Below are 115,343 nucleotides of genomic sequence, written 5' to 3' on the forward strand. Positions count from 1 at the left end.
AGTCCTGCAAATTAACTGACGTATTTTCTAAAATTGTTTGCCATTGGCTAAGATTTTTAGGTGGATTTGCTTGAATTTGTTGCCAATTTTCTGGGGTTAAGAAAGGACTGAGGGGATGGTGTAATAAACGACGGGTGAGTTCGTAGGGAAAGCCTTGATCGATGACTTGACTTAAATGGGCAAACCAGGCTCCTAATCGAGTTTCACTGAGGGGAATATTATAGGGAAGACGGAGGGCAATTCCTAATTCCCAAGCCATATCTAATAGTAAGTTTCCCCAAAGGGTGTCCTGAGCGGTAACAATGACAATTTCTTGGGCAGAGATACCCTGAGATAAAAGTTGTTTAATTTGAGTTAAAATGCTTCTTGCTTCTATATTTTGATCAGAATAAATTTGATAACTCGTTTGAATTTCTTGAACGGTGTTTTGGGGATTTATGCTTAAAAATTGGCTTTGTAAAGTAGTGGGTTTGGTCTGACTGTTAACGGTTTGCCAGCCTTCTTGTTTTAAGCTTGCAATGGTATAGCGTTGGGAGCTAAATAAATCTTCTTCTCCTGTTGGTAAATAAATGAGGCTATTATCTCCTGCGATCGCGTTAATAAAGGCAATTTCATCAGGGCTAGGAGTGAAGTATCCATAAATGAGTAAGGGACGTTTTTGGGTCGTATTTTCTAGGGCATTAATGGCTTGCCAATAGAGTTCGGCAAAGTCAAATTGGTAGTTTTGATGTAGGGCAGTTTGATAGGCGATCGCGGTTTGAATGAGTTGTTTTGAACGGTCTGAGAGGGTTTCGGTGAGGGTGAGTTGGGGAGTCGCACTGAGTAAACTTTGGATGGTGGGCATCCAGGTGCGGGTTGTGCCTTCTAAGTCCTGGGGATTAACAATATCTCGAATAACGGTTCGTAGTTGGTAGTAGGCTCGGACGGGGGAAGCCAGACTCAAGGGTTTTTCTTGTTGGGCGATGGTTTCTTGGGCGAGTTCTTTTAGGGAATAAAAAGGCACTCCTAAAGCTCTGGCGGCGTGGCGGTTGGGGGTGATATTCAGGCGATCGCTTGGTTGACCAGGTTTGGGTTGGCTGAGGTCGCTATGGCAAAGGATACGGCGCATAAATTTAGGTGGGGGCGGTTTTCTTTAGACTAGGTGATGATGATGGGTTTTGGGGTTATAATGAAATCAAATTTTTTGAATTGGCGTTATCTATGAATCATATTAATCTCAAAGAGCCGAATCCTACCCTTGCCGATCTTATTGATAGGGTTAATCAGGGTCAGGAAGTAACACTCATCACTATTGATGAGCAAAAACAGGCGGTATTGGTTTCTTTAGAGGAATGGAATGGTTTGCAGGAAACTCTCTATTTATCGTCTATTCCAGGGGTTAAGGAGGATTTAATTATAGGAAAAAATACAAGTTGGGAAGATTGTGTTCCACTTTAAATTTTTAATGATGTGGTCTCATTAGAAATAAAATGCTAAAATCATTACTTAATTTCTACAATTAATTGTAATATTTTAGAAATGTAAAAAACGCTTACAAATCTAGTAATTCTCCTTTGGTCAAATTTATCAATCAAATTAAAGGTAATAATGAAAAACTTATTCGCAAGAGGCTCCGAATGGAGAAAATGGGATTTACATATTCATACTCCCGCTTCATTTCATTGGGAAGGTGGAAAACGTTTCTATGATATGACGCAAGAAGAAAAACATCATGAGTTAACAAACCTAATACAAAATATCAATAGTTCTGACATTGATGTTTTTGGTCTTATGGATTACTGGACGTTCGATGGCTATTGCGAACTAGTCAGATTTCTTGAAGAAAATCCGAGTATAACTTGCCACAAAACTATATTGCCAGGAATGGAATTAAGAATTGAGGCTCCAGTTTCATTTAAGCTTAATATACATATTTTATTGTCTAACACATTATCTAATCAGCAACTAAATGATTTCAAGTCTAAGATTAAATTACGCATCGGTACCAAAGAGCGTTCTTTATCAGATGAAGCTCTAATTGAATTCGCCCAAAGTCTAGATATAAGTAAAGCAAGAGTTCATGGTTTTAATGAAACAGATCTTACAAATAGAGATAAGCTTCTTGAACTAGGAAGCAAGACGGCAAAGGTCGTTCAAGATTGTTTACTAAAAGCTAAAGAAGAAATTTCAGAAGGTTTATGTCTGATTATTCTTCCTTGGGATACCTCAGATGGCTTTGCAAAACTAGACTGGAAAAAACATTCAAGTGATGCTAATTTTTTTATGCAGTCTTCTGATGCGTTTGAAGTTAGGGGAGATGACAATATAAATCTTTTTTTAAATATAAAAACAGACAACAATCAATCATTTATTGATGATTTTATAAAATCATTAGGTGGAAAACCAAAGCCTGTTGTTTCTGGAAGTGATGCTCATAAATTTTCTAACTATGGTATTTATCCTAGCGACAAAATTACATGGATTAAAGGTGATCCAACTTTTGATGGGTTGAAATACACAATGTATGATCCATCTGAAAGAGTCCGTATTTCATCAAACGATCCAAATTTAGAATTTCCTAAGCCATATTTCAAAAAAATTGAAATACAAGAATCGTTTATTTTTCCAGATAAACCTAATAAACGAATTAAGTTTTCTTCTACAGAAATTGAATTAAATAGTGGTTTAGTTGCTATTGTTGGAGGTAGAGGCACAGGAAAAAGTATTCTTTTAGATGCCATTGCTAAGACTTTCAATAAACCAAAAAGTCCAGAAAGAAAAGACGAAATTTCACTTCAAGATGGTTTTTCGATTTTATATTCTAAAAATACAGGTGAAACAGAGTTATATGAAATTGGGGAAAAAGCTGAAGTCATATACTTACATATTCATCAAAGAGAAGTTAATGGTATTGTCAAAGATCCTGAATTATTGAGTAAGACAATACTTGATATGCTTGGGATTTCTGGATTTAAAAATCAATCTTTAAATGAAATTGATGATATCTTATCTAACATGAAAGATTGTCAAGATTGGCTAGATCAACATGACAAAAACCAGAGCAATTTAACTGTTGAGAAGCGTACTCAATTAATTGAAACAATTACAACAGAAAAAAATAGGGAAATACTAGAGAAGTATTCAAACAACATTTCTCTAGTAAATAAACACGAAAAACACATTTCAAAATTAATATCGCTTGCAAACAACTTAAATCGGATTTCCGAGGAAATTAATAATGAAATTCGAGAAATTAATAATGAGTTATCGGAGTATTCTATACCATCTCTAGATTTTAACCCTCAAATAGATTCGACTAATCAAGTAAAACTTTTTCTTGATTCAGCGATAAATCAGTTAAAAAACCAAAATATATGTATTCAAGAAGAGTTAAAAAACGAAAAGATTGAAGGAGATCCAATTACTTTATTAGATAAAGTGAAGGAGTATCGTGCTGAAATTGAAGAACAGCAAGAAATTATTCGGCAAATTGACGAATATCAGGATGAATTACAATCCCTTCAAAAGAAGAGAAATGATTTTGTAGAACTATTAAATAATGAGCTTCATGAGTTAGTGAATCAAATCAACAATAAGTGGAAAGAAAAAATAGATGGAAGAATAGACTGGAATGAGCAACAAAAAAACTTAATTAAAGACCTGCTTAAGCCTATCGATATTTTTGGGGAAATATACTTTAACGTTGAAGAATTTTACAAACAAGTGGCAGACACTTTCTTGAATCTCATAAAATTTCCAAAAACAAAGAATAGTACATCCTTAGCAAAGGTTAAAAGTACAATTCCAATTAATTCCTATGATGATTACAAGTGTCTCATAAAAAATGAGCCTATTATTAAAATAGATCAGGAAGTATTAACATTACAAGCTTTTTTAGAAAAACATGATTATTTTAAACAAGATGGTTCAAATAAATTTCAAAAATTTCTCTTTTCTGAGACAGAAAGAAAAAAATATCTCAATGTTATTGCTAGAATTCAGTATGATGGAAAAAGTCCAGAAGAATTATCGGTAGGCCAAAGAGGGACTCTTTACTTATGTCTAAAACTTGCAACAGAATCTTTTTTTGATCCGATTATCATAGATCAACCAGAAGACGATCTTGATAATGATTTTATTATGAAGCGTCTTGTACCTATCTTTTTAACTATAAAAAAATATCGTCAAGTTATCATTGTTACCCATAACGCAAACCTAGTTATAAATGCTGATGCAGAGCAGGTGGTTATTGCAGAAAATAATTCTGAAAGTTTATCCTATTCTAGTGGTCTGTCAAGCTAAAGATTGTGAATTTGAGGGAAAATGGAGAGGCTATTCATTACCTCAACAGATATCGTAATAAGTAACCATGCTCAAGACCTATATTGTCCGATTAAGTCAAGAAGAACGTCAGACCCTAAAAGATTTGGTATCCATCGGCAAAGGAGCGGCTTACAAAATTAAGCACGCCAATATTCTGTTAAACATTGATGTGAATGGACAAGGATGGACGGATGAGGAAGCTGCCGCCGCCTTTAGTTGTCACCGTAACACAGTCGCCAATCTCAGGGAGCGATTGGTCAATGAAGGTGTGGAGTCAGCATTAAGCCGCAAGCCCCGCAAAACGCCGCCTCGTCAACCGATTATTGATGGAGAGGTAGAAGCAAAACTAATCGCCTTACGTTGTGGAGAACCGCCTGCTGGTCAAGCCCGTTGGACATTGAGGTTACTAGCCGACAAGGCGGTCGAGTTAGAAATTGTGCCAGCAATTAGTCACGAAACCGTGCGTCAAGTGTTAAAAAAAACGAACTAAAACCTCATCTGCGACAGATGTACGTGATTCCACCAGAAAAGAGTGCCGAATTTGTGTCTAACATGGAAGATGTTCTAGAAATTTATCACCGACCCTATGACCCCAATTGTCCAGTGATTTGCATGGATGAGCAACCTATACAATTGGTCAAAGAAACCCGCCTTCCTCTACCAGCCAAACCTGGACAGCCAGAGGCGCATGATTACGAATATGAACGCAATGGAACAGCCAATATCTTTATGTTTACAGAACCCTTGTCTGGGTGGCGAAAGACAGTTGTCAGTGAACGTAGAACATCGGTTGACTGGGCAACAGAAATTAAGAATTTACTCGATAACGACTATGCTGATAACGACAAAGTCATTTTAGTATGTGATCAGCTAAATACTCACAAACTTGCCTCACTATATGAAGCATTTGAGCCTTCCACGGCTCGTCGTCTAGTCGAACGGTTGGAAATTCACCATACCCCAAAACATGGCAGTTGGCTTAATATTGCTGAAAACGAGCTGTCCGCAATGACTCGGCAATGCCTAGCTCGTCGAATTCCAGATCGGGAAACTTTAGAGCAAGAAACAACGGCTTGGTACACTCAGCGCAATCATTCCCAAAAGTCGGTAGATTGGCAATTCACGACGGCTGAGGCTCGTATCCGTCTCAAGCGTCTTTATCCACAAATAGAAAATTGACAGACCACTAGTGGTTCGCTCGAAAATCCTGAAATAAGGAAGAAGCTATGTGATGTTCTCGAAGGAGGAAAAGAAGCGTTTATTAAACGAGAACAAAAGTATGGTTTTAAGTAAAACGAAAAAACTAACCTTTAACCCTAATTTTAAACCAAGAGGATCAAGATTGTGAACTCCATCACCATCAATCCCCTAGAACAAAGCACACAAAAAATTGTTGACTTATTAACCCAATTAACCCAAGATTATCAACAGATATTACAACAAGACAAAAAAACACTATTAGAAAATTTTCCTCCTAATAATCACAAATTTTCTATTCTCGAAGAAATTGATTTATTAACCGCAGACCTTCGTGGTTATGCCAGTCAAATAAAAATTAACCAACAAATTAAAAATCCTGATCAAACCTTAACAAAATTACGAGATTTTCGTATTCTCGCAAATCCATCTTTAGCTGAACTTTATTTTACAAAAAACAAGCAATTTCCCTTAATTTATCAATACTTGCAAAAATTAGATTATCTAAAATTACTATTAATTGATTGATTGGCTAATGCTTCACGAACAACTCTGAAATTAGGCGATCGCATTTCCTCAAGTTCCTCTAAAATACCCGAAAAACATCATGGTTAACACTTTAATAATCCCTGAAACCCTATCCCTAGAAACCTTTTTAGCCTTACCAGAAACCAAACCCGCTCAGGAATATTTTAATGGCCATATCTATCAAAAACCTATGCCGCAGGGAAAACACAGCAAACTACAAATAACCTTAGCCAGCCAAATTAATCAACAAGCAGAATCAAAACGCATTGCCTATGCCTTTACTGAACTGCGTTGTACCTTTGCTGGGCGATCGCTCGTCCCTGACATTACCGTATTTGAATGGAATCATATTCCCCTAGATGAAAATAGCGAAATTCTTAACAAAATTACTATCGCTCCTGACTGGATCATTGAAATATTATCCCCTGAACAATCCTCCCTTCAACTTGTTGAAAAAATTAGCTTTGCCCTCAAGAATGGGACAAAATTAGGTTGGCTTATTTCTCCTGGCGATCGCCTAGTTATGGTTTTTCAAGGAGACAGATTACCCGAAACACAAACTGAAAATCAAATATTACCCGTCTTAGTAGAACTGGAAAATTGGACGATCACCCCTCAAATAATTTTTAATTGGCTCAATTTTAGTCAGCACTGAAACTTTTTATTTATAATGACTTAAACTGTGATCGCTCTGAGCAAAACTCAATGAAATTTATCCATACCTCTGACTGGCACTTAGGCCGCCAATTCCATCATCGATCTCTCCTCGGAGATCAGGAAAAAGTACTCGAACAACTCCTACAATACATCGAACAAGAAGCCGTTGATGCCGTCATTATTGCAGGGGATATTTATGATCGCGCTGTCCCCCCTGCCGCCGCCGTTAAACTGCTGGATGAGACCCTCGCTAAAATTTGCCTTGACCTCAAAGTGCCTGTCATTTTCATTCCTGGCAATCACGATAGTGCCGATCGCCTAAGTTTTGGGTCTCGTCATCTGCGGACAGCCAACCTGCATATTATTAGTGAACTCAGCCAGATTACCGACGCGATCGCCATAAAAAGCCAAGACTGTACCGTGCATATTTTTGGCATTCCTTACAATGATCCTGAAAATGTTCGTAATCACTTTAATATAGAGGTCAAAACCCACGACCAAGCCCACCGTCATCTCGTTGCACAAATCCTAGCAGTTAAACCCGATGCTCCGACCGTATTGGTGAGTCACTGCTTTATGGAAGGAGCCAAAAGCTCGGAATCAGAACGCCCTCTGTCCATTGGTGGAGCCGAATGTATTAGTACAGAACCCTTTGCCCCCTTTGATTATGTCGCCCTCGGCCATTTACACCGTCCTCAACACAAGGAACAGCAACAAATTCGCTATAGTGGTTCTTTAATGAAGTATAGTTTTTCGGAATATAATCATCAAAAAGGGGTAACATTAGTAGAAATTAATGCCAACGGATTGCAATCTATTCAACAATTACCTTTACAATCACCCCATGATTTACGCATTATTGAAGGAGAATTTCAAACCATTTTAGAACGAGGAAAAACTGACCCAAAAGCCGATGACTATTTACTGATTCGTCTCACCGATAAACACGCTATTTTAGAACCGATGGAACGCCTACGCACGGTTTATCAAAATGTTCTCCACGTCGAAAAAATTGGTATATTTAATACGGCTCAAACCCGTTTACAACCGGATAAATTTGCTAAACATAGTGAATTTGAAATGTTTCAAGACTTTTTTCGACAAGTACAGGGAGAAGAACTTAATCCCGCTCAAGCTGAAGCCGTTCAACAGGCGATCGCTGCCATTCACCGCAAAGATAATTAAATTTATTGTTCAGTTCTTGACTTTTATCGAAACAAAATGAAACCCTTAAGCCTAACTCTCCAAGCCTTTGGCCCCTTTGCTGGCACAGAAATTATTAACTTTCAAGCACTAGGAGAGAATCCCCTCTTTTTGATTAATGGCCCCACAGGTGCGGGTAAAAGTTCAATTTTAGATGGCATTTGTTTTGCACTCTATGGAGAATCAACGGGCAAAGAACGAGAAGCCGTTAATATGCGTTGCGATTATGCTAAACCTGATTTATTAACGGAAATTATTCTTGATTTTCGCTTAGGAGAAAAAGACTATCGTATCCGTCGTTTACCCACTCAGGAGAAGCCAAAAAATCGTGGTGAAGGCACAACAACTCAGCAGAGTGAAGCCTATCTATGGCGTTTAGAAAATTCAAAAGAAGGGGAATTACTAGCCGTTAAAAAAGTCAAAGAAGTGGATACTAAAATTCAAGAACTACTGGGTTTAGAAGCAGATCAATTTCGGCAGGTCATGGTGTTACCCCAAGGAAAATTTCGAGAATTATTAATGGCGAACTCAAAAGACCGAGAAACCATTTTTTCGCAACTTTTTCAAACTCAAATCTATGAGCAAATTCAAGATCATTTAAAAGAACGAGCCAAAGGAATCATTGCAGATAAACAAAAACAAGATACCAGCATTAAAATATTTTTAGAAAGTGCTAATCTGACTGAAGAAACCCAAGTTAGTCTTGAACTCAATGATTTAACTCCAAAATTAGCCATTGCCCAAGCAGAAAAAGAGGCGACTGAAATCGCTAAAATGGAGGCAGTCAAACATCAAGAATCAGGACTAAATTTACAAAAACAATTTGATAATTATCAACAAAAAGAAGTTGAATTGACCGAGAAACAATCCCAAGCTTCTATAATTGAACAAAACCAACAACAGTTAGAGCAAGCTAAACAGGCGGATAAATTATTACCTTTATATCAACGTTACCAAGAAGAAGTTAATATTCTGGCTACATTAACCCAAAAATCAGCAGAAAATCAGCAACAATTAACTAAAATTACAGAAGCAGTTACCGAGGCAAAAAGTCTTTATGAAAAAGCTCAGATAGATTTTAGTAAACTTGATCAACTTAAAAAAGAGCAGATTGAGTTACAACAGTATGAAAAGCACCAACAAGAATTAATTGAAAAACGCAAAGCTTTAAAAGTTGCTGAAAAAATTGCAAAAGAAAGTTCTCAAGTTCTACAAAAAGCACAAACAGAGTTAACCCAAAATCAATTAGAAAAACAAAAATTAGAAACCGCGATCGCTGATTTAAATCAGGCCTTAATCACCATTGAGAGTCAAAAAGCCACATTAAAAGAGCATCAACGACAATTACAGGATCGGCAACAGTTAGAAGACTTACGACAAGAATTAGATGAATTTACTCGTCAACAAAATAAACACCAAAAAGAGGAGGAAAAACAGCGCGAAAAATTACAACTGACCCAAACTGAATTGACAACAATGGAAATGTACTGGCATTTAGGGCAAGCCGCTAGTTTAGCGCAAACCTTAACCCAAGATCAGCCCTGTCCTGTTTGTGGTAGCTGTGAACATCCCCAACCCGCCCAAGGTTCTCCTGATACTCCTATGATTACCAAAGAGAACTTGGAAAAAGCTAAACAGGAGTTAGAAAAAATTCGTCAAAAATACCAAAAAATTGAGCAGGAATTGGTAAAAGTTAACCAAAAAATTGAACACCATCAACAGGCAATTATTCCCCTAGAAAACTCTCTTGATGACTTAGCTAATCAAGCGATCGCCTATTTACAAACTTTAGTAGATGATCTAACTCAAGAAATTAATTCCCTACAAAGCCAACAAGCAGAACGGGAAGTCACAGAAACAAAACTCGCTACTTTGCAAATAGAAATTACAACCTTAGAAACCGCGATCGCTCTTTTAAATGAGCAAGTCCAAACAGATCAAGTCCAAACTATTCAGGCTCGTTCCATCGTTGAACAAATCGAAAAACAAATTCCTGAAGAATTTCATCAAGCAAAAGCTTTAGATAAAGCTCTGACTAATTTAGAAAAAACGATTCAATCTCTCACCGAAACTCATCAAAAAGCAGAAAAAGACTATCAAAAACAGCAACAGGATTGTCTGCAATGTCAAACCAAACAACTGGAAATTGACAGTCAATGCCAATCCCAACAGGGCAAAACTCAAACAACGGAAACGACTTGGCAAAATGCTCTTCAAAGCAGTCTCTTTTCTGACTTCACTATTTTTCAAGCTGCCCAACTTTCTGAAGCTCAACAAACCGCGATCGCTGCGGAAATTGAATCCTATCATGCTGAATTAAATGCCCTTCAGGGAGTCATTAATCAACTTAAAATAGAATTGACAGGGCAAACAACCCCTGATTTAAAGCAACTCGAAATAGACTTACAGGAACAATCCCAATTATTTACTGAAAAATCCCAGAGCTATCAGCAATTAGCCAATCGTCATCAACAACTTCAAGAACTGCAAACTAAACTTAATCAAGCGCATCAACATCAGGCCAAACTAGATGAAGACTATAAAATTTATGGCACTTTAAGCGAGGTTGCCGATGGGAAAACAGGCAATAAAATTAGTCTCCAACGCTTTGTTTTAGGAGTCTTATTAGAAGATGTACTTTCCCAAGCTTCTGCTCGACTCTATCGCATGACTCAAGGTCGTTATCGCCTCGAACGTCCCGAAAATCAACGAGCTAAAAATAATCGAGCATCGGGTTTAGAAATGGAGGTTTTAGATGAATATACAGGAAAATTACGTCCTGTTTCTACCCTATCGGGCGGTGAATCTTTTTTAGCGGCTCTATCCCTAGCTTTGGGTTTATCTGATACCATTCAATCCTACGCAGGCGGTATTAAACTAGATACTCTATTTATTGATGAAGGTTTTGGTAGTCTCGATTCTGAGTCCTTAGAATTAGCGATTCGTACCCTGATGGATTTACAAAGTCATGGTCGCACGATTGGCATTATTTCCCATATTACGGAATTGCGTGATCACATGAATCTACGCTTAGATGTGATTAGTTCTCGTCTGGGTAGTCGTGTTAAAATTGTTGGTGTTTAAAGCTAACAGAAACAGATTAATTTTAGCGAATCCTAATTCATTTTTAGCCAGTTAAAAATTTGTTCAACCGTTAACTGTAAAGGAATATTTTCTAACATCGGTAAAGAGGTAATTCCTTCGCATAAAATAGGCTGTATTTGCGGACGAACCACTAAAATACTGAAATCATCGGGATCAATAAACCAACCTAATTTTGTGCCATGATCCAAACAATAAAGCAAGTTACCTAATACTTTGTTAGGGCGTTGATCGGGAGATAAAATTTCAATGACCCAATTGGGCGCGATATTAAAGTTATCAGGAATTTCTCCTCTGTCTGTAAAAGGAATGTTTTTCCAGCTAAAAATGGCCACATCAGGAACAATAGAGCGATCGCCAAAACTACAGCGTAATTCTGGAAAAGCATAGGCAATTTTAGCGGGTTCAGTGACTTGATTAATCGTGGCACATAATTGAGCTTGTAATCGGCTATGTCTTCCTTTCTGCATTGGTTTTTGGATAATATTGCCATTAATAAATTCACTGGCAGGTTTAGTTTCTGGTATTTGTAAAAATTCCGACAGTGTTAGCGGTTTAGGTTTTGTTTGTACCATTCATTTTCTCACAGGGATAAGGATTAAACGGGACTTTTAAATTATAAAGAATTTTTGAGTAAATAGTAGCTAAAATAAATTGATAAACGCCCAAACAATTCTTTTTCGGAAATCTTTACCATGAGCCTAACACCCGACCAACAACGTGCTGCCCATGCTCCCCATAGTGTTTGTGTCACGGCGGGAGCAGGAACGGGTAAAACTTTTATGTTAGCGGCTCGGTATTTGTACCACCTACAACAGGGCTACTCACCCCTACAAATTGTCGCTGTCACCTTCACCAATAAGGCGGCTACGGAACTGCGATCGCGCATTCGCCAAACCGTTTTAAGCCAAGCGAGTGATCGTAGCGATTGGTTAGCCGAATTAGAGGCTGCTCCGATTAGTACATTTCACTCCTTAGCGGGTCGTATTTGTCGAGAACAGGCACAAATTGTCGGTATTCCCCCTGATTTTACGGCTTTGGAGGAATGGGAAGGGCAACTCTGGCAAACAGAACATCTCGCGGCTGCTCTGGATCATTTACCCTCAGAATTGTACGCCAATATTCCCTATTCCCTAATGCGAGAGGCCATGTTGGCCTTTTTAGGCGATCGCCTTAGTGCAGAAAGAGCCTTAAATTGTGATTCAACTCAATGGGAAAATGCCTTAAAAACCTTTCGAGAAAAAGAGTTAGAAAAATTAATTCAAGAGACAATTTGGCAAAATGCTTGGCAATGTTTTCATCAAATAATAGGTAAAAGTGGGGACAAAATTGAAGAAGCTCGTCAAATTGTTTTAGAGGCAATGGTAGCTATTCAAGCAGGAGAAAATATTGCAGTAAAATTAAACCAGATCGCTAAAGTCGATCTACGGGGAGGCAGTGCAAAAAGTTGGGCAAGTAAGGAGGATTTAGCCGAAGTAAAAGAGCATCTTAAGGCGATGAAAGAATGGGTTAAGTCGATAGAAAAAGCGGGACTTTTAACCTTAACGATGGGGGAATTAGATCAGCAAATTGTTGCGACTCTTCCCGATTTAAAAAGAGCCTTTGAATTTGTGCAAAATTATCTGAGTCAAATTAAACAACAGCAACGTATTTTAGACTTTAATGACCTCGAAGTTTATGCCTTAAAAGCCTTAAATAATCCAAACGTTAAGGAATATTATTCCCAGCGTTGGCAAGTTTTTTTGATTGATGAATTTCAAGATACTAATCCTATTCAAAGTGAGATTTTAAGCTGTTTAACTTCTCTCAAAAATTCCCCCATACTGAAAGACTCTAAACCTCTAGACGCTCTGAATTCTCCCCAAAATAGTGGGGCTGATGGGGCAAAAATCTTAACCTTGGTGGGGGATGAAAAGCAATCTATCTACGGATTTCGACGGGCAGATATTACCATTTTTCAAAGTTGGCGATCGCAAATTAATTATGATGTCGCCCTAAATACCAGTTTTCGCAGCCATGAAAATTTAATTAATCACATTAACCAACTATTTCAACCCGTTTTAAATGATCTTCATCAAAACTTAGAAGCTGATCGAAACATTGCGCCCCATCCTGCGCCCCATTTAGAAATTTTTGCGGTTACTCCTGATCCCGATCTTAAACCCAAACCCCCTGTTGAAAATTGTCGTCAAGTGGAAGCCGAACGTATTGCCGATATTATTGAAAATTTATTACAGAAAAAAGTCCCAATTTGGGATAAAAAATTAGAAGAACATCGAGCGATCGCTCCTCAAGATATTGCCATTTTATCCCGTAGTTGGTCGCCTTTAGAAATTTATGGACAGGCATTAACAAATCGTCAAATTAACGGTAAACCAATTCCTGTTGTTCAAACGAAAGGCGGTAATTTATTAGAGAGTCGAGAAGTAAAAGATGGCATTACGCTATTACGTTTTCTTGCTGATCCTAAAGATAATTTGGCCCTCATTGCTGTCCTGCGTAGTCCCTTTTTTACCATCAGCGATCGCCTATTAGCGGAACTGGCTACAGAACGCTCTGAAAAAAGTTGGTGGCAAATTATTCAAGAGAGTAATTTATCTGAGCTAATTCCCGTCGTTACAACTTTGAAAACCCTCCTCAAACGTCGTCGCAGTGATTCCCCCAGTCGTTTACTACAATGGAGCGATCGCCTAACAGGATATACCGCAGTGATCGCTAATTTGCCCGATGCTCAACGCCGTTTAGCCGACTGGCAAGGGTTTATTCATCTGGTGCGACAACTGGAAATGGGACTTGCCGATGTATTTACCGTAGTACGCCGTCTTCAACGTATTCAAGCTCATCAATTAGCCTTGCCCCGTCCTCCGCTCGAAGCTCGTAATGCCGTTGCCCTGATGACGATTCATGGGGCCAAAGGTCTGGAATGGTCGGTGATCATTGTTCCCGATTTAACCCGTGCGTCCCCCAATGATACGAGTATTATTCGCTTTGATCCGCAAGTGGGGGTGAGTTGGTCGCTGGCCGATGACGAGGGAGAAAAACAAAAACCCGCCCTCTTTACCCTACTAGAACAGCAACAAAAACAACGGGAGGCCGAGGAAGCTAAACGATTACTCTATGTAGCTCTGACCCGCGCCCGCGATCGCCTGATCCTAACTGCTCCCCAAACAAAAGGACTGGGTTTAGACCTTTTGCAACCAGGTATCATCGGCAATTTTGAAGTTCAAAGGATTCCCTACGAACCCCAACGAATTACCGCGTTTGTTGCCCCTTTACCTCCCGTTTCGGAAACCATCGCCCCTTTACTGCTCCATCCCGTCCATGCTCAGGGTTTACGCCTACCTGTCACGGCTTTAACCGATTACGCCCGTTGTCCTAAACGGTTTGATTACGCCCATATGGAAGGTCATCCTGGGCTTACGACTGGTACAACCAATTTTGCCCGCGAATTAGGAACTTTAACCCATACTGCTTTAGAAAAGAAGATTACTCAGTTAGACCGTCTCCAAAGCTACCAACCCGAATTACCTACCGATAAAATTGCCGAAGCCCTAACCCTCGCTGACCGTTTTCGGACATCATCCACTTATGCCACCGTCCAAACAGGAAACTGGGAAAAACCGCTACAATTCCAGCGATCGGGCATCACCTTTACAGGTAAAGCAGATTTAGTCGGAGCAGATTTTGTTTTGGATATTAAAACCGATCAGGAATTTGACCCGCAGGAACACCGTTTTCAACTTTGGGCCTATGCTTACTCTTTCGATAAATCTCAAGCCCATATCGCCTACCTCCGTCACGATCGCCTGCATACTTTCACATCTCAGGATTTAGCTAAGATTGCCATCGAGGCCGAAGACCTCATTACCCAACTCGGCGATCGCCGCATTGATCCAACTCCCTCAGTAGCTAATTGTAGTATTTGTCCCTATTCAGTTATTTGTGAAAGTAGTGTCAGCTAAGGATAGGGTCATTTTAATCATTAGTTGGACTTACTTTTCTCAAGCCAAACTACGAAGCGGCGATCACGTTTGAAACAGAGACAGATTGATCGGCGATCGCCACTTTGGTAGTGTTCTAAATCTGTAGATAAGTCATTCCCTGATAGCTTAATTCACTACAATTCAAAAAATCAATCCACAGGTTTGCAACATTACCAGAATTTGAAGTAAGCCGAGAACAATGACATGAAGATTAACAAAACGCTCAAAGGCTTCTACTTTGTTTAAAATCTGAGTCTGAACAGTTTGGGGATAGTCAGGGAGGATAAGATTGCTAGGCCAGGTCGGTAAAGTAGGAAGAGCCTTAAGCCAAAAACGATAGGCAAAGCCGCCCAAAAGATGGATTAATTGACGAAAAGTGACTTCAATCTTAAATCGGAGACCGTAAGCGGCAATAATCTCAGGTCCAGTCAAACAGAGGTCAGTAGAAAGCAGAATCAGTCTTTGTCCGTTGGGCAATTGGGTGAGGACAAACTTAACGAGCTGATGGGGACTATCCCAGTGGAACTCAAAGCACTGATAAGAAACGGAGACTTGTTGACCATAGAGCCAGACTTTAGCGGTGGGAAAATCCTCCACAAGAGCAAACAGGCTTTCTAGTTTTATTGAACTCCCCCAAAGCCGTGGTCGTCCTTTCCCCCCCAAGGTCGGAACGGAAGAAAAGGGAGCATATGCCACTGTAGAGCAACGCACTCGGGTGATGAGATGCAAGGCATTTTGGCGAAAACTTTTGAGCACTGCTCCACAAGCGAAGTAAGCATCCAAAATCACATAGCTTCCCGCCTCTGCGTAGGTAGGGCTTGCTGAAAAAAGCTGAAACCTTTACGGAGAAAAATAGTAGGCGAATTAAGAACCGCTAGAATGCACGAAAATAGGGTAGAATGCCTCAAAACCATTGCATTAAGAAGAGAGAAAGCAGATGTACCGAAAGCAACAGTACTCAATTGAAACACCAGAAAACTTGAAAAATCTGTTCGGCGGGCAGTTAGACGAAGAAAATCGTTGGATAGAAATGTCAAAAATGATTCTTTGGGAAGAATATGAGGAAGAATATGCAAAAAACTTCACAGAAAAAAAAGGAGCCCCAGCCAAATCATTTAGAATGGCATTAGGAGCATTAATTATCAAAGAAATTTCAGGAAAAAGTGACAGAGAAACAGTAGAACAAATAAAAGAGAACCCTTATTTACAGTACTTTATAGGAATGGAAAGCTATAGTAGCAAAGAAGCATTTAATGCGTCAATGATGGTTCATTTTCGTAAAAAAATAGGAATGGAATTAATAAATAAAATTAATAAAGAAATAGAAAAAAAAGCGACGGGTGTAGCGTCAGAAAAAAAAGAAAATGAAGGAAAGTTATTGTTAGATGCGACTTGTACACCAGCAGATATAAAATATCCAACGGATATAGGAATATTGAATGATGCCAGAGAAAAAACAGAAAAAATAATAGATAAGCTGTATGAAGAAATAAAAGAGAAAAGGAAAGAAAAGCCGAGGACTTATAGGGAAGTGGCAAGAAAAGAGTACTTAGCCATAGCAAAAAAACGTCGTGTGTCAAAAAAAGAAAGAAGAAAAGGAACAAAAAAACAACTAGGATATATAAAAAGAAACTTGTCTGATATAGAAAAAATGATAGAAGAGGGAGCAAAGTTAGAAAAACTAACGAAAAAAGAGCAAGAAGAGCTTGTAACGATAGGAAAAGTGTATGAGCAACAGTTAGAAATGTATGAAAAAAAGACAAATAAAGTAGAAAACAGAATCGTGAGTGTAAGCCAACCTCACGTGCGTCCAATAGTGCGTGGAAAAGCGGGAAAAGCAGTAGAGTTTGGAGCTAAAATATCGGCAAGTAATGTGAATGGCTTTGTCTTCTTAGACAAATTAAGTTGGGATAATTACAACGAATCGGGAGATTTACAAGCGCGAATAGAAGAATATAAAAGGGAAACAGGATGTTATCCGGAATCGGTTCATGTGGATAAAATCTATCGAACAAAAGCGAATCGAGCTTATTGTAAAGAAAGGGATATAAGAATGAGTGGTCCCCGATTGGGAAGACCGCCGAAAGAGGTGAGCAAAGAAAAAAAGAAAGAGGCACGCTCAGATGAAAGAGTGCGTAATGCCATTGAGGGTAAATTCGGACAGGGAAAGAGGAAATTTAGTCTTGGTCGAGTGATGGCCAAACTACCTGAGACCTCGGAAACGGTAATTGCGATGAACTTTTTGGTAATGCATCTTTCTACTCTACTTCAGAAGACAAAAAGTAAAAAGTTGTAGAGTCGTTTTTCTTGTGAAAAATGGTGTTAATTTTCCTCTCTTTTGTGAGGAGTGATTTGTGTTGACCTTTTTAGACAGAAAGGAACAATAGATTAAACAAAATCTGTATTTTGATTTGTTTCCATAAGGATAAGTTATCTATGCTTTTTCAGTCCATACTTCCCTAACCCACATTTCTTTCGTTTTTTGACTTTTTCAGCAAGCCCTAGGTAGTGCAAAGCTCCCCCATTTTCGTGACTAGAGTAGTCTTCTCTTTTTTGCTGCCTTTTTTCCCTTCCTTTGCCGTTGCTTTGGACTTGATGCCATCGTCTAGCCGCAACACTAAGGGCAAGGCAAAGCAGGCTTTTCCTGCTCCCACCAAAACACTCAAGGCATTGAAGTAATGCCCCCTTATCCATTCTGGCTTCGCCACATTTCCGGATTCTTGGTGTATACTTCAAACGTTCATAATCTGAGATTTATCAAAGCGTTGAAATCGTAAGGTGAGCAAAGAATCAAGCTCCTCCTTATATTTTACGTTAGCATCTTCAAGACATCCTGAAATTGCTGCAGAAAACTGCGTAAAATCTTCATAATATTTTGCGTATAAACACTTCTTTTTCACAAACTTCCACAGTCTTTCAATTAGGGCTTGCTGAAAAAGTCAAAAAACGAAAGAAATGTGGGTTAGGGAAGTATGGACTGAAAAAGCATAGATAACTTATCCTTATGGAAACAAATCAAAATACAGATTTTGTTTAATCTATTGTTCCTTTCTGTCTAAAAAGGTCAACACAAATCACTCCTCACAAAAGAGAGGAAAATTAACACCATTTTTCACAAGAAAAACGACTCTACAACTTTTTACTTTTTGTCTTCTGAAGTAGAGTAGAAAGATTCATTACCAAAAAGTTCATCGCAATTACCGTTTCCGAGGTCTCAGGTAGTTTGGCCATCACTCGACCAAGACTAAATTTCCTCTTTCCCTGTCCGAATTTACCCTCAATGGCATTACGCACTCTTTCATCTGAGCGTGCCTCTTTCTTTTTTTCTTTGCTCACCTCTTTCGGCGGTCTTCCCAATCGGGGACCACTCATTCTTATATCCCTTTCTTTACAATAAGCTCGATTCGCTTTTGTTCGATAGATTTTATCCACATGAACCGATTCCGGATAACATCCTGTTTCCCTTTTATATTCTTCTATTCGCGCTTGTAAATCTCCCGATTCGTTGTAATTATCCCAACTTAATTTGTCTAAGAAGACAAAGCCATTCACATTACTTGCCGATATTTTAGCTCCAAACTCTACTGCTTTTCCCGCTTTTCCACGCACTATTGGACGCACGTGAGGTTGGCTTACACTCACGATTCTGTTTTCTACTTTATTTGTCTTTTTTTCATACATTTCTAACTGTTGCTCATACACTTTTCCTATCGTTACAAGCTCTTCTTGCTCTTTTTTCGTTAGTTTTTCTAACTTTGCTCCCTCTTCTATCATTTTTTCTATATCAGACAAGTTTCTTTTTATATATCCTAGTTGTTTTTTTGTTCCTTTTCTTCTTTCTTTTTTTGACACACGACGTTTTTTTGCTATGGCTAAGTACTCTTTTCTTGCCACTTCCCTATAAGTCCTCGGCTTTTCTTTCCTTTTCTCTTTTATTTCTTCATACAGCTTATCTATTATTTTTTCTGTTTTTTCTCTGGCATCATTCAATATTCCTATATCCGTTGGATATTTTATATCTGCTGGTGTACAAGTCGCATCTAACAATAACTTTCCTTCATTTTCTTTTTTTTCTGACGCTACACCCGTCGCTTTTTTTTCTATTTCTTTATTAATTTTATTTATTAATTCCATTCCTATTTTTTTACGAAAATGAACCATCATTGACGCATTAAATGCTTCTTTGCTACTATAGCTTTCCATTCCTATAAAGTACTGTAAATAAGGGTTCTCTTTTATTTGTTCTACTGTTTCTCTGTCACTTTTTCCTGAAATTTCTTTGATAATTAATGCTCCTAATGCCATTCTAAATGATTTGGCTGGGGCTCCTTTTTTTTCTGTGAAGTTTTTTGCATATTCTTCCTCATATTCTTCCCAAAGAATCATTTTTGACATTTCTATCCAACGATTTTCTTCGTCTAACTGCCCGCCGAACAGATTTTTCAAGTTTTCTGGTGTTTCAATTGAGTACTGTTGCTTTCGGTACATCTGCTTTCTCTCTTCTTAATGCAATGGTTTTGAGGCATTCTACCCTATTTTCGTGCATTCTAGCGGTTCTTAATTCGCCTACTATTTTTCTCCGTAAAGGTTTCAGCTTTTTTCAGCAAGCCCCAATTAAATTCAAGTTAGGAGAATAAGTAGGTAAGTACAGTAACTCTATTCCTAATGATTCTGCCAACTCCTGCACAATTCGGCATTTTTGATAACGAGCATTGTCTAATACCAACGTAATCGGTATTAATAGTCCTAATTCTGCTATCTTTTCTAGGAGTTCACAAACCTGAGTTCCCGTAATATAAGAACTGTTCGTTACCATAATTACTTCATGGGTAATTGCATTTAATGCTCCTAACACATTAAAACGTTTTCTCCCTGATGGTGACTTAATAAAAATCCTTTTGAAGCACCATATAAAATTTACAAATGCTCCCATTACAAAATGAGAGGCATCTACAAAGAAAACTGCCCTTTTTCCTGCTTTTGCCTCTTCTAGCCTTGGTTCTAGCTCTTTTTCTCTATAGCTATCCTGAGCTTCTACATCTGCTTTTGATGGAATTGTTCCCACCTTTAGACACCTCATTCCTATTGACTTTAAAAATTTTCTGACTTGCGTTGGACTTCTTTTTATTCCCGTTAATTCTTCTATTCTTTTTACTGCTTCATTTATTCTTGCTGGTGGATTTGACTCAAAATATGCCTCAATTGTCCCTTGATGCTCTGTTAACTCGCTTTTCGGGCGATTAAATTTTATTTCTTTTAGTTTTTCTATCCCGCCCTCTTGATAATCACGGATATAGCTTGTCACCGTATTTACTGAAACTCCTGCGAATTGAGCAATTTTTTGATGAGATAATCCCTGACTTTTTAACCATAAAACTTCCATCTTTAGCTGTACTCTAGGATGCGGGTGATTAAACCGACCGTAAGACAACAGTCTTTTGTCTTCTTCCGTAAATTCTAACTTAATCATTTCTCAGCCTCTTGACTACTTTTTCTATTTTTACTATATTATCTCTTATTTTTAAAATTCGCAACTTGTGACCGTGTTCAGTATAGTCGTTTTACCCCTGGCATCTTGCGCCCTTCTTTCCCCACTTTGATTCCATCCCCCACATACACTCGTTTTTCCTTGATTCGATATAGATTTTCATGCTGACTTACCCACTTCGACCATCCCAAGGTCAGTCCTTTGACGTTAAATGCCTTGGATTCAAACCAATGTAGTGCCTGATGGTAGTAGCTCTCTGTTAACCCTAAGGCATTGACATAGCTTGTTATTGCGCTCGGTTGGCTGTTGAGCACTACTCCCCAGGCTAATAGGATAAACCATTGGTACGTTGCTTCTCGGCTAAAGGCGGGACGGAGATTCTCTAGGATTTGCTCTAGTCGCTGACATAGTTGCATAATTGATAGATAGCACTGGCTATCGATTTTCTATATCAGCCAGTTTCGGACATAACGGCACTCTTGGGTATCGCATGTCCGATTTTCTTTTCTCACTTACCCTGCTCGAGAACTTCCCACTGTCCAGTGATTAATAGTTTGCACTAAATAGCTTTGAATACGGCTGTGTTTTCCTTTAGGCATTGGTTTTTGAGTGATAGTTCCCTTGCTATATTCTGAAGCAGGCTGAGTTTCAGTTAGGGTTAAAAAAGTTTCTAAAGTAATAATTCTAGATGCAAGTGTTACCATTGGAAGTCACCATTAAATTTCACAAAAATCTCTTTAATATATTCAGTCTAAATTGAAACCTCTTGTTTTTAAGTGACCTAAGTTGATCCTCCTCAATCCCGATTAAAAAGAGAGATTTTTTCCAGTTTTCAAAATAGAGGTGGTTTATAATTGGCTAAGTTGACCATTCGGTAATAACTGAAAAGTCTTTCCTCGCCAGGTCACGCGATCGCCGATGAAACTATAACACCAAATACCAAAAGTCAGAAAATCCCGTAGCGGTGTCCATAACCAAAATTGTTTCGCAGTGGGATCTTGAAACAGGGCGATCGCGATCCAATAAGCTGTTAGATAACGGGCCAACCAAAGGATTCCAAAAACAATCCAGCCCCAACGTGACGCGTGGGTTAAAGCCAGAAAAAGACTACTCAAAACCGTTCCCTGGGTAAAAATCAGACCAACATAACCCCAAAAACGTTCAATGCGGATACACTTTTGCCAACGAGTCTGACGACTGATCATATTTCCTAGAGTCACATTCCCTAGGTGGTGCTCCACAATATAACGAGATAAAATCACCTGATAGCCCTGGACGGTAGAAAGATAACCTAATTGATAATCATCGGCTAAGTGGTTAACAATCTCGACCAATCCGCCAATTTTATCTAGGGTTTCCCGACGAATGGCAATGGTAGAACCTAGAGCAAAGTTCATCCCTTCTAATCGACGTGCCGTCATCACCTTGGGTAAAAATTGAGTGGCAATATCCAATGCCTCGAAACCCGCTAACCAGCCCTCGGTCACGGAATTATATAAACAGGTGACAACACCAACTTCCGCCTCTTTGAACGGTTGTATAATTGCCTCAAGATAATCGTTTTTAACCTGAATATCACTGTCCGAAATCACGAAAAGATCGTAGCGAGCTAGATTGAAACCGTTGGCCAAGTTATTGATCTTAGGATTAATCCCTAAATGGCGATCGCTGATCACAAATTCAATGTTTAGTGCAGGAAAATCCCGTTGTAACTTTTCCACAATGGCCAAACTGGGATCTTGGGAATCTTGGAGGGTAAAAACCAGTTGATATTCTGGATAATCTTGTTGACAAAAGGATGCTAAACAATCGTAACTCTCCCAATCCAAGCCACACAAAGGTTTAAGGATAGTGACTGGCGGGGTAAAAGTCTCTGTTGGCTCGTTAGGTTGAGATCTGAAAAAAGCGATCGTCGCGTACAGCGAAAAACCATAATACCCCAGGGCAGCAAGACAGAGCAGAAAAACAAGAACTTGTAAATACGGCACCAATGATGATCAGGCAAAAGTATTAATTTCCCCAGTATAACAAGCTCTTACCATAGCAAGGAAACCCTGGAAACCACATTCCGCCAGTTGTCGAAGAAGCAGGATAGTTTATGCGAGCTAGTGTGAATCGTCAACGTCAACAGGGCGAACGTATCTTATTTTTGAAAGGTAGGCTGGATAAGGGTTTCCGAGATCATGATTGATTTTTTATGAAACGCTGAAAGTCTTATCAGATAAGGAGTCTAGAATTTAGAGGCGTTTGCCCTGCGTCAATACCAAAGCTCGTAGACTCAAAATAGTTCTACCTGTAAATAATTCGTTGATAGATTATCCTGTGAAACGGTACGATAGGGCTTTCGATCTCGTGTCAGATGTAATCAACGAAAATTTTACAGCAAGAAAAAATAACACCGCCAATTTCCACTAAACCCGAACCGCCGCCTAAAAATCGAGTGGCGATCGCACCAATTAAGGTAAAATTAATCCCTAATAAAATCAGTTTTAGCGTTTTCGCCAACCAATCCCAACGATTCAGAGGATGGGAAGATTTCCTACTATCCAAGTACCACCACCAGACTTGGTCAGAAATTAGTAAACTCTCCCGATATTCAGCCAAATCAAGAACTAAGGAGTGTATTATAATTCTCCAGAGCAACCTGTAGAGGAGTCGGTTTAGGAGAAAGAGACTTCATCATTTATCATCGAGTTTACTCTAGAGATAATTAAAACCAATCCTTACTGAAGACTTAAGGCCGATAGAGCCAAAGCGGTTGGCCACTGGTGGCCAGTTCAAATTCTAGCCAATTAACCGCATTTCCCAACTGATTAGAGCTTGAAATCTGGCTATTTAAGAGCCGCTTTAACAAAGGTTTGGGTTCTTCAATGGTATTGCATTCTGCTTTTTCGGGATCTAAACCGGCTAATTCTGCGGCCCAACGACGGGCTTCTTCTTCTGTTCCCAGGCGATCAACCACGCCTAAACTGAGGGCCTGTTGTCCCGTGAAAATGCGACCATCGGCAAAACTTTTAACGGTTTCAATAGGTAATTTACGAGCTTCCGCCACTGTTTCCACAAATTGTTGATAGCTATCATCGATGAGATCTTGCAGAATTTTTTCTTCTTCGGGCAATAATTCTCGATCAAAGGACAAAATATCTTTGTAGGGGCCAGATTTAATGACCTTGAAGGAAACCCCAACTTTATCGAGTAATTTTTCTAGGTTATTGCCCCGTAAAATGACCCCAATACTGCCAGTAATCGTCCCAGGATTAGCCATGATTTGATTGGCTCCCATGCCGATATAAACCCCACCGGAGGCTGAGATATTACCAAAACTTGCAACAATTTTAACGGTTTCTCCTAATTTTTTGAGAGCGTAGTAAATTTCCTGGGAGTCGCCCACTGTGCCACCAGGGGAGTCAATGCGCAGTAAGAGGGCTGGAAATTTTTTTTCTTTGACGGTTTCTAGGGCCTTGAGTACCTGTTGACGGGTATTGCCAGCGATCGCGCCACTGATTTCGATACGAGCGATTTGTTTAGTCGATTTAGGTTTAAAGGGCCAGACCATAGGGTAAAAGAGCAAAAAATAGGAGGATAACGTCCGTTCTTATCTTAACGAGGCGATCGCCAAAAGCACAGGGGATGACGAGGGGATTTGAGAAGTCGGGGTAGATTTGCTGATAGGATAGGGAAATTTGGGATTATGAGGGGAAAAACGCCACCATGTTTTTTAAGAATGTTATATCTCGTCTATTGGCCCTAGTTCTCGTGGTTGCGATCGGTCTGATGGGCTGCTCCAGTGGTACGGGATTAACCGGCAACTATAGCCAGGATACCTTAAAAGTGATTGAAACCTTAAGCACGGCCCTAGATTTACCCAGTGATGCGGAAAATCTCTCTGAGGTACAATCGTCGGTTCGGGCAGAGATTAACGACTATATTTCGCGCTATCGTCGAGATGCAAGTTCGGGTAAACTACGCTCTTTTACCACCATGCAAACGGCTCTGAATTCGTTGGCCGGCTATTATACTTCCTATGGTACTCGCCCTGTGCCTGAGAAGTTGAAAAAACGTTTAAAACAAGAATTTAAACAAGCTTCTGTGGCCGTTGAACGAGGTGTTTAATAACTCAATGAGTTTCGTTTTAAAGTGTGAGGGAAGGTTTGAGGGATCAAGCCTTTTTCTTTTTCTCTGAATCGTCTATTTATAGCAATGGACAGCTTGATTAATACTTTCAAACTTTTGGGGCAAGGGGCTTAAGCCCCTTGTTAACGTCCTCAGTATTGTGACGACTGCTATAACTCAATCAATACTAAATTAATACTTGATTAATTATGACTGCTTCTCCTCTACTCTTATTGATTGATGGCCATTCCCTCGCCTTTCGCGCCTATTATGCCTTTGCCACATCTAAAAAAGGCCCGCTACGGACGGCGAGTGGGATTCCTACCAGTGTTTGTTTTGGTTTTTTAAATTCTCTCATTCAGGCGATTAATGCTCAAAAACCTCAGGCGATCGCCATTGCCTTTGATCGACGGGAACCCACTTTTCGCCATGAAGCCGATGCAAATTATAAGGCAGATCGTCAAGCTACCCCAGAAGAATTTATCACCGATTTAGCCTATCTGCGACAACTATTAACGGCTCTAAATTTACAAATTATTACCTATGCCGGTTACGAAGCCGATGATATTTTAGGAACCCTGGCTCAACAGGGTAGTGCCGCCGGTTATCAAGTTAAAATTGTGAGCGGCGATCGCGATCTATTTCAATTAGTGGATCCTCAAAAACAAATTAATGTTCTCTATCTCAGTCGTAATCCCTTCCAAGGCTCGGCGGGCTATAGTGAATATGATTGGGAGGCCGTGGTAGAAAAAATGGGAGTGACACCGCTACAAATTGTGGACTATAAGGCTCTCTGTGGCGATAAATCAGATAATATTCCTGGCGTTCGCGGTATTGGCGAAAAAACGGCAGCTAAATTATTACAGCAATACGGAACCCTAGCTGGTGTTTATGACAATTTAGATAAATTATCCACAGCCATTAAAACGAAATTAGTCACTGGCAAAGCGGATGCTGAACATTCCCAACACTTAGCTCAAATTGTCTTAGATGTTCCTTTAGAAATTAACCTAGCAGATTTTCATTTAAAAGGATTTAATCCCCAAACACTTAAGCCTCTGCTCGAACAATTAGAATTACGTACTTTTCTCGATAAGCTAAATTCTCTACATCAACAAATTGGCGGTGATAGCCTAGAAATTGCCCATCCCGCGATCGCCTCTCCATCCGATTCATCCGAAAACCAGCAATTATCTCTATTTGCTTCAACCCCTGATTCCAACACTATTCAATCCGAAGCCAAAATTGCGATCACCTCCTCTTTATTAACGCGTCTTGCTGCTATTATTCAACCTCAAATTATTGATAATCCAGAGAAATTATTAACGCTAATCCAGCAATTAGATAGCCATCAGAACCCAGATCATCCCATTGCCTGGGATACGGAAACCACCGGACTGGATCCCTTTACTTCTCATTTGGTGGGGATTGGTTGTACCTGGGGGGAAAATGCCACTGACACAGCTTACATTCCCATTGGTCATGTTCAAGGTCAACAACTGAATTTAAACTTGGTTTTACAATCCCTGGCTCCCATTTTAGAAAGCGATCGCCATCCGAAGGTATTGCAAAATGCCAAATTTGATCGACTGATTTTTAAACATCAAGGAATTAACCTAGCTGGCGTTGTTTTTGACACCATGTTAGCCAGCTATGTCCTGTACCCGGAGCAAAGTCATAACCTCACCGATCTATGTCGGCGATACCTATCTGGGATTGAAGCTCTCAGTTATAAAGATCTTAATATTGCCAAGGGCAAAACCCTGGCTGATATAGAAATTAATCTAGCGGCTTACTATTGTGGCTTAGATTGTTACAGCACCTATTTATTATTTGCTAAATTAACATCAGAACTCACCCAAATTCCTGACTTAGAGCAATTATTACAACAAATAGAATTGCCCCTAGAGCCGATTTTAGCCGAGATGGAAGATCGAGGCATTCGCATTGATCGAGACTATTTAGCTGTCCTTTCTGAGCAATTACAACTAGATTTAAATTTAATTGAAACAGCCGCCTATGCTGAAGCCGGAGAAACTTTTAACCTAGGTTCTCCGAAACAATTAGGGGATATTTTATTTGAAAAATTGGCACTGAATCGCAAGAAATCTCGCAAAACCAAAACCGGTTATTCCACCGATCATGCCACTTTGGAAAAACTTCAGGGCGATCATCCCATTATTGATCACATCTTGGAACATCGTACCCTTGCCAAATTAAAGTCAACCTATGTGGATGCTCTTCCTACTTTAATCAATCCCCATACTCAACGAGTTCACACCGATTTTAATCAAACTGTCACCAGCACCGGGCGACTGTCTTCCTCCAATCCTAATCTACAAAATATTCCCATTCGCACTGAATTTTCTCGCAAAATTCGTCAGGCCTTTATTCCTCAAACTGATTGGTTATTAGTATCCGCCGATTATTCTCAAATTGAATTACGTATCTTAGCTCATCTTAGTCAGGAACCGGTGCTGTTAGAAGCCTATCGTCAAGGTGAAGATGTCCATCGGGTGACAGCAAAATTACTCTTTGAAAAGGAAGATATTTCTGCCGCGGAACGTAATTTAGGTAAGACGATTAACTTTGGGGTAATTTATGGTATGGGAGCGCAACGATTTGCCAGGGAAGCGAATGTGAGTTCTGAAGAAGGTCGGCTTTTCATCGATCGCTATCGTCAAACCTATGCCCAGGTTTTTAATTATTTGGAAATGACCAAAAAGAAGGCGATCGCAGCAGGATTTGTCACCACGATTGTGGGCAGAAGACGTTATTTTGAATTTGTTAGTGACAGTTTACGGCAATTACGGGGCTGTGATCCCAATCAAATTGATCTCGATAGTTTAGACATTAACTATGCCGATTCCCAATTACTCAGGGCCGCAGCCAATGCGCCTATCCAAGGCTCCAGTGCCGATATTATTAAAATTGCCATGATTAATATTGCCGCTCGCTTAAAAAACTATCAAGCTCAATTACTGTTACAAGTTCATGATGAATTGATCTTTGAAATGCCACCAACAGAGTGGGAAATTCTAGCCACAGAAATTAAGCAGGTCATGGAACAAGCAATTACTTTAACAGTACCGTTAGTTGTCGATATTCATGCCGGTAAGAATTGGATGGAGGCAAAGTAAGTATAACTTTTGCCATTCATAGAGATCCTGTAAGCTCATTGACAAACCGATGATGGCAAATCATTAGTTAATCCCAATCACATATTTGCGCCATTCCTGATTACTATTTTCCCTAGTATATTTAGAAATTTCAAATAGTAAACTGCTATAGGGACGGCGAGGTTGGTAATTCAGGGACATATTAGCCTCCTTGGGGGTGCGATTTCCCTTTTTGACATTACAACGGACACAGGCAGTCACCAAATTTTCCCAGCTATCGTCACCGCCCCTGGAACGGGGAAGAACATGATCCAGGGTCAACTCCTCCCCTTTATAGTTGCAGTACTGGCAAGTGTGGCGATCGCGTTCCAGCAAATTACGACGAGTCAAGGGAATCTCTTTATAGGGAACCTTGACGTACTGACGCAGACGAATGACCGTTGGGATCGGTAAATCTTGATAGATCAATTGCCCGTTATGTTCCAGTTGCTCGGCCTTACCTTTGAGCAACAAAACAACCGCCCTTCGCCAACTGGTAATGTTGAGCGGTTCATAGGAGGCATTTAGCACTAGAACCTTGCCCATAGGCTTATATAGCAGAGGTTAAAAAATTTCCCCTGATACTAACACATTTTCTCTAGGATATACTTGGCACGGTCATAGATTGAGATTTTCTCCCCCTTGTCAGCAATTCTCAGTTTTAGACACAGCGAGCCTTTTAGGGATTTAAAGAACATTTTAAAGGGGGGGGTTTGAGGCAATCATGGGTGTACTATTGCGTTTAAAAGTCTGAAGACTCGTAAAATGAACTTGTTAATCCCGTTGAATTTTACCCCGTATTAGGCGAACTAAAACCTGAAACCCTTGCTACAGCGCAAATTTAGAATTGCTGATAGAAAGCGATCGCCTCTAAGTTCTCAAGCCAGCCTGTTGCACCCTGTTAGTTGATAGAAATATCCTCAAAGGTCAGAGCCAAATTGGGACTCAAGGTAGCAAACTGAATCGCTGCAATAGAACCATTGCCATCACTGTCAAAGAGCAATGCACCGGAGGTGGAATTGTAGATAGGGCTTGCTGAAAAAAGCTGAAACCTTTACGGAGAAAAATAGTAGGCGAATTAAGAACCGCTAGAATGCACGAAAATAGGGTAGAATGCCTCAAAACCATTGCATTAAGAAGAGAGAAAGCAGATGTACCGAAAGCAACAGTACTCAATTGAAACACCAGAAAACTTGAAAAATCTGTTCGGCGGGCAGTTAGACGAAGAAAATCGTTGGATAGAAATGTCAAAAATGATTCTTTGGGAAGAATATGAGGAAGAATATGCAAAAAACTTCACAGAAAAAAAAGGAGCCCCAGCCAAATCATTTAGAATGGCATTAGGAGCATTAATTATCAAAGAAATTTCAGGAAAAAGTGACAGAGAAACAGTAGAACAAATAAAAGAGAACCCTTATTTACAGTACTTTATAGAAATGGAAAGCTATAGTAGCAAAGAAGCATTTAATGCGTCAATGATGGTTCATTTTCGTAAAAAAATAGGAATGGAATTAATAAATAAAATTAATAAAGAAATAGAAAAAAAAGCGACGGGTGTAGCGTCAGAAAAAAAAGAAAATGAAGGAAAGTTATTGTTAGATGCGACTTGTACACCAGCAGATATAAAATATCCAACGGATATAGGAATATTGAATGATGCCAGAGAAAAAACAGAAAAAATAATAGATAAGCTGTATGAAGAAATAAAAGAGAAAAGGAAAGAAAAGCCGAGGACTTATAGGGAAGTGGCAAGAAAAGAGTACTTAGGGCTTGCTGAAAAAGTCAAAAAACGAAAGAAATGTGGGTTAGGGAAGTATGGACTGAAAAAGCATAGATAACTTATCCTTATGGAAACAAATCAAAATACAGATTTTGTTTAATCTATTGTTCCTTTCTGTCTAAAAAGGTCAACACAAATCACTCCTCACAAAAGAGAGGAAAATTAACACCATTTTTCACAAGAAAAACGACTCTACAACTTTTTACTTTTTGTTTTCTTTTTTGTCTTCTGAAGTAGAGTAGAAAGATTCATTACCAAAAAGTTCATCGCAATTACCGTTTCCGAGGTCTCAGGTAGTTTGGCCATCACTCGACCAAGACTAAATTTCCTCTTTCCCTGTCCGAATTTACCCTCAATGGCATTACGCACTCTTTCATCTGAGCGTGCCTCTTTCTTTTTTTCTTTGCTCACCTCTTTCGGCGGTCTTCCCAATCGGGGACCACTCATTCTTATATCCCTTTCTTTACAATAAGCTCGATTCGCTTTTGTTCGATAGATTTTATCCACATGAACCGATTCCGGATAACATCCTGTTTCCCTTTTATATTCTTCTATTCGCGCTTGTAAATCTCCCGATTCGTTGTAATTAGGGCTTGCTGAAAAAAGCTGAAACCTTTACGGAGAAAAATAGTAGGCGAATTAAGAACCGCTAGAATGCACGAAAATAGGGTAGAATGCCTCAAAACCATTGCATTAAGAAGAGAGAAAGCAGATGTACCGAAAGCAACAGTACTCAATTGAAACACCAGAAAACTTGAAAAATCTGTTCGGCGGGCAGTTAGACGAAGAAAATCGTTGGATAGAAATGTCAAAAATGATTCCCTGGGAAGAATATGAGGAAGAATATGCAAAAAACTTCACAGAAAAAAAAGGAGCCCCAGCCAAATCATTTAGAATGGCATTAGGAGCATTAATTATCAAAGAAATTTCAGGAAAAAGTGACAGAGAAACAGTAGAACAAATAAAAGAGAACCCTTATTTACAGTACTTTATAGAAATGGAAAGCTATAGTAGCAAAGAAGCATTTAATGCGTCAATGATGGTTCATTTTCGTAAAAAAATAGGAATGGAATTAATAAATAAAATTAATAAAGAAATAGAAAAAAAAGCGACGGGTGTAGCGTCAGAAAAAAAAGAAAATGAAGGAAAGTTATTGTTAGATGCGACTTGTACACCAGCAGATATAAAATATCCAACGGATATAGGAATATTGAATGATGCCAGAGAAAAAACAGAAAAAATAATAGATAAGCTGTATGAAGAAATAAAAGAGAAAAGGAAAGAAAAGCCGAGGACTTATAGGGAAGTGGCAAGAAAAGAGTACTTAGCCATAGCAAAAAAACGTCGTGTGTCAAAAAAAGAAAGAAGAAAAGGAACAAAAAAACAACTAGGATATATAAAAAGAAACTTGTCTGATATAGAAAAAATGATAGAAGAGGGAGCAAAGTTAGAAAAACTAACGAAAAAAGAGCAAGAAGAGCTTGTAACGATAGGAAAAGTGTATGAGCAACAGTTAGAAATGTATGAAAAAAAGACAAATAAAGTAGAAAACAGAATTGTGAGTGTAAGCCAACCTCACGTGCGTCCAATAGTGCGTGGAAAAGCGGGAAAAGCAGTAGAGTTTGGAGCTAAAATATCGGCAAGTAATGTGAATGGCTTTGTCTTCTTAGACAAATTAAGTTGGGATAATTACAACGAATCGGGAGATTTACAAGCGCGAATAGAAGAATATAAAAGGGAAACAGGATGTTATCCGGAATCGGTTCATGTGGATAAAATCTATCGAACAAAAGCGAATCGAGCTTATTGTAAAGAAAGGGATATAAGAATGAGTGGTCCCCGATTGGGAAGACCGCCGAAAGAGGTGAGCAAAGAAAAAAAGAAAGAGGCACGCTCAGATGAAAGAGTGCGTAATGCCATTGAGGGTAAATTCGGACAGGGAAAGAGGAAATTTAGTCTTGGTCGAGTGATGGCCAAACTACCTGAGACCTCGGAAACGGTAATTGCGATGAACTTTTTGGTAATGAATCTTTCTACTCTACTTCAGAAGACAAAAAGTAAAAAGTTGTAGAGTCGTTTTTCTTGTGAAAAATGGTGTTAATTTTCCTCTCTTTTGTGAGGAGTGATTTGTGTTGACCTTTTTAGACAGAAAGGAACAATAGATTAAACAAAATCTGTATTTTGATTTGTTTCCATAAGGATAAGTTATCTATGCTTTTTCAGTCCATACTTCCCTAACCCACATTTCTTTCGTTTTTTGACTTTTTCAGCAAGCCCTAATTATCCCAACTTAATTTGTCTAAGAAGACAAAGCCATTCACATTACTTGCCGATATTTTAGCTCCAAACTCTACTGCTTTTCCCGCTTTTCCACGCACTATTGGACGCACGTGAGGTTGGCTTACACTCACAATTCTGTTTTCTACTTTATTTGTCTTTTTTTCATACATTTCTAACTGTTGCTCATACACTTTTCCTATCGTTACAAGCTCTTCTTGCTCTTTTTTCGTTAGTTTTTCTAACTTTGCTCCCTCTTCTATCATTTTTTCTATATCAGACAAGTTTCTTTTTATATATCCTAGTTGTTTTTTTGTTCCTTTTCTTCTTTCTTTTTTTGACACACGACGTTTTTTTGCTATGGCTAAGTACTCTTTTCTTGCCACTTCCCTATAAGTCCTCGGCTTTTCTTTCCTTTTCTCTTTTATTTCTTCATACAGCTTATCTATTATTTTTTCTGTTTTTTCTCTGGCATCATTCAATATTCCTATATCCGTTGGATATTTTATATCTGCTGGTGTACAAGTCGCATCTAACAAGGGTGCGACCTTTAGTTGATAAAAGCTGTTGTAATCAGGGTTCTACAGGGAACCCATATTGATCAAGTTTTGCCCAAAATTGACTCCATCGTTCCTTGGTCAATACCAAAGCTCGTAGGCTCAAAATAATTCCTGCTCCTTTTTCCTTCCATCGCATCCCTGAACAACATAATCCAGCAATTCCAAATTCAGAATGTAGTCAAAGATACAAAAGGCTCGATGTATTTACTGGCAAGGGTTTTGCTATGAAAATTGCCAATTAATCAACTAGGAAGAATTCGAGACAGCGAGAGAAACTGAGTCATCAAGCATAAAATCTAAAAGATGATGCCAGCTTTCAAAGAACAGATATTTGGTCAAAGAGAGAATATCTTGAAAGAATCCCTTACGAGTGCCGCGTTGGACGCGAATTCTCTGGTAACGTTCATCAACCAAACCTAAAACCGTGTGCAAGAGAAAAGCCAGCAAATTCAGGGTAAGCAAAACAGAGGCGAGGTGTTGTTTACCATGCCCAAAATTATGCTCTAAGTGATAGCCTCGATTTTTGAGAATATTGTGATTCTCGTTCTCAGTACGCCAACGAGTCCGTCCAGCACGACAGACATCAAGAACGATGTGAGGGGTGAGAAAATGATTGGTAATCCAACTATTGTGATAAAGAAGTTGAGCATCGGATTCGCGGTGGATTTTTAGCTCACACCAGTTAACCAACAAAGCAGGCTGTTGGTCTCGCAGGGGAATCTGATTGAGATAACGGCAGTGCCAAATCTCGAAATACTTCCCATTCCAACGTCGGTGTTGAGTGGTTTTGACTTCTCCATTAGCTTCTAAATAGTTTAACCATTCATAGAGTGTGGGATGAGAAGTCGGTAAACAGACGAAGATAAAGTTGAAATCGTGGTCGAGACAGTGCTGACAAGTGGGCTGACGACTGTACAAGTCATCCCCTAGCAGAGTTATCTTCTGTCCCGCAAACAAACTAGCATGGTTACTTATCCAACGTTTCGCCGCATTTTGCTCACAATCTTGCTTTTCAGAACCGTCTTGAGGGGTAATAAATTCAGGGGGTAAGGAAAAAACTGATTCATGGTCTGGGGAAACAATCACGGGCAATAATGCAGTAATGGAAGTAGGTGACTTTTCCCTGTTTTGACGTTTTGGTTGAACAGCATGGACAATTTACTTTTTCCGAACTGTAGTAATTTGTCCCATCCATTGCTACTAGAAGATTTCCCCTCAATATTTCATAGGCTTTCAAGAAGGGTGTGACCTTTAGTTGATGAAGGAAAAGAAAAGTGTTAACATGAGATGAAAAGTGACAAAGAGGAAACAATGATGACAGCAAAACTAATTAATGTAGAGGGTTCAAAGATAAAAATAGAACTAACATTAGAACTCAGTCGTTCAATGTTGGATACAGAAATAAATATTCAAAAAGGCTTAAACGAAGTAGGTTGCATCGCCAGCAAAGAAGCCTTGAAATATTTAGATACAGATGGTTCACCCTTAAAAATCGGTGAAGAAATCTGGAAGAGTAAGGGAGAGCAACCGAAAGAATATCAAACACCTTATGGTGAGGTTATAGTGAATCGTCATGTATATCAGCGTTCACCTTTGAGGAAAAACGTATTGCCCCTTAGAAAGAGAAGCAAGGATAATCATAACATCAACGCCATTATTGGCAAAACAGGTATCCTCAAAAATGTCAGGGATGGCAGGCAAAGAGGTGAAAAATGATTTATTAGAAAATCATGGTAGAAAAGTAGCGCTATCCTATATCCAAAGATTGAGTGAAGCAGTAGGAAGTGTGGTACAGGCAAAAGAAGAAGCGTGGAGTTATGCCCCGCCCAAGGAGGATAGCCAAATTGCAACAGTGGGAATAGGATTAGATGGAACCTGTATGCTGATGTGTGAGGATGGCTACCGTGAAGCAATGGTGGGAACCGTTTCCCTATACGATAGTGAAGGCGAACGTCAACCTACAATCTATCTAGGTGCGGCACCAGAGTATGGAAAAAAGAGTTTTCTAGAAAGATTAGAAAGAGAAATTGAGCGAGCGAAAAAACGTTATCCAGAGGCAACATTGGTCGGGATAGCAGACGGGGCAGAATCAAATTGGAAGTTTTTAGAAAAGCAAACGGAAGAACAGATATTAGATTTCTATCATGCCTCTGGTTACTTAGGTGCCTTGGCAGAAGCGTTGCATCCGAATACAGTGTCAAAACAAAAAGAATGGTTGACTGAAAATTGTCGAGAACTCAAGCATGAAAAAGGAAAAGCAGGAGAACTGCTAAATCTGATGAAAGAAGTCAAAGAAGAAAAAAGTCATTCTAAGAATCTTACCGAGAAACTACAAGCGGCGATTACTTATTACGAGAATCATCAGCATCAAATGGATTATGCTGAATACTTAGAGACTGGACAGTGGGAAGTTCTCGAGGCGTGTAAGTGGAGAAAAGAAAATCGGACATCCGATACAAAAGAGTGCCGTTATGTCCGAAACTGGCTGATATAAGAAAATCGATAGCCAGTGCTATCTATCAATTATGCAACTATGTCAGCGACTAGAGCAAATCCTCAATAATCTCCGTCCAGCCTTTAGCCGAGAAGCAACGTTCCAATGGTTTATCCTGTTAGTCTGGGGAGTAGTGCTCAACAGCCAACCCAGCGCAATAACTAGCTATGTCAATGCCATTGGCTGAACAGAGAGCTACTACAATCAGGCTCTACATTGGTTTGATTCCAAGGCGTTTAGGGTCGAAGGACTAACTTTACAATGGTCAAAGTGGCTAAGTCAGCATGAAAGTCTATACAGAATTAAAGGGAAACGGGTGTATGTGGGTGATGGCATCAAAGTGGGGAAAGAAGGACGCAAGATGCCAGGTGTAAAACGACTACACCAAGAATCGGAAGATGTGTCCAAGCCAGAGTGGATAAGGGGTCATTACTTCAATGCCTTGAGTATTTTGGTGGGAGTAGGGAAAGCCTGCTTTGCCTTGCCCTTAGTGTTGCGGCTAGACGATGGCATCAAGTCCAAAGCAACCGAGAAGGGGGAGGGAAAAGGCAAAAAAAAGGTGAAGACGAGCCTGGTGACAAAAATGGCTGACCTTTGTGTTACTTACGCAGAGGCAGGGAGTTATGTAATTTTGGATGCTTATTTTGCTTGCGAACCAGTGCTCAAAAGTTTTCGCCAGAACGCCTTGCATCTAATCACAAGAGTGCGTTGCTCCACCGTCGCCTATGCCCCCTTTTGTTCCGTGCCGACGCTGACGGGGAGAGGACGACCACGGATTTGGGGGAGTTCGATAAAACTAGAAAAGCTGTTCGCTCTGGCGGCGGACTTTCCGACAGCTAAAGTCTGGCTCTATGGTCAACAAGTCACGGTTTCTTATCAGTGCTTTGAGTTCCACTGGGATAGTCCCCATCAGCTCGTCAAGTTTGTTCTGACCCAATTGCCTAACGGACGACGACTGATTCTGCTTTCTACTGATCTCTGTTTGACTGGACCTGAGATTATTGCCGCTTACGGTCTCCGATTTAAGATTGAAGTCACTTTTCGTCAATTAGTCCATCTTTTGGGCAGCTTTGCCTATCGTTTTTGGCTTAAGAGTCTTCCTACTTTACCTACCTGGCCCAGCAATCTTATCCTCAGTGACTATCCACAAGCTGTTCAGACTCAGATTTTAAACAAGGTAGAAGCCTTTGAGCGTTTTGTTAACCTTAATGCCATTGCTTTAGGGCTACTTCAAATTCTCGCCTTAGAGTTACCCCAGGGGATTTGGGCTAATTTTCCTCGATGGTTTCGGACATTACCATCCCATGGCTACCCTAGTGAACGGATTGCTCAACTAGCCCTTCAACATCAAGCCCAAATGATTTTTCCTCAAAGTCCACCCAGTCTGCTTTTGCCTAAATTCCTTACCGCTAAACTTGCCTCTTCCTCAAGCCCTGATATGCTTACTTTCGTCGCATAGTCATTACCTTATCTGGCATCCATAAACTTCCCACTGTCCAGTTAGAGAAAAAGTATCCGATTGGTTCAGGTGTTACGGAAGCAGCTTGTAAGACGTTGGTCAAACAACGATTATGTTGTTCAGAGATGCGATGGAAGGAAAAAGGAGCAGGAATTATTTTGAGCCTACGAGCTTTGGTATTGACCAAGGAACGATGGAGTCAATTTTGGGCAAAACTTGATCAATATGGGTTCCCTGTAGAACCCTGATTACAACAGCTTTTATCAACTAAAGGTCGCACCCTTCAAGAATCCCATGCTCCTCAATGCTTGGTAAATTAACCCAAACAAAGGGAATAGACTACTCGCTGCTACCCCATCCACAATGTTGCGAATCTGTTCTACTGTTGGTATTTTTTCTAGTCCAAACAACCTCTGAGCATTATCTCGCCCACAACGGCTGTTAAGCTGACGTTGGTACTCTAAAAATGACTCATTTTGCATAAAAAAGGCGGCAAATGCCCCCAGTATCGCCTCTCTTAGACTATATTTCGTTGCATTACTAACCGAACGGGGGTCATCTATCTTCCCAATGACCTCGTTTAAACAGTGAACGATTCCGTCAAAACTTAGGTCGTTTACTTCCATCTTTCTCTCTGCAAAATCAGTAGACACTTTTCTCTTTATTCATAACTTCCTATAGGTCAAAGTTTTTCTGTCTCTATTTATACCATTTGAATTTGGAATTGCTGAACATAATCGTTGTTTGACCAACGTCTTACAAGCTGCTTCCGTAACACCTGAACCAATCGGATACTTTTTCTCTAAGTATTCAGCATAATCCATTTGATGCTGATGATTCTCGTAATAAGTAATCGCCGCTTGTAGTTTCTCGGTAAGATTCTTAGAATGACTTTTTTCTTCTTTGACTTCTTTCATCAGATTTAGCAGTTCTCCTGCTTTTCCTTTTTCATGCTTGAGTTCTCGACAATTTTCAGTCAACCATTCTTTTTGTTTTGACACTGTATTCGGATGCAACGCTTCTGCCAAGGCACCTAAGTAACCAGAGGCATGATAGAAATCTAATATCTGTTCTTCCGTTTGCTTTTCTAAAAACTTCCAATTTGATTCTGCCCCGTCTGCTATCCCGACCAATGTTGCCTCTGGATAACGGTTTTTCGCTCGCTCAATTTCTCTTTCTAATCTTTCTAGTCGCGCTGACGCGCTAAAGGCCGCCAAATGCGGTGTAAATTTGGCGGTAAAGAAGCAAATATTGACAAGCCTCCTGCCGAGTGGCTACGGACTATGGAGGCTCTATGTCGGTTCCTACGTTGGTCTCCACCAGAGCGTATTGTCCTGATTATCGCAGATTCCTGAATGAGTTTTCCAACCGACATATCGGGGGAAGTACAGAGCTTGGCGACTACCAGAATAGACTTTTGAAGGTCTAGGACTTCACTACAACACTCCCTTGACTACGAGAAACGAACTACTTAAACAGGTCTCGATCCGCATCAAAGAGACATGGCAAAAGGCTAGAGTTCTTTCAACAGGAGGCTAATAAACTTATTAAGCACCTTTACGGTCTCCTTGTAATACTTGGATTGTTCCCCAACCGACAAAATCTTCATCCCAAGAACCCGATCTCGAAGCTGATGTAGCAGATCACGATCAAGTTGCTTAATACCTGAAAACATATCTAGTTGTTGAGGATTTCCATGATTAGAGAAAGAAGTCTTACCCTCCATGTCCGATAGCTGAAGTCGCAATACTGCCATCTCGTCTTTCAGTTTCTCGTTTTCTTTTTCCAAACTCTCATGTAATACATGGTTTAATGCAAAATGTTCAATCAAATCTGCCCTTGTAATACGCTGTTTGTCGGCTATATTTCCTAGCATTTCCCATGTTGAATCTGTCGCCCGAATGCTTCTGACAGGACGAAGCTCATTAGACTTTTGAATAAATTTACCGTTGTCACCACGAATGCGGGTCATACCGAGTAATACATGAAAGTCAGAGGATTGATTACCGAAAGGATAGCACTATCCATGTATTACTTGATTATTTATTATTTTTCATCTTCAAGATAGAACCGTCCTCGTCTAGCTTGCTCTAAGCGATACCTTGCAAAACTTATTTTTTCAGTAAAGTCAATTGGATTTGGAACATGGTTCGGAGGCAAAACTTGCTTGGCGGCCATTTTTATGGCGTTTATGGGGTGCATCCCGTTTTCTATGTTGTTTGCTGCTGTCTGACAAATCGCAGCATAATCAGCCAAATCAGTAATAGGAAAATAATCACGAAGTAATTCATTTTCACTAACAGGCTTACCTAAAGAAGACTCCAGCCTTTGCCTCATGTCAGAAGCCTTCTCTCCTGTAAGAACAAGATTGACTTCGTTGTGGACTCGTCCAAAGAATATCCCTGTTTCTTTAGAACGTGGGTTGTATTGGTTGGATGCCTCTAAAAACGACTTTACCTGATCTGTCAGTGCTGTCCTGCTAGAATTTTTCAATTTATCACGCATAGCAATCCTGTCTATATCTGCTTCCATCTGAGCAGGAGTATAGCCAGAACCCAACCAAGAATGAATCCAGTCTTCTACGAACAAAGAAAAATCATCGTTGACCCACATCGTAAAACGAACAGCAAGACGGGGATGTATCCATGTCCCCTGATATTTGCCACCTTGCTTTACCTCTATTAATTCCGTTACAGGAATTCCTGTAACGAGAGAAAGCTTATTGATGGCGGACTGTGCCATTTTTGTTTGTAGCCAATTGGACGTATCTTTTCTCTCTCCCGTTATCTCCAGATGTGCCTTACATATCTGGGTTGCATTGACATATCCATCTGTTTCTCGCTGATATATGGCAATTCCCTCAATTTTGCGCTCTATAGTCTTAATTCTAGTGTTCATACTCTAAATTCCTTTGATTAACTGGTCTTTATAAGCTTCAGAGATAATTCTTTCCGTTAATTTATCTGGCTTAATCTCATAACCCAAAAATAGTAGATCACTGAGAAATATACAGGACTTGCCATTCTTTGTGAAAACTGACACCCCTGACAAATCAATGATTTTTGTCTCTGTAACACAATCATAGTCGCTTGCGTCTAATCGCCTAGCGAACTCCAAAATATCATTAGCGAGTGAATCGGGAACCCTGATAACTCTTGTTTTCCCGTGATTCCACTTAAACTTTCCTCCTGCGCCAACACGCTTACCACCTCTAGGCATTTTCTTTCTCCTATATTGACTATGTTACACCATCATTATCATAAGTAATGGAAAATGTCATGTAATACATGGTAAAGTATAGCAAAAATTATCCATGAAATACATGGATAAAGCCAGTGTTATACTCTGAACGGGTTAGAACTTAACTTTTTCAAAATGGCTAAAAGCCTTATTAGCAATGGATTTTAGTCCTTTTTTATAAGTCCATTTTTTAGCCGTTTAGAGTATAGAAAGAGTCATGTTTTAGTGGTGTTAGGTGGTGTCGTCATATCCCTTTTCGGGAATCTTACAGACAATCCCTATCGCGGTCGCCGTAACCATGACATATTTTTTGATTTTCCTATTCCATCGAAAATAGAGAGACGGGCCTTCAGTCTCTTCCGTTGATTCCTCATCATGGCCAATTAAATCCTCTGGCTCCTCTTCTAATTCTCTGAAATAGTCCCGAAGAACACCGCCAACCCCGACTGCTCTTGTACCATGTACCTGTTTAACATACTCCAAAAACCAATCACAATCAGCCACAAGGTCACTTTCCTTGCACTGGTACTTTAAGATTTCCGCAATCAACCCCACTGGTGAACTTTCAGCCTGAACAGCTTTTACGTCCAGAATTGGAGAATAATCAACTCGAAGGCATTGCTTCCATAAAGCGATCCAATCAGTCTTGGATAGATAATCTTCCTTGTAATAGCTATCCTTCAACAGGATTAGACAATGGAGATGAGGATGTGCTGATTGCCCATCGCGTCCCCTTGTAATCTCAACCGACTTTATCCAACCTATCCCAGGGAATGCCTTCAACTGGGTTAACCGTCTAAAAGACTGATTAAGATGATGCAATGTCTCTCTTAAATCGGTCAACTCACAATTTTTCATGGTCAACGTCAGAAAAATCCAACGCCCATCAGGATAATCAGTAACTACCTTTGGTAGATTCTCGTAGGCTTTTGCCTTCCAACGGAGCGATCGTCTCCACTGACAGATCGGACAATGGCGAACCCGACAGAATTTAGCAGAAGCCAACTTTAACCTCTGTTGACCTGTCTTATTATCGGGAACCAGTTTGAATTCTAGTAATTGAGAGCAAAGGGAAACCCTCTCGGCGTGAGAATCCATTCCCCCTTGCTTGTAATAATTAGGGCTTGCTGAAAAAAGCTGAAACCTTTACGGAGAAAAATAGTAGGCGAATTAAGAACCGCTAGAATGCACGAAAATAGGGTAGAATGCCTCAAAACCATTGCATTAAGAAGAGAGAAAGCAGATGTACCGAAAGCAACAGTACTCAATTGAAACACCAGAAAACTTGAAAAATCTGTTCGGCGGGCAGTTAGACGAAGAAAATCGTTGGATAGAAATGTCAAAAATGATTCCCTGGGAAGAATATGAGGAAGAATATGCAAAAAACTTCACAGAAAAAAAAGGAGCCCCAGCCAAATCATTTAGAATGGCATTAGGAGCATTAATTATCAAAGAAATTTCAGGAAAAAGTGACAGAGAAACAGTAGAACAAATAAAAGAGAACCCTTATTTACAGTACTTTATAGGAATGGAAAGCTATAGTAGCAAAGAAGCATTTAATGCGTCAATGATGGTTCATTTTCGTAAAAAAATAGGAATGGAATTAATAAATAAAATTAATAAAGAAATAGAAAAAAAAGCGACGGGTGTAGCGTCAGAAAAAAAAGAAAATGAAGGAAAGTTATTGTTAGATGCGACTTGTACACCAGCAGATATAAAATATCCAACGGATATAGGAATATTGAATGATGCCAGAGAAAAAACAGAAAAAATAATAGATAAGCTGTATGAAGAAATAAAAGAGAAAAGGAAAGAAAAGCCGAGGACTTATAGGGAAGTGGCAAGAAAAGAGTACTTAGCCATAGCAAAAAAACGTCGTGTGTCAAAAAAAGAAAGAAGAAAAGGAACAAAAAAACAACTAGGATATATAAAAAGAAACTTGTCTGATATAGAAAAAATGATAGAAGAGGGAGCAAAGTTAGAAAAACTAACGAAAAAAGAGCAAGAAGAGCTTGTAACGATAGGAAAAGTGTATGAGCAACAGTTAGAAATGTATGAAAAAAAGACAAATAAAGTAGAAAACAGAATTGTGAGTGTAAGCCAACCTCACGTGCGTCCAATAGTGCGTGGAAAAGCGGGAAAAGCAGTAGAGTTTGGAGCTAAAATATCGGCAAGTAATGTGAATGGCTTTGTCTTCTTAGACAAATTAAGTTGGGATAATTACAACGAATCGGGAGATTTACAAGCGCGAATAGAAGAATATAAAAGGGAAACAGGATGTTATCCGGAATCGGTTCATGTGGATAAAATCTATCGAACAAAAGCGAATCGAGCTTATTGTAAAGAAAGGGATATAAGAATGAGTGGTCCCCGATTGGGAAGACCGCCGAAAGAGGTGAGCAAAGAAAAAAAGAAAGAGGCACGCTCAGATGAAAGAGTGCGTAATGCCATTGAGGGTAAATTCGGACAGGGAAAGAGGAAATTTAGTCTTGGTCGAGTGATGGCCAAACTACCTGAGACCTCGGAAACGGTAATTGCGATGAACTTTTTGGTAATGAATCTTTCTACTCTACTTCAGAAGACAAAAAGTAAAAAGTTGTAGAGTCGTTTTTCTTGTGAAAAATGGTGTTAATTTTCCTCTCTTTTGTGAGGAGTGATTTGTGTTGACCTTTTTAGACAGAAAGGAACAATAGATTAAACAAAATCTGTATTTTGATTTGTTTCCATAAGGATAAGTTATCTATGCTTTTTCAGTCCATACTTCCCTAACCCACATTTCTTTCGTTTTTTGACTTTTTCAGCAAGCCCTAATTAGAGATGATGTCGGCATTTTTCCGATGCTTATCCCAAGGCTTATCTTTTTCAGAGAGGGATTCTAAGAATGTATATCCATCTTGATGAATAAAAGATACAATGGGAACATTAGATTTTTGACCGATATTGAGTTGGTCAGGCACAAAAACTCCGAGTATTTGGTTGGCGTAAGATACCTTCTAGGATACTGGAGTTTTTTGCTATTTGAGATTAATTATTTTGAAGTGCAGGGGATACGGGCAAAACCTCGATCAACGTTATCCCTTAATGATTCAAAGCCCATGCACGTCGTTGGAAAACTGGGGGTTGAAATTGGAAACAACTCTCTGAAGTCACCATTTTTCGCGTCCTGTGGCATCTAGGTTCGTTTTGTGGACTTTTTCAGCAGACCCTAGATAGATTGTATGTTGACGTTCGCCTTCACTATCGTATAGGGAAACGGTTCCCACCATTGCTTCACGGTAGCCATCCTCACACATCAGCATACAGGTTCCATCTAATCCTATTCCCGCTGTTGCAATTTGGCTATACTTCAAACGTTCATAATCTGAGATTTATCAAAGCGTTGAAATCGTAAGGTGAGCAAAGAATCAAGCTCCTCCTTATATTTTACGTTAGCATCTTCAAGACATCCTGAAATTGCTGCAGAAAACTGCGTAAAATCTTCATAATATTTTGCGTATAAACACTTCTTCTTCACAAACTTCCACAGTCTTTCAATTAAATTCAAGTTAGGAGAATAAGGAGGTAAGTACAGTAACTCTATTCCTAATGATTCTGCCAACTCCTGCACAATTCGGCATTTTTGATAACGAGCATTGTCTAATACCAACGTAATCGGTATTAATAGTCCTAATTCTGCTATCTTTTCTAGGAGTTCACAAACCTGAGTTCCCGTAATATAAGAACTGTTCGTTACCATAATTACTTCATGGGTAATTGCATTTAATGCTCCTAACACATTAAAACGTTTTCTCCCTGATGGTGACTTAATAAAAATCCTCTTGAAGCACCATATAAAATTTACAAATGCTCCCATTACAAAATGAGAGGCATCTACAAAGAAAACTGCCCTTTTTCCTGCTTTTGCCTCTTCTAGCCTTGGTTCTAGCTCTTTTTCTCTATAGCTATCCTGAGCTTCTACATCTGCTTTTGATGGAATTGTTCCCACCTTTAGACACCTCATTCCTATTGACTTTAAAAATTTTCTGACTTGCGTTGGACTTCTTTTTATTCCCGTTAATTCTTCTATTCTTTTTACTGCTTCATTTATTCTTGCTGGTGGATTTGACTCAAAATATGCCTCAATTGTCCCTTGATGCTCTGTTAACTCGCTTTTCGGGCGATTAAATTTTATTTCTTTTAGTTTTTCTATCCCGCCCTCTTGATAATCACGGATATAGCTTGTCACCGTATTTACTGAAACTCCTGCGAATTGAGCAATTTTTTGATGAGATAATCCCTGACTTTTTAACCATAAAACTTCCATCTTTAGCTGTACTCTAGGATGCGGGTGATTAAACCGACCGTAAGACAACAGTCTTTTGTCTTCTTCCGTAAATTCTAACTTAATCATTTCTCAGCCTCTTGACTACTTTTTCTATTTTTACTATATTATCTCTTATTTTTTAAATTCGCAACTTGTGACCGTGTTCAGTATATCCTCCTTGGGCGGGGCATAACTCCACGCTTCTTCTTTTGCCTGTACCACACTTCCTACTGCTTCACTCAATCTTTGGATATAGGATAGCGCTACTTTTCTACCATGATTTTCTAATAAATCATTTTTCACCTCTTTGCCTGCCATCCCTGACATTTTTGAGGATACCTGTTTTGCCAATAATGGCGTTGATGTTATGATTATCCTTGCTTCTCTTTCTAAGGGGCAATACGTTTTTCCTCAAAGGTGAACGCTGATATACATGACGATTCACTATAACCTCACCATAAGGTGTTTGATATTCTTTCGGTTGCTCTCCCTTACTCTTCCAGATTTCTTCACCGATTTTTAAGGGTGAACCATCTGTATCTAAATATTTCAAGGCTTCTTTGCTGGCGATGCAACCTACTTCGTTTAAGCCTTTTTGAATATTTATTTCTGTATCCAACATTGAACGACTGAGTTCTAATGTTAGTTCTATTTTTATCTTTGAACCCTCTACATTAATTAGTTTTGCTGTCATCATTGTTTCCTCTTTGTCACTTTTCATCTCATGTTAACACTTTTCTTTTCCTTCATCAACTAAAGGTCACACCCTCTAACAATAACTTTCCTTCATTTTCTTTTTTTTCTGACGCTACACCCGTCGCTTTTTTTCTATTTCTTTATTAATTTTATTTATTAATTCCATTCCTATTTTTTTACGAAAATGAACCATCATTGACGCATTAAATGCTTCTTTGCTACTATAGCTTTCCATTCCTATAAAGTACTGTAAATAAGGGTTCTCTTTTATTTGTTCTACTGTTTCTCTGTCACTTTTTCCTGAAATTTCTTTGATAATTAATGCTCCTAATGCCATTCTAAATGATTTGGCTGGGGCTCCTTTTTTTTCTGTGAAGTTTTTTGCATATTCTTCCTCATATTCTTCCCAGGGAATCATTTTTGACATTTCTATCCAACGATTTTCTTCGTCTAACTGCCCGCCGAACAGATTTTTCAAGTTTTCTGGTGTTTCAATTGAGTACTGTTGCTTTCGGTACATCTGCTTTCTCTCTTCTTAATGCAATGGTTTTGAGGCATTCTACCCTATTTTCGTGCATTCTAGCGGTTCTTAATTCGCCTACTATTTTTCTCCGTAAAGGTTTCAGCTTTTTTCAGCAAGCCCTACTTATCTTCATCGTACCCAGCCCGATGCTCTCGCGATTGAAATTCTTAATCCTCTTCAACTTCAGGTGTTAAAAGCAGCCGCCTCTCAAAAACTTCCCCCTATTTTGACTGTTGCTTGGGCTGTCGAGTCTGTTGCTTTTCTTGGTGGTTATCTTGAACATCGTCGTAAAACTCCTCTCGGTATCCAAGTCCTTTGGCGCGGTTGGTTGAAGTTGCATGACCTTTGCCAAGGCTGGCAGCTTGCAATCCGCACTTAACGGGAAAAGTCAGATTCTTTATTTTGCTTTTTGCTATTGGCAGGGACAATTTTACCGATAGTGAACGAGAGAGGATTTTCTCTGATGCCTTCAGTAATGGCGCAAAGTGAAGATATCGAAACCCTGATACAACAGGCAGTGCAATATAATCAAACGGGAAAACCGCGACAGGCGATCGAAATTTTGCAGCAAGTGTTGAAGTTAAGTCAGCAAAAAGGGGATAAAAAAAATGAAGCCTTTGCTCACTTAGGATTGGGATTTAATTACGAAAGTATTGGGCAGTATCAACCTGCTTTGGGTCAATTTAATCAAGCATTATTAATTTTTCAAGAACTCAAAGATCGCGTTGGAGAAGCCACAACTCTCAATAATATTGGAGAAGTTTACGATGGGATCGGCAAACCAGAGGAGGCGTTGAAATACTATAACCAAGCCTTGCCGATTTCACGAGAAGTGGGCTATCGCAGATTAGAAGCCATGACTCTCTATAATATTGGAGAAGTTTACGATGGGATCGGCAAACCAGAGGAAGCGTTGCAATACTATAACCAAGCGTTGCCGATTTCACGCGAAGTGGGCGATCGCTTTGGAGAAGCCACTACTCTCAGTAATATTGGGGCTGTTTACGATGATATAGGCAAGCCAGAGGAAGCGTTGAAATACTATAACCAAGTCTTGCCAATTAGACGCGAAGTGGGCGATCGCAGAGGAGAAGCCACGACTCTCAATAATATTGGACTTGTTTATCGGGGTATAGGGAAACCAGAGGAAGCGTTGAAATTCTTTAATCAAGCCTTGCCGATTTCACGCGAAGTGGGCAATCGCGGTGGGGAAGCCAGGACTCTCGCTAATATTGGAGCAGTTTATCGGGACATAGGCAAACCACAGGAGGCGTTGAAATACTATAACCAAGTCTTGCCGATTTTTCGAGAACTCAAAGATCGCGGAGGAGAAGCCACGATTCTCAATAATATTGGAGGAGTTTACGATGGTACCGGCAAACCAGAGGAAGCGTTGAAATTCTATAACCAAGCCTTGACGATTTCACGCGAAGTGGGCGATCGCAGATTAGAAGCCACGACTCTCGATAATATTGGAGGAGTTCACGATGGTATCGGCAAACCAAAGGAGGCGTTGAAATACTATAACCAAGCCTTGACAATTTCACGCGAAGTGGGTGATCGCGGTGGAGAAGCCATTACTCTCAATAATATTGGACTTGTTTACGCTGGTATCGGCAAACCAGAGGAAGCGTTGAAATACTATAATCAAGCCTTGCTAATTAAACGCGAAGTGGGCGATCGCAGTGGCGAATCCACGACTCTCTCTAATATTGGAGGAGTTTACAATGGTATCGGCAAACCAGAGAAAGCGTTGAAATACTATAATCAAGCCTTGCAGATTTCACGCGAAGTGGGCGATCGCCTTGGAGAAGGCACTACTCTCAATAATATTGGAGGAGTTTACGCTGGTATCAGCAAACCAGAGGAGGCGTTGAAATACTATAACCAAGCCTTGCCGATTTTACGCGAAGTGGGCGATCGCACAATAGAAGCCGGAACTCTCTCTAGTATTGGAGCAGTTTACAATAACATAGGCAAACCAGAGGAAGCGTTGAAATACCATAACCAAGCCTTGCCAATTAGACGGGAAGTGGGTGATCGCGGAGGAGAAGCAACGACTCTCGCTAATATTGGAGCAGTCTATCCTAACATAGGTAAACCGAAGGAAGCGTTGAAATTCTTTAATCAAGCCTTGCCGATTTTACGCGAAGTGGGCGATCGCCGTGGAGAAGCCGCGACTCTCAGTAATCTTGGGGTTGTTTACAATGATATCGGCAAACCAGAGAAAGCGTTGCAATACTATAACCAAGCCTTGCCAATTAGACGAGAAGTGGGTGACCGCGGAGGAGAAGCCACAACTCTCAATAATATTGGGTCGGTTTACACTGATATCGGCAAAGCAGAGGAGGCGTTGAAATTCCATAGTCAAGCCTTGCCGATTTTACGCGAAGTGGGCTATCGCAGGATGGAAGCCACGACCCTCAGTAATATTGGACGTGTTTATCGAGATACTAATCAAACCGTTAAAGCAATTACTAACTTAGAAGCATCCGCAGAAATCACCCTCAGCCTACGGGGAGGATTAACCAGAGAAAATCGAGCAGCCTTTATCCAAGCTAACAGAGGAACAGCGATCGCCCTTATTGACCTCCTGATCCGCCAAAACCAACCCGAAAAAGCCTACCAATGGGCAAACCGCTTCACCACCTTCAACCTCGCCAACTACAACCTCCTCATCAACGCCAAAGTTGCCAACCCCGAAGCCCAAAAAGCACTTGATAACTGGAACGCCCAAAACCTACAACTCGAAAACCTATACCAAGACCTCCAAAAAAACTTCTCAGAACCCAAATCCAAGCAATATCGAGAACTCGAACAAAAAATCAACCAACAACGCGAACCCCTCATCAATCAATACCCCGAACTCGCCGACCTACTAGAAACCAAACCCACCGACATCGCCCAACTCCAAAAATCCATCCCTCCCAACACCATCCTCCTCCACCCTATCCTGCTTACAGACACCACAAACGTCCCCAACACCGTCGCCCTCTTCCGCCTCACCCGCGACAGCATCACCGTCACCCAAATCCCCCTCCCCAAAGACTTTAACCAACTGGTTAACCAATATCGCAACCAACTTGCAGATCGTCTAAATTCAGATTATCTCGACACCAGTAGCCAACTCTACGACATTTTAATTCGTCCCATCGAACAGCAAATCAAAAGCAATTCCCCTAAAAACTTAGCCATTATCGCCACCAATCGCCTGCGTTATATTCCCTTTGAAAGCCTCTACGATTCCAAAACCAATCAATATCTCCTGCAAAAATATCCCATTTCCTACCTCACTCGTATTTCTACCTATCGCTCCCTAAAAAATACTATTTTTTCACCAATTATTCTTGATTACATCATTTTTGGAACTCTTGTTATTTTCATTTGTATTGCAGTTGTTTTCGCAATTCGTAAATTTGGAATTATTTCAGGATTAATTGTGTTTAGTTTATCACTGGGAATAGTAATATTTTTAAATTTTATTCCATCTAATAATCTACAACCCAATCGTGCCTTAGCCCTAGCTAATCCCAAACCCACCAATCAAGAACTCAAAGGCACAGAAAAAGAAGCCGAAAACCTGCTCAAAATCTTTCCCCAAAGCGAAACCTATCTAGGTGAAAGAGCCACCCTCGACACCTTCAAAACCCAAGCTTCTCGTTTTTCCATTCTCCACCTCGGTACTCACGGCTGTTTCGAGTTAGCAGGTTGCCCTAACTTAAAAATGCAAGCTAACACCATCCTCTTCGCCAATAACCAACAATATAACATCGCTGATGCCGCTCTTTTAGGACTCAAAAATACCGAATTAATCACCCTAAGTGCTTGCCAAACCGCCAAAGAAGCCAACGCCAACGGACAGGAAATCTCTGGACTCGCCTACGTTTTAGAAAGAGCAGGAGCTAAATCCGCGATCGCCAGTCTTTGGAATGCAGAAGATAATACCAGTGCCGAAATAATGACTCAATTCTATCAAAACCTACAAAAAGGAATGACGAAAAGTGAAGCCATGCAAAAAGCCAAACTCAGCCAAATTAAAGAAAATCCTAAACCTTACTTTTGGTCGCCTTTTATTCTCATCGGTGATGCCCAATAGCGTTTGATCCCCCTAAATCCCCCGTTCGGCTGAGCTCACGGCCGAAGCCTTAAAAAGGGGGACTTTTTAAAATTTGCAAGAGGTCTAATAGTTCGTAAAAGGCGATCGCATTTCAACTTTAACAACTATTCATTATTAACTATCAACTATTAACCCACATTCAGCCGGTTATTTAAGACAAAAAATAATATTGCTGGGAAGAGGAACCAAGGAACTGCAAAATTAAATTGTCGCTGTCTCCATTCTACACAAGTCAGATCAGACCAGGAAAGATGTAGTCGGTAAAATTTTCTGATTAACATTGCAGATCGAGTGGGGAAAAGCGATCGCCTTAAAAATTAAACCTCAATCGTGAGAATTTTTCTGTAAAATACAGAGATTCGTTTGTTTAGGACAATTTATTCATTATGACCAATAAACCGTTAATCCCCGTCGTTGTCAATGGTGCTGCTGGTAAGATGGGTCGAGAAGTTATCAAAGCCGTTGCTAACGCCAAGGATATGGTCTTAGTCGGAGCGGTGGATGCTAATCCCTTATTAAGAGGTCAGGATATTGGTGAGATCGTTGGCATTGCTCCCCTAGATGTCCCTGTATTAGATGATCTTCAGAGTGTTTTAGTCCTAGCGACCCAGGAAAAAGTTCAGGGGGTCATGGTGGATTTTACCCATCCTAATGCAGTGTATGAAAATGTCCGATCAGCGATCGCCTATGGAGTGCGGCCAGTGGTGGGAACAACGGGGTTAAGTGCGGCTCAAATTGAAGAGTTAGCTGATTTTGCTGACAAGGCCAGTACGGGTTGCTTAATTGCCCCTAATTTTGCGATCGGAGTTTTATTGATGCAGCAAGCAGCCATTCAAGCGGCTCAATATTTTGACCATGTGGAAATTATTGAATTACACCACAATCAAAAAGCCGATGCCCCCAGTGGAACGGCCATTAAAACTGCTGAAATGTTAGCAGAATTGGGTAAAGCTTTTAATCCACCTTTGGTGTCAGAAAAGGAAACTCTGGCTGGAGCCAGGGGCGGTTTGGGGCCAGACAATATTCCCATTCATAGTGTGCGTTTACCTGGTTTACTGGCCCATCAGGAAATTATTTTTGGTGCGCCAGGACAGATCTATACTCTTCGTCATGACACCAGCGATCGCGCCTGTTATATGCCAGGGGTTTTATTAGGCATTCGCAAAGTTACGGAGTTAAAAAGTTTAGTTTATGGCTTAGAAAAATTGCTCTAAAACTGCTCTAAAACTTCTCAACTATTGCTTATAAAGACGAGGAAACTGTTGTTTAAGCTGGGCTAATTTGGGCAGATCATGGACAACCACGTAGGTATAGGTCGGATTGTGCTGGATAAAATTCTGGTGATAATCTTCCGCGTCATAAAAACCTTGCAAAGGCACTAACGTGGTGACAATCGGGGCGGAAAAAATCTTTTCCTGATTGAGTTGTTTGATATAGGCTTGGGCAACTTTTTTCTGTTGATCATTTTCAAAAAAGATGGCGGATCGGTATTGAGTGCCGGTATCTGGCCCCTGACGATTTAATTGGGTTGGATCATGAGCTACGGAAAAATAAACTTTCAACAGTTGACCATAGGAAATTTGGCTCGGATCATAGGTAATTTTGATAACTTCGGCATGGCCAGTGTCACCAGAACTAACCCGCTCATAGGAGGCCGTTGCTGATGTTCCGCCAGCAAAACCAGAAACCACCTCAGAGACCCCTTTTAAATGTTCAAAAACAGCTTCCATGCCCCAAAAACAACCACCTGCTAAAACCGCAGTTTCTTGCCCTTTGGTAACGGCGACAGGATTATCAGTATTGGGGTTAGGAAAATTCTTGAGCGTTTTATTACTAGCCCAAACTATGCCAGAAAAAACAAGTGTTCCTAAGCCCAGTCCAAGCAACAGACGGGGAAAGTGAGAAAAATGCTTATTCATAAAAACTCCTGATTTGAAAATAGTTAATGACCGTCAATAGCTAAGGCGATTTCTTACAAAATTTATACCAGCAAGTCCCCCAGCATTGGGGGATTTAGGGGGCTTTATAATGATATTTTCTTTGCCAGAATGTCCTAAGCTGGAACAAATTTTAATGCAACTCCATTCATGCAATAGCGTTTACCAGTAGGAGGTGGCCCATCATTAAAAACATGACCTAAATGGCCGCCGCAACGACGACAATGGACTTCTGTTCTAGTCATAAAAAAGGAATTATCCACAGAAATAGCGATCGCATTTTTGAGAGGTGCGTAAAAACTGGGCCAACCCGTGCCGCTATGAAACTTGGTTGAAGAAGAAAAAAGTGGTAATTGACAGCCTACACATTGATAAATGCCCTTACCTTCCTGTCGATCCAGGGGACTGGTTCCAGCCCGTTCTGTCCCTTTTTGTCTCAAAATCCGAAATTGCTCTGGGGTAAGAATCTTTCGCCATTCTGCCTCGGTTTTGGTAATTTCAAAGGTTTGTGCAGGAGCGGCGATCGCCTCATCTTGACGAGTTTGAAATTGGGAGAGAATGACGGTTCCTAAAAGTGCAGCACTGGCTTGTAAAAAATGACGTTTCTTCATGAAGTTTACCGACTAAAATGAGAAATTGACAAAAACAGATTGGCATGATTTTACAGCTAAAGTCCAGCAAACCACTCATAACCTTGATCTTCCCAATAGCCTAACATTTTAGGTTTCTCAGTAAGGAAGGTAACTTGAGTGATCCACTTACTTTGTTTATAGCCCAATTTGATGGGAGAAGCTAATCGTAACGGCGCACCATTTTCGACAGGTAAAGCCAGACCATTTTTCTGATAAGCTAAAAGGGTTTGAGGATGTAATGCAGAGGCTAAATCCCAACTTTCATAATAGCCATCGGCGGATTTAAAATACACATATTTCACCTTGGCTGAAGGTTGAACCAGGGCAAATAAATCTCGCAATTTTACTCCGCCCCACTGCACGATCGCTGACCAACCTTCCACACAAATATGGCGAATAGTCATAGTAGTTAAAGGCATCGCTTCAATATCGGCAAGACTAAGACTTAACGGATGGCTAACCTCACCGTCTATGAGCAGACGAAAACGATAGGGATCAATTTGTGGCGTAAAGTCAAAAGTATTAACAATTAAGGCTTCTGGCTCAATCGCACTGCTCGGAAATTCGGGAACTAATTTTTGGGGATTTAATAACCAAGCTTCCACCGTTTCATTCAAGGGTTCAGTGGCCTTTTGAGCGAGATCATCCCACAAACTGATACCACAGCCCCCCAGCAATAAACCCAAACCAGAAAGACCCGATACTTGCAAAAAACGACGACGAGGCAGATAAATTTGAGGCGGATCAAACTGAGACATATTGGTAGCCCTAAACAAACATGGATTTAATTAACCGAACACCGCCGACTTGTAGCCCTAAAATGGTATGAATTACCGTAAAAATGACCAATATAGGAACTGCCAGGAAATGAACCACACGTAAGGCTTGCCAACTTCCAAAAAAGCTAACAATCCAGTCAAGTTGAGCCGGTTTATACATTCCCAAACCCGTCAAAATGGAGAGTAAGAGGAGGGGAACTATTAAGGTATAGGCTAATCGATGCCAGGCATAATTTTTGCGTTTAATATTCCGACTTTTTTGTAAAGCAGTTAGATCATTGCTGCCCACAAAGCGGTTTTTCCAACGTTGAGTGATGACAATATAAAGGCCATAACTGAGCAAATTCAGGGAAAATAACCACATGGCTGCAAAATGCCAATGTCGTCCTCCGGCTAACCAACCGCCGAGGGTAAAAATAACCGGAATAGTTAATCCTTCTCGACCCCCAAAGACTGGATTGGCATTATAAATTTGCAAGCCACTGGTGATCATTAAGGTGAGACTAACTAGGTTTAAACCATGAAATAGTTTAGCCGCCAATTTTTGCTGGGGTTGGGGAGGCGATTTGGCTCGAAGAGAAGCAAGTTGGGGAACCATAATGTCTGAGCAACTCCAATTCTGAAGACTAACTATTGATCATACGTGTCTCTCTAAAAATTGGATGCCACTAGACAAAATCCTTGCCCTCTAATTCGGTGGTTTGCTCTGAGCTTCCTAATAACTGCTGACAAGCGATCGCCTGACTCTGGGGCATCTGACCATAACTAAATACCCAGGGAAAGTCAGGAGACAATTGGGAACGGAACCACTCTAGAACGTAGGGACTACCGTAGAGAATTAGGCCTTGCAACCAATTCGCCTGAAAAATAGTTTGATAAAAATGTTCGGCTTCTGGTGTTAATCCGGCGGTACCTCGAAAGGGATTACCGCGCACAAAAACCTGCAACAACGTCGGCAAGGCTGCCAAGCTGACTTGGCCCAGGCTACTTTGATCTAACAATTGTCGTTGATAACCAAAGACTTGGGGAATCGTCACACTCGGACAGGCTCGGTCTAAAAAATCGCAATTTAATAAATCATCGACAATGATCAGATTGCGCTTAGCGATCGCCGTTTCCAGGGCTAAAGGTAAAATGCCTCCCGTTTGCAGACCCGATTTAATGATCTCCTGAACCGTTTGTCTGGATGCTGGTTGAGCAACCTTGAGAGGATGGGGAGTCACTGAAGCGATCGCTAAATGGTTCTTAGCCTGTTGAATGCGGTGAACTGATTGCTCAATTCTGGCTTCTGTTAAACGTCCTGATTCCACAGCGGCCCACACCGCCTCAATGGTTTCCACCGGATCTGGGGGCATCAGTAAAATATCGGCTCCTGCTTCTAAAGCTCGGACTGCCACTTCCCCAGGACTAGCAATCTGAGTAACACCCCCCATAATTAGCGCGTCAGTGACAATCAACCCTTCAAAACCCAAATTTTCTCGCAATTGTCCCGTCAAAATTGCCGCCGAAAGGGTAGCCGGATTTTCTCGATCCCAAGCCGGAATCTGAAGATGGGCGGTCATCACCGTATCCACACCAGCAGCGATCGCCGATTGAAAAGGTGGTAACTCTACCGCAGCCAAACGTTCAGGGGAATGGGAAAGCACTGGAAGATGCAAATGGGAATCGGTGGCCGTATCGCCATGACCTGGAAAATGTTTCGCCGTTGTTAAAACTGAATATTGTTTTGCTCCTTCAATAAAAGCTGTGACTAAGGCACTGACTATGGCCGGGCGATCGCCAAAGGCCCGAATATTGATCACCGGATTATCGGGATTATTATTCACATCGGCGATCGGTGCTAAAACCCAATTAATACCCAGAGCTAAGGCTTCTTGAGCGGTCACTTCCCCCATACGTCGGGCATAGTCCTTAGCCAAATCTAAATTCTGTGCAGCGATCGCGCCCAAAATATAGGGTGGCGGGAACCAGGTCGCTCCGGCAAAACGTTGACCTACCCCTTCCTCAATATCAGCAGCAATTAAAAGCGGATTACTAGACCAGGACTGTAACTGTTGAGTGCGTTGGGCTAATTCGGCAGCACTTCCTCCCAAAAGAATCACCCCACCCAAATTTAAGGTTTCTAACCAATCTCTTAGCTGGGCATTGAGGGGTTCCCAGACTGGATAACGAATTTGGTGATCAAACAAAAAGCCTGAAGCTCGAACAACAATTAATTGGCCAATTTTTTGTCGTATTTGCCAATCCGCTTTACTCATACCTATCTGTATCATCAGTGTGAGTTCCATTATAAGCTATCATGGCAATTTTGCTGCATACATCTAAAATCTCACGGTGGATGGTAGTATAAAGTAAGCTATAAAAATCCAGTGAAAATTTGACAAGACTTCTTATCGGGGGAAAAGTATTGAGATTCAGACCTCCGAGGAATCCATTAATAGTTTCAATAGATTCATCGGTAGATTTAATCGCTTCCTTCGTAGAGTTAAATTGATTATTAACAAGCAATGTAGATTGATTCAAAATCAAGATTATAGTAAGGGTTGCAAAAATTACAGTCTGCAAGAGAAGCTCGGCAAAAATTTTATTTAACCAATCAAAAATCGCATACATTAAAATATTTAATATTCCATAAAAGAAAATGTTAACAACTAACATTTTATTGACATTTTTGCTCAGTTTACTAATCCTAACGCTGGGATAATCTTGTATGATTTTAGAAAATTAGAGACGAGTTCCTACTATTGATATACTGAGAAAAATAATTATTTTGATAAGATTTTTTTGATCCAGACCAAAAGCTTCCAATTGTTGAGCAATTTCTATCAATAATCCCCAAAATTCATTCATTCTTTCAAAAAATCTGGATGCAAATATACAATAGTTTGAAAACGTAAAAATTTCATTCAAGTATAAGTTCATTAAAAAAAGTGAGGCCAGTAGGCTATCACAGCAACAAGGCTCACTTTTCGACAAACCAGTATTAACTTTTACTTTCTACTCAACGAAAACCCTCGGCGATCGCGCTGTTTCTTCATATTTTCTCGTTCAGTACGAGTGACGAAACGGATTGCCTCCAAAGTAGGAGTATAAATCAACTTATCGACTTCTCTGTTCTGCTCTTCGCTTTCAGCTAATCCCTGAGAGATAAAACAGTCCAATAGGTCTTTCAGATTTTGACCGATACGACTAGTTTCAATTTCAAAGCGACTAGGGGTCGTCGCCCTCAAATTAACTAATTCTCTGAGGATAACATACTGCTCACTTGTTAACCCACGACGATTTAACAAGTTATTATTCAGAATAGACGGGCGATCGCCCAACGTTTGAGTTTTATTCATGGCTTTTCTTTCTTCTTTCGGGAGCATCCCAAATTTGCAGTAAGTATAAATGCTTAGTTACAAAGAAGGGGAAAGGGGATAATCTAAAAAGTTATAAAAATTGGAGTACAAAAAATGAACGTTGAAGATAAGCAAAAATTAGACGACCATCTCAAAGCTATCGCAGAAATCATGGTCAGAAATACGCAAAAAGAAGACTTGAAAAGCTTTGAAAGTATAGAACTAGCGGTACGAGAGCAAATGTTGACGGTCGTAAGTCCAGCTATTGGCCGTTTTTTTTGTGAAACAGCAACAGGAACAAAAGCAGGAAGAGAAAGAACAGTGGACAGTATTATCGGAAAAGTAAAAATTACAGAAAAACAGGCGAAAAAGCTAGGGTTAGAAAAAAATAAACAAGTGAGTCCTTATTTAGAAAAATGCTGCTTAAATATTGTAGCCTGTGAGTCATTTGAGAGCTGACTTTTCCCGTTAAGTCCAAAATCCAGCAATGCAAACTTCTAGAGGCTTTATCTGGCAAGGGTTTGAGTAATGATTCTCTTGACAGGAAAAAAATATTCTGAAGCCATCATCCCGCTTATCGTTCAAATTTCAAAAACAAAGGATGAAGGGAGTATGAGACTGTAAAATGGAGAAAATCTTAAAGGGCAGGTCAAAAAATGTTGGAATGGTGGACAAAAAACTTTGCCAGTTGTGAATTGGGAGACGAGAGGCTAAACAATCGTGCCTTCTCGATTGGGAAAAAGTTAAGTGAGGGGTTTGGAAAAGCCTTATCAGAAGTGTTTAAGGGAGGAAACGAGTTAAAGAGGGCCTATGAATTTTTGGGAATCCGAAAACAGACTTTGTCAAGATAATAGAGCCGCACTGTGAAATGACAACTGCCGCCGTAGAAGAATATAAGATAATGCTATCAGTCGGAGATACGACCTTCTTAGATTATCGCAATATCAAGGAAAAAAGGGAAGGGTATGGGCCGACTGGAAAAGGAGGGAATGGATTAATACTGCATAGTGCTTTAGCAATTGAGCCAGAAAAAGGACAAGTATTAGGTTTATTATGGCAAAAACTGTGGAATAGGGAGGTAAAAGAAAAGCCCCCAACAGATGAAACGGCGAAGCAGAAAAAAGAAAGACAGAAAGAACAAAGAAAAGCAGCTCGTCAAAGACCATTTGAGGAAAAAGAATCCTACAAATGGGTAGAGGCTCTAAACACCTGTGAGAAACAGGTAGAAAGTTCAACGAGGGTAATTCATGTATTTGACAGAGAAGGAGATGTTTCAGAAGTCTTTGACTCAGTGCGTCAACTCAAGCATACAGGAGTGCTGGTCAGAGCGTCTCATAATCGTAGTTTAGACAAAAATAGTGAACGACTTTGGCAACATTTGGAATCAGAACCGATTCGTTTTCATCAAGAAATCGAGATTCCGAGTACAGGAAAAAGAAAAGCACGGAAGGTTAAGCTTGCCGTCCGATTTTGCTCAGTTAATCTACGAACTCCCTATCGTTTTGATAATCGTGACCCGTTGAATGTCTATGCTGTTTATGCGACAGAAATCGATTGTCCCGAAGGCGAAACTCCTTTATCTTGGATGCTTCTGACTACAGAAGTTGTTGAGACTATTGAGATGGCTGTCACTATTCTTCGTTGGTACACCTACCGATGGCGGGTTGAAGAATTTCATAAAGTCCTTAAGTCTGGTTGTCAGAGTGAGCGTTATCGACTTGCCTCTGATGGAATGAAAACTCTTTTGGGTTTTTTAAGTGTCATTGCTGTTGAACTTTTACACGTTACTTATCTTCATCGTACCCAGCCCGATGCTCTCGCGATTGAAATTCTTAATCCTCTTCAACTTCAGGTGTTAAAAGCAGCCGCCTCTCAAAAACTTCCCCCTATTTTGACTGTTGCTTGGGCTGTCGAGTCTGTTGCTTTTCTTGGTGGTTATCTTGAACATCGTCGTAAAACTCCTCTCGGTATCCAAGTCCTTTGGCGCGGTTGGTTGAAGTTGCATGACCTTTGCCAAGGCTGGCAGCTTGCAATCCGCACTTAACGGGAAAAGTCAGATGTCTAGTCTTAAACTATTTTTCTATTTTCTCAAAGCCTTACACCATAACTTTTTCCAACTTTGATCAGACGATACCAGTTCCGATGGTTCATTTTCGTAAAAAAATAGGAATGGAATTAATAAATAAAATTAATAAAGAAATAGAAAAAAAAGCGACGGGTGTAGCGTCAGAAAAAAAAGAAAATGAAGGAAAGTTATTGTTAGATGCGACTTGTACACCAGCAGATATAAAATATCCAACGGATATAGGAATATTGAATGATGCCAGAGAAAAAACAGAAAAAATAATAGATAAGCTGTATGAAGAAATAAAAGAGAAAAGGAAAGAAAAGCCGAGGACTTATAGGGAAGTGGCAAGAAAAGAGTACTTAGCCATAGCAAAAAAACGTCGTGTGTCAAAAAAAGAAAGAAGAAAAGGAACAAAAAAACAACTAGGATATATAAAAAGAAACTTGTCTGATATAGAAAAAATGATAGAAGAGGGAGCAAAGTTAGAAAAACTAACGAAAAAAGAGCAAGAAGAGCTTGTAACGATAGGAAAAGTGTATGAGCAACAGTTAGAAATGTATGAAAAAAAGACAAATAAAGTAGAAAACAGAATTGTGAGTGTAAGCCAACCTCACGTGCGTCCAATAGTGCGTGGAAAAGCGGGAAAAGCAGTAGAGTTTGGAGCTAAAATATCGGCAAGTAATGTGAATGGCTTTGTCTTCTTAGACAAATTAAGTTGGGATAATTACAACGAATCGGGAGATTTACAAGCGCGAATAGAAGAATATAAAAGGGAAACAGGATGTTATCCGGAATCGGTTCATGTGGATAAAATCTATCGAACAAAAGCGAATCGAGCTTATTGTAAAGGGGTGTGACCTTTAGTTGATGAAGGAAAAGAAAAGTGTTAACATGGGATGAAAAGTGACAAAGAGGAAACAATGATGACAGCAAAACTAATTAATGTAGAGGGTTCAAAGATAAAAATAGAACTAACATTAGAACTCAGTCGTTCAATGTTGGATACAGAAATAAATATTCAAAAAGGCTTAAACGAAGTAGGTTGCATCGCCAGCAAAGAAGCCTTGAAATATTTAGATACAGATGGTTCACCCTTAAAAATCGGTGAAGAAATCTGGAAGAGTAAGGGAGAGCAACCGAAAGAATATCAAACACCTTATGGTGAGGTTATAGTGAATCGTCATGTATATCAGCGTTCACCTTTGAGGAAAAACGTATTGCCCCTTAGAAAGAGAAGCAAGGATAATCATAACATCAACGCCATTATTGGCAAAACAGGTATCCTCAAAAATGTCAGGGATGGCAGGCAAAGAGGTGAAAAATGATTTATTAGAAAATCATGGTAGAAAAGTAGCGCTATCCTATATCCAAAGATTGAGTGAAGCAGTAGGAAGTGTGGTACAGGCAAAAGAAGAAGCGTGGAGTTATGCCCCGCCCAAGGAGGATAGCCAAATTGCAACAGTGGGAATAGGATTAGATGGAACCTGTATGCTGATGTGTGAGGATGGCTACCGTGAAGCAATGGTGGGAACCGTTTCCCTATACGATAGTGAAGGCGAACGTCAACAGACAATCTATCTAGGTGCGGCACCAGAGTATGGAAAAAAGAGTTTTCTAGAAAGATTAGAAAGAGAAATTGAGCGAGCGAAAAACCGTTATCCAGAGGCAACATTGGTCGGGATAGCAGACGGGGCAGAATCAAATTGGAAGTTTTTAGAAAAGCAAACGGAAGAACAGATATTAGATTTCTATCATGCCTCTGGTTACTTAGGTGCCTTGGCAGAAGCGTTGCATCCGAATACCGTGTCAAAACAAAAAGAATGGTTGACTGAAAATTGTCGAGAACTCAAGCATGAAAAAGGAAAAGCAGGAGAACTGCTAAATCTGATGAAAGAAGTCAAAGAAGAAAAAAGTCATTCTAAGAATCTTACCGAGAAACTACAAGCGGCGATTACTTATTACGAGAATCATCAGCATCAAATGGATTATGCTGAATACATAGAGAAAAAGTATCCGATTGGTTCAGGTGTTACGGAAGCAGCTTGTAAGACGTTGGTCAAACAACGATTATGTTGTTCAGGGATGCGATGGAAGGAAAAAGGAGCAGGAATTATTTTGAGCCTACGAGCTTTGGTATTGACCAAGGAACGATGGAGTCAATTTTGGGCAAAACTTGATCAATATGGGTTCCCTGTAGAACCCTGATTACAACAGCTTTTATCAACTAAAGGTCGCACCCATTGTAAAGAAAGGGATATAAGAATGAGTGGTCCCCGATTGGGAAGACCGCCGAAAGAGGTGAGCAAAGAAAAAAAGAAAGAGGCACGCTCAGATGAAAGAGTGCGTAATGCCATTGAGGGTAAATTCGGACAGGGAAAGAGGAAATTTAGTCTTGGTCGAGTGATGGCCAAACTACCTGAGACCTCGGAAACGGTAATTGCGATGAACTTTTTGGTAATGAATCTTTCTACTCTACTTCAGAAGACAAAAAGTAAAAAGTTGTAGAGTCGTTTTTCTTGTGAAAAATGGTGTTAATTTTCCTCTCTTTTGTGAGGAGTGATTTGTGTTGACCTTTTTAGACAGAAAGGAACAATAGATTAAACAAAATCTGTATTTTGATTTGTTTCCATAAGGATAAGTTATCTATGCTTTTTCAGTCCATACTTCCCTAACCCACATTTCTTTCGTTTTTTGACTTTTTCAGCAAGCCCTATTTAGGGCTTGCTGAAAAAGTCCACAAAACGAACCTAGATGCCACAGGGCGCGAAAAATGGTGACTTCAGAGATCAGTTTCCAGTTTTACCCCACATTTTTCCAGCAAAGTGCATGGATTTTGAGCCTCCAAATGCCATAACCTTGCATCTGATCGTTTGTAAAATGCCTGAAAGTATTGTCTAGCAAGGATTTCATCCTTATTCAGCAAGCCCTATTTATACCATTTGAATTTGGAATTGCTGATTGATGACCAGCAATTCCAAATTCAGAATGTAGTCAAAGATACAAAAGGCTCGATGTATTTACTGGCAAGGGTTTTGCTATGAAAATTGCCAATTAATCAACTAGGAAGAATTCGAGACAGCGAGAGAAACTGAGTCGTCAAGCATAAAATCTAAAAGATGATGCCAGCTTTCAAAGAACAGATATTTGGTCAAAGAGAGAATATCTTGAAAGAATCCCTTACGAGTGCCGCGTTGGACGCGAATTCTCTGGTAACGTTCATCAACCAAACCTAAAACCGTGTGCAAGAGAAAAGCCAGCAAATTCAGGGTAAGCAAAACAGAGGCGAGGTGTTGTTTACCATGCCCAAAATTATGCTCTAAGTGATAGCCTCGATTTTTGAGAATATTGTGATTCTCGTTCTCAGTACGCCAACGAGTCCGTCCAGCACGACAGACATCAAGAACGATGTGAGGGGTGAGAAAATGATTGGTAATCCAACTATTGTGATAAAGAAGTTGAGCATCGGATTCGCGGTGGATTTTTAGCTCACACCAGTTAACCAACAAAGCAGGCTGTTGGTCTCGCAGGGGAATCTGATTGAGATAACGGCAGTGCCAAATCTCGAAATACTTCCCATTCCAACGTCGGTGTTGAGTGGTTTTGACTTCTCCATTAGTTTCTAAATAGTTTAACCATTCATAGAGTGTGGGATGAGAAGTCGGTAAACAGACGAAGATAAAGTTGAAATCGTGGTCGAGACAGTGCTGACAAGTGGGCTGACGACTGTACAAGTCATCCCCTAGCAGAGTTATCTTCTGTCCCGCAAACAGACTAGCATGGTTACTTATCCAACGTTTCGCCGCATTTTGCTCACAATCTTGCTTTTCAGAACCGTCTTGAGGGGTAATAAATTCAGGGGGTAAGGAAAAAACTGATTCATGGTCTGGGGAAACAATCACGGGCAATAATGCCTGATGGAAGTAGGTGACTTTTCCCTGTTTTGACGTTTTGGTTGAACAGCATGGACAATTTACTTTTTCCGAACTGTAGTAATTTGTCCCATCCATTGCTACTAGAAGATTTCCCCTCAATATTTCATAGGCTTTCAAGAATCCCATGCTCCTCAATGCTTGGTAAATTAACCCAAACAAAGGGAATAGACTACTCGCTGCTACCCCATCCACAATGTTGCGAATCTGTTCTACTGTTGGTATTTTTTCTAGTCCAAACAAGCTCTGAGCATTATCTCGCCCACAACGGCTGTTAAGCTGACGTTGGTACTCTAAAAATGACTCATTTTGCATAAAAAAGGCGGCAAATGCCCCCAGTATCGCCTCTCTTAGACTATATTTCGTTGCATTACTAACCGAACGGGGGTCATCTATCTTCCCAATGACCTCGTTTAAACAGTGAACGATTCCGTCAAAACTTAGGTCGTTTACTTCCATCTTTCTCTCTGCAAAATCAGTAGACACTTTTCTCTTTATTCATAACTTCCTATAGGTCAAAGTTTTTCTGTCTCTATTTATACCATTTGAATTTGGAATTGCTGGTCATCAATTAAGGCTCTTGACATTAGTGGATAATTATGCTGTTCAAGTGGAGCTACGCTAACCATATAACTGATGCTGCCAGATAGATGCCTCCTAGAAAATTGGCTGTGCGCTTGTCGTAACGAGTCGCAAGCGCACGATATTGTTTGAGTTTCGCAAAGAAGTTTTCGACTAAATGGCGGGCTTGGAACTGGTATCGTCTGATCAAAGTTGGAAAAAGTTATGGTGTAAGGCTTTGAGAAAATAGAAAAATAGTTTAAGACTAGACATCGGCCCGTTATTATTATACTATTATTATTGTCATTATATCAAAGAAGAAGGAAACAGAAAACAATGTCAATATTAAAGAAAAGCTCTATGGAAATCCTGAATGATGTTGGCTTGTGCCAAGAGAAAGAGGATGCCTTATTCAAGAACAACCGTCCTCATTGCTATAGTGAAAACGTAAAAATACATTCTCATTATCAAACGAAAGGTAACGGGGAACGTAAAATGTTCATTTGTCAAGAATGTAGTTCTTGTTTTGCTGAGACTTATGGTAGCGTAATCGCTGGCTTAGAAACCCCATTAAGTGAAATTGTAAAAGTATTAAAAGCCAGAATGGAAGGCATGGGACTAAATGCAGCAGCCCGAGTATTTGGCTACGCGAAAACAACAATATTGAATTGGGAAAAGAAGTTATCGGGATTACAAGAGACATTATTTTTATACGCCTTAGTGAATGAATTTGTTAAATTAGTAATAGAAGGAGATGAACTATACACAAAAGTTAAAAAGAATAAAGAAGCAAGTGCCTCTGAGGGGTGGACAATCGTGCTCATGGACAGGGCTAGCCGCTTTATTTGGCATTTAAAATGTGGTCGAAAAGAGCAGAAATTATTTCTAGAAGCAATGATGACCATAGCGGAATTATTTGAAAAAAGTACAGAATGTCTCCAGCTATTTACAGATGGGGAAAAGCGATATAGTCAATTGCTATTTGATATTTGTCACGAAGTATTGAAGACTGGAAAGCGAGGTCGTCCCACCAAAGTATTACCGAAGGGTCTTGTGGTAAGATTAAAAAATAAGAGTAGTAAACGTCGAGATTCTGCGGGTAAATTAGAGAAAGTAGAAACTCCGAAACCTGAGCATCCTGAGACAACAGAAAAACCAGCAGAAAAGGATGTTCATGCCAATCACGTTGAGGCATTTAATAGTGCTATCCGACGCTATTTATCTGCCTTTCGTCGTCGTACAAATACTTATGCTAAATCTGTTGTGGGATTACAGCGAGTCCTAGATATTTTCTGGATGGTTCATAACTTTGTTCGCAGCCATTTTACTACGAGAAAAGTTCCTGCTGTAGCTCTCGGTATAATTGAAAAAGGGTTTACTTGGGAGGACTTACTCCAAATTCGCCTGATTTGTTGAACCTCTCGTATTGCAACGTTTGTAGCTTCTAGCTAGACGATACCAGCGCCGAATTTCGCCGTTATCGTTGCGACCAGAAAACCCAGTATGCGATCGCTTTTCACCAGGATCCTATTCCAAGTCACTGTCAATTGATCGATGCGGTGGGCGGTGGCCCTCGACTGTTACCTCAGTTAACAGCTACCCAAGAAGCCTTTTGGCAAGAAGATCAGGGCCAGGTGATTCGGGATGCCATTGGCCTTAAACAACGTAATGCCCGCACGGCGATCGGCATTTTTCCCACCGGCGACTTACTCTGGGTGATGGCCGCTCAAAAACCGACAAGTCCCCAAAATAGCGGTTTATCTTTAGCCGAGTTAGCTGAATTTTTGCAATCTCAAGGGGTCAAAGACGCGCTAAATTTGGACGGTGGCAGTTCTTCGGCTTTGTATTATCAAGGTCAAACGGAGAGCGGTAAGTTTAATGAGCAAGGCCAACCCATTCTACGTCCCGTTAAATCGGTGCTTTTTATCCGAAAATAGAGTTAGCTCATCCTGACTTTATCTTTTCCCTCTTTATTCATGAAGAATCGACAGCTTTCTTCCTTGACTTTTCTGATTGTCTTGGCTCTTTGGGGAGGAGGAATGAATCTGCCTTGCTGGGGAAGAGAAAAGGCGATGCCGAAGGCACACTTTGTGACCGTGGCGGAAAATCCAGGGATTAATCCTGATGCCCCAGAGGACAATTTAAATCTGCCCCCAGCCATCATTCAAGACAGTCCCGTACTCCAACGTTGGCAAAAACAAATTCCCAATCTGTTAGAGGACATTCAGCAGGATCCCAGTTTTCGGACTCGATTGCGGGTTGGTTATAATCAATTTCCCTCTACCAGTAATACCAGTGGCATGGGGCTAGGTCTATTAGATTGGGGTATCGAAAGCTCTCCTTTAACCCTAGATGCTGACTATGAAACAAACTTCGGCGATCGCCAATCGGGAGGACTGAATCTGAACTATTATGTGTTACCGCTAGGGGGTTATCTAAATATCGCGCCCTTGGTCGGCTATCGCTATATCCAAACCAATGACTACCATACCCAGGGTCTTAATGTCGGCGGGAAAATTATGTTTGCCTTATCTCGAACCGGAGCCGCCGATCTCAGTTTTAGTCAGAGCTTTGTATCACCTGGTAGTGAAAATGAAGTAGGGATTTCAACTCTATCGGTAGGCTATGCCATCAGCAACCATTGGCGCATCGCGACTGATTTAGAACAGCAAAATTCCAAAGTTCACAAAGATAATCGGGTTGGCATGTATTTGGAATGGACACCCTGATAGCCAGATGTTGCTCAAATTTTCCTTAGGAATGGGCACTTTGTTCATAGGCTTGCCAGGCTAAATCTACCAGTCCATTTAAAATCGCCACTGCGGCGACAGCATTGCCCTTGCGTCCATCCACAATAATGGTCGGGATGAGAGCGTCATGAATCCGTTGTTTGGCCACATCCATATCAACAAAGCCGGAGGGGGTGGCAATCACTAAAGTCGGTTTAACCTGTTTTTCTTCAATCAGTTCTACTAAGCCGATTAAAGCAGTTTGGGAGTCGCCAATCACAAAAATGCCTTCGGGATAGCGTTGGGCTAAAGTTTGCAGTCCCCAAGCCGTTTGGGTTTTTCCTTTTTGGGGACGAGTGATGGTTTGGGTCGCGCAATAGACCGGATTGGCGAAGGTTTTCTGAAGATTGGGAACAATGCCAACCTGTACCATCGGCACATCGACAATGATGGTGGTGCGGGCGGCCAAAGCAGCGGCTCCTGCATTTAAAACCCGTTCTGAAAATTGTAGTAATTGATAATATTCAAAATCGGCTGTTGCATAAACGACACGGCGAACAATTTCATATTCTGCCGGCGAAAACTTAACATTTTCAATTTCTTGATCAATGATTGCAAGACTTTGGGCATCACTAATGTGCCATTCCATGCCAATCTAATCCCCAATAATAAACGGTTGTGCTGTAATGTTGACTTATATTTGGCACGGTCATGAATTGTGATTTTTGCCCCCTAAATCCCCCAATTCTGGGGGACTTTGAAACCCATAAATAGAGAACGGTTCCCCCCAAAGTTGGGGAGCTAGGGGGGCTAAACTAAAAATCGTAAATTATGACCGTGAGGAGTATAAATCCCGACTCCGAGTTTAACGAAATATTAGCTGCGGTCACGAAGTGTGCCTTCGATATTGCCTTTTGCTCCCTAAAATTTTAAGTCCTAGAGATATTCGTTTGATTGAGCAAAGGCGACAGATAGGCCACTAAAACACCGATCGCAAACCCCATCATATTCCGAAATAAGGGCAACCAATCACTTGTCCGAGTAACAACCGGGCCAATACCAAAGGCAATTACTAAAATGCCCCAAAGAGGAGAGAGAACCAAAACCCATTGCCAGGCAAAAACCTGGCCTTCTTTACGGGGAATACCGGCAAAGCCCACGATCACTCCGCCCACAATGGACGTTACCAGGGTTAGAATCCACTGTTCTCTTGGCAAACCAGGTACCACATTACAACCGCCCTGTAACAGACAACCTTTGACGGTATCGAGGGATTGGGTAATGGCTCGATTTTCACCATTTTCACGAATGTAATAAATATTTCCGAAACGTGCCTGTAATTCAATCCAGAAAGTACGAGGCATCAATTCATAAACTGCGTCCCCAATACTAAAGGCGAGAAGATTGCCACCCCTGGCATCCGCAACTACCAAAATACTTTTATCATCTAGTCCCCAAAATTTAATGACCGCTCTTCCCGGACTGCGATCGTATTGGGTCAATACTCTCAGTTTCCAACCCGTCTCCGCTTCAAAGGATTGAATATCTTTAATTAAGGCATCTTCCTGAACTTGGGGCAGAAAATTGGCAAGGTCAACCACGGGCGTAACCGTATCCGGTAGTAATTCGGGATTATTGACCGCTAGGGCAGTCATTGGTAGGGAACACCAGGCTAAAACGGTTAAACAACTCGCCAAGATGCCAATTAGGAATCCTGAGAAAGCAGATTTTTTCATAAAGACGGTGACTTAAAGCAATAAATTTTCAGTTTTGTTACACTTCGTTACTCTATTTTAAGGGATTCAGTCTCAGAAGCAAGGGCAGTTTTTAGGGCGAGGGACGATTTTTAAAAGAGGAGGAAAGCAGGGAGCGAGACGTGGGATATTTTTGCCAAGTCTCCCAGGCGGCTTTGAAGCCTAGACCCAAACGACGGCTATTAGCTTGGACTTGATCAACGGTCTGTTTGGCAGTGTTTAAGGTTTGATCAACATTCTCGACAATATCGGCCGCACTTTTCAGACCTTGATTGAGATCATCGGTTAATTCGCTAATTTCTAGTCCAGTGAGCCGGATCGCTTCTAGGGTAGGGGGAAATTCTCGGTTAAGACTATCAAATAGTTTTTCGGCACTGCGAGCAGCCCGGCCTAATTCCTGTAGGGCAGGTACAGCAGCAATCAGTACGGCAGTTAAGCTAACAGAAAGTAAGGTTAGGGATAATCCTAGCCAAAAAAGAGGTTCGGTCATGGGAGATTAGCCGTGGAAAGTCAAGGATGTTAGGATTTGGGGGATATATCCTGGGAACCTAGAGACACAGGGAGTTCTGGTTGGCTGGCTTCTACTCCCGCCGCGATCGCCACCTGTAAACGATTTAGGGTTTCTTGCCAATTGCGTTGGGCTGTTTCAGAAAGTTGATTGGTTTGGAGTTGTAGCGTGGTTGAAAGATCCTCCACCAATTCCGGCAATGCGTCAGTCGATTTTTTTAAGATACGACGAGTTTCTTGCCCTGAACGGGGAGCGAGGAGAAGTCCGGCAATTGTCCCCATTAGTCCGCCCACGACAACACCGACCCATAACGCACTACTATCCTTATTTTTGCTCACAGAAGCACCTCCAACATTAATCCCTATTGTAGAGGACTGGGCAACATCTCCTCACCATCAAGGTCTATGTATTAGTTAAAAGCGATCACTGATAATTGATAATTGATAATGAATAGTTAATAATTATCCATTGTTAATTGTCCATTATCCATTCAAAAAACGCGATCGCCCAATCCTTTACTATAATAAGAACAGTTTTTTAAACGAGGTTGAATCATGGAACCTTTAACCCTACTGGCTACGGGGGCAACAATTATTTTGGCGGGTGCTTTAACTCGTGTTGGGGAACTGTCTTTGGATGGAGCGATCGCGCAGTTGAAGAATTTGATTGTGGTGAAGTCTCCTGAAATATGGAAGCAATTAGAGGCGACGGCCAAGAATCCTGCGGCCTTACCTAAAACGATTGAGGTAATGGCCACTTTATTGGAAGATCAAGAATTGCGGGAAGTGGCGGAACAAGTCACCAAAGAAAATGAATCTAATCCCTATGTTATTCAAATGATCAATCAAAATAAGCAAGTTACGGTCAGTCAATCAGGAATCAGTAATAGCCAAAATAACACTTTTAGCTTGTGAGTAAGTGGGCTTAATTAATTGTCAGATCGTAGAACAGGCTTCTAGCCTGTGGACAGGCAGGATGCCTATCCTACATTTTATATTTAATTGCAACCAGCTACTTAACTATTTTAGATCATCATTTTCTAAAAAAGAAAGATAATTTATGAAACTTTTTACGGCGATCATTGAAAGGGATGTAGATACCAATCTCTATGTCGGTTATGTGCCTGGATTTGTGGGAGCGCATTCCCAAGGAGAAACATTAGATGAGTTACGAGAAAATTTACAGGAGGTAATTGAAATGTTGTTTGATGATTCAGAAATTACCGCACTGGAAGATATTGCGTTAGCTAAGGTGATCGCGGAAGGAATTGATGGTGAAAATGTTAGCCGTGAAGAAGTTTTTGATTTATTATCAGAGTAATCCCCATCGTAGGGGCGAATTGCGTTCCATCCGTGTCAACTTAAAGGAATGGGTTCCCAAATTTGTTGATTGAGAGCGGCCTTTTCTCGATGTCGCTTTCTCTCAGCTTTGACCAAACCAAATAACTTAGCACGTTCAGCCAGATAGGTTACTGTATCAGGCTTTTCTCCTCTAGCAATAGCCTTCGCTACATAGTATAGACTCCGAAACACCATCTCTACTGAGATTTTTTCTTTCGGTTGATTTAGAGCAATCGCCACTTCCCCTACCAATTGATTTAAGACCGTATAGAAAATCAAAGTGCAAATAATCTGGATTTGGACACCATTCTTATTACCTACCCATAAATAGGCTAGTCCTAAAAGTCTTTTCGTTAATAAAAAGGCTTCTTCGATTGTCCATCGTCTTCGATATAAATCACAGACCTCTTCGGCGGACAGTTGTTCGGGAGACAACACATTTGTTAAATACTGATACCAGATTGTTCCCCATAATACTGAGACTAATCTCACCGGATGCTTGCAAGGATTAGAACGGTAATTTCCCATAATGATAATCTCATCTCTGTAATGACTACCTTGAGACAATACTTGTTTGGTTTTGTAAGATGTACCCGCTCTAAATCTGGTTAGAAAAAACTTTTTAGCTTCTGTTAACAAATCAAACCACACAAAGCTAAAAAATCCCATATCTACGAGAATTAAACCATTTTCTGGTAATTTAGCTGCCAATTCTTCACACCATATTTTATCATTTGATTTATCATTTTCTGTGTACCATAAAGTAACGGGTCTTTGGGTAAAGGCTTCCACTACCATCATTATTTTACCCCCCAATTTACTCTTTTCTTCTTTACTTATTTTCATATTTTTCCTTATCTGCTCTAGCGTTGAGCCATCTGCTATCCACACTGCACTAAACTTTTCTCTTATTTTTTCCCATTTTTCTCCTACTTGGAGCTTCTTCCCTTTTTCGGCTGCTTTTTCTAACACTCCTTTTAGTAATATTGCAAATATTTCGGCTGGCACATTCATCATTCTTTTTGATACTGCCTGTTTGCTTACTTTTAATGATGCTACCCATAGCAATCCCTCTTCCTCTAACAGTCTTACCGCTTCACTTATACCCGCTATTTGACGATACACTATACTTAACACTAATGCCACCATTACTGGTAAATTTAATACCCTATCTCTCATCATTTTCTCATGAGTTCCCTGTAAATATTTTAATGGTGTAAACATTGTGGGTTCTAGTAATTCAAACAACTCTTTTGTTATTTCAGGGATTTCTACCCCTGGCTGATTTGTCTTACGACGTAAGTCTGGGTTTCCTTTTCTCCGAGGATGTTGTCTTGCCATTTGTTTTTTGCTCACTTTTTTATATACTAACCTTTTTTTCAGCCTACTCTTACTTCCGCCTGCTTTTAGGCTAATCTTTTGTGAGTAGGCATTTTGGCTTAAGTTGACACCAATGGGGTAAAGGCTTCCACTACCATCATTATTTTACCCCCCAATTTACTCTTTTCTTCTTTACTTATTTTCATATTTTTCCTTATCTGCTCTAGCGTTTAGCCATCTGCTATCCACACTGCACTAAACTTTTCTCTTATTTTTTCCCATTTTTCTCCTACTTGGAGCTTCTTCCCTTTTTCGGCTGCTTTTTCTAACACTCCTTTTAGTAATATTGCAAATATTTCGGCTGGCACATTCATCATTCTTTTTGATACTGCCTGTTTGCTTACTTTTAATGATGCTACCCATAGCAATCCCTCTTCCTCTAACAGTCTTACCGCTTCACTTATACCCGCTATTTGACGATACACTATACTTAACACTAATGCCACCATTACTGGTAAATTTAGCACCCTATCTCTCATCATTTTCTCATGAGTTCCCTGTAAATATTTTAATGGTGTAAACATTGTGGGTTCTAGTAATTCAAACAACTCTTTTGTTATTTCAGGGATTTCTACCCCTGGCTGATTTGTCTTACGACGTAAGTCTGGGTTTCCTTTTCTCCGAGGATGTTGTCTTGCCATTTGTTTTTTGCTCACTTTTTTATATACTAACCTTTTTTTCAGCCTACTCTTACTTCCGCCTGCTTTTAGGCTAATCTTTTGTGAGTAGGCATTTTGGCTTAAGTTGACACCAATGATTGCGTTCGCCCAAAATGCCTATGTCAGCCTCAGAACTCAAGAACCTGGATAAAAATATCGCCCGTTTCAAAGCGCAATTAGCTAATAAACGCGATACGTTAGTGACCATTGCTCCCGAAGAAAAGGTACGACTGAGACAACAAATAGAGGATTTGCGGGAACAAATTCGGGATTTGGAACAGGAACAATGGCAATTAATCAGTCAAATGACAGGAGATTTGACGATTACCAATGAAGAGGCTGAACCGATTGTGGCTGAGTTGGTGACAGAGGTTGAGTCCGTTAAAAAGCAACCCGATCAATTTTCTCCAGAAATTTTAGAGTTATTACAACAAATTCTCGCCAAGTTAAATGCACCTAATACTCCTGCGGCGGCTAAGTTAAAAGCGGCGATTTCGACGTTACCGCCTTTTGTGTCGTTGACTTATGAAGTAGAACTGGATACAGAAAGTACCTTTAGGACTTATTTTCCGACTTTTAATCGTTATCTAAAGGGGGTGAAAGAGCGTCTAAAAAAGTAGCGGTTAGTGGGGAGCAATCTATAAAAGTTATTCCTCACAATTTACCGAATAGTGGTGTCGCGCAATTTGTGGGACGAGCCGAAGTTTTAGCGCAATTAGATCAGCAATTACAGCAAATTGATCGCGTTGCCATTTCCACTTTGACGGGTATGGGTGGCATTGGTAAGTCGGAGTTGGCTTTGCAGTATGCCTGGCAGGAATGGCCCAAGCAAACCTGTCGCGGTGGGATTTGTTGGCTGAATGTGGCGGAAAGTGATCCTGGTTTGAGTATTTTAAGTTTTGCTCAGATTCATTTAGGGTTAACGTTACCCGAAGAAGGAGAGTTAGTTGAACGGGTTCGTTATGTTTGGCAAGGTTGGTTAAAAAATGAGCAGGATCAAACCTTAATTATTTTTGATGATGTGCGTGAATTATTGCAAATTAGGGATTATTTACCGCCTCAAAATAATCGTTTTAGGGTAATTATTACGACCAGAAATCAACAAATTGCCAGTAACTTTAGTCTGATTGACGTTAAGGTTTTAAGTCCAGAAAAAGCTCTAGAATTGTTAGCTATTTTTCTGTCTCAAGCGGTAGAAAATGATCGAGAAACGGCGCAAGAACTCTGTGCTTGGTTGGGTTATTTGCCTTTGGCCATTGAGTTGGTGGGGCAGTACGGGAAATATATGCAGAGTAGTTTGGCAGAGATTTTAGAACAGTTAAAAGCACAAAGGTTAGATAATGAAAGTTTACAGGTTACGCAAAATGCGTTGATGACTGCCCAACGGGGAGTTGCGGCGGCGTTTGAGTTGAGTTGGACACAATTAAGTGCGAGTTCTCAGTTGGCAGGTCAGTTGCTTAGTTTGTTTGCAGAAAGTGCGATCGCTCAGGATTTAATTTTGGCTTTGTTTGAGGTTGGATCCCCCCAACCCCCCTTAAAAAGGGGGGCTATTGAGGAAGAGTCTTTAAAAAGGGGGGCTATAGAGAGAGTTTTTCCGACTTTTTCTAAGTGGTTTAGTAAGCCTAAAGTTGAACCGATTCCTGAGTTGAATTTACCGATAGCAACTAAAGCTGATTTGCGGCATTTGGTGAATTTGAATTTGCTGAAGGATTTGGGGGAAAATAATTATGAATTGCATACTTTGATTCGTCATTATCTACGGGATAAGTTAGAAGCATCTGAGGTGATGGAGACGGCTAAACAGGCTTATTGTGTGGTGATGGTGAATGTTGCTAAAAATATTAAGCAAACCCTAACTTTAGAAGATATTGCCATCATTGAACCCTTTATTGATCACCTCAAAATTGCGGCAGAGGAGTTAAATCAATGGCTAGAAGATGAGGATTTATATTGGCCTTTTTATGGTTTAAGTACATTCCATCGAGCGCAAGGATTTTACAACCAAGCCGTTCCTTCTTTTGAGCAATGTTTGAGTCTCAGTGAACAACGATTCGGGCCAAAACATCCCAAAGTTGCCACCAGTCTCAACAATCTGGCGAGTCTTTATAAGTCTCAAGGGAAATATGCAGAAGCGGAACCTCTTTACCTGCGATCGCTGGCAATCAGAGAAAAGCCATTAGGAGAAAATCATCCTGACGTTGCCCAAAGTCTCAACAATCTGGCGAGTCTTTATAAGTCTCAAGGGAAATATGCAGAAGCGGAACCTCTTTACCTGCGATCGCTGGCAATAATAGAAAAGCAATTAGGAGAAAATCATCCCTTAGTTGCCCAAAGTCTCAACAATCTGGCGGGTCTTTATAAGTCACAAGGGAAATACGAAGAAGCCGAACCTCTTTATCTGCGATCACTGGCAATAATAGAAAAGCAATTAGGAGAAAATCATCCCTTAGTTGCCCAAAGTCTCAACAATCTGGCGGGTCTTTATAAGTCACAAGGGAAATACGAAGAAGCCGAACCTCTTTATCTGCGATCACTGGCAATAATAGAAAAGCAATTAGGAGAAAATCATCCCTTAGTTGCCCAAAGTCTCAACAATCTGGCGGCTCTTTATGAATTTCAAGGAAAATACGCAGAAGCGGAACCTCTTTATCAGCGATCGCTGGCAATCAGACAAAAGCAATTAGGAGAAAATCATCCCGATGTTGCCACTAGTCTCAACAATCTGGCGGGTCTTTATCAGTCTCAAGGGAAATACGAAGAAGCGGAACCCCTTTTTCTGCGATCGCTGGCAATCAGAGAAAAGCAATTAGGAGAAAATCATCCCGATGTTGCCCAAAGTCTCAACAATCTGGCGAGTCTTTATAAGTCTCAAGGGAAATACGCAGAAGCCGACCCCCTTTTTCTGCGATCGCTGGCAATAATGGAAAAGCAATTAGGAGAAAATCATCCCGATGTTGCCCAAAGTCTCAACAATCTGGCGGGTCTTTATTACTCTCAAGGGAAATACGAAGAAGCGGAACCTCTCTACCAAAGAGCAATTGCCATTTTTTCGGAAAAATCAGGAGAAAATCACCCCAACACTCAAACAGTAAAGATGAATTATTATCAAATGTTAGCCCAACTTCCCGACGATGAATTAAATCAACGCTTCTCCTCCGAAACCGTCCAAATGTTACGTAACCTACGACAAGCATTGTAGGGACGAATTGCAATATCTCAATGCTCTGTAAAATAACCAAACAAACCCCAAATTAAACATCAAATTATGTATCAAGTCACCGTTGATTACGCCAAAGCCAACCTAGAAGAACTCTGCGATCGCACAGAAAAAGAACCCGATGGAGTAGCGATCGTTCGTGAAAATCGCAGTTATATTCTCATCACTCAAGCAAAATGGGAATCCTTCTTCAAGAAAATTTAACCACCGCGATCGTCATTAATCCCTATATTGGCAAATCCTTAAAAGGCGATTTAAAAAGTTTGTATTCCTATCGCCTAAATCGAACGCGATCGTCTCGTTTATTAAATTTATGAAGACGATCACACTATTCTGATTATTCATGCAAAAACACACTATGGCAGGTTGATCGCATCTTGTTTGTTACAAAAAATACAGAGAAAAAGAGAGAAATATAGGCTGAAAAAGAAGTAATCATCTAAGAGAAGAAAAGGCTATTATAAAAGAGAAAAAGTGGTTCTCCTGAACAAAGATTTATAATTAAAACTTATCATGAAAAGCAAGCTAAAAAACGGTTTCGCATATTATCAAAGTTCATAAACCCATAAGCTTGACGCTTGATTAGTTTAAGACGATTATTAATTCCTTCCATTGCCCCATTCGTCGTTCGACTCAGAAAGTAGTTACAAATAGAGGTTTTTCGGTATTTGTTATGCTAAATATGAGGTTATTTACTTCAGAACCCATGCCAAGAAAGGGTTTCCTTGTCTTTACACTCAATTTATGCCAAATTAACTGATAGTTTTAACTGAAAGCCTTATACAGCAAGGGTTTTAAGAGTTGATAAAATGACTTAGCATAGTAACTACCGATGAACCATAGTTTTCTTGCCTTGTAATATTCCATAATTACGATGAGTGATTTTATTTTTCTCTCCAATGATAGCATTTTCTTGTTTTATACGGTCAATTTATGCCACCGCCCCTATGAAACGCATTTCAGGCAGCCTTTTATTACAACACATAATATTTATGCAAGAGGTCTATTCTGAATTTGGAATTGCTGGCCCATTATTGACCACTATACCAACGTAATAATACTCGTGCTAGTCGAAAGGGATCATGGCGTACTCGTCCTGTTTCACTTTCCTCCATCACATTGGCAATGACAATACGACAACCAAGAGCCGCAATTTCCTCTCGATCTATATAGACGGGATGACAATTTTCTTCGGCATAATGTTTGAGGGCTGGGGGAGAAGGGGGCGTTCGTTGCACCAAGACGGCATCGAAGAGGCGATATTCTGACATCTCATCAATTTTTTTTAAATGGTCTGAAACACTATAACCATCAGTTTCTCCGGGCTGGGTCATAATATTGCAGATATAAATGCGGGGTACATCGGCTCCGGCGATCGCGGCTTGAATATCAGGAACTAGCAGATTCGGGATCACACTGGTATAGAGGCTACCCGGCCCAATAATAATATAGTCTGCTTCCTCAATAGCACGAATAGCCGCCGGCAAAGCAGGTGGATTGGGGGGATGACACCCAAAATGCTTAATTTTTCCCCCCGCTTCAGTGATCAGAGATTCCCCTTCAATATAGCGACCATCCTCTAACTCCGCCCAGAGCCTGACATCCGTAAGCGTCGCAGGGAAAACCTTACCCTGAATGGCTAACACCTTAGAACTGGCGGCGATCGCTTGTTCGAGATCTCCCGTAATTTCTGTCATGGCTGTGAGAAAGAGATTGCCAAAACTGTGGCCTGTCAAACCATCCCCCGCCTGAAAACGATACTGAAATAATTCTGTTAACAGCTTTTCCTCATCCGCTAAAGAGGCAATACAGTTACGAATATCCCCAGGCGGTAAAACCCCAATTTCTCGCCGTAGCCGTCCCGAAGATCCCCCATCATCCGCCACCGTGACAATCGCCGTAATATTGGAACTGTAGAGTTTTAAGCCCCGTAACAAGGTTGAAAGTCCTGTCCCACCACCGATCGCCACAATCTTGGGGCCACGGTTAAGACGACGATGATTAATTAAAACATCCACTAAATCTTGACTCCCCTCCGGCTGTAACACCTCGGTAATCGCTCCGACAGTGCGGCTCTGACCCCAGAGGACAAAAAAGATCCCCAAGGCTAATAGAACAGGGCCAGAAATATAACTAGGGAAAAGATGGGTTAACCATTCCAAGGTCTGGGAGACAAATTCTCCAATGCGAAAGATCGGCGTTAACTTGATCCAAATAGCTAAACCCAAAAAGGTCATACTTAGCCCAATCGAGCTAATCAACAACCAACGCTTCACAAATAGCCCAGGTGACAACCATTTAAACCAGCTATTGACTCGTTGGGGAGTTCGCTGACTAACACTGGCTCCCCATTTGCGTTTCTCGGCATTGAGTCGGCGTAGAAGGGACTTTAAGGGACTGGTGGACATAACCGCAGGGAATAAAGAAAAAGTGCCAAGTCTAGATAACTGTCACCCTAACCCATGGTAAGGCTTTGATCAAACTTTTTTGGGGTAACTTTTCTAGCTAATGTTTGTTGACGACAACTCATCTTTAAAAATGCTGATCACAAATTCTCTGGCAAATACTTTAAAGAAAACAAAGAGCTTCGTCATTACGAGGACAAAACTTTTGGGCGATCGGATTTCGTTGCAGACGGACTTTTCCCAACTTAGGCAACTCATAGAGGGGAGCAACATTTCTGATCTGATTATTAACTAAAGGTAATTAGTCACAGCAATAAGTGGGGCTTAATTCTCATTAAGCCCCAAAAATACTAGAGAGGAAGAAAGTCATCAATGGAAGGAGGAGAAAGACCAGAGGAAGATAAAATAAGAGATAACTGTTCGACCGCACTTTTACCTTGAAGTCTCATGGTTTCAAGAAAACTAAACATCATGGCAACAAGTTGTCCGCCCCAATGACTTCTAGCACCGCCACTAACCTTACGATGAATAACAACAGGACGCAAGGCTCTCTCGGCATCATTGTTATCAGGTTTAACTTCAGGAAAAGTAAGAAAAGTAAACCAATCATGCCAATAACGTCGAAAGCGATTAGATAACAATTGGGAATCACTTGCCCATCCCGTGGGCGGCGGATTATCCAGAACCTCTTGAAGTTGAGCTTCTACTAGGGGTCGCTGTTGTTGTAAAGCTTCTAAGCTCAGTTTGCCTTGATGATAATCTCGATGGGATTGACGAGCTTGCTCTAGAATAGGAAAAACTCTCTGAGCAAAAAGTTTATTTTCAGAAAAGTGGGAAGTTTCCAAGGCCTTCAATTCCCGCCCAATATGAGCCAGACATTTCTGTTTATGCTGGGCATTTTGGCGATGGTAAGCCCCCCAACAGTCCGTACTGAGAAGCCCATGAAAATCTTTACCTAATAGGGAATGAACCTCATCGGAACTCCGGCTGGGAGCCAGAAACAAAACACAAACAGAGGAGGAAGTAGCCACCCACATCCAATAGTTAACCCCATTGACGCGATAGCTGGTTTCGTCCACACAACGGACTCCAGGCTCCTGTATGTAAGTCCACCACTGTTCATAACTAGGATACAAGCTTTCGCAAAACCATCGGTGCATTTTAGCTAAACTCCCTTGAGACAGAGGAATGCCAAAGACCGTTTCTACCAAGTATCGTTGTTTTAGCCAAGTCAAATTTCCCCCATATCCCAGCCATCCCACTAAGCTGGATAAGGTTGCACCGTAGCTAAAATCTTCACGACATCCCAAAGGAAGTGGGGCATAACCTTCCCAATCACATTTTGAGCATTGATACTTTTCCCTAACATATTCCCTTACCTCTACTGGTTTACTGACTAATTCAGCTATTTGATTTTTTTTGATGATAGTCTCCTTTTGCTTTTCCACTGACGCACCACATTTTGGGCATTTTTCCATCCTTAAATCTACTATTTCATCTACCCGACCAAACCCGTTTCTGGTTTTACCCACATGGTCGTACTTTGGACCTCTTTTTTTTCCTTTTTGACCGAAGGTTTTGGCGACTTTCTTTTTGTAACCGTCACTGCTTGGGGGCTGAGAGCTATTTTCACTCGTTCTTTGGTTAAGCTTTTTCAGCTTTTCTTTCAACTTTTCTATCTCTTTCTTTAACTCTACCAATTCTTTTCTCAGCTTTTCGTTCTCTTCTTTTTCTTTCTGATAATCTTCATACCAATCTTTTGCCACTTCTTTTTGCCATGGCATTTTCACTTCTTCTTGGTTTAAGTCTGGAACTGGGTCTAGTTTTTTCATAGTCTCCCTATTCTAACCTATCTCTTTAACCGCCTTTCCTTTCTTCATTATTCTTTACTTTTTTCATTTGCTTCTCATTCTCAATAATTTCCTTCTTTATTGCGGTGACTAATTACGTGCTAAGTTATTTGGTTTGGTCAAAGCTGAGAGAAAGCGACATCGAGAAAAGGCCGCTCTCAATCAACAAATTTGGGAACCCATTCCTTTAAGTTGACACGGATGCCCGTCCTCAAGCCCCAAGTAACAGAATACAGACTACATAGCCTAGAATGCGAACACTGCGGGTCAAAAAGCCGAGGGAAATTGCCAGCAGGAGTGACCGAGAAAAGCTATGGGGCAAGATTAGCCGCCTTAGTGGGAGTGCTAAGTGTCGAAGCAAGACAAAGCCATCGTCAGATACAAGGGCTGCTGAGAGAGGTATTTGGCATAGAGATAGGGAGAGGGACAATCAACAACATCAGGCAAGAAGTAAGTGAAGCCATAGCCGCCGCCAATGAAGAAGCGAAAGAATATGCCAAGCAACAACCGGTGGTGAACTGTGATGAGAGGGGATTTAGCCAGCAAAATCGGGATGGCAACAACCCAACAGAGAAGAAAGCATGGCTGTGGGTGCTGGTGACCCCATGGATAAGCCTATTTCTAGTCACCTTGAGTCGTAGCCAAGAAGTGGCCAAACAGTTAATCGGCGAGACATTCACGGGCTACTTAGGCAGTGACCGTTATGGCAGCTACAGTTGGGTGAAGTCAGAATTGCGACAACTATGTTGGTCTCATGTGCTGAGAGACTTTCAGGCGATGGCAGAAAGAACAGGGGCATCACAAGAAATCGGTACAGCATTACTAGCGAGAGGCTATCGCCTGTTTCATTGGTGGCACAAAGTCAGAGACGGCACGCTGTCGAAGGAGTTATTTATCGAAGCAGTAGAATTGCTCAGATGGGGAATGCACCAAGAATTAATGTCGGCGGCGGCTATCGAAATTGGTTGGCGCGAAAAATCGCCCCTCGCGAAAACAGTCCGTACCTGTCGAAAGTTGCTGAAAGTGGAGGCGGCTCTCTGGACGTTTGTCTATAGAGAGGGGGTGGAACCGACGAATAATTCAGCACAACGAGCTTTGCGACCAGCCGTAATTTGGCGTAACCTCAGCTTTGGTTCTCAGTCTCAAGCGGGGAGTGAGTTTGTGTCGAGAATGCTGACAGTCAATCATTCGTTGAAATTACAAGGGCGTTCTGTCTTAGATTTTCTGACGCAATCATGTCTAGCGGCTCGACTAGGGGAGCAGCCTCCTTCTCTAATTCCTGTTGTTCAGGAGCCCGCCGTCTCAAATCCTAGACCCTTGATTTTTTTGTAGGCTATTGGACGGTTACCATCAAAAAACTTCTTAATGAAGGCGGATTGACAATCCGTTGGGGGCGCAAAATCAAAAACAAGGGATCAAGTACTATTGCAAGTTAAACTGATGACAGCTTACCAGTCATCCACAAGGACATAAATGATGGTCAAGAGGGTTGGAGCATCTATCATATTCATGGGCAGCAATTCTAAATTTGCCCTGTAGCAAGGGTTTCAGGTTTTAGTTCGCGTAATACGGGATAAAATTCAACGGGATTAACAAGTTCATTTTACGAGTCTTCAGGCTTTCAGGCATGGTAGTACACATAGAATTGCCCCAAAAACCCCCTTTGAAATGTTCTTTAAATCCCTAAAAGGCTTGCTGTATCTAAAACTGAGAATTGCTGTATTCATGGGAGACCTCATGCTTTGGAGTATGATTACCTTTATCATGATGTCTCCCCTTGATTTTGCAGACCTCTCTAGGGTGCGACCTTTAGTTGATAAAAGCTGTTGTAATCAGGGTTCTACAGGGAACCCATATTGATCAAGTTTTGCCCAAAATTGACTCCATCGTTCCTTGGTCAATACCAAAGCTCGTAGGCTCAAAATAATTCCTGCTCCTTTTTCCTTCCATCGCATCCCTGAACAACATAATCGTTGTTTGACCAACGTCTTACAAGCTGCTTCCGTAACACCTGAACCAATCGGATACTTTTTCTCTATGTAGGGTTTGCTGAATAAGGATGAAATCCTTGCTAGACAATACTTTCAGGCATTTTACAAACGACCAGATGCAAGGTTATGGCATTTGGAGGCTCAAAATCCATGCACTTTGCTGGAAAAATGTGAGGTAAAACTGGAAACTGATCTCTGAAGTCACCATTTTTCGCGCCCTGTGGCATCTAGGTTCGTTTTGTGGACTTTTTCAGCAAGCCCTATGTATTCAGCATAATCCATTTGATGCTGATGATTCTCGTAATAAGTAATCGCCGCTTGTAGTTTCTCGGTAAGATTCTTAGAATGACTTTTTTCTTCTTTGACTTCTTTCATCAGATTTAGCAGTTCTCCTGCTTTTCCTTTTTCATGCTTGAGTTCTCGACAATTTTCAGTCAACCATTCTTTTTGTTTTGACACGGTATTCGGATGCAACGCTTCTGCCAAGGCACCTAAGTAACCAGAGGCATGATAGAAATCTAATATCTGTTCTTCCGTTTGCTTTTCTAAAAACTTCCAATTTGATTCTGCCCCGTCTGCTATCCCGACCAATGTTGCCTCTGGATAACGGTTTTTCGCTCGCTCAATTTCTCTTTCTAATCTTTCTAGAAAACTCTTTTTTCCATACTCTGGTGCCGCACCTAGATAGATTGTAGGTTGACGTTCGCCTTCACTATCGTATAGGGAAACGGTTCCCACCATTGCTTCACGGTAGCCATCCTCACACATCAGCATACAGGTTCCATCTAATCCTATTCCCACTGTTGCAATTTGGCTATCCTCCTTGGGCGGGGCATATACTTCAAACGTTCATAATCTGAGATTTATCAAAGCGTTGAAATCGTAAGGTGAGCAAAGAATCAAGCTCCTCCTTATATTTTACGTTAGCATCTTCAAGACATCCTGAAATTGCTGCAGAAAACTGCGTAAAATCTTCATAATATTTTGCGTATAAACACTTCTTCTTCACAAACTTCCACAGTCTTTCAATTAAATTCAAGTTAGGAGAATAAGGAGGTAAGTACAGTAACTCTATTCCTAATGATTCTGCCAACTCCTGCACAATTCGGCATTTTTGATAACGAGCATTGTCTAATACCAACGTAATCGGTATTAATAGTCCTAATTCTGCTATCTTTTCTAGGAGTTCACAAACCTGAGTTCCCGTAATATAAGAACTGTTCGTTACCATAATTACTTCATGGGTAATTGCATTTAATGCTCCTAACACATTAAAACGTTTTCTCCCTGATGGTGACTTAATAAAAATCCTTTTGAAGCACCATATAAAATTTACAAATGCTCCCATTACAAAATGAGAGGCATCTACAAAAAAAACTGCCCTTTTTCCTGCTTTTGCCTCTTCTAGCCTTGGTTCTAGCTCTTTTTCTCTATAGCTATCCTGAGCTTCTACATCTGCTTTTGATGGAATTGTTCCCACCTTTAGACACCTCATTCCTATTGACTTTAAAAATTTTCTGACTTGCGTTGGACTTCTTTTTATTCCCGTTAATTCTTCTATTCTTTTTACTGCTTCATTTATTCTTGCTGGTGGATTTGACTCAAAATATGCCTCAATTGTCCCTTGATGCTCTGTTAACTCGCTTTTCGGGCGATTAAATTTTATTTCTTTTAGTTTTTCTATCCCGCCCTCTTGATAATCACGGATATAGCTTGTCACCGTATTTACTGAAACTCCTGCGAATTGAGCAATTTTTTGATGAGATAATCCCTGACTTTTTAACCATAAAACTTCCATCTTTAGCTGTACTCTAGGATGCGGGTGATTAAACCGACCGTAAGACAACAGTCTTTTGTCTTCTTCCGTAAATTCTAACTTAATCATTTCTCAGCCTCTTGACTACTTTTTCTATTTTTACTATATTATCTCTTATTTTTAAAATTCGCAACTTGTGACCGTGTTCAGTATAACTCCACGCTTCTTCTTTTGCCTGTACCACACTTCCTACTGCTTCACTCAATCTTTGGATATAGGATAGCGCTACTTTTCTACCATGATTTTCTAATAAATCATTTTTCACCTCTTTGCCTGCCATCCCTGACATTTTTGAGCAGCAATTTCAAATTCAGAATGTAGTCAAAGATACAAAAGGCTCGATGTATTTACTGGCAAGGGTTTTGCTATGAAAATTGCCAATTAATCAACTAGGAAGAATTCGAGACAGCGAGAGAAACTGAGTCATCAAGCATAAAATCTAAAAGATGATGCCAGCTTTCAAAGAACAGATATTTGGTCAAAGAGAGAATATCTTGAAAGAATCCCTTACGAGTGCCGCGTTGGACGCGAATTCTCTGGTAACGTTCATCAACCAAACCTAAAACCGTGTGCAAGAGAAAAGCCAGCAAATTCAGGGTAAGCAAAACAGAGGCGAGGTGTTGTTTACCATGCCCAAAATTATGCTCTAAGTGATAGCCTCGATTTTTGAGAATATTGTGATTCTCGTTCTCAGTACGCCAACGAGTCCGTCCAGCACGACAGACATCAAGAACGATGTAAGGGGTGAGAAAATGATTGGTAATCCAACTATTGTGATAAAGAAGTTGAGCATCGGATTCGCGGTGGATTTTTAGCTCACACCAGTTAACCAACAAAGCAGGCTGTTGGTCTCGCAGGGGAATCTGATTGAGATAACGGCAGTGCCAAATCTCGAAATACTTCCCATTCCAACGTCGGTGTTGAGTGGTTTTGACTTCTCCATTAGCTTCTAAATAGTTTAACCATTCGTAGAGTGTGGGATGAGAAGTCGGTAAACAGACGAAGATAAAGTTGAAATCGTGGTCGAGACAGTGCTGACAAGTGGGCTGACGACTGTACAAGTCATCCCCTAGCAGAGTTATCTTCTGTCCCGCAAACAAACTAGCATGGTTACTACTTATCCAACGTTTCGCCGCATTTTGCTCACAATCTTGCTTTTCAGACCCGTCTTGAGGGGTAATAAATTCAGGGGGTAAGGAAAAAACTGATTCATGGTCTGGGGAAACAATCACGGGCAATAATGCCTGATGGAAGTAGGTGACTTTTCCCTGTTTTGACGTTTTGGTTGAACAGCATGGACAATTTACTTTTTCCGAACTGTAGTAATTTGTCCCATCCATTGCTACTAGAAGATTTCCCCTCAATATTTCATAGGCTTTCAAGAATCCCATGCTCCTCAATGCTTGGTAAATTAACCCAAACAAAGGGAATAGACTACCATTGGTGTCAACTTAAGCCAAAATGCCTACTCACAAAAGATTAGCCTAAAAGCAGGCGGAAGTAAGAGTAGGCTGAAAAAAAGGTTAGTATATAAAAAAGTGAGCAAAAAACAAATGGCAAGACAACATCCTCGGAGAAAAGGAAACCCAGACTTACGTCGTAAGACAAATCAGCCAGGGGTAGAAATCCCTGAAATAACAAAAGAGTTGTTTGAATTACTAGAACCCACAATGTTTACACCATTAAAATATTTACAGGGAACTCATGAGAAAATGATGAGAGATAGGGTATTAAATTTACCAGTAATGGTGGCATTAGTGTTAAGTATAGTGTATCGTCAAATAGCGGGTATAAGTGAAGCGGTAAGACTGTTAGAGGAAGAGGGATTGCTATGGGTAGCATCATTAAAAGTAAGCAAACAGGCAGTATCAAAAAGAATGATGAATGTGCCAGCCGAAATATTTGCAATATTACTAAAAGAAGTGTTAGAAAAAGCAGCCGAAAAAGGGAAGAAGCTCCAAGTAGGAGAAAAATGGGAAAAAATAAGAGAAAAGTTTAGTGCAGTGTGGATAGCAGATGGCTCAACGCTAGAGCAGATAAGGAAAAATATGAAAATAAGTAAAGAAGAAAAGAGTAAATTGGGGGGTAAAATAATGATGGTAGTGGAAGCCTTTACCCAAAGACCCGTTACTTTATGGTACACAGAAAATGATAAATCAAATGATAAAATATGGTGTGAAGAATTGGCAGCTAAATTACCAGAAAATGGTTTAATTCTCGTAGATATGGGATTTTTTAGCTTTGTGTGGTTTGATTTGTTAACAGAAGCTAAAAAGTTTTTTCTAACCAGATTTAGAGCGGGTACATCTTACAAAACCAAACAAGTATTGTCTCAAGGTAGTCATTACAGAGATGAGATTATCATTATGGGAAATTACCGTTCTAATCCTTGCAAGCATCCGGTGAGATTAGTCTCAGTATTATGGGGAACAATCTGGTATCAGTATTTAACAAATGTGTTGTCTCCCGAACAACTGTCCGCCGAAGAGGTCTGTGATTTATATCGAAGACGATGGACAATCGAAGAAGCCTTTTTATTAACGAAAAGACTTTTAGGACTAGCCTATTTATGGGTAGGGAATAAGAATGGTGTCCAAATCCAGATTATTTGCACTTTGATTTTCTATACGGTCTTAAATCAATTGGTAGGGGAAGTGGCGATTGCTCTAAATCAACCGAAAGAAAAAATCTCAGTAGAGATGGTGTTTCGGAGTCTATACTATGTAGCGAAGGCTATTGCTAGAGGAGAAAAGCCTGATACAGTAACCTATCTGGCTGAACGTGCTAAGTTATTTGGTTTGGTCAAAGCTGAGAGAAAGCGACATCGAGAAAAGGCCGCTCTCAATCAACAAATTTGGGAACCCATTCCTTTAAGTTGACACGGATGATAGACTACTCGCTGCTACCCCATCCACAATGTTGCGAATCTGTTCTACTGTTGGTATTTTTTCTAGTCCAAACCTAAGTACAGGACAAAAAATGTAGGGAGTCGAGAAAAAGAGAAAAATTGGGTAGAGAAGGATTAAGAACAAGATGACGAAGATGGTCAAAACCAAGACGAAAAAGACTCTGCGCTAGGCGACCATGTTTCTTGAGGGGAATGGGATGAAGATGATGAATTGCTAGACCAGTTTTGAGAGACCAAGCCAAAGCTAAAGTCAGTAAAGCCAAAAGCTTACGAAGACGCTTGGGGTCAGTAAAGTGAGTAGATTCCAAGCAAAAGCCACGAGTCTTAAAGATGCCAAAAAGGGTTTCAATGCCCCAACGCAGGGCATAATCGTGAATAAGACCTTGGGAATCGGGATGTCCAATGACGATGAGTAGAGAATTATCAGGCAAGCGAAGAGCCTCTACAGAAACAGGATATCCCCAAACCCGACAACTCCCTTGAAGACGTTGAGATTCACTCTTTTGCAAGATGGGCAAAAATGACTTTGGCGGCCAAAAGCTTGCCATTGTGCTCAATCTTGTCCGTAGCCCGAATTCTCAGACAGAAAGCCAGTAGCGGTTCGAGCAGAAGATAGCGAAGCCAAGCCTGACCAATAAACTCACGGTCGCCACATAAACAACGAATCAGGGCGGTGGGAAAAATCTTGAGCATCTCCTCGATAAAACGCATTCGTTCATCACTGTTAGAATTGCCCTTTTTCTTGCTAAGCATCCACCACAAGATGGGAATGGCTACTCCTTCATGGACAATGCCGACAGTGAGGATATTATAACCATGACTGCCAAACTCCCAGGTTGTGCGGTCAATACTTAATACCCAAGGTTGAGGGATATCCAGCCAACTGACTACAATACGGGCAATGTGATGGTAATCCAGCTCAAATCCTGAGAAAAAGCGTTGTAAGCGTTTGTAATGAGAATCCACCAATGCCCGACCTTCAAAACCCAGAGCCAATTCTTTAAGGTTAACCGTTTTCACTTTGAGGAGGGCGAGTAAGAACAAGGCTAGGAAGGAGAGTCTGGCACCATGCCATCCCAAATGGGGTTTTAGGGCTTGTTTCAATGCGTTATATTGGTTCATGGGTTTTCTTACATTACGTTCATCTTCCATGAAACCCCTTTCTCGTATACTTTTCAAGCCTTTTGTCCTGTACTTAGAGTCCAAACAAGCTCTGAGCATTATCTCGCCCACAACGGCTGTTAAGCTGACGTTGGTACTCTAAAAATGACTCATTTTGCATAAAAAAGGCGGCAAATGCCCCCAGTATCGCCTCTCTTAGACTATATTTCGTTGCATTACTAACCGAACGGGGGTCATCTATCTTCCCAATGACCTCGTTTAAACAGTGAACGATTCCGTCAAAACTTAGGTCGTTTACTTCCATCTTTCTCTCTGCAAAATCAGTAGACACTTTTCTCTTTATTCATAACTTCCTATAGGTCAAAGTTTTTCTGTCTCTATTTATACCATTTGAATTTGGAATTGCTGATTTTTGAGGATACCTGTTTTGCCAATAATGGCGTTGATGTTATGATTATCCTTGCTTCTCTGGCTCTTCCCCCAACTGTGTGGAAAGTGTATAATAGTAATACCACAGTAGGAGGTGGAGTATGTGGATAAACTTGGATGAGCTACTAGGTTTGCCAAAGGTAACAGTCGTAAACTATCGAGAAATAGATGGTGCAAGGTAACAGTCGTAAACTATCGAGAAATAGATGGTGCTTTGTTCTTAAAATTAAAAATGAAAAACGAAGTAATGGAATGTCCAAATTGTCATAAAGAATTGGAAGATATAAATCAAATAGAATATAATTTGGTTCGGGATTTATCCCTATTGGGAAAGAAAGTATATCTGGAAGTGCCCCGCCGCCAGTTCCATTGTGAAAAATGTCAGAAATACATAACAGAAAGACTGGACTTTATGCGGCTAAGAAAACATTATACAATTCGTTATGAAGAAAAGATTTATGAGCAAGTAAAAAAGAAAAATGTAGAAGAGGTAAGGCAAGAAGAAGAAATAAGTTGGGGAACATTGGAATCAATATTTGAAGAGTATGCAAAGCAGGCAGAAAAGAAGGAATGGGAATTACCAGAAAAGATAAGTTTAGACGAATTTAGTAATAGAAAAGGAAAAAAGACTTTATTACAACAGTGATAGATATAAATAAAAAGGAATTGTTAGAAGTAATAAAAGGACACAAAAAAGAAGAGATAATAGAAGCCCTAAAGGTGCAGCCAGCAAGGGTTAGAGAGAATGTAAAGGAAGTAAGTGTGGATATGTGGGAGGGTACATCCCGGACAAAGTAGTACATAGAATCTGGGGTAAAATGGAAAAAAACTGATGAGCGAAAAAAGTATGTTACCGATTCCCCCAGAAGAAAAAGCACTGTTAAAACAGCATCTCACCGAATCAGCCCGTATCCTGCGCAAATATACGGAACCAGAGAAACAGAAGGACTTTGGAAGCATCGAAGTAGAAGTCAGAACCCAGATGTTAGAAATTGTGGGGCCAACAATGGGGGAGTTTTTTTTTCAGAAGGGGGAAAAAAACGGTCTGGAAACAAGCGAAAAATCAAAACCCTAGTCGGAGAAGTGGAAATAAGCCAAAAACAAGCCAGAAAACTAAAGGTGTCGCCAAAAATCGTCTTAAGTCCAGGTTTAGAGAAATGCTGTCTAAGAGCCAGTGCGAAAACATCCTACCAACAAGCAGAAGAAGATATAGAGGAGTTGATGGGGATAAAAGTAGGACATAGCAGTTTACATCGCTTGGTAGAACGGACAGAACTGCCCTTAGCTCAAGCTCAGTCAGAGAGTGCGGGGGTCAGTATAGATGGGGGAAAGATTTGTCTGCGGGGCGAGGAGAAGGAAGGGGGACAGTGGCGAGATTATAAACTGGTGAGTCTTCATGGCAATGTCTGTGAAGCCTTTTTCCAAGACCCAGAGGGCTTAAAGAATTGGAGCAATGTTCAACCTTTGTCTCCAATAGTGACCTTTTTGGGAGATGGTCATCCCGCAATCTGGAATGCGGTAGAGAGTTTCGCCACTCAATCGTGGCTGATACGACGAGAGGTGTTGGATTGGTATCATCTCAAGGAGAATCTGTTCAAAGTGGGTGGCTCTCTCAAACGGCTAGAAGCAGTGGAGCATTTACTGTGGCGGGGTTTTGTGAACAAGGCAATAGATGCGTTTGATGGAGTCAAAAGCAAGAGGGCAAAGAATTTTCAAGCCTATTTGACGAAGCATTATCAGCGTATCCCTGATTACCAATACTATCAACAGCTTGGTATTGTGATTGGTTCTGGTGATGTGGAGTCTAAGATTAAACAGGTGGGAGCTAGGGTTAAATTGTCGGGAGCACGTTGGCATCTTCATAATGTTTCTCGTATTCTTCGGCTACGATGTGCTTATCTCAATCACTCTCCTCTTTTGAGTGTCAATGTATTATCTTAAGTGGGATGCACCCTATGTGGGAGGGATTTACGTCAGCAATAAAGGAGTTATTTGTAAATGCTAAAATCGTCTATGATAGATTTCATGTAATGAAAAATATAAATGAAGAATTGAATAAATTGAGAAAGAAAATGAATATCCATAAAAAGGGTTTAACATACCTATTATGGAAAAATAAAGAAGAGTTAAAAGAAGAAAAAAGAGAAGAGTTAGAAGAGATATTGAAAATGTATCCTTGTTTAGGAATCTGACTTTTCCCGTTAAGTGCGGATTGCAAGCTGCCAGCCTTGGCAAAGGTCATGCAACTTCAACCAACCGCGCCAAAGGACTTGGATACCGAGAGGAGTTTTACGACGATGTTCAAGATAACCACCAAGAAAAGCAACAGACTCGACAGCCCAAGCAACAGTCAAAATAGGGGGAAGTTTTTGAGAGGCGGCTGCTTTTAACACCTGAAGTTGAAGAGGATTAAGAATTTCAATCGCGAGAGCATCGGGCTGGGTACGATGAAGATAAGTAACGTGTAAAAGTTCAACAGCAATGACACTTAAAAAACCCAAAAGAGTTTTCATTCCATCAGAGGCAAGTCGATAACGCTCACTCTGACAACCAGACTTAAGGACTTTATGAAATTCTTCAACCCGCCATCGGTAGGTGTACCAACGAAGAATAGTGACAGCCATCTCAATAGTCTCAACAACTTCTGTAGTCAGAAGCATCCAAGATAAAGGAGTTTCGCCTTCGGGACAATCGATTTCTGTCGCATAAACAGCATAGACATTCAACGGGTCACGATTATCAAAACGATAGGGAGTTCGTAGATTAACTGAGCAAAATCGGACGGCAAGCTTAACCTTCCGTGCTTTTCTTTTTCCTGTACTCGGAATCTCGATTTCTTGATGAAAACGAATCGGTTCTGATTCCAAATGTTGCCAAAGTCGTTCACTATTTTTGTCTAAACTACGATTATGAGACGCTCTGACCAGCACTCCTGTATGCTTGAGTTGACGCACTGAGTCAAAGACTTCTGAAACATCTCCTTCTCTGTCAAATACATGAATTACCCTCGTTGAACTTTCTACCTGTTTCTCACAGGTGTTTAGAGCCTCTACCCATTTGTAGGATTCTTTTTCCTCAAATGGTCTTTGACGAGCTGCTTTTCTTTGTTCTTTCTGTCTTTCTTTTTTCTGCTTCGCCGTTTCATCTGTTGGGGGCTTTTCTTTTACCTCCCTATTCCACAGTTTTTGCCATAATAAACCTAATACTTGTCCTTTTTCTGGCTCAATTGCTAAAGCACTATGCAGTATTAATCCATTCCCTCCTTTTCCAGTCGGCCCATACCCTTCCCTTTTTTCCTTGATATTGCGATAATCTAAGAAGGTCGTATCTCCGACTGATAGCATTATCTTATATTCTTCTACGGCGGCAGTTGTCATTTCACAGTGCGGCTCTATTATCTTGACAAAGTCTGTTTTCGGATTCCCAAAAATTCATAGGCCCTCTTTAACTCGTTTCCTCCCTTAAACACTTCTGATAAGGCTTTTCCAAACCCCTCACTTAACTTTTTCCCAATCGAGAAGGCACGATTGTTTAGCCTCTCGTCTCCCAATTCACAACTGGCAAAGTTTTTTGTCCACCATTCCAACATTTTTTGACCTGCCCTTTAAGATTTTCTCCATTTTACAGTCTCATACTCCCTTCATCCTTTGTTTTTGAAATTTGAACGATAAGCGGGATGATGGCTTCAGAATATTTTTTTCCTGTCAAGAGAATCATTACTCAAACCCTTGCCAGATAAAGCCTCTAGAAGTTTGCATTGCTGGATTTTGGACTTAACGGGAAAAGTCAGGTTTAGGAATAGCGTATGAAATGAAGGAAGAGATTAGAGATATTTATGAGCATTCAAGAACGACAAATGGTGCAAGGAGAAAATTTGAAAAATGGATGAGAACAGCGAGCCTATTCTATAAAAAAAGTGTGGGTATGCTGAAAACTCATTTGACAGGTATATGCAATTATTTTGAAAACCATACAACTAATGGATTAACGGAAGGGATGAATACAAAAATTAAATTAATAAAAAGGAAAAGTTATGGATTTGCTAATTTTGAGCATCTACGGCTTAAATTGTTAGCTTGCTTTAACTCGTAACATAACATTACACACAGACAAGGGGAGAGCCCTTCTCTTTCTAAGGGGCAATACGTTTTTCCTCCTACTGAACGCTGATATACATGACGATTCACTATAACCTCACCATAAGGTGTTTGATATTCTTTCGGTTGCTCTCCCTTACTCTTCCAGATTTCTTCACCGATTTTTAAGGGTGAACCATCTGTATCTAAATATTTCAAGGCTTCTTTGCTGGCGATGCAACCTACTTCGTTTAAGCCTTTTTGAATATTTATTTCTGTATCCAACATTGAACGACTGAGTTCTAATGTTAGTTCTATTTTTATCTTTGAACCCTCTACATTAATTAGTTTTGCTGTCATCATTGTTTCCTCTTTGTCACTTTTCATCCCATGTTAACACTTTTCTTTTCCTTCATCAACTAAAGGTCACACCCCCTCTCTATCTCACATCAGCCGTATGGTGTCATTACTTTTGATTTAGGCTATTATAGCACCTGTCTGTATAGGTAATTAATTTTGCATGACTACTTAGGGCTTGCTGAAAAAAGCTGAAACCCTTACGGAGAAAAATAGTAGGCGAATTAAGAACCGCTAGAATGCACGAAAATAGGGTAGAATGCCTCAAAACCATTGCATTAAGAAGAGAGAAAGCAGATGTACCGAAAGCAACAGTACTCAATTGAAACACCAGAAAACTTGAAAAATCTGTTCGGCGGGCAGTTAGACGAAGAAAATCGTTGGATAGAAATGTCAAAAATGATTCTTTGGGAAGAATATGAGGAAGAATATGCAAAAAACTTCACAGAAAAAAAAGGAGCCCCAGCCAAATCATTTAGAATGGCATTAGGAGCATTAATTATCAAAGAAATTTCAGGAAAAAGTGACAGAGAAACAGTAGAACAAATAAAAGAGAACCCTTATTTACAGTACTTTATAGGAATGGAAAGCTATAGTAGCAAAGAAGCATTTAATGCGTCAATGATGGTTCATTTTCGTAAAAAAATAGGAATGGAATTAATAAATAGGGCTTGCTGAAAAAAGCTGAAACCTTTACGGAGAAAAATAGTAGGCGAATTAAGAACCGCTAGAATGCACGAAAATAGGGTAGAATGCCTCAAAACCATTGCATTAAGAAGAGAGAAAGCAGATGTACCGAAAGCAACAGTACTCAATTGAAACACCAGAAAACTTGAAAAATCTGTTCGGCGGGCAGTTAGACGAAGAAAATCGTTGGATAGAAATGTCAAAAATGATTCCCTGGGAAGAATATGAGGAAGAATATGCAAAAAACTTCACAGAAAAAAAAGGAGCCCCAGCCAAATCATTTAGAATGGCATTAGGAGCATTAATTATCAAAGAAATTTCAGGAAAAAGTGACAGAGAAACAGTAGAACAAATAAAAGAGAACCCTTATTTACAGTACTTTATAGGAATGGAAAGCTATAGTAGCAAAGAAGCATTTAATGCGTCAATGATGGTTCATTTTCGTAAAAAAATAGGAATGGAATTAATAAATAAAATTAATAAAGAAATAGAAAAAAAGCGACGGGTGTAGCGTCAGAAAAAAAAGAAAATGAAGGAAAGTTATTGTTAGATGCGACTTGTACACCAGCAGATATAAAATATCCAACGGATATAGGAATATTGAATGATGCCAGAGAAAAAACAGAAAAAATAATAGATAAGCTGTATGAAGAAATAAAAGAGAAAAGGAAAGAAAAGCCGAGGACTTATAGGGAAGTGGCAAGAAAAGAGTACTTAGCCATAGCAAAAAAACGTCGTGTGTCAAAAAAAGAAAGAAGAAAAGGAACAAAAAAACAACTAGGATATATAAAAAGAAACTTGTCTGATATAGAAAAAATGATAGAAGAGGGAGCAAAGTTAGAAAAACTAACGAAAAAAGAGCAAGAAGAGCTTGTAACGATAGGAAAAGTGTATGAGCAACAGTTAGAAATGTATGAAAAAAAGACAAATAAAGTAGAAAACAGAATTGTGAGTGTAAGCCAACCTCACGTGCGTCCAATAGTGCGTGGAAAAGCGGGAAAAGCAGTAGAGTTTGGAGCTAAAATATCGGCAAGTAATGTGAATGGCTTTGTCTTCTTAGACAAATTAAGTTGGGATAATTACAACGAATCGGGAGATTTACAAGCGCGAATAGAAGAATATAAAAGGGAAACAGGATGTTATCCGGAATCGGTTCATGTGGATAAAATCTATCGAACAAAAGCGAATCGAGCTTATTGTAAAGAAAGGGATATAAGAATGAGTGGTCCCCGATTGGGAAGACCGCCGAAAGAGGTGAGCAAAGAAAAAAAGAAAGAGGCACGCTCAGATGAAAGAGTGCGTAATGCCATTGAGGGTAAATTCGGACAGGGAAAGAGGAAATTTAGTCTTGGTCGAGTGATGGCCAAACTACCTGAGACCTCGGAAACGGTAATTGCGATGAACTTTTTGGTAATGAATCTTTCTACTCTACTTCAGAAGACAAAAAGTAAAAAGTTGTAGAGTCGTTTTTCTTGTGAAAAATGGTGTTAATTTTCCTCTCTTTTGTGAGGAGTGATTTGTGTTGACCTTTTTAGACAGAAAGGAACAATAGATTAAACAAAATCTGTATTTTGATTTGTTTCCATAAGGATAAGTTATCTATGCTTTTTCAGTCCATACTTCCCTAACCCACATTTCTTTCGTTTTTTGACTTTTTCAGCAAGCCCTAAATAAAATTAATAAAGAAATAGAAAAAAAAGCGACGGGTGTAGCGTCAGAAAAAAAAGAAAATGAAGGAAAGTTATTGTTAGATGCGACTTGTACACCAGCAGATATAAAATATCCAACGGATATAGGAATATTGAATGATGCCAGAGAAAAAACAGAAAAAATAATAGATAAGCTGTATGAAGAAATAAAAGAGAAAAGGAAAGAAAAGCCGAGGACTTATAGGGAAGTGGCAAGAAAAGAGTACTTAGCCATAGCAAAAAAACGTCGTGTGTCAAAAAAAGAAAGAAGAAAAGGAACAAAAAAACAACTAGGATATATAAAAAGAAACTTGTCTCATATAGAAAAAATGATAGAAGAGGGAGCAAAGTTAGAAAAACTAACGAAAAAAGAGCAAGAAGAGCTTGTAACGATAGGAAAAGTGTATGAGCAACAGTTAGAAATGTATGAAAAAAAGACAAATAAAGTAGAAAACAGAATTGTGAGTGTAAGCCAACCTCACGTGCGTCCAATAGTGCGTGGAAAAGCGGGAAAAGCAGTAGAGTTTGGAGCTAAAATATCGGCAAGTAATGTGAATGGCTTTGTCTTCTTAGACAAATTAAGTTGGGATAATTACAACGAATCGGGAGATTTACAAGCGCGAATAGAAGAATATAAAAGGGAAACAGGATGTTATCCGGAATCGGTTCATGTGGATAAAATCTATCGAACAAAAGCGAATCGAGCTTATTGTAAAGAAAGGGATATAAGAATGAGTGGTCCCCGATTGGGAAGACCGCCGAAAGAGGTGAGCAAAGAAAAAAAGAAAGAGGCACGCTCAGATGAAAGAGTGCGTAATGCCATTGAGGGTAAATTCGGACAGGGAAAGAGGAAATTTAGTCTTGGTCGAGTGATGGCCAAACTACCTGAGACCTCGGAAACGGTAATTGCGATGAACTTTTTGGTAATGAATCTTTCTACTCTACTTCAGAAGACAAAAAAGAAAACAAAAAGTAAAAAGTTGTAGAGTCGTTTTTCTTGTGAAAAATGGTGTTAATTTTCCTCTCTTTTGTGAGGAGTGATTTGTGTTGACCTTTTTAGACAGAAAGGAACAATAGATTAAACAAAATCTGTATTTTGATTTGTTTCTATAAGGATAAGTTATCTATGCTTTTTCAGTCCATACTTCCCTAACCCACATTTCTTTCGTTTTTTGACTTTTTCAGCAAGCCCTACTTAAGACTTTCAGCGTTTCATAAAAAATCAATCATGATCTCGGAAACCCTTATCCAGCCTACCTTTCAAAAATAAGATGCGTTCGCCCTGTTCCTAATTTTGCCAAGCAACTGTTTCCAGATCGTGTTCTCGTCTCTTAAAAACTCATCAGTGGACAAAATCCATGTTTGACAGAGGCCAGACCAATTTGCTCCATTTTACTAACAGTAATTTGATTGCGTCCCCATGAAAAGTTGGTGTGCCAGTTCTCAAACTCTAGAAGAATAGCCTCTGCAAAACAGGCGAACATCTGACGAGACGGAATATCCATATTGACAATTTCCATGATCTTCCAGTCAATATCAAGGGAATGTTCTACAATGCCGCCCTTAAGAATGCGAACGTCAGGATGCTTAATGCGGGTATCTAAATTTTTAGGATAACCACCGTCAATAATTAAACAGGGTTTTTTAAGATTTTCTGAATTAATCTCAACCCCTTTAGGCATACTGGCGACCCAAACAATAATATCTGCCTGGGGAAGAGCCTCCTGTAATTCTAGAATTTTGCCCCGTCCCAATTCCATTTGTAGATTGTCTAAGCGTTCTCGATTGCGAGCAATCAGTAATAATTCTTTAACCGCATTTTTTTGATCAAGCCAACGACAGACCGCACTACCAATATCTCCCGTCGCTCCGCAAACAGCTACCGTTGCTTGAGAGAGATCAATTCCCATCTGAGCCGACATTTGCTCAACTTGACGACAAATAACATAGGCTGTATGGGTATTGCCAGTGGTAAATTGCTCAAATTTAAGTTCAACATTGCGAACTTGATGATTTTCTTTGAGGTTAAACTCTTCAAAAACAATGGAGGAAAATCCCCCTAGAGCCGTGATCTGTAAACCCGCTTTTTGGGCTAAGGCCATGGCATTTAAAATTTTACGGATCGCAGCTTTGACGCGGCGATTGATCAGCATTTCGGGTAAAAAACAGGATTCTACATATTTTCCTTCAATCGTTTGGCCGGTTATACTAGTGACATTAAAGCTATCGACGACTTGGGGGGGGGCGGAACACCAAAAATTTAAGTCTTGATTGGCATATTCAGGATAACCAAGAGCGGCGGCAACAGACTGGGCGTGTTTTAAGCTGGTAAGATGACCGATAAGACCAAACATTGATTATTGTAGGAAGTTCTGATAGAAAATTTATAGAAATTAGGGAAGTGGATTATTACTTTCGTCGAATAAGCCTCTAATAGTATTACATAAAAGTTACAGTTGACAAATGTGCTCTTGGATTGACTTAAAGAAACATATACTCTAAACGGCTAAGAAATGGACTTCTCGGAAAAAGGGCTGAAATCCGCATCTGAATAAAGATTTTAGGCATTTTCAAAAAGTTAAGCTCCAACCCGTTCAGAGTATATCGAAGTCGTCACCATGCTGGGAATGTTAAGCAGAACTTCCCTCCCTTGTCTGAAGGTGTTAATATCCTAGAAGTCTGTCTGTTGGGATAACTATATTCAGGACAAAAAGCCCGCAGCAGCAGGCTTGGTCGGAGGATTAACGGCACAATCTAGACGATTCAACACTAGGCAGCTTTTAAACCGTAGGATGACATCCGCATCAAGTCACGAGTACTAAAGCCGATATTACTTAAGGCTTCTCCATAGCTAATCATAAAGTCTTCTATCAAGGCTTCTTTTTCCATTCCTAGGGTTTTGGCATCTCCTTCAACTTGGCTGAGCATCCGCCAAACAATGGGCAAGTTAGACTGATTCGCCTCTTCGAGTTCAGCTTTTGCAGTTTCAAAATGGGTTTTGAGCCATTCCTCACCAAAGTTAAGATGTGAGTATTCGTCTTTGACTACACCTTCGGTAATTTTACGCGCAAAATCGTCGGCAACGGGTAGATAAATATTGTAAGCAGCGATCGCAAAGGCTTCAATAATCAGGGCTTGGATTAAAAGACAAGTGACAATTTTTCCGTCTGCATAGGCTTGCTGAAAATTTTGATGTAAGCCAGCGAAGAATATCTTGGAATAGTCCATATCTGGTACAACGCTTAAATTCTTCCCACAGGCTTGAAAACCAACTCTGTGGCGATTTTCCATTTTAGCCAAGCGAATCAACTCATCCTTTTGATCAGGAAGAAGCTCTGCCATCTGAAGATAATTTTCATAGGCTTCCTGTTCTCCTTCAATCACAATGGCGTTGATTCGACTATAAGCGTCTTTATAGGTTTCGCTGGCATAGTCAAATTCTGAGCGTACAGCAAGCTCTGGCATAAGCGAGTTAATCTCCTAACTTAGATGGACTGAATCGGTTGAGATAATCTAAACCATTTTTCTAATAATGCAGATTCTACTTTAGTGCAAAACGACGAGGTGTGCGAAAACTGAGTCATCAAATAAACGAATCCTATCAATAGAATTCCGTCAATGGCAATACTCTTGAACGGTATTTTCTGACTTCTCTTTCATTCTAATCCAATAGAATCCGATTCCTTAATTATCATAGTTGTAATTCTGGTTTCTTTAACTGGGGTTGCCACCATCGGTACCAATCTTGCCAGACTTTTTCTAGCATTGCATACTTATCTGCTAACAGTTGAGGATTTTCCGTGTCGGCAATTGGGGCCGAGAGAATTGTCCAGAAGCAACGAGTATCTCTAAAATCATTCAAGCCAAATAGCCAACCCAAGGCTCGTTGAGGACTCCAGCCATGGAGATTCAAATTCTGGATAAACTGAGCTTCTGTGACAGTACTTTGTCCATGGGGATTTAGACAAGCACTGAGATAGGCCTGAGAGTTAATGCTTGTCAGTGCATAATAACCAGTTGTTGGCTGCTGTTTAATCGTCAAAAGGGTAGTAGCGGGAGGAGTAAAACCATAGACCATGAGGTAACGACTGACGTTGCCATCGCCATATTTTTGACCATGAACCTGAATGTCAACCGTTTCCTGGGAACGGGAATATTGGTAAAGGTGCCCAGGGGTTTGGGCTTTATTTTTAGCAGCTAGAGGCACACTTTTGTCCAATTGCCAACCTGGTAAGGGGACTTGAGGGGGATAGACAATATTGAGGGCATTGGGATTCTTCGAGTCTGAAGACGGTTGTAGGAGAATATAAATCCATTCTCCTAGTAGGCCTGTGAGCAGGACAGCACAGATGCCTAAACGAATTTGGGGCCAACGAATGGTCGTCATTAATCAATTTTCTCCTGAAGCTGGCGGTACTTTGAAACGCTGAACGTGGGCGAACCAGCAATATACACCAAAGAGACAGATAGAAATGACAGCAAATAGTAAACTCCCGTCGGAGCCATGCCAATAATCAAAGGCTTCAGTATTGTTCGCGTTGACAAGAAAAGCTAGGAGTGAAACGCGCAGAGCATTAATGATAAAACCAATAGAAACGGCTACAGCGATACAAATTAACCTGTATAAATGATTGACGGGGATTAAAAAGAGAAAGAGAATGGCTACGCAGAACATTAAGAGAATACTTTCCACACCAGAGCAGGCTCCATAGACTTCCACTCGGCCGAGGGGTAATTCAATAAACACGCCTTGGCGATAAACTTGGAAACCCGCCGCCCAAAGAGCAAAGGCAGAAAATTTGGCTGTCCAGAGGGGGAGATTAATACTTTGTAAGAAAACAGCGACTAGGCGAGCAACTACCAGCAGACTCAAAATAATAATTTCTCGATAGTAGTCTTTAAGATGTTTTGTGCCAGAGGCGATGAGCATAATACCGATGCCCCCGACTAAGGGTAGAATTCGCAGTGAGGTGTCGCTACTATACAAGTTTCTGAGCAACACAAACATTAAAAGGGTAGAACCTAAGCAAGTGGAAAATAAGTTACTTTCTAGTACCAAGCGATTGCGTTTATCCCAAAGCAGAGAAGCAACCGTCAACCACATCAGAAAACTTAAGCTAAAAAGGTTTTCAAGTTTACTTTTATCTAATAGGGTGAGGTGAAGCAGGGCTAATCCCCCAGCCAGGGCAACGAACCAGAAGCTTGGTTGCTGTACCGATTTACGCCAATCAAGTTGCATCATAGTCCGATACCAAACTTTCAATATTGTTAATTTCTGATTAAAACAGATTCTAATTTTACCTTGCTGATCACGGTCTTATTTGATAAAGATTGCCTAGAAGGGTTTATCGCTTTGTTCTATCTTATTAGCATTTTCCCCGATCGCAATGGCCCCAAGTTTGTCCACTCCCGCCGTTTTTTCAGAAACTGTCAGGATTTTGGCGGGAATGCCCACGGCTGTTTGTCCTGGTGCAATGTCTGACAATACAACTGTATTGGCTCCAATGTTGACATCATTGCCTAATTTGACTTTGCCTAAAATTTTAGCTCCTGCCCCCACATTAACGCGATCGCCGAGTTGGGGAGCATCGTAGGGTTTTTCTAAATAGCGATTACCGAGGGTGACACCTTGACGAATAATACAATCATCACCAATCACACAATGGCCATGGATGATAATGCCATGTTGATGTTCAATAATCACTCGTCGTCCTAACTGTACTGTATAGGGTAACTCGATACCATAAAAGTTGCGGATTAGACCATAGAGGAATTTATAAAGAATACTAAAAGGGGCCCTAAGCAATTTGGGTTCAATTTGCATTCGCCAGGCTCCAAAACGCTGTAATGCCACAGCCCGAAATCCTGGTTTCGTCCAATCCTGACCATGAGCAATCCAATCTTCTCGAATCTGTTGGCAGAGTGGCAGTGCTTCTTCCAGTTGAGACAAATTAGGAGAGGAATCTGACATGGTGTTGGATCTCCCGATGGATAGTAATAATCATTAGCGGCCAGGCCAAATTATACCTCGCACGGTGATAATTTGCGTTTTTTAGTTCAGCCCCCCTAGCCCCCCAAGTTTTGGGGGAACCATTCTCTATTTATCGGTTTCAAAGTCCCCCAGCATTGGGGGATTTAGGGGGCGAAAATCTCAATCCATGACCGTGCCAAGTATATCTCAAGAAATTGACTCTGTTGGCATCGACGAATTGGATAGTAAGTCGGCTCAAAGACTTAGGAAATTTCTATTTGGCTTGAGGCGGCATCATCATTTTCCCCGCTTCCAGAATCGGAACTCCATCCTGAAGATTCATTAAGCCAGCCGTAATTAATTTTTCTCCAGCTTTTAAACCCGTTAAGAGTTGGTAAGAATTATTTTGAATGGTTCCTAATTTAACCTCTCTTTTTTGAGCAATTAATTGAGTTTTACCCGTTTTTTTATCTAGCTGATTTTGCACCACAAAGACAAAGGTTTCTTCTCCCATGCGAGAAACGGCGATCGCCGGAATTAAGAGACCAGGGCCGCGACTCCAAATAATTTTAGCTTGAACCAGTTGACGATTTAGGAGATCCTGACCAAAATTATTAAAACTGGCTCTGGCGAGAACAGTCTGAGCATTGGTATTCACGTTCGGAGAAATAAAACTAATTTTTCCGGCACTGATCGATTGACCTTGATTATCTAAGATTTGTACCGGCAGACCTAAGCGTAATTGACTGGCCTGATCTAAGGAAACCGAAAGATTAATCTCTAAAGCATTATTTTGGGTCAAAGAAGTCAACTTATCCCCCTCCTTGACATAATCCCCTTCCTTGGTGGGAATATAGCCCACTATGCCCGTGAAAGGAGCCGTTATTTTACTTTTTTGGATTTTGACCGCTACGGCTTTAACCTTGGCCATGGATTCGGCTACCTGGGCCTTAGCCTGGGCAATTTCTTCTGGTCTGGCTCCATTTTCTAAACGGCGGAGATTTTGACGTTTTTCTTCCACTTCTGAGGCAATACGATCAATTTCTGAGTTTCTCCCCTTCTTAAGCTGAGATAACCGTCTTTGCGCCCCTTCAACATCGGCGATCGCCTGACGTTTATCTTTAAGCTGTTCATCAAAAAGATCCAGGGCAATTACCCCTTGATCACGAAGATTTTGATAGCGTTTAATCCGTTCCTGAGCCAATTTTTGGTTAGCCTTGGCTGAATCCAACTGGGCTTGGGCCTGGGCAATTTCTTCAGGACTAGCCCCTCCTTTGGCATTGGCTAATTGGGATTCTACCTGTTTCAAGGTGGCCTGGGCTTCTGCAATATCTTCTGGACGAGAACCCGCCTGTAACTCAGCCAAAGAAGCGGTATCTTTTGCTAAAACCGCCTGAGCCTGCATTAATTCTGCTTGTAACGTTTCCGTATCCAAACGTATCACGACTTGTCCTTGCTGGACTAAATCTCCTTCCTTGACCAAAATTTGACTGACTCGTCCCGCTAACTCGGAGGTGAGATCACTGCCATCCCTCGCCTCCAATGTTCCTACCAAAGTACTGTTTTTCTCGATCAACACGGTCTGGAGCGTCTCCCACTTGACGGGAATTGCCCTAGGGCCAGCGATCGCCGCATTGGGGGGTGGAGAGGAACGTTGTCCTAGCCAACTATATAGCCCAATCCCACCCGTCGTCAGAATTAGCAATCCTAACAACCATTGCCAACGTTTTTTCGGTGTGGATGGATGGCGTGGGTCATTACGAGGATTGAGTCGGGTATTTGACAAGGACGATTCAGGCGCGGGAGAAGGCGGATTTAACAATTGAGGTTCAGTCATGGTGCGATAGCAGAAAAGCGCGTCAGAAAAGACCAACAAGGAAGTCGCTTTAGTTTTAGTGTAACAATTTCTTTACAATTAGGTTTTCCAAAACCCGAAGGCAATTTTTGAGCCGGAACTCAAGCTTAGAGTTTTTTCCACTGGTTCGTCTTCTATCGCAAGTCATAAGCTCCTTATATTGGGGAAAATCGTCGCAACTTCGATTAATTAGACAACCTGATCAAAAAGACCTGACTTTTTCCTCTAGTAATCAGACAACCTGACCAAAAAGACCTGACTTTTCCTGACTTTTTCCTCTAGACAAATCATTGATCTTTGTATTACCATGCAATTGTGTGCAGTGTACTGCTTGGTCGAATCATCTAATCACGGAATAACGTAGTTTAACGGGGTTAATCAGAGCAAAACAATAAGCCTCAAAAGATTTTTGCTGATAGGCACTTCCCACTTTTTGCTATAATCGTTGTCAATCTTCAATTCGCGTAGGTTGCGCGATTGTTGGGATTAACAAGTGCTTATACGTCACAACTCGGTTCTCAGTTCGGGACTCTTACAGAGGCTCGCCCTGGGGAGCAGTTTATCAAAGATAATGGGGTCGTATTGCACTCAAATACCAACATTGCCGAAAGTGTCCTGCAAGGATGGGGAATATTGAAATCCCCCGTTTTCTTGAGTTTTTAAGAAAGCATTCTGGTAGAACGGACTCGGAAGTTTTTGGATAATTTGGCTCCTTTGCAGGGTCAATTACTAGAAGCGACAACGGACAAAGGCAAGTCCCAGACCCTAGAACCAAGGAAGCGCAAGCCTCCATCGGTCAATCGGGGAGCGAATATAAAGCAGTTGACACTGTTTAACTTCGGTTAACTCCGTTTTCTGTGTGCCTCGTATGGGGTGCGACCTTTAGTTGATAAAAGCTGTTGTAATCAGGGTTCTACAGGGAACCCATATTGATCAAGTTTTGCCCAAAATTGACTCCATCGTTCCTTGGTCAATACCAAAGCTCGTAGGCTCAAAATAATTCCTGCTCCTTTTTCCTTCCATCGCATCCCTGAACAACATAATCGTTGTTTGACCAACGTCTTACAAGCTGCTTCCATAACACCTGAACCAATCGGATACTTTTTCTCTATGTATTCAGCATAATCCATTTGATGCTGATGATTCTCGTAATAAGTAATCGCCGCTTGTAGTTTCTCGGTAAGATTCTTAGAATGACTTTTTTCTTCTTTGACTTCTTTCATCAGATTTAGCAGTTCTCCTGCTTTTCCTTTTTCATGCTTGAGTTCTCGACAATTTTCAGTCAACCATTCTTTTTGTTTTGACACTGTATTCGGATGCAACGCTTCTGCCAAGGCACCTAAGTAACCAGAGGCATGATAGAAATCTAATATCTGTTCTTCCGTTTGCTTTTCTAAAAACTTCCAATTTGATTCTGCCCCGTCTGCTATCCCGACCAATGTTGCCTCTGGATAACGGTTTTTCGCTCGCTCAATTTCTCTTTCTAATCTTTCTAGAAAACTCTTTTTTCCATACTCTGGTGCCGCACCTAGATAGATTGTAGGTTGACGTTCGCCTTCACTATCGTATAGGGAAACGGTTCCCACCATTGCTTCACGGTAGCCATCCTCACACATCAGCATACAGGTTCCATCTAATCCTATTCCCACTGTTGCAATTTGGCTATCCTCCTTGGGCGGGGCATAACTCCACGCTTCTTCTTTTGCCTGTACCACACTTCCTACTGCTTCACTCAATCTTTGGATATAGGATAGCGCTACTTTTCTACCATGATTTTCTAATAAATCATTTTTCACCTCTTTGCCTGCCATCCCTGACATTTTTGAGGATACCTGTTTTGCCAATAATGGCGTTGATGTTATGATTATCCTTGCTTCTCTTTCTAAGGGGCAATACGTTTTTCCTCAAAGGTGAACGCTGATATACATGACGATTCACTATAACCTCACCATAAGGTGTTTGATATTCTTTCGGTTGCTCTCCCTTACTCTTCCAGATTTCTTCACCGATTTTTAAGGGTGAACCATCTGTATCTAAATATTTCAAGGCTTCTTTGCTGGCGATGCAACCTACTTCGTTTAAGCCTTTTTGAATATTTATTTCTGTATCCAACATTGAACGACTGAGTTCTAATGTTAGTTCTATTTTTATCTTTGAACCCTCTACATTAATTAGTTTTGCTGTCATCATTGTTTCCTCTTTGTCACTTTTCATCCCATGTTAACACTTTTCTTTTCCTTCATCAACTAAAGGTCACACCCCTCGTATGTGGCAATTTGATGTAGGTTAAAGTGACCTTGTAGGCAGGAAGAGTTTCTGCCTAATCACTTCAACAAAATCTACATTTTTTCTTAACTTTTGCAGACTAGGCAAATCATCTTATCTCCTATTACCATATAGCTATGTGCTGGATGATGGTGTAAGGTTAATTGCTTGTTAGGCAATGGTAAAAGTCTTGTTCAACAAAGGTAGTTGTGTTTAAACACCTCTATTGAGTTGCTTGTGCATTGTTCATTTCGTTAATTTTGTTCATTTAAGGAGCAATGAAAAATGTCTCAGGAAATTTCCAATATCGTGGACAATAGTCCTTTTGTTCAAAAACTAGATAAGTTACTAGCAATCGATAAACTTACTGGACTGATCGATGATGTTTCAGATGGTGGTATTCTACATGAAAGGGAAAATCCTTTAACAGCAATAGATTCCAGCACTGATAATACTTTTTCATCTGCCGCTACTAGTTCGTATTTTAACAGCGATCAATCACCAGTGAGTAGCAGTACCAAAGGTAAACTCACTGAATTTCCACTCACCGTGGCTTATCAGTCCAGTGGAGGTAATCAAAATATTGATTCAATCAATAATGTCTATCGTGCTGAATCCCTGCCTAGTCAATCCTCAAGTACCTTACCTACAAACTCTCAAAAGACAGCAGCTTCTATTCCTAATTTGTCATCAACTGGGCAATTTACTTCTCCAACAAAAGCGGTATCTGCCAGTTTAGGAATAGGTGGGGAAGACGTACAGACGACTAAATATCGAAAACTCGCTCCTCATGCATCTGGCCGACTCATTCTCAAATTTAAACAGGGAATTAAGTCAGTTCAGATCGATCAGATCAAAAAAGACTTAGGAGTGTTTAGTACAAAGACCGTTGGTCTTACGGGCGCTCAAATATGGAAATTTTCGGGAATTTCAGTAGAAAATGCCCTAGCTAAATATGGTAATAGTACTTTCTTTGAGTATATAGAACCAGACTATATCGTTAAGGCAGGAGCTGTAACCCCAAATTCAACGCTCCCGAATGATCCTAGTTTTTCTCAACTTTGGGGATTAAATAATACGGGGCAAAGTGGCGGAACTCCCGATGCTGATATTGATGCGCCCGAAGCCTGGGATATTCAAAAAGGTAATCCTAATCTAGTCATTGGTGTCATTGACACAGGGGTTGACTACAATCACCAAGACCTAGTTGGTAACATCTGGACAAATCCCAACGAAATTGCAGGAGACGGTATTGATAACGATAGCAATGGCTATGTAGATGACATTCGCGGTTGGGACTTCGCTTATGGCGACAATGACCCGATGGATGTTGACGGTCATGGTACTCACGTTTCTGGAACTATTGCAGGTAAAGGAAATAATGGCATTGGTGTTACAGGGGTTGCCTGGAATGCCAAAATCATGCCTCTCAAATTTTTAGATGATACGGGTTCAGGCTATATCTCCGATGCCATTTTTGCAATTGACTATGCAACCTCCAAAGGGGTTAAACTCACTAACAACTCCTGGGGCGGTGGCGGCTACAGTCAATCCCTATACGATGCCATCAATGCTGCAGGCCAACAGGGGGGCTTATTCGTCGCAGCGGCAGGTAATGATGGAGTAAATGCTGACGTATCTCCGATGTATCCAGCTGGTTATAATCTAGCCAACATCGTTTCCGTTGCTTCCACTACTCGAACAGACTCTCTTTCTTATTTCTCAAACTACGGACTGACTAGTGTAGATTTAGGTGCGCCCGGTTCGGATATTTACAGCACCACTCCCGGCAACACCTATTCCACTTATTCAGGGACTTCCATGGCCACTCCCCACGTGACGGGAGCAGCGGCCTTATTGTGGTCACAAAATCCTACCTGGACAGCCCAGCAAATCAAAACCACCTTAATGAACACAGGGGATTCCCTCTCGTCCCTTGCCGGAAAAACAGTTTCAGGTAAGCGACTCAATATTTACAATGCCTTAGCATCAGCAAATCTTCCTTCAGTTACGGTGAGTGTCAGCCCTGCCAGTGTTCAAGAAGACGGTACGACCAATTTGGTTTATACCTTTACTCGGACTAACCTCAATTTAAGTTCACCGTTAACAGTTAATTTTAGTATAGACGGTACTGCAAATGCGGCTCCTGTTGGCTCCGATCCCACAGACTATAACGTACTAACAAATAGTGGTGTCACCTTTAACCCCACTACTAAATTGGGAACAGTCACTTTTGCAGCGAACGCTACGACGGCTACTGTCGTTGTTGATCCCATTGCTGATACAGTACAAGAAAATAATGAAACTGTTAATTTAACGGTCAATTCGGGAAATGGCTACATCGTTGGTGTCCCAGTTGCGGCAACCGGCACTATTATTTCTGAAGAAGGCTTTACCACTTTCTTTTCAGATGATTTTGCCACTAATACTAAAGGGTGGGCTTTGGGGACTGAGTGGCAAATTGGCTCTGCTACTGTCTCTACGGGGCAAATTTACGGAAATCCCGACCCTGGAGTTGATTACACACCGACCACCGATAATGGTATCGCAGGTGTTGTGATTGGCGGGAATGCCGCTACTGCCTTACATGACTTTTATTACTTCACCAGTCCAATTATCAACACTAGCACTGCCAATAATTTGTTCTTTGAATATGCTCGCTGGCTGAATAGTGACTACACTCCCTACATGCAAAATACGGTTGATGTCTTCAATGGTTCTAGCTGGATAAATCTTTGGAGCTCGGGAGGGTCACCAGGTGTTCAGGATGATGCTTGGACTCCACAAAAATTTGACATTAGTACTTACAAGAGTGCTTCTACTCAAATTCGTTTTGGGTTCAATGTCGGAAGTAGTGGTGTATACACTGTCAGTTCTTGGAACATTGACGATGTCAAACTCTATGGTGATGGTGGAAGTACTTTACCTGTTATCACAGTAGCAGCCACCGATGCCAGTGCAGCAGAAACCCTCGCCCCAGCCACTAATCCAGGCAGTTATACCCTCACTCGTACTGGCAGTACTGTAAGTGCCTTAACCGTAAACGTTGCTTTGAGTGGAACAGCAACCAATGGAACAGACTATACAACTATTCCCACCACAGTCACTTTCGCTGCTGGTTCTGCTACTGCCGTTGTGCCTCTCAATGTCATTGATGACACCTTATTTGAAGGAACCGAAACGGCTATTCTTACCATTGGAACGGGAACCGGCTATACCGTCGGGACAACCCCCAGTGCCACTGTCAATATTGCTGATAATGATTTACCCGTCGTTACGGTAGTCGCCACCGATGCCAGTGCAGCAGAAACCCTCGCCGGCGCAACCACTAATCCGGGCAGTTATACCCTCACTCGTACTGGCAGTACTGTAAGTGCCTTAACCGTAAACGTTGCTTTGAGTGGAACAGCAACCAATGGAACAGACTATACAACTATTCCCACCACAGTCACTTTCGCTGCTGGTTCTGCTACTGCCGTTGTGCCTCTCAATGTCATTGATGACACCTTATTTGAAGGAACCGAAACGGCTATTCTTACCATTGGAACGGGAACCAGCTATACCGTCGGAAGCACTCCCAGCGCCACTGTCAATATTGCTGATAATGATTTACCCATCATCACAGTAGTCGCCACCGATGCAAGTGCCGCAGAAACCCTCGCCGGCGCAACCACTAATCCGGGCAGTTATACCCTCACTCGTACTGGCAGTACTGTAAGTGCCTTAACCGTAAACGTTGCTTTGAGTGGAACAGCAACCAATGGAACAGACTATACAACTATTCCCACCACAGTCACCTTCGCTGCTGGTTCTGCTACTGCCGTTGTGCCTCTCAATGTCATTGATGACACCTTATTTGAAGGAACCGAAACGGCTATTCTTACCATTGGAACAGGCACCGGCTATACCGTCGGGACAACCCCCAGTGCCACTGTCAATATTGCAGACAATGAAACTAGTCCGACTCCTTCAATTACGCTTGCTTCTAACTATAGTGGCGTGAGTGAAAATGGGAAACCAGACATTATCTATACTTTCACTCGTACAGGTGCAACAACCAGTTCTCTGACTGTTAATTTTGGGATAGATGGTACTGCTACACGAGGAAATGACTATTATGCCTATGGTGGACTTTTTCCAAGTTCTACTCAAGGAACGATTAGCTTTGACATTGGTGCAACAACGGCTAAACTTGTTCTCGTCACCTTCGGAGACACACTCAAAGAAGCCAATGAAAGCATTAATCTAACCCTCGCTAGTGGGTCTGGCTATCAAATTGGGACTACTACTACAGTAACAAGTACGATCATCAATGATGATGGGACTCTCAACCAACAAGGGACTGCGGGAGCGGACTATATAGAAGTGGGTTCTACTCGTACCCTCAGCGGACTTGGAGGTAATGATATTTTGATTGGTTCTCAATCTAGCGAAATTTTGGTTGGCGGACAGGGCACGGATACCTTGACCGGCGGCGATAATTTTGACACCTTCCTGTTCAGCAATAGTTCAGAAGGAGTAGATACGATTACTGATTTTAATGTTAATCAAGATATCATTCAGGTATCCGCAGCTGGTTTTGGGGGAGGACTCATTGCTGGTACATCCCTTTCTTCAGATCAGTTTAGTCTAGGGACTGTGACTGCTTCTACCCGTTTTATTTTCAATAAATCTACTGGGAGTCTCTCTTTTGATATTGATGGTAGTGGTAGTACTGCTGCCATTCAAATAGCATCTTTGACCACTAACTTAAACTTAACTGAGGATAATATCTTTGTCGGCTAAGTATTAGTCAGGACAGTATTAGGAGTTAAAGCTGGATGGAGAGAGCAATGTAACCACAAATAAATAGTCTCTTCATCCTTATCTTTTAATCTTATCCTATTACTTAGACCTGACTTTTTCCTATCGACAAATACCTTAGTTTTCTCTTTCGATGAGGCAAGTTCATTGAACCCACATTCCGCAGGTTGTCCAAGACGTAAGATGGTTTGTGTGGACTGGTCTGAATGCCCGTACATTAATTTCGGGCAAGGATAAAAAATGTAAATAAAGTTCTAAAATAGAGTCTTGTAGTAGATGGAATCAACAGTAAAAATGGATAACCTAGATATTAAAGACCTCGACCACTTAAGACTACTCCTAATCAAAAAGGCAAACCTAACGCTACTCCTACTCTGTGTTGGGTCTTTCAGTCTTTTCTGTTTATCCGTTGCTTAGAGATTGATGGCATTCAAGCTATCGTTAATTTGACCTCCAATCACAAATATATTCTTTCTTTTCTTGGCTCTTCATTTTAAAAATACTACTTTATCTCTTGACCTACCAGCGGAATGTGGGTTCTATTAACAATCCAAGGTATTTTCTTTTTCCCAAGCCGTAATGCGATCGCCTTCTCCTCAAATTTTGAAACCGCGATCGCTTTTTTGCTGTGAAGATGAAAGAAGTGATCAATTTTGACGATCAGAAGTAGGGCTTGCTGAAAAAAGCTGAAACCTTTACGGAGAAAAATAGTAGGCGAATTAAGAACCGCTAGAATGCACGAAAATAGGGTAGAATGCCTCAAAACCATTGCATTAAGAAGAGAGAAAGCAGATGTACCGAAAGCAACAGTACTCAATTGAAACACCAGAAAACTTGAAAAATCTGTTCGGCGGGCAGTTAGACGAAGAAAATCGTTGGATAGAAATGTCAAAAATGATTCCCTGGGAAGAATATGAGGAAGAATATGCAAAAAACTTCACAGAAAAAAAAGGAGCCCCAGCCAAATCATTTAGAATGGCATTAGGAGCATTAATTATCAAAGAAATTTCAGGAAAAAGTGACAGAGAAACAGTAGAACAAATAAAAGAGAACCCTTATTTACAGTACTTTATAGGAATGGAAAGCTATAGTAGCAAAGAAGCATTTAATGCGTCAATGATGGGTACATCCCGGATAAAGTAGTACATAGAATCTGGGGTAAAATGGAAAAAAACTGATGAGCGAAAAAAGTATGTTACCGATTCCCCCAGAAGAAAAAGCACTGTTAAAACAGCATCTCACCGAATCAGCCCGTATCCTGCGCAAATATACGGAACCAGAGAAACAGAAGGACTTTGGAAGCATCGAAGTAGAAGTCAGAACCCAGATGTTAGAAATTGTGGGGCCAACAATGGGGGAGTTTTTTTTTCAGAAGGGGGAAAAAAACGGTCTGGAAACAAGCGAAAAATCAAAACCCTAGTCGGAGAAGTGGAAATAAGCCAAAAACAAGCCAGAAAACTAAAGGTGTCGCCAAAAATCGTCTTAAGTCCAGGTTTAGAGAAATGCTGTCTAAGAGCCAGTGCGAAAACATCCTACCAACAAGCAGAAGAAGATATAGAGGAGTTGATGGGGATAAAAGTAGGACATAGCAGTTTACATCGCTTGGTAGAACGGACAGAACTGCCCTTAGCTCAAGCTCAGTCAGAGAGTGCGGGGGTCAGTATAGATGGGGGAAAGATTTGTCTGCGGGGCGAGGAGAAGGAAGGGGGACAGTGGCGAGATTATAAACTGGTGAGTCTTCATGGCAATGTCTGTGAAGCCTTTTTCCAAGACCCAGAGGGCTTAAAGAATTGGAGCAATGTTCAACCTTTGTCTCCAATAGTGACCTTTTTGGGAGATGGTCATCCCGCAATCTGGAATGCGGTAGAGAGTTTCGCCACTCAATCGTGGCTGATACGACGAGAGGTGTTGGATTGGTATCATCTCAAGGAGAATCTGTTCAAAGTGGGTGGCTCTCTCAAACGGCTAGAAGCAGTGGAGCATTTACTGTGGCGGGGTTTTGTGAACAAGGCAATAGATGCGTTTGATGGAGTCAAAAGCAAGAGGGCAAAGAATTTTCAAGCCTATTTGACGAAGCATTATCAGCGTATCCCTGATTACCAATACTATCAACAGCTTGGTATTGTGATTGGTTCTGGTGATGTGGAGTCTAAGATTAAACAGGTGGGAGCTAGGGTTAAATTGTCGGGAGCACGTTGGCATCTTCATAATGTTTCTCGTATTCTTCGGCTACGATGTGCTTATCTCAATCACTCTCCTCTTTTGAGTGTCAATGTATTATCTTAAGTGGGATGCACCCGTCAATGATGGTTCATTTTCGTAAAAAAATAGGAATGGAATTAATAAATAAAATTAATAAAGAAATAGAAAAAAAAGCGACGGGTGTAGCGTCAGAAAAAAAAGAAAATGAAGGAAAGTTATTGTTAGATGCGACCTGACTTTTCCCGTTAAGTGCGGATTGCAAGCTGCCAGCCTTGGCAAAGGTCATGCAACTTCAACCAACCGCGCCAAAGGACTTGGATACCGAGAGGAGTTTTACGACGATGTTCAAGATAACCACCAAGAAAAGCAACAGACTCGACAGCCCAAGCAACAGTCAAAATAGGGGGAAGTTTTTGAGAGGCGGCTGCTTTTAACACCTGAAGTTGAAGAGGATTAAGAATTTCAATCGCGAGAGCATCGGGCTGGGTACGATGAAGATAAGTAGGGCTTGCTGAAAAAAGCTGAAACCTTTACGGAGAAAAATAGTAGGCGAATTAAGAACCGCTAGAATGCACGAAAATAGGGTAGAATGCCTCAAAACCATTGCATTAAGAAGAGAGAAAGCAGATGTACCGAAAGCAACAGTACTCAATTGAAACACCAGAAAACTTGAAAAATCTGTTCGGCGGGCAGTTAGACGAAGAAAATCGTTGGATAGAAATGTCAAAAATGATTCTTTGGGAAGAATATGAGGAAGAATATGCAAAAAACTTCACAGAAAAAAAAGGAGCCCCAGCCAAATCATTTAGAATGGCATTAGGAGCATTAATTATCAAAGAAATTTCAGGAAAAAGTGACAGAGAAACAGTAGAACAAATAAAAGAGAACCCTTATTTACAGTACTTTATAGGAATGGAAAGCTATAGTAGCAAAGAAGCATTTAATGCGTCAATGATGGTTCATTTTCGTAAAAAAATAGGAATGGAATTAATAAATAAAATTAATAAAGAAATAGAAAAAAAAGCGACGGGTGTAGCGTCAGAAAAAAAAGAAAATGAAGGAAAGTTATTGTTAGATGCGACTTGTACACCAGCAGATATAAAATATCCAACGGATATAGGAATATTGAATGATGCCAGAGAAAAAACAGAAAAAATAATAGATAAGCTGTATGAAGAAATAAAAGAGAAAAGGAAAGAAAAGCCGAGGACTTATAGGGAAGTGGCAAGAAAAGAGTACTTAGCCATAGCAAAAAAACGTCGTGTGTCAAAAAAAGAAAGAAGAAAAGGAACAAAAAAACAACTAGGATATATAAAAAGAAACTTGTCTCATATAGAAAAAATGATAGAAGAGGGAGCAAAGTTAGAAAAACTAACGAAAAAAGAGCAAGAAGAGCTTGTAACGATAGGAAAAGTGTATGAGCAACAGTTAGAAATGTATGAAAAAAAGACAAATAAAGTAGAAAACAGAATTGTGAGTGTAAGCCAACCTCACGTGCGTCCAATAGTGCGTGGAAAAGCGGGAAAAGCAGTAGAGTTTGGAGCTAAAATATCGGCAAGTAATGTGAATGGCTTTGTCTTCTTAGACAAATTAAGTTGGGATAATTACAACGAATCGGGAGATTTACAAGCGCGAATAGAAGAATATAAAAGGGAAACAGGATGTTATCCGGAATCGGTTCATGTGGATAAAATCTATCGAACAAAAGCGAATCGAGCTTATTGTAAAGAAAGGGATATAAGAATGAGTGGTCCCCGATTGGGAAGACCGCCGAAAGAGGTGAGCAAAGAAAAAAAGAAAGAGGCACGCTCAGATGAAAGAGTGCGTAATGCCATTGAGGGTAAATTCGGACAGGGAAAGAGGAAATTTAGTCTTGGTCGAGTGATGGCCAAACTACCTGAGACCTCGGAAACGGTAATTGCGATGAACTTTTTGGTAATGAATCTTTCTACTCTACTTCAGAAGACAAAAAGTAAAAAGTTGTAGAGTCGTTTTTCTTGTGAAAAATGGTGTTAATTTTCCTCTCTTTTGTGAGGAGTGATTTGTGTTGACCTTTTTAGACAGAAAGGAACAATATATTAAACAAAATCTGTATTTTGATTTGTTTCCATAAGGATAAGTTATCTATGCTTTTTCAGTCGGGTGTGACCTTTAGTTGATGAAGGAAAAGACAAGTGTTAACATGAGATGAAAAGTGACAAAGAGGAAACAATGATGACAGCAAAACTAATTAATGTAGAGGGTTCAAAGATAAAAATAGAACTAACATTAGAACTCAGTCGTTCAATGTTGGATACAGAAATAAATATTCAAAAAGGCTTAAACGAAGTAGGTTGCATCGCCAGCAAAGAAGCCTTGAAATATTTAGATACAGATGGTTCACCCTTAAAAATCGGTGAAGAAATCTGGAAGAGTAAGGGAGAGCAACCGAAAGAATATCAAACACCTTATGGTGAGGTTATAGTGAATCGTCATGTATATCAGCGTTCACCTTTGAGGAAAAACGTATTGCCCCTTAGAAAGAGAAGCAAGGATAATCATAACATCAACGCCATTATTGGCAAAACAGGTATCCTCAAAAATGTCAGGGATGGCAGGCAAAGAGGCGAAAAATGATTTATTAGAAAATCATGGTAGAAAAGTAGCGCTATCCTATATCCAAAGATTGAGTGAAGCAGTAGGAAGTGTGGTACAGGCAAAAGAAGAAGCGTGGAGTTATGCCCCGCCCAAGGAGGATAGCCAAATTGCAACAGTGGGAATAGGATTAGATGGAACCTGTATGCTGATGTGTGAGGATGGCTACCGTGAAGCAATGGTGGGAACCGTTTCCCTATACGATAGTGAAGGCGAACGTCAACATACAATCTATCTAGGTGCGGCACCAGAGTATGGAAAAAAGAGTTTTCTAGAAAGATTAGAAAGAGAAATTGAGCGAGCGAAAAACCGTTATCCAGAGGCAACATTGGTCGGGATAGCAGACGGGGCAGAATCAAATTGGAAGTTTTTAGAAAAGCAAACGGAAGAACAGATATTAGATTTCTATCATGCCTCTGGTTACTTAGGTGCCTTGGCAGAAGCGTTGCATCCGAATACCGTGTCAAAACAAAAAGAATGGTTGACTGAAAATTGTCGAGAACTCAAGCATGAAAAAGGAAAAGCAGGAGAACTGCTAAATCTGATGAAAGAAGTCAAAGAAGAAAAAAGTCATTCTAAGAATCTTACCGAGAAACTACAAGCGGCGATTACTTATTACGAGAATCATCAGCATCAAATGGATTATGCTGAATACTTAGAGAAAAAGTATCCGATTGGTTCAGGTGTTACGGAAGCAGCTTGTAAGACGTTGGTCAAACAACGATTATGTTGTTCAGGGATGCGATGGAAGGAAAAAGGAGCAGGAATTATTTTGAGCCTACGAGCTTTGGTATTGACGAAGGAACGATGGAGTCAATTTTGGGCAAAACTTGATCAATATGGGTTCCCTGTAGAACCCTGATTACAACAGCTTTTATCAACTAAAGGTCGCACCCTTTCAGTCCATACTTCCCTAACCCACATTTCTTTCGTTTTTTGACTTTTTCAGCAAGCCCTAAGTAACGTGTAAAAGTTCAACAGCAATGACACTTAAAAAACCCAAAAGAGTTTTCATTCCATCAGAGGCAAGTCGATAACGCTCACTCTGACAACCAGACTTAAGGACTTTATGAAATTCTTCAACCCGCCATCGGTAGGTGTACCAACGAAGAATAGTGACAGCCATCTCAATAGTCTCAACAACTTCTGTAGTCAGAAGCATCCAAGATAAAGGAGTTTCGCCTTCGGGACAATCGATTTCTGTCGCATAAACAGCATAGACATTCAACGGGTCACGATTATCAAAACGATAGGGAGTTCGTAGATTAACTGAGCAAAATCGGACGGCAAGCTTAACCTTCCGTGCTTTTCTTTTTCCTGTACTCGGAATCTCGATTTCTTGATGAAAACGAATCGGTTCTGATTCCAAATGTTGCCAAAGTCGTTCACTATTTTTGTCTAAACTACGATTATGAGACGCTCTGACCAGCACTCCTGTATGCTTGAGTTGACGCACTGAGTCAAAGACTTCTGAAACATCTCCTTCTCTGTCAAATACATGAATTACCCTCGTTGAACTTTCTACCTGTTTCTCACAGGTGTTTAGAGCCTCTACCCATTTGTAGGATTCTTTTTCCTCAAATGGTCTTTGACGAGCTGCTTTTCTTTGTTCTTTCTGTCTTTCTTTTTTCTGCTTCGCCGTTTCATCTGTTGGGGGCTTTTCTTTTACCTCCCTATTCCACAGTTTTTGCCATAATAAACCTAATACTTGTCCTTTTTCTGGCTCAATTGCTAAAGCACTATGCAGTATTAATCCATTCCCTCCTTTTCCAGTCGGCCCATACCCTTCCCTTTTTTCCTTGATATTGCGATAATCTAAGAAGGTCGTATCTCCGACTGATAGCATTATCTTATATTCTTCTACGGCGGCAGTTGTCATTTCACAGTGCGGCTCTATTATCTTGACAAAGTCTGTTTTCGGATTCCCAAAAATTCATAGGCCCTCTTTAACTCGTTTCCTCCCTTAAACACTTCTGATAAGGCTTTTCCAAACCCCTCACTTAACTTTTTCCCAATCGAGAAGGCACGATTGTTTAGCCTCTCGTCTCCCAATTCACAACTGGCAAAGTTTTTTGTCCACCATTCCAACATTTTTTGACCTGCCCTTTAAGATTTTCTCCATTTTACAGTCTCATACTCCCTTCATCCTTTGTTTTTGAAATTTGAACGATAAGCGGGATGATGGCTTCAGAATATTTTTTTCCTGTCAAGAGAATCATTACTCAAACCCTTGCCAGATAAAGCCTCTAGAAGTTTGCATTGCTGGATTT

Annotated in this window: 86 protein-coding genes and 33 pseudogenes (1 of these 119 cut by a window edge); 54 read left to right on the forward strand and 65 right to left on the reverse strand. The window is 40.6% G+C overall.

Features of this window, described 5'->3' with window-relative positions:
* Positions 1–1,108 carry the 5' end (the start) of a PD-(D/E)XK nuclease family protein gene (locus KA717_25065; protein UXE59176.1) on the reverse strand. 1,544 nt of this gene lie to the left of the window's left edge, so the window shows 1,108 of its 2,652 coding nt (coding positions 1–1,108); its start codon is at positions 1,106–1,108; the stop codon falls past the left edge of the window.
* A gap of 8 nt (positions 1,109–1,116) precedes the next feature.
* On the opposite strand from KA717_25065, the gene KA717_25070 reads away from it, so the two are divergent.
* The 7 genes from KA717_25070 (at position 1,117) to KA717_25100 (ending at position 10,971) form a co-directional block, all read left to right on the forward strand.
* A complete protein-coding gene (locus KA717_25070; protein ID UXE59177.1) occupies positions 1,117–1,437 on the forward strand; it encodes a type II toxin-antitoxin system Phd/YefM family antitoxin in 321 nt (106 codons plus the stop codon).
* A gap of 150 nt (positions 1,438–1,587) precedes the next feature.
* Positions 1,588–4,281 carry an AAA family ATPase gene (locus KA717_25075; protein ID UXE59178.1) on the forward strand — a complete coding sequence of 898 codons (2,694 nt, stop codon included), beginning with the start codon at positions 1,588–1,590 and terminating at the stop codon, positions 4,279–4,281.
* 67 nt (positions 4,282–4,348) lie between these two features.
* A protein-coding gene (locus KA717_25080; protein UXE59179.1) for an IS630 family transposase occupies positions 4,349–5,481 on the forward strand; the annotation gives its coding sequence in 2 pieces (ribosomal slippage) (positions 4,349–4,769 and positions 4,769–5,481; 1,134 coding nt in all).
* A 165-nt stretch (positions 5,482–5,646) separates the two neighbouring features.
* Positions 5,647–6,027 carry a hypothetical protein gene (locus tag KA717_25085; protein ID UXE59180.1) on the forward strand — a complete coding sequence of 127 codons (381 nt, stop codon included), beginning with the start codon at positions 5,647–5,649 and terminating at the stop codon, positions 6,025–6,027.
* 79 nt (positions 6,028–6,106) lie between these two features.
* Positions 6,107–6,682 (forward strand): Uma2 family endonuclease, encoded by a 576-nt coding sequence (locus tag KA717_25090; protein ID UXE59181.1) that lies wholly within the window; start codon positions 6,107–6,109, stop codon positions 6,680–6,682.
* A 50-nt stretch (positions 6,683–6,732) separates the two neighbouring features.
* Positions 6,733–7,869 (forward strand): exonuclease SbcCD subunit D, encoded by a 1,137-nt coding sequence (locus KA717_25095; GenBank protein ID UXE59182.1) that lies wholly within the window; start codon positions 6,733–6,735, stop codon positions 7,867–7,869.
* Between the two features lie 36 nt (positions 7,870–7,905).
* Entirely contained in the window at positions 7,906–10,971 is a 3,066-nt protein-coding gene (locus KA717_25100; GenBank protein UXE59183.1) for an SMC family ATPase, read from the forward strand.
* Between the two features lie 32 nt (positions 10,972–11,003).
* On the opposite strand, the gene KA717_25105 is transcribed toward KA717_25100, so the two are convergent.
* The gene (locus KA717_25105; protein ID UXE59184.1) at positions 11,004–11,564 is read right to left on the reverse strand and encodes a Uma2 family endonuclease; all 561 of its coding nucleotides are present in this window, start codon (positions 11,562–11,564) and stop codon (positions 11,004–11,006) included.
* A 120-nt stretch (positions 11,565–11,684) separates the two neighbouring features.
* On the opposite strand from KA717_25105, the gene KA717_25110 reads away from it, so the two are divergent.
* Positions 11,685–14,951, forward strand: coding sequence for a UvrD-helicase domain-containing protein (locus tag KA717_25110; GenBank protein UXE59185.1), 3,267 nt, complete (start codon positions 11,685–11,687; stop codon positions 14,949–14,951).
* A 162-nt stretch (positions 14,952–15,113) separates the two neighbouring features.
* Here the strand turns inward: KA717_25110 and KA717_25115 are convergent, their stop codons facing one another.
* Entirely contained in the window at positions 15,114–15,755 is a 642-nt protein-coding gene (locus KA717_25115; GenBank protein UXE59186.1) for a hypothetical protein, read from the reverse strand.
* Between the two features lie 154 nt (positions 15,756–15,909).
* Between KA717_25115 and KA717_25120 the strand changes: the two are divergent.
* A pseudogene (locus tag KA717_25120) lies at positions 15,910–17,247 on the forward strand (IS5 family transposase).
* Positions 17,248–17,473: 226 nt separating this feature from the next.
* On the opposite strand, the gene KA717_25125 reads toward KA717_25120, so the two are convergent.
* From KA717_25125 to sppA, 9 genes and pseudogenes are all read right to left on the reverse strand, one after another.
* Positions 17,474–17,680 (reverse strand): hypothetical protein, encoded by a 207-nt coding sequence (locus KA717_25125; GenBank protein ID UXE59187.1) that lies wholly within the window; start codon positions 17,678–17,680, stop codon positions 17,474–17,476.
* A 24-nt stretch (positions 17,681–17,704) separates the two neighbouring features.
* A pseudogene (locus tag KA717_25130) lies at positions 17,705–17,896 on the reverse strand (IS630 family transposase).
* A gap of 226 nt (positions 17,897–18,122) precedes the next feature.
* Positions 18,123–19,460: pseudogene (locus KA717_25135) on the reverse strand (IS5 family transposase).
* 124 nt (positions 19,461–19,584) lie between these two features.
* Positions 19,585–20,442 (reverse strand): annotated as a pseudogene (locus KA717_25140) (IS630 family transposase).
* 77 nt (positions 20,443–20,519) lie between these two features.
* Positions 20,520–20,876: a hypothetical protein gene (locus tag KA717_25145; GenBank protein ID UXE59188.1), complete on the reverse strand. Its 357-nt coding sequence runs from the start codon at positions 20,874–20,876 to the stop codon at positions 20,520–20,522.
* Between the two features lie 96 nt (positions 20,877–20,972).
* Positions 20,973–21,164, reverse strand: coding sequence for a Uma2 family endonuclease (locus KA717_25150; GenBank protein ID UXE59189.1), 192 nt, complete (start codon positions 21,162–21,164; stop codon positions 20,973–20,975).
* Between the two features lie 144 nt (positions 21,165–21,308).
* The gene (gene hpnI / locus KA717_25155) at positions 21,309–22,448 is read right to left on the reverse strand and encodes a bacteriohopanetetrol glucosamine biosynthesis glycosyltransferase HpnI (protein UXE59190.1); all 1,140 of its coding nucleotides are present in this window, start codon (positions 22,446–22,448) and stop codon (positions 21,309–21,311) included.
* Positions 22,449–22,815: 367 nt separating this feature from the next.
* Entirely contained in the window at positions 22,816–23,010 is a 195-nt protein-coding gene (locus KA717_25160) for a hypothetical protein (GenBank protein ID UXE59191.1), read from the reverse strand.
* A 184-nt stretch (positions 23,011–23,194) separates the two neighbouring features.
* Positions 23,195–24,016 (reverse strand): signal peptide peptidase SppA, encoded by an 822-nt coding sequence (gene sppA / locus KA717_25165; GenBank protein UXE59192.1) that lies wholly within the window; start codon positions 24,014–24,016, stop codon positions 23,195–23,197.
* Between the two features lie 155 nt (positions 24,017–24,171).
* Here sppA and psb27 point away from each other — a divergent pair, with 155 nt between their 5' ends.
* The gene (psb27, locus tag KA717_25170; GenBank protein UXE59193.1) at positions 24,172–24,573 is read left to right on the forward strand and encodes a photosystem II protein Psb27; all 402 of its coding nucleotides are present in this window, start codon (positions 24,172–24,174) and stop codon (positions 24,571–24,573) included.
* Positions 24,574–24,782: 209 nt separating this feature from the next.
* Positions 24,783–27,713 carry a DNA polymerase I gene (gene polA, locus KA717_25175; GenBank protein UXE59194.1) on the forward strand — a complete coding sequence of 977 codons (2,931 nt, stop codon included), beginning with the start codon at positions 24,783–24,785 and terminating at the stop codon, positions 27,711–27,713.
* Positions 27,714–27,776: 63 nt separating this feature from the next.
* On the opposite strand, the gene KA717_25180 is transcribed toward polA, so the two are convergent.
* A complete protein-coding gene (locus KA717_25180) occupies positions 27,777–28,277 on the reverse strand; it encodes an HNH endonuclease (GenBank protein ID UXE59195.1) in 501 nt (166 codons plus the stop codon).
* 605 nt (positions 28,278–28,882) lie between these two features.
* On the opposite strand from KA717_25180, the pseudogene KA717_25185 reads away from it, so the two are divergent.
* Positions 28,883–29,509, forward strand: a pseudogene (locus KA717_25185) (transposase).
* Between the two features lie 194 nt (positions 29,510–29,703).
* On the opposite strand, the pseudogene KA717_25190 reads toward KA717_25185, so the two are convergent.
* Positions 29,704–30,099, reverse strand: a pseudogene (locus tag KA717_25190) (transposase).
* A gap of 124 nt (positions 30,100–30,223) precedes the next feature.
* Between KA717_25190 and KA717_25195 the strand changes: the two are divergent.
* Positions 30,224–31,561, forward strand: a pseudogene (locus KA717_25195) (IS5 family transposase).
* A gap of 194 nt (positions 31,562–31,755) precedes the next feature.
* Here KA717_25195 and KA717_25200 read toward each other — a convergent pair.
* From KA717_25200 to KA717_25210, 3 genes and pseudogenes are all read right to left on the reverse strand, one after another.
* Positions 31,756–32,327, reverse strand: a pseudogene (locus KA717_25200) (IS5/IS1182 family transposase).
* A 34-nt stretch (positions 32,328–32,361) separates the two neighbouring features.
* A pseudogene (locus KA717_25205) lies at positions 32,362–32,499 on the reverse strand (ISKra4 family transposase).
* A 95-nt stretch (positions 32,500–32,594) separates the two neighbouring features.
* Positions 32,595–33,440 (reverse strand): hypothetical protein, encoded by an 846-nt coding sequence (locus KA717_25210; protein UXE59196.1) that lies wholly within the window; start codon positions 33,438–33,440, stop codon positions 32,595–32,597.
* Positions 33,441–33,635: 195 nt separating this feature from the next.
* Between KA717_25210 and KA717_25215 the strand changes: the two genes are divergently transcribed.
* From KA717_25215 to KA717_25235, 5 genes and pseudogenes are all read left to right on the forward strand, one after another.
* The gene (locus tag KA717_25215) at positions 33,636–34,064 is read left to right on the forward strand and encodes a hypothetical protein (protein ID UXE59197.1); all 429 of its coding nucleotides are present in this window, start codon (positions 33,636–33,638) and stop codon (positions 34,062–34,064) included.
* Positions 34,030–34,842, forward strand: a complete 813-nt coding sequence (locus KA717_25220) for a hypothetical protein (protein ID UXE59198.1) — start codon at positions 34,030–34,032, stop codon at positions 34,840–34,842. The genes KA717_25215 and KA717_25220 overlap by 35 nt, the downstream gene beginning before the upstream one ends.
* A 31-nt stretch (positions 34,843–34,873) precedes the next feature.
* Positions 34,874–35,029, forward strand: coding sequence for a hypothetical protein (locus KA717_25225; protein ID UXE59199.1), 156 nt, complete (start codon positions 34,874–34,876; stop codon positions 35,027–35,029).
* A gap of 129 nt (positions 35,030–35,158) precedes the next feature.
* Positions 35,159–36,301, forward strand: coding sequence for a transposase (locus tag KA717_25230; protein UXE59200.1), 1,143 nt, complete (start codon positions 35,159–35,161; stop codon positions 36,299–36,301).
* Between the two features lie 56 nt (positions 36,302–36,357).
* Positions 36,358–36,549 (forward strand): annotated as a pseudogene (locus KA717_25235) (ISKra4 family transposase).
* 15 nt (positions 36,550–36,564) lie between these two features.
* Here KA717_25235 and KA717_25240 read toward each other — a convergent pair.
* The 6 genes from KA717_25240 to KA717_25265 form a co-directional block, all read right to left on the reverse strand.
* Entirely contained in the window at positions 36,565–36,954 is a 390-nt protein-coding gene (locus KA717_25240) for a hypothetical protein (protein ID UXE59201.1), read from the reverse strand.
* A 12-nt stretch (positions 36,955–36,966) separates the two neighbouring features.
* On the reverse strand, positions 36,967–37,518 hold the full coding sequence (locus KA717_25245; protein UXE59202.1) for a hypothetical protein: 552 nt from the start codon (positions 37,516–37,518) through the stop codon (positions 36,967–36,969).
* A gap of 296 nt (positions 37,519–37,814) precedes the next feature.
* A complete protein-coding gene (locus KA717_25250) occupies positions 37,815–38,273 on the reverse strand; it encodes a hypothetical protein (protein UXE59203.1) in 459 nt (152 codons plus the stop codon).
* Between the two features lie 74 nt (positions 38,274–38,347).
* Positions 38,348–39,199: a KilA-N domain-containing protein gene (locus KA717_25255; GenBank protein ID UXE59204.1), complete on the reverse strand. Its 852-nt coding sequence runs from the start codon at positions 39,197–39,199 to the stop codon at positions 38,348–38,350.
* Between the two features lie 3 nt (positions 39,200–39,202).
* Positions 39,203–39,520 carry a hypothetical protein gene (locus tag KA717_25260; GenBank protein UXE59205.1) on the reverse strand — a complete coding sequence of 106 codons (318 nt, stop codon included), beginning with the start codon at positions 39,518–39,520 and terminating at the stop codon, positions 39,203–39,205.
* 252 nt (positions 39,521–39,772) lie between these two features.
* A complete protein-coding gene (locus tag KA717_25265; GenBank protein UXE59206.1) occupies positions 39,773–40,639 on the reverse strand; it encodes a protein rep in 867 nt (288 codons plus the stop codon).
* A gap of 145 nt (positions 40,640–40,784) precedes the next feature.
* Between KA717_25265 and KA717_25270 the strand changes: the two are divergent.
* Positions 40,785–42,122, forward strand: a pseudogene (locus tag KA717_25270) (IS5 family transposase).
* 565 nt (positions 42,123–42,687) lie between these two features.
* Here the strand turns inward: KA717_25270 and KA717_25275 are convergent.
* The 5 genes and pseudogenes from KA717_25275 to KA717_25295 form a co-directional block, all read right to left on the reverse strand.
* A complete protein-coding gene (locus KA717_25275) occupies positions 42,688–42,891 on the reverse strand; it encodes a hypothetical protein (protein UXE59207.1) in 204 nt (67 codons plus the stop codon).
* Positions 42,888–43,931 carry an IS630 family transposase gene (locus tag KA717_25280; GenBank protein UXE59208.1) on the reverse strand — a complete coding sequence of 348 codons (1,044 nt, stop codon included), beginning with the start codon at positions 43,929–43,931 and terminating at the stop codon, positions 42,888–42,890. The genes KA717_25275 and KA717_25280 overlap by 4 nt, the downstream gene beginning before the upstream one ends.
* Positions 43,932–43,976: 45 nt before the next feature.
* On the reverse strand, positions 43,977–44,171 hold the full coding sequence (locus KA717_25285) for a hypothetical protein (protein ID UXE59209.1): 195 nt from the start codon (positions 44,169–44,171) through the stop codon (positions 43,977–43,979).
* Positions 44,137–44,565, reverse strand: a complete 429-nt coding sequence (locus KA717_25290) for a hypothetical protein (GenBank protein ID UXE59210.1) — start codon at positions 44,563–44,565, stop codon at positions 44,137–44,139. Before KA717_25290 ends, KA717_25285 begins: the two co-directional genes overlap by 35 nt.
* 90 nt (positions 44,566–44,655) lie before the next feature.
* A pseudogene (locus KA717_25295) lies at positions 44,656–45,060 on the reverse strand (transposase).
* A gap of 124 nt (positions 45,061–45,184) precedes the next feature.
* On the opposite strand from KA717_25295, the pseudogene KA717_25300 reads away from it, so the two are divergent.
* The 3 genes and pseudogenes from KA717_25300 (at position 45,185) to dapB (ending at position 50,394) form a co-directional block, all read left to right on the forward strand.
* Positions 45,185–45,442 (forward strand): annotated as a pseudogene (locus KA717_25300) (IS4 family transposase).
* Between the two features lie 84 nt (positions 45,443–45,526).
* Positions 45,527–49,159, forward strand: coding sequence for a tetratricopeptide repeat protein (locus KA717_25305; protein ID UXE59211.1), 3,633 nt, complete (start codon positions 45,527–45,529; stop codon positions 49,157–49,159).
* Between the two features lie 407 nt (positions 49,160–49,566).
* The gene (gene dapB, locus KA717_25310) at positions 49,567–50,394 is read left to right on the forward strand and encodes a 4-hydroxy-tetrahydrodipicolinate reductase (protein UXE59212.1); all 828 of its coding nucleotides are present in this window, start codon (positions 49,567–49,569) and stop codon (positions 50,392–50,394) included.
* Positions 50,395–50,415: 21 nt separating this feature from the next.
* Here dapB and msrA read toward each other — a convergent pair whose 3' ends face one another.
* The 7 genes from msrA to KA717_25345 form a co-directional block, all read right to left on the reverse strand.
* Positions 50,416–51,099, reverse strand: coding sequence for a peptide-methionine (S)-S-oxide reductase MsrA (gene msrA / locus KA717_25315; GenBank protein UXE59213.1), 684 nt, complete (start codon positions 51,097–51,099; stop codon positions 50,416–50,418).
* Positions 51,100–51,233: 134 nt separating this feature from the next.
* The gene (gene msrB / locus KA717_25320; protein UXE59214.1) at positions 51,234–51,728 is read right to left on the reverse strand and encodes a peptide-methionine (R)-S-oxide reductase MsrB; all 495 of its coding nucleotides are present in this window, start codon (positions 51,726–51,728) and stop codon (positions 51,234–51,236) included.
* 56 nt (positions 51,729–51,784) lie between these two features.
* Positions 51,785–52,507 carry a molybdopterin-dependent oxidoreductase gene (locus KA717_25325; protein ID UXE59215.1) on the reverse strand — a complete coding sequence of 241 codons (723 nt, stop codon included), beginning with the start codon at positions 52,505–52,507 and terminating at the stop codon, positions 51,785–51,787.
* A 10-nt stretch (positions 52,508–52,517) separates the two neighbouring features.
* Complete coding sequence (locus tag KA717_25330; GenBank protein UXE59216.1) at positions 52,518–53,126, reverse strand: cytochrome b/b6 domain-containing protein; 609 nt, start codon at positions 53,124–53,126, stop codon at positions 52,518–52,520.
* Between the two features lie 70 nt (positions 53,127–53,196).
* The gene (locus KA717_25335; GenBank protein ID UXE59217.1) at positions 53,197–54,801 is read right to left on the reverse strand and encodes a beta-glucosidase; all 1,605 of its coding nucleotides are present in this window, start codon (positions 54,799–54,801) and stop codon (positions 53,197–53,199) included.
* A complete protein-coding gene (locus tag KA717_25340) occupies positions 54,779–55,186 on the reverse strand; it encodes a hypothetical protein (GenBank protein ID UXE59218.1) in 408 nt (135 codons plus the stop codon). Before KA717_25340 ends, KA717_25335 begins: the two co-directional genes overlap by 23 nt.
* A 332-nt stretch (positions 55,187–55,518) precedes the next feature.
* Positions 55,519–55,869: a hypothetical protein gene (locus tag KA717_25345; protein ID UXE59219.1), complete on the reverse strand. Its 351-nt coding sequence runs from the start codon at positions 55,867–55,869 to the stop codon at positions 55,519–55,521.
* Between the two features lie 114 nt (positions 55,870–55,983).
* On the opposite strand from KA717_25345, the pseudogene KA717_25350 reads away from it, so the two are divergent.
* The 6 genes and pseudogenes from KA717_25350 (at position 55,984) to KA717_25375 (ending at position 60,442) form a co-directional block, all read left to right on the forward strand.
* A pseudogene (locus KA717_25350) lies at positions 55,984–56,322 on the forward strand (ISKra4 family transposase).
* 203 nt (positions 56,323–56,525) lie between these two features.
* Positions 56,526–56,720 (forward strand): transposase, encoded by a 195-nt coding sequence (locus KA717_25355; GenBank protein UXE59220.1) that lies wholly within the window; start codon positions 56,526–56,528, stop codon positions 56,718–56,720.
* A gap of 17 nt (positions 56,721–56,737) precedes the next feature.
* On the forward strand, positions 56,738–57,913 hold the full coding sequence (locus tag KA717_25360; GenBank protein UXE59221.1) for an IS4 family transposase: 1,176 nt from the start codon (positions 56,738–56,740) through the stop codon (positions 57,911–57,913).
* Between the two features lie 98 nt (positions 57,914–58,011).
* Positions 58,012–58,785 (forward strand): annotated as a pseudogene (locus KA717_25365) (IS5/IS1182 family transposase).
* A gap of 75 nt (positions 58,786–58,860) precedes the next feature.
* Positions 58,861–60,142, forward strand: a pseudogene (locus tag KA717_25370) (ISKra4 family transposase).
* A gap of 36 nt (positions 60,143–60,178) precedes the next feature.
* Positions 60,179–60,442 (forward strand): annotated as a pseudogene (locus tag KA717_25375) (transposase).
* A 554-nt stretch (positions 60,443–60,996) separates the two neighbouring features.
* Here the strand turns inward: KA717_25375 and KA717_25380 are convergent.
* Positions 60,997–62,352 carry an ISNCY family transposase gene (locus KA717_25380; GenBank protein ID UXE59222.1) on the reverse strand — a complete coding sequence of 452 codons (1,356 nt, stop codon included), beginning with the start codon at positions 62,350–62,352 and terminating at the stop codon, positions 60,997–60,999.
* A 411-nt stretch (positions 62,353–62,763) separates the two neighbouring features.
* Here KA717_25380 and KA717_25385 point away from each other — a divergent pair, with 411 nt between their 5' ends.
* The 3 genes from KA717_25385 (at position 62,764) to KA717_25395 (ending at position 65,156) form a co-directional block, all read left to right on the forward strand.
* Positions 62,764–63,843: an IS1 family transposase gene (locus KA717_25385; GenBank protein ID UXE59223.1), complete on the forward strand. Its 1,080-nt coding sequence runs from the start codon at positions 62,764–62,766 to the stop codon at positions 63,841–63,843.
* A gap of 131 nt (positions 63,844–63,974) precedes the next feature.
* Complete coding sequence (locus KA717_25390) at positions 63,975–64,364, forward strand: phosphodiester glycosidase family protein (GenBank protein UXE59224.1); 390 nt, start codon at positions 63,975–63,977, stop codon at positions 64,362–64,364.
* A 63-nt stretch (positions 64,365–64,427) separates the two neighbouring features.
* Positions 64,428–65,156 carry a hypothetical protein gene (locus KA717_25395; GenBank protein UXE59225.1) on the forward strand — a complete coding sequence of 243 codons (729 nt, stop codon included), beginning with the start codon at positions 64,428–64,430 and terminating at the stop codon, positions 65,154–65,156.
* 25 nt (positions 65,157–65,181) lie between these two features.
* Here the strand turns inward: KA717_25395 and KA717_25400 are convergent, their stop codons facing one another.
* The 4 genes from KA717_25400 to KA717_25415 form a co-directional block, all read right to left on the reverse strand.
* Complete coding sequence (locus KA717_25400; GenBank protein UXE59226.1) at positions 65,182–65,805, reverse strand: precorrin-8X methylmutase; 624 nt, start codon at positions 65,803–65,805, stop codon at positions 65,182–65,184.
* Between the two features lie 280 nt (positions 65,806–66,085).
* Positions 66,086–66,892: a TPM domain-containing protein gene (locus tag KA717_25405; GenBank protein ID UXE59227.1), complete on the reverse strand. Its 807-nt coding sequence runs from the start codon at positions 66,890–66,892 to the stop codon at positions 66,086–66,088.
* A 91-nt stretch (positions 66,893–66,983) separates the two neighbouring features.
* Positions 66,984–67,400, reverse strand: a complete 417-nt coding sequence (locus tag KA717_25410; protein UXE59228.1) for a DUF948 domain-containing protein — start codon at positions 67,398–67,400, stop codon at positions 66,984–66,986.
* 29 nt (positions 67,401–67,429) lie between these two features.
* Positions 67,430–67,756 carry a YtxH domain-containing protein gene (locus tag KA717_25415; GenBank protein UXE59229.1) on the reverse strand — a complete coding sequence of 109 codons (327 nt, stop codon included), beginning with the start codon at positions 67,754–67,756 and terminating at the stop codon, positions 67,430–67,432.
* Positions 67,757–67,972: 216 nt separating this feature from the next.
* Between KA717_25415 and KA717_25420 the strand changes: the two genes are divergently transcribed.
* Entirely contained in the window at positions 67,973–68,332 is a 360-nt protein-coding gene (locus KA717_25420; protein ID UXE59230.1) for a eukaryotic translation initiation factor 3 subunit E, read from the forward strand.
* Between the two features lie 145 nt (positions 68,333–68,477).
* Positions 68,478–68,738, forward strand: a complete 261-nt coding sequence (locus KA717_25425) for a type II toxin-antitoxin system HicB family antitoxin (GenBank protein UXE59231.1) — start codon at positions 68,478–68,480, stop codon at positions 68,736–68,738.
* 35 nt (positions 68,739–68,773) lie between these two features.
* Here KA717_25425 and KA717_25430 read toward each other — a convergent pair whose 3' ends face one another.
* Entirely contained in the window at positions 68,774–70,099 is a 1,326-nt protein-coding gene (locus KA717_25430) for an IS4 family transposase (GenBank protein ID UXE64777.1), read from the reverse strand.
* Between the two features lie 209 nt (positions 70,100–70,308).
* Positions 70,309–70,794 carry a hypothetical protein gene (locus KA717_25435; protein ID UXE59232.1) on the reverse strand — a complete coding sequence of 162 codons (486 nt, stop codon included), beginning with the start codon at positions 70,792–70,794 and terminating at the stop codon, positions 70,309–70,311.
* 122 nt (positions 70,795–70,916) lie between these two features.
* Between KA717_25435 and KA717_25440 the strand changes: the two genes are divergently transcribed.
* The 4 genes from KA717_25440 to KA717_25455 all read left to right on the forward strand — a co-directional run bounded on the left by KA717_25440 (position 70,917) and on the right by KA717_25455 (position 74,331).
* Positions 70,917–71,417, forward strand: coding sequence for a hypothetical protein (locus KA717_25440; GenBank protein ID UXE59233.1), 501 nt, complete (start codon positions 70,917–70,919; stop codon positions 71,415–71,417).
* A gap of 68 nt (positions 71,418–71,485) precedes the next feature.
* Positions 71,486–73,996: a tetratricopeptide repeat protein gene (locus KA717_25445; protein UXE59234.1), complete on the forward strand. Its 2,511-nt coding sequence runs from the start codon at positions 71,486–71,488 to the stop codon at positions 73,994–73,996.
* 66 nt (positions 73,997–74,062) lie between these two features.
* Entirely contained in the window at positions 74,063–74,218 is a 156-nt protein-coding gene (locus KA717_25450; GenBank protein ID UXE59235.1) for a hypothetical protein, read from the forward strand.
* Positions 74,191–74,331: a hypothetical protein gene (locus tag KA717_25455; GenBank protein UXE59236.1), complete on the forward strand. Its 141-nt coding sequence runs from the start codon at positions 74,191–74,193 to the stop codon at positions 74,329–74,331. The genes KA717_25450 and KA717_25455 overlap by 28 nt, the downstream gene beginning before the upstream one ends.
* Positions 74,332–74,525: 194 nt before the next feature.
* Here the strand turns inward: KA717_25455 and KA717_25460 are convergent.
* From KA717_25460 to KA717_25470, 3 genes and pseudogenes are all read right to left on the reverse strand, one after another.
* Positions 74,526–74,639: pseudogene (locus KA717_25460) on the reverse strand (transposase).
* A gap of 406 nt (positions 74,640–75,045) precedes the next feature.
* A complete protein-coding gene (locus KA717_25465; GenBank protein ID UXE59237.1) occupies positions 75,046–76,422 on the reverse strand; it encodes a YvcK family protein in 1,377 nt (458 codons plus the stop codon).
* 347 nt (positions 76,423–76,769) lie between these two features.
* Positions 76,770–78,173 (reverse strand): annotated as a pseudogene (locus KA717_25470) (IS66 family transposase).
* Between the two features lie 297 nt (positions 78,174–78,470).
* Between KA717_25470 and KA717_25475 the strand changes: the two are divergent.
* Positions 78,471–79,601 carry an IS66 family transposase gene (locus tag KA717_25475; GenBank protein UXE59238.1) on the forward strand — a complete coding sequence of 377 codons (1,131 nt, stop codon included), beginning with the start codon at positions 78,471–78,473 and terminating at the stop codon, positions 79,599–79,601.
* A gap of 500 nt (positions 79,602–80,101) precedes the next feature.
* Here the strand turns inward: KA717_25475 and KA717_25480 are convergent.
* From KA717_25480 to KA717_25500, 5 genes and pseudogenes are all read right to left on the reverse strand, one after another.
* A pseudogene (locus tag KA717_25480) lies at positions 80,102–80,293 on the reverse strand (ISKra4 family transposase).
* 168 nt (positions 80,294–80,461) lie between these two features.
* On the reverse strand, positions 80,462–81,061 hold the full coding sequence (locus KA717_25485; protein UXE59239.1) for a hypothetical protein: 600 nt from the start codon (positions 81,059–81,061) through the stop codon (positions 80,462–80,464).
* A gap of 40 nt (positions 81,062–81,101) precedes the next feature.
* Positions 81,102–82,145: an IS630 family transposase gene (locus tag KA717_25490; GenBank protein ID UXE59240.1), complete on the reverse strand. Its 1,044-nt coding sequence runs from the start codon at positions 82,143–82,145 to the stop codon at positions 81,102–81,104.
* Positions 82,138–82,365, reverse strand: coding sequence for a hypothetical protein (locus KA717_25495; GenBank protein UXE64936.1), 228 nt, complete (start codon positions 82,363–82,365; stop codon positions 82,138–82,140). Before KA717_25495 ends, KA717_25490 begins: the two co-directional genes overlap by 8 nt.
* A 100-nt stretch (positions 82,366–82,465) precedes the next feature.
* On the reverse strand, positions 82,466–83,467 hold the full coding sequence (locus KA717_25500) for an ISNCY family transposase (GenBank protein ID UXE59241.1): 1,002 nt from the start codon (positions 83,465–83,467) through the stop codon (positions 82,466–82,468).
* A 162-nt stretch (positions 83,468–83,629) separates the two neighbouring features.
* Here KA717_25500 and KA717_25505 point away from each other — a divergent pair, with 162 nt between their 5' ends.
* The gene (locus KA717_25505) at positions 83,630–84,955 is read left to right on the forward strand and encodes an IS4 family transposase (protein UXE64778.1); all 1,326 of its coding nucleotides are present in this window, start codon (positions 83,630–83,632) and stop codon (positions 84,953–84,955) included.
* An 82-nt stretch (positions 84,956–85,037) separates the two neighbouring features.
* Here KA717_25505 and KA717_25510 read toward each other — a convergent pair.
* Positions 85,038–86,106: pseudogene (locus KA717_25510) on the reverse strand (IS4 family transposase).
* Between the two features lie 73 nt (positions 86,107–86,179).
* The gene (locus tag KA717_25515; protein ID UXE59242.1) at positions 86,180–86,437 is read right to left on the reverse strand and encodes a hypothetical protein; all 258 of its coding nucleotides are present in this window, start codon (positions 86,435–86,437) and stop codon (positions 86,180–86,182) included.
* A gap of 199 nt (positions 86,438–86,636) precedes the next feature.
* On the opposite strand from KA717_25515, the pseudogene KA717_25520 reads away from it, so the two are divergent.
* From KA717_25520 to KA717_25535, 4 genes and pseudogenes are all read left to right on the forward strand, one after another.
* Positions 86,637–87,309: pseudogene (locus tag KA717_25520) on the forward strand (transposase family protein).
* A 58-nt stretch (positions 87,310–87,367) separates the two neighbouring features.
* A complete protein-coding gene (locus KA717_25525; GenBank protein UXE59243.1) occupies positions 87,368–87,610 on the forward strand; it encodes a hypothetical protein in 243 nt (80 codons plus the stop codon).
* The gene (locus tag KA717_25530; protein UXE64779.1) at positions 87,598–88,476 is read left to right on the forward strand and encodes an ISKra4 family transposase; all 879 of its coding nucleotides are present in this window, start codon (positions 87,598–87,600) and stop codon (positions 88,474–88,476) included. The genes KA717_25525 and KA717_25530 overlap by 13 nt, the downstream gene beginning before the upstream one ends.
* 14 nt (positions 88,477–88,490) lie before the next feature.
* Positions 88,491–88,724: pseudogene (locus KA717_25535) on the forward strand (transposase).
* Positions 88,725–88,736: 12 nt separating this feature from the next.
* On the opposite strand, the gene KA717_25540 reads toward KA717_25535, so the two are convergent.
* The gene (locus KA717_25540; protein UXE59244.1) at positions 88,737–89,912 is read right to left on the reverse strand and encodes an IS4 family transposase; all 1,176 of its coding nucleotides are present in this window, start codon (positions 89,910–89,912) and stop codon (positions 88,737–88,739) included.
* Between the two features lie 17 nt (positions 89,913–89,929).
* Positions 89,930–90,124: a transposase gene (locus KA717_25545; protein ID UXE59245.1), complete on the reverse strand. Its 195-nt coding sequence runs from the start codon at positions 90,122–90,124 to the stop codon at positions 89,930–89,932.
* A gap of 203 nt (positions 90,125–90,327) precedes the next feature.
* On the opposite strand from KA717_25545, the pseudogene KA717_25550 reads away from it, so the two are divergent.
* Positions 90,328–90,627: pseudogene (locus KA717_25550) on the forward strand (transposase).
* Here the strand turns inward: KA717_25550 and KA717_25555 are convergent.
* Positions 90,567–90,998: a hypothetical protein gene (locus KA717_25555; GenBank protein ID UXE59246.1), complete on the reverse strand. Its 432-nt coding sequence runs from the start codon at positions 90,996–90,998 to the stop codon at positions 90,567–90,569. The pseudogene KA717_25550 and the gene KA717_25555 sit on opposite strands and share 61 nt — an antisense overlap.
* Before the next feature lie 267 nt (positions 90,999–91,265).
* On the opposite strand from KA717_25555, the pseudogene KA717_25560 reads away from it, so the two are divergent.
* The 3 pseudogenes from KA717_25560 to KA717_25570 all read left to right on the forward strand — a co-directional run bounded on the left by KA717_25560 (position 91,266) and on the right by KA717_25570 (position 94,329).
* Positions 91,266–91,637: pseudogene (locus KA717_25560) on the forward strand (transposase).
* A gap of 121 nt (positions 91,638–91,758) precedes the next feature.
* Positions 91,759–93,095: pseudogene (locus KA717_25565) on the forward strand (IS5 family transposase).
* A 277-nt stretch (positions 93,096–93,372) separates the two neighbouring features.
* Positions 93,373–94,329: pseudogene (locus KA717_25570) on the forward strand (IS5 family transposase).
* 345 nt (positions 94,330–94,674) lie between these two features.
* On the opposite strand, the gene KA717_25575 reads toward KA717_25570, so the two are convergent.
* The 7 genes and pseudogenes from KA717_25575 to KA717_25605 all read right to left on the reverse strand — a co-directional run bounded on the left by KA717_25575 (position 94,675) and on the right by KA717_25605 (position 103,356).
* On the reverse strand, positions 94,675–95,697 hold the full coding sequence (locus KA717_25575; protein ID UXE59247.1) for a long-chain acyl-[acyl-carrier-protein] reductase: 1,023 nt from the start codon (positions 95,695–95,697) through the stop codon (positions 94,675–94,677).
* Positions 95,698–96,112: 415 nt separating this feature from the next.
* Positions 96,113–96,808, reverse strand: coding sequence for an aldehyde oxygenase (deformylating) (locus KA717_25580; GenBank protein ID UXE59248.1), 696 nt, complete (start codon positions 96,806–96,808; stop codon positions 96,113–96,115).
* 226 nt (positions 96,809–97,034) lie between these two features.
* On the reverse strand, positions 97,035–97,730 hold the full coding sequence (locus tag KA717_25585) for a cyanoexosortase A system-associated protein (GenBank protein ID UXE59249.1): 696 nt from the start codon (positions 97,728–97,730) through the stop codon (positions 97,035–97,037).
* A gap of 3 nt (positions 97,731–97,733) precedes the next feature.
* Complete coding sequence (gene crtA, locus KA717_25590) at positions 97,734–98,585, reverse strand: cyanoexosortase A (GenBank protein ID UXE59250.1); 852 nt, start codon at positions 98,583–98,585, stop codon at positions 97,734–97,736.
* A 93-nt stretch (positions 98,586–98,678) separates the two neighbouring features.
* The gene (locus KA717_25595; GenBank protein ID UXE59251.1) at positions 98,679–99,314 is read right to left on the reverse strand and encodes a serine O-acetyltransferase; all 636 of its coding nucleotides are present in this window, start codon (positions 99,312–99,314) and stop codon (positions 98,679–98,681) included.
* 274 nt (positions 99,315–99,588) lie between these two features.
* Positions 99,589–101,151 carry an efflux RND transporter periplasmic adaptor subunit gene (locus tag KA717_25600; protein UXE59252.1) on the reverse strand — a complete coding sequence of 521 codons (1,563 nt, stop codon included), beginning with the start codon at positions 101,149–101,151 and terminating at the stop codon, positions 99,589–99,591.
* 923 nt (positions 101,152–102,074) lie between these two features.
* Positions 102,075–103,356 (reverse strand): annotated as a pseudogene (locus KA717_25605) (ISKra4 family transposase).
* A gap of 363 nt (positions 103,357–103,719) precedes the next feature.
* On the opposite strand from KA717_25605, the gene KA717_25610 reads away from it, so the two are divergent.
* From KA717_25610 to KA717_25630, 5 genes and pseudogenes are all read left to right on the forward strand, one after another.
* Complete coding sequence (locus tag KA717_25610) at positions 103,720–108,219, forward strand: S8 family serine peptidase (GenBank protein ID UXE59253.1); 4,500 nt, start codon at positions 103,720–103,722, stop codon at positions 108,217–108,219.
* A gap of 810 nt (positions 108,220–109,029) precedes the next feature.
* A pseudogene (locus KA717_25615) lies at positions 109,030–109,317 on the forward strand (transposase).
* Between the two features lie 97 nt (positions 109,318–109,414).
* Positions 109,415–109,657, forward strand: a complete 243-nt coding sequence (locus tag KA717_25620; protein ID UXE59254.1) for a hypothetical protein — start codon at positions 109,415–109,417, stop codon at positions 109,655–109,657.
* Positions 109,645–110,523: an ISKra4 family transposase gene (locus tag KA717_25625; protein ID UXE64780.1), complete on the forward strand. Its 879-nt coding sequence runs from the start codon at positions 109,645–109,647 to the stop codon at positions 110,521–110,523. Before KA717_25620 ends, KA717_25625 begins: the two co-directional genes overlap by 13 nt.
* Positions 110,524–110,528: 5 nt before the next feature.
* Positions 110,529–110,675, forward strand: coding sequence for a hypothetical protein (locus KA717_25630; GenBank protein UXE64937.1), 147 nt, complete (start codon positions 110,529–110,531; stop codon positions 110,673–110,675).
* A 9-nt stretch (positions 110,676–110,684) separates the two neighbouring features.
* On the opposite strand, the pseudogene KA717_25635 reads toward KA717_25630, so the two are convergent.
* Positions 110,685–110,942 (reverse strand): annotated as a pseudogene (locus tag KA717_25635) (IS4 family transposase).
* Between the two features lie 124 nt (positions 110,943–111,066).
* On the opposite strand from KA717_25635, the pseudogene KA717_25640 reads away from it, so the two are divergent.
* Together KA717_25640 and KA717_25645 are read left to right on the forward strand one after the other, a co-directional pair.
* Positions 111,067–112,404, forward strand: a pseudogene (locus KA717_25640) (IS5 family transposase).
* Positions 112,405–112,653: 249 nt separating this feature from the next.
* Positions 112,654–113,935, forward strand: a pseudogene (locus KA717_25645) (ISKra4 family transposase).
* 96 nt (positions 113,936–114,031) lie between these two features.
* On the opposite strand, the pseudogene KA717_25650 reads toward KA717_25645, so the two are convergent.
* Both KA717_25650 and KA717_25655 read right to left on the reverse strand, forming a co-directional pair.
* Positions 114,032–114,952 (reverse strand): annotated as a pseudogene (locus KA717_25650) (IS4 family transposase).
* Between the two features lie 17 nt (positions 114,953–114,969).
* Positions 114,970–115,164: a transposase gene (locus KA717_25655; GenBank protein UXE59255.1), complete on the reverse strand. Its 195-nt coding sequence runs from the start codon at positions 115,162–115,164 to the stop codon at positions 114,970–114,972.
* Positions 115,165–115,343 lie beyond the last annotated feature (179 nt).

This window comes from Woronichinia naegeliana WA131, from assembly GCA_025370055.1.
GTDB classification, from domain to species: Bacteria; Cyanobacteriota; Cyanobacteriia; order Cyanobacteriales; family Microcystaceae; genus Woronichinia; species Woronichinia naegeliana.

Bases quoted from the DNA above. Each gene is read 5' to 3' on its own strand.
- KA717_25075 (UXE59178.1), top strand. From the start codon at position 1,588: ATGAAAAACTTATTCGCAAGAGGCTCCGAATGGAGAAAATGGGATTTA.
- KA717_25090 (UXE59181.1), top strand. From the start codon at position 6,107: ATGGTTAACACTTTAATAATCCCTGAAACCCTATCCCTAGAAACCTTT.
- KA717_25095 (UXE59182.1), top strand. From the start codon at position 6,733: ATGAAATTTATCCATACCTCTGACTGGCACTTAGGCCGCCAATTCCAT.
- KA717_25100 (UXE59183.1), top strand. From the start codon at position 7,906: ATGAAACCCTTAAGCCTAACTCTCCAAGCCTTTGGCCCCTTTGCTGGC.
- KA717_25105 (UXE59184.1), bottom strand. From the start codon at position 11,564: ATGGTACAAACAAAACCTAAACCGCTAACACTGTCGGAATTTTTACAA.
- KA717_25110 (UXE59185.1), top strand. From the start codon at position 11,685: ATGAGCCTAACACCCGACCAACAACGTGCTGCCCATGCTCCCCATAGT.
- KA717_25145 (UXE59188.1), bottom strand. From the start codon at position 20,876: ATGCAACTATGTCAGCGACTAGAGCAAATCCTAGAGAATCTCCGTCCC.
- KA717_25150 (UXE59189.1), bottom strand. From the start codon at position 21,164: ATGGTAACACTTGCATCTAGAATTATTACTTTAGAAACTTTTTTAACC.
- sppA (UXE59192.1), bottom strand. From the start codon at position 24,016: ATGGTCTGGCCCTTTAAACCTAAATCGACTAAACAAATCGCTCGTATC.
- psb27 (UXE59193.1), top strand. From the start codon at position 24,172: ATGTTTTTTAAGAATGTTATATCTCGTCTATTGGCCCTAGTTCTCGTG.
- polA (UXE59194.1), top strand. From the start codon at position 24,783: ATGACTGCTTCTCCTCTACTCTTATTGATTGATGGCCATTCCCTCGCC.
- KA717_25180 (UXE59195.1), bottom strand. From the start codon at position 28,277: ATGGGCAAGGTTCTAGTGCTAAATGCCTCCTATGAACCGCTCAACATT.
- KA717_25215 (UXE59197.1), top strand. From the start codon at position 33,636: ATGAAAAGTGACAAAGAGGAAACAATGATGACAGCAAAACTAATTAAT.
- KA717_25220 (UXE59198.1), top strand. From the start codon at position 34,030: ATGTCAGGGATGGCAGGCAAAGAGGTGAAAAATGATTTATTAGAAAAT.
- KA717_25225 (UXE59199.1), top strand. From the start codon at position 34,874: ATGCAACTATGTCAGCGACTAGAGCAAATCCTCAATAATCTCCGTCCA.
- KA717_25250 (UXE59203.1), bottom strand. From the start codon at position 38,273: ATGACCCGCATTCGTGGTGACAACGGTAAATTTATTCAAAAGTCTAAT.
- KA717_25255 (UXE59204.1), bottom strand. From the start codon at position 39,199: ATGAACACTAGAATTAAGACTATAGAGCGCAAAATTGAGGGAATTGCC.
- KA717_25260 (UXE59205.1), bottom strand. From the start codon at position 39,520: ATGCCTAGAGGTGGTAAGCGTGTTGGCGCAGGAGGAAAGTTTAAGTGG.
- KA717_25265 (UXE59206.1), bottom strand. From the start codon at position 40,639: ATGGATTCTCACGCCGAGAGGGTTTCCCTTTGCTCTCAATTACTAGAA.
- KA717_25280 (UXE59208.1), bottom strand. From the start codon at position 43,931: ATGATTAAGTTAGAATTTACGGAAGAAGACAAAAGACTGTTGTCTTAC.
- KA717_25285 (UXE59209.1), bottom strand. From the start codon at position 44,171: ATGTCAGGGATGGCAGGCAAAGAGGTGAAAAATGATTTATTAGAAAAT.
- KA717_25290 (UXE59210.1), bottom strand. From the start codon at position 44,565: ATGAAAAGTGACAAAGAGGAAACAATGATGACAGCAAAACTAATTAAT.
- KA717_25305 (UXE59211.1), top strand. From the start codon at position 45,527: ATGCCTTCAGTAATGGCGCAAAGTGAAGATATCGAAACCCTGATACAA.
- dapB (UXE59212.1), top strand. From the start codon at position 49,567: ATGACCAATAAACCGTTAATCCCCGTCGTTGTCAATGGTGCTGCTGGT.
- msrA (UXE59213.1), bottom strand. From the start codon at position 51,099: ATGAATAAGCATTTTTCTCACTTTCCCCGTCTGTTGCTTGGACTGGGC.
- msrB (UXE59214.1), bottom strand. From the start codon at position 51,728: ATGAAGAAACGTCATTTTTTACAAGCCAGTGCTGCACTTTTAGGAACC.
- KA717_25325 (UXE59215.1), bottom strand. From the start codon at position 52,507: ATGTCTCAGTTTGATCCGCCTCAAATTTATCTGCCTCGTCGTCGTTTT.
- KA717_25330 (UXE59216.1), bottom strand. From the start codon at position 53,126: ATGGTTCCCCAACTTGCTTCTCTTCGAGCCAAATCGCCTCCCCAACCC.
- KA717_25335 (UXE59217.1), bottom strand. From the start codon at position 54,801: ATGATACAGATAGGTATGAGTAAAGCGGATTGGCAAATACGACAAAAA.
- KA717_25340 (UXE59218.1), bottom strand. From the start codon at position 55,186: ATGTTAGTTGTTAACATTTTCTTTTATGGAATATTAAATATTTTAATG.
- KA717_25345 (UXE59219.1), bottom strand. From the start codon at position 55,869: ATGAATAAAACTCAAACGTTGGGCGATCGCCCGTCTATTCTGAATAAT.
- KA717_25355 (UXE59220.1), top strand. From the start codon at position 56,526: ATGTTGGAATGGTGGACAAAAAACTTTGCCAGTTGTGAATTGGGAGAC.
- KA717_25360 (UXE59221.1), top strand. From the start codon at position 56,738: ATGACAACTGCCGCCGTAGAAGAATATAAGATAATGCTATCAGTCGGA.
- KA717_25385 (UXE59223.1), top strand. From the start codon at position 62,764: ATGTCAATATTAAAGAAAAGCTCTATGGAAATCCTGAATGATGTTGGC.
- KA717_25400 (UXE59226.1), bottom strand. From the start codon at position 65,805: ATGGAATGGCACATTAGTGATGCCCAAAGTCTTGCAATCATTGATCAA.
- KA717_25405 (UXE59227.1), bottom strand. From the start codon at position 66,892: ATGAAAAAATCTGCTTTCTCAGGATTCCTAATTGGCATCTTGGCGAGT.
- KA717_25410 (UXE59228.1), bottom strand. From the start codon at position 67,400: ATGACCGAACCTCTTTTTTGGCTAGGATTATCCCTAACCTTACTTTCT.
- KA717_25420 (UXE59230.1), top strand. From the start codon at position 67,973: ATGGAACCTTTAACCCTACTGGCTACGGGGGCAACAATTATTTTGGCG.
- KA717_25425 (UXE59231.1), top strand. From the start codon at position 68,478: ATGAAACTTTTTACGGCGATCATTGAAAGGGATGTAGATACCAATCTC.
- KA717_25430 (UXE64777.1), bottom strand. From the start codon at position 70,099: ATGGCAAGACAACATCCTCGGAGAAAAGGAAACCCAGACTTACGTCGT.
- KA717_25440 (UXE59233.1), top strand. From the start codon at position 70,917: ATGTCAGCCTCAGAACTCAAGAACCTGGATAAAAATATCGCCCGTTTC.
- KA717_25450 (UXE59235.1), top strand. From the start codon at position 74,063: ATGTATCAAGTCACCGTTGATTACGCCAAAGCCAACCTAGAAGAACTC.
- KA717_25455 (UXE59236.1), top strand. From the start codon at position 74,191: ATGGGAATCCTTCTTCAAGAAAATTTAACCACCGCGATCGTCATTAAT.
- KA717_25465 (UXE59237.1), bottom strand. From the start codon at position 76,422: ATGTCCACCAGTCCCTTAAAGTCCCTTCTACGCCGACTCAATGCCGAG.
- KA717_25475 (UXE59238.1), top strand. From the start codon at position 78,471: ATGCCCGTCCTCAAGCCCCAAGTAACAGAATACAGACTACATAGCCTA.
- KA717_25490 (UXE59240.1), bottom strand. From the start codon at position 82,145: ATGATTAAGTTAGAATTTACGGAAGAAGACAAAAGACTGTTGTCTTAC.
- KA717_25495 (UXE64936.1), bottom strand. From the start codon at position 82,365: ATGTCAGGGATGGCAGGCAAAGAGGTGAAAAATGATTTATTAGAAAAT.
- KA717_25500 (UXE59241.1), bottom strand. From the start codon at position 83,467: ATGGGATTCTTGAAAGCCTATGAAATATTGAGGGGAAATCTTCTAGTA.
- KA717_25505 (UXE64778.1), top strand. From the start codon at position 83,630: ATGGCAAGACAACATCCTCGGAGAAAAGGAAACCCAGACTTACGTCGT.
- KA717_25525 (UXE59243.1), top strand. From the start codon at position 87,368: ATGAGCGAAAAAAGTATGTTACCGATTCCCCCAGAAGAAAAAGCACTG.
- KA717_25540 (UXE59244.1), bottom strand. From the start codon at position 89,912: ATGACAACTGCCGCCGTAGAAGAATATAAGATAATGCTATCAGTCGGA.
- KA717_25545 (UXE59245.1), bottom strand. From the start codon at position 90,124: ATGTTGGAATGGTGGACAAAAAACTTTGCCAGTTGTGAATTGGGAGAC.
- KA717_25555 (UXE59246.1), bottom strand. From the start codon at position 90,998: ATGAAAAGTGACAAAGAGGAAACAATGATGACAGCAAAACTAATTAAT.
- KA717_25575 (UXE59247.1), bottom strand. From the start codon at position 95,697: ATGTTTGGTCTTATCGGTCATCTTACCAGCTTAAAACACGCCCAGTCT.
- KA717_25580 (UXE59248.1), bottom strand. From the start codon at position 96,808: ATGCCAGAGCTTGCTGTACGCTCAGAATTTGACTATGCCAGCGAAACC.
- KA717_25585 (UXE59249.1), bottom strand. From the start codon at position 97,730: ATGACGACCATTCGTTGGCCCCAAATTCGTTTAGGCATCTGTGCTGTC.
- crtA (UXE59250.1), bottom strand. From the start codon at position 98,585: ATGATGCAACTTGATTGGCGTAAATCGGTACAGCAACCAAGCTTCTGG.
- KA717_25595 (UXE59251.1), bottom strand. From the start codon at position 99,314: ATGTCAGATTCCTCTCCTAATTTGTCTCAACTGGAAGAAGCACTGCCA.
- KA717_25600 (UXE59252.1), bottom strand. From the start codon at position 101,151: ATGACTGAACCTCAATTGTTAAATCCGCCTTCTCCCGCGCCTGAATCG.
- KA717_25610 (UXE59253.1), top strand. From the start codon at position 103,720: ATGTCTCAGGAAATTTCCAATATCGTGGACAATAGTCCTTTTGTTCAA.
- KA717_25620 (UXE59254.1), top strand. From the start codon at position 109,415: ATGAGCGAAAAAAGTATGTTACCGATTCCCCCAGAAGAAAAAGCACTG.
- KA717_25630 (UXE64937.1), top strand. From the start codon at position 110,529: ATGCACCCGTCAATGATGGTTCATTTTCGTAAAAAAATAGGAATGGAA.
- KA717_25655 (UXE59255.1), bottom strand. From the start codon at position 115,164: ATGTTGGAATGGTGGACAAAAAACTTTGCCAGTTGTGAATTGGGAGAC.